This window comes from Spirosoma fluviale, from assembly GCF_900230225.1.
Lineage (GTDB): Bacteria > Bacteroidota > Bacteroidia > Cytophagales > Spirosomataceae > Spirosoma > Spirosoma fluviale.
In genome coordinates this window covers 403,701-519,043 of record NZ_OCNH01000001.1, presented here as the reverse complement: position 1 = coordinate 519,043, position 115,343 = coordinate 403,701, and the positions used below count along the sequence as shown (strand labels likewise).

The 115,343-nt window shown below is 49.5% G+C and carries 102 protein-coding genes, 2 tRNA genes and 1 pseudogene (1 of these 105 only partly in view); 42 read left to right on the top strand and 63 right to left on the bottom strand.

Going from position 1 to position 115,343, the window contains the following annotated elements; genetic code table 11:
- Positions 1-708 precede the first annotated feature (708 nt).
- Entirely contained in the window at positions 709-1,152 is a 444-nt protein-coding gene (locus CRO74_RS02190; RefSeq protein WP_179830103.1) for a PaaI family thioesterase, read from the bottom strand.
- Between the two features lie 129 nt (positions 1,153-1,281).
- Here CRO74_RS02190 and CRO74_RS02185 point away from each other — a divergent pair, with 129 nt between their 5' ends.
- The 4 genes from CRO74_RS02185 (at position 1,282) to CRO74_RS02170 (ending at position 3,918) form a co-directional block, all read left to right on the top strand.
- Positions 1,282-2,046 (top strand): phosphosulfolactate synthase, encoded by a 765-nt coding sequence (locus CRO74_RS02185; RefSeq protein WP_097124355.1) that lies wholly within the window; start codon positions 1,282-1,284, stop codon positions 2,044-2,046.
- 79 nt (positions 2,047-2,125) lie between these two features.
- On the top strand, positions 2,126-2,767 hold the full coding sequence (locus tag CRO74_RS02180) for a DedA family protein (RefSeq protein WP_097124354.1): 642 nt from the start codon (positions 2,126-2,128) through the stop codon (positions 2,765-2,767).
- Positions 2,768-2,841: 74 nt separating this feature from the next.
- Complete coding sequence (locus tag CRO74_RS02175; RefSeq protein ID WP_097124353.1) at positions 2,842-3,585, top strand: shikimate dehydrogenase family protein; 744 nt, start codon at positions 2,842-2,844, stop codon at positions 3,583-3,585.
- A 48-nt stretch (positions 3,586-3,633) separates the two neighbouring features.
- A complete protein-coding gene (locus CRO74_RS02170) occupies positions 3,634-3,918 on the top strand; it encodes a putative quinol monooxygenase (protein WP_097124352.1) in 285 nt (94 codons plus the stop codon).
- Between the two features lie 19 nt (positions 3,919-3,937).
- Here the strand turns inward: CRO74_RS02170 and CRO74_RS02165 are convergent, their stop codons facing one another.
- The 5 genes from CRO74_RS02165 to CRO74_RS02145 all read right to left on the bottom strand — a co-directional run bounded on the left by CRO74_RS02165 (position 3,938) and on the right by CRO74_RS02145 (position 8,281).
- On the bottom strand, positions 3,938-4,711 hold the full coding sequence (locus CRO74_RS02165) for a glycoside hydrolase family 25 protein (protein WP_179830102.1): 774 nt from the start codon (positions 4,709-4,711) through the stop codon (positions 3,938-3,940).
- 113 nt (positions 4,712-4,824) lie between these two features.
- Entirely contained in the window at positions 4,825-5,070 is a 246-nt protein-coding gene (locus CRO74_RS02160) for a hypothetical protein (protein ID WP_097125982.1), read from the bottom strand.
- A 188-nt stretch (positions 5,071-5,258) separates the two neighbouring features.
- Positions 5,259-5,894, bottom strand: a complete 636-nt coding sequence (locus CRO74_RS02155; protein ID WP_097124351.1) for a peroxiredoxin — start codon at positions 5,892-5,894, stop codon at positions 5,259-5,261.
- A gap of 145 nt (positions 5,895-6,039) precedes the next feature.
- Positions 6,040-6,696, bottom strand: a complete 657-nt coding sequence (locus tag CRO74_RS02150; RefSeq protein ID WP_097124350.1) for a response regulator transcription factor — start codon at positions 6,694-6,696, stop codon at positions 6,040-6,042.
- A 4-nt stretch (positions 6,697-6,700) separates the two neighbouring features.
- A complete protein-coding gene (locus CRO74_RS02145; protein WP_097125981.1) occupies positions 6,701-8,281 on the bottom strand; it encodes a sensor histidine kinase in 1,581 nt (526 codons plus the stop codon).
- A gap of 91 nt (positions 8,282-8,372) precedes the next feature.
- On the opposite strand from CRO74_RS02145, the gene CRO74_RS02140 reads away from it, so the two are divergent.
- A complete protein-coding gene (locus tag CRO74_RS02140; RefSeq protein WP_097124349.1) occupies positions 8,373-8,870 on the top strand; it encodes a DUF3299 domain-containing protein in 498 nt (165 codons plus the stop codon).
- A gap of 115 nt (positions 8,871-8,985) precedes the next feature.
- Here the strand turns inward: CRO74_RS02140 and CRO74_RS02135 are convergent.
- Positions 8,986-9,059: transfer RNA gene (locus tag CRO74_RS02135), tRNA-Ala, on the bottom strand.
- A gap of 170 nt (positions 9,060-9,229) precedes the next feature.
- Here CRO74_RS02135 and CRO74_RS02130 point away from each other — a divergent pair.
- A complete protein-coding gene (locus CRO74_RS02130) occupies positions 9,230-9,484 on the top strand; it encodes a GIY-YIG nuclease family protein (protein WP_097125980.1) in 255 nt (84 codons plus the stop codon).
- A 59-nt stretch (positions 9,485-9,543) separates the two neighbouring features.
- Here CRO74_RS02130 and CRO74_RS02125 read toward each other — a convergent pair whose 3' ends face one another.
- From CRO74_RS02125 to CRO74_RS02115, 3 genes are all read right to left on the bottom strand, one after another.
- On the bottom strand, positions 9,544-10,167 hold the full coding sequence (locus tag CRO74_RS02125; protein WP_097124348.1) for a C40 family peptidase: 624 nt from the start codon (positions 10,165-10,167) through the stop codon (positions 9,544-9,546).
- A gap of 67 nt (positions 10,168-10,234) precedes the next feature.
- The gene (locus CRO74_RS02120) at positions 10,235-12,373 is read right to left on the bottom strand and encodes a Tex family protein (RefSeq protein ID WP_097124347.1); all 2,139 of its coding nucleotides are present in this window, start codon (positions 12,371-12,373) and stop codon (positions 10,235-10,237) included.
- 194 nt (positions 12,374-12,567) lie between these two features.
- Positions 12,568-12,759 (bottom strand): cold-shock protein, encoded by a 192-nt coding sequence (locus CRO74_RS02115; protein ID WP_012925283.1) that lies wholly within the window; start codon positions 12,757-12,759, stop codon positions 12,568-12,570.
- A 478-nt stretch (positions 12,760-13,237) separates the two neighbouring features.
- Between CRO74_RS02115 and CRO74_RS02110 the strand changes: the two genes are divergently transcribed.
- A complete protein-coding gene (locus CRO74_RS02110; RefSeq protein WP_179830165.1) occupies positions 13,238-14,029 on the top strand; it encodes a M23 family metallopeptidase in 792 nt (263 codons plus the stop codon).
- 80 nt (positions 14,030-14,109) lie between these two features.
- On the opposite strand, the gene CRO74_RS02105 is transcribed toward CRO74_RS02110, so the two are convergent.
- The 3 genes from CRO74_RS02105 to CRO74_RS02095 form a co-directional block, all read right to left on the bottom strand.
- The gene (locus CRO74_RS02105; protein WP_012925281.1) at positions 14,110-14,319 is read right to left on the bottom strand and encodes a hypothetical protein; all 210 of its coding nucleotides are present in this window, start codon (positions 14,317-14,319) and stop codon (positions 14,110-14,112) included.
- 43 nt (positions 14,320-14,362) lie between these two features.
- Entirely contained in the window at positions 14,363-15,817 is a 1,455-nt protein-coding gene (locus CRO74_RS02100; RefSeq protein WP_097124345.1) for a CCA tRNA nucleotidyltransferase, read from the bottom strand.
- 78 nt (positions 15,818-15,895) lie between these two features.
- Positions 15,896-16,435, bottom strand: a complete 540-nt coding sequence (locus tag CRO74_RS02095) for an L-threonylcarbamoyladenylate synthase (RefSeq protein ID WP_097124344.1) — start codon at positions 16,433-16,435, stop codon at positions 15,896-15,898.
- A 176-nt stretch (positions 16,436-16,611) separates the two neighbouring features.
- On the opposite strand from CRO74_RS02095, the gene CRO74_RS02090 reads away from it, so the two are divergent.
- Positions 16,612-17,733 (top strand): AI-2E family transporter, encoded by a 1,122-nt coding sequence (locus tag CRO74_RS02090; protein WP_097124343.1) that lies wholly within the window; start codon positions 16,612-16,614, stop codon positions 17,731-17,733.
- Here the strand turns inward: CRO74_RS02090 and CRO74_RS02085 are convergent.
- Positions 17,730-18,737, bottom strand: a complete 1,008-nt coding sequence (locus CRO74_RS02085; protein WP_097124342.1) for a nitrilase-related carbon-nitrogen hydrolase — start codon at positions 18,735-18,737, stop codon at positions 17,730-17,732. The genes CRO74_RS02090 and CRO74_RS02085 overlap by 4 nt on opposite strands.
- Before the next feature lie 243 nt (positions 18,738-18,980).
- On the opposite strand from CRO74_RS02085, the gene bshB1 reads away from it, so the two are divergent.
- A complete protein-coding gene (gene bshB1 / locus CRO74_RS02080; RefSeq protein WP_097124341.1) occupies positions 18,981-19,700 on the top strand; it encodes a bacillithiol biosynthesis deacetylase BshB1 in 720 nt (239 codons plus the stop codon).
- A gap of 100 nt (positions 19,701-19,800) precedes the next feature.
- Here the strand turns inward: bshB1 and porG are convergent, their stop codons facing one another.
- From porG to CRO74_RS02050, 6 genes are all read right to left on the bottom strand, one after another.
- Complete coding sequence (gene porG, locus CRO74_RS02075; RefSeq protein WP_179830101.1) at positions 19,801-20,472, bottom strand: type IX secretion system protein PorG; 672 nt, start codon at positions 20,470-20,472, stop codon at positions 19,801-19,803.
- Between the two features lie 108 nt (positions 20,473-20,580).
- Positions 20,581-21,588, bottom strand: a complete 1,008-nt coding sequence (locus tag CRO74_RS02070; RefSeq protein ID WP_097125978.1) for a DUF6089 family protein — start codon at positions 21,586-21,588, stop codon at positions 20,581-20,583.
- A gap of 162 nt (positions 21,589-21,750) precedes the next feature.
- Complete coding sequence (locus tag CRO74_RS02065; protein ID WP_097124340.1) at positions 21,751-22,626, bottom strand: NAD kinase; 876 nt, start codon at positions 22,624-22,626, stop codon at positions 21,751-21,753.
- Positions 22,627-22,739: 113 nt separating this feature from the next.
- Positions 22,740-23,408 (bottom strand): CBS domain-containing protein, encoded by a 669-nt coding sequence (locus CRO74_RS02060; protein WP_097124339.1) that lies wholly within the window; start codon positions 23,406-23,408, stop codon positions 22,740-22,742.
- A gap of 118 nt (positions 23,409-23,526) precedes the next feature.
- Positions 23,527-24,303: an alpha/beta fold hydrolase gene (locus tag CRO74_RS02055; protein ID WP_097124338.1), complete on the bottom strand. Its 777-nt coding sequence runs from the start codon at positions 24,301-24,303 to the stop codon at positions 23,527-23,529.
- A complete protein-coding gene (locus tag CRO74_RS02050; RefSeq protein ID WP_097124337.1) occupies positions 24,300-24,917 on the bottom strand; it encodes an anthranilate synthase component II in 618 nt (205 codons plus the stop codon). The genes CRO74_RS02055 and CRO74_RS02050 overlap by 4 nt, the downstream gene beginning before the upstream one ends.
- A 218-nt stretch (positions 24,918-25,135) precedes the next feature.
- Here CRO74_RS02050 and CRO74_RS02045 point away from each other — a divergent pair, with 218 nt between their 5' ends.
- A complete protein-coding gene (locus tag CRO74_RS02045) occupies positions 25,136-26,443 on the top strand; it encodes a protoporphyrinogen/coproporphyrinogen oxidase (RefSeq protein WP_097124336.1) in 1,308 nt (435 codons plus the stop codon).
- Between the two features lie 88 nt (positions 26,444-26,531).
- Here CRO74_RS02045 and CRO74_RS02040 read toward each other — a convergent pair whose 3' ends face one another.
- On the bottom strand, positions 26,532-28,163 hold the full coding sequence (locus CRO74_RS02040) for a carboxylesterase/lipase family protein (protein ID WP_097124335.1): 1,632 nt from the start codon (positions 28,161-28,163) through the stop codon (positions 26,532-26,534).
- A gap of 161 nt (positions 28,164-28,324) precedes the next feature.
- Here CRO74_RS02040 and CRO74_RS02035 point away from each other — a divergent pair, with 161 nt between their 5' ends.
- Together CRO74_RS02035 and CRO74_RS02030 are read left to right on the top strand one after the other, a co-directional pair.
- Positions 28,325-29,080, top strand: a complete 756-nt coding sequence (locus CRO74_RS02035) for an NUDIX hydrolase (RefSeq protein ID WP_097124334.1) — start codon at positions 28,325-28,327, stop codon at positions 29,078-29,080.
- Positions 29,081-29,132: 52 nt separating this feature from the next.
- Positions 29,133-29,978, top strand: a complete 846-nt coding sequence (locus CRO74_RS02030) for a hypothetical protein (protein ID WP_097124333.1) — start codon at positions 29,133-29,135, stop codon at positions 29,976-29,978.
- 8 nt (positions 29,979-29,986) lie between these two features.
- Here CRO74_RS02030 and CRO74_RS02025 read toward each other — a convergent pair whose 3' ends face one another.
- Positions 29,987-30,928, bottom strand: coding sequence for a hydrogen peroxide-inducible genes activator (locus tag CRO74_RS02025; RefSeq protein WP_097124332.1), 942 nt, complete (start codon positions 30,926-30,928; stop codon positions 29,987-29,989).
- Between the two features lie 180 nt (positions 30,929-31,108).
- Between CRO74_RS02025 and hemH the strand changes: the two genes are divergently transcribed.
- Positions 31,109-32,170, top strand: coding sequence for a ferrochelatase (hemH, locus tag CRO74_RS02020; protein WP_097124331.1), 1,062 nt, complete (start codon positions 31,109-31,111; stop codon positions 32,168-32,170).
- Between the two features lie 281 nt (positions 32,171-32,451).
- Here hemH and CRO74_RS02015 read toward each other — a convergent pair whose 3' ends face one another.
- From CRO74_RS02015 to CRO74_RS02000, 4 genes are all read right to left on the bottom strand, one after another.
- Positions 32,452-33,450, bottom strand: coding sequence for a c-type cytochrome (locus CRO74_RS02015; protein WP_097124330.1), 999 nt, complete (start codon positions 33,448-33,450; stop codon positions 32,452-32,454).
- Between the two features lie 190 nt (positions 33,451-33,640).
- Positions 33,641-34,228 (bottom strand): carboxymuconolactone decarboxylase family protein, encoded by a 588-nt coding sequence (locus CRO74_RS02010; RefSeq protein ID WP_097124329.1) that lies wholly within the window; start codon positions 34,226-34,228, stop codon positions 33,641-33,643.
- Between the two features lie 88 nt (positions 34,229-34,316).
- A complete protein-coding gene (locus tag CRO74_RS02005) occupies positions 34,317-34,871 on the bottom strand; it encodes a peroxiredoxin (protein ID WP_097124328.1) in 555 nt (184 codons plus the stop codon).
- A 295-nt stretch (positions 34,872-35,166) separates the two neighbouring features.
- Positions 35,167-36,249, bottom strand: coding sequence for a hypothetical protein (locus CRO74_RS02000; RefSeq protein WP_179830100.1), 1,083 nt, complete (start codon positions 36,247-36,249; stop codon positions 35,167-35,169).
- 206 nt (positions 36,250-36,455) lie between these two features.
- Between CRO74_RS02000 and CRO74_RS01995 the strand changes: the two genes are divergently transcribed.
- Positions 36,456-37,376, top strand: a complete 921-nt coding sequence (locus tag CRO74_RS01995; protein ID WP_097124326.1) for an OmpA family protein — start codon at positions 36,456-36,458, stop codon at positions 37,374-37,376.
- 82 nt (positions 37,377-37,458) lie between these two features.
- On the opposite strand, the gene CRO74_RS01990 is transcribed toward CRO74_RS01995, so the two are convergent.
- The 6 genes from CRO74_RS01990 to nadE all read right to left on the bottom strand — a co-directional run bounded on the left by CRO74_RS01990 (position 37,459) and on the right by nadE (position 43,088).
- Entirely contained in the window at positions 37,459-38,331 is an 873-nt protein-coding gene (locus tag CRO74_RS01990; protein ID WP_097124325.1) for a DMT family transporter, read from the bottom strand.
- Positions 38,332-38,333: 2 nt separating this feature from the next.
- On the bottom strand, positions 38,334-38,687 hold the full coding sequence (locus CRO74_RS01985) for a DUF5615 family PIN-like protein (RefSeq protein ID WP_097124324.1): 354 nt from the start codon (positions 38,685-38,687) through the stop codon (positions 38,334-38,336).
- Positions 38,684-38,923 (bottom strand): DUF433 domain-containing protein, encoded by a 240-nt coding sequence (locus CRO74_RS01980; RefSeq protein WP_097124323.1) that lies wholly within the window; start codon positions 38,921-38,923, stop codon positions 38,684-38,686. The genes CRO74_RS01985 and CRO74_RS01980 overlap by 4 nt, the downstream gene beginning before the upstream one ends.
- A 133-nt stretch (positions 38,924-39,056) precedes the next feature.
- A complete protein-coding gene (locus CRO74_RS01975) occupies positions 39,057-39,680 on the bottom strand; it encodes a hypothetical protein (protein WP_097124322.1) in 624 nt (207 codons plus the stop codon).
- On the bottom strand, positions 39,677-40,954 hold the full coding sequence (locus CRO74_RS01970) for an AAA family ATPase (protein WP_097124321.1): 1,278 nt from the start codon (positions 40,952-40,954) through the stop codon (positions 39,677-39,679). Before CRO74_RS01970 ends, CRO74_RS01975 begins: the two co-directional genes overlap by 4 nt.
- A gap of 49 nt (positions 40,955-41,003) precedes the next feature.
- On the bottom strand, positions 41,004-43,088 hold the full coding sequence (nadE, locus tag CRO74_RS01965) for an NAD(+) synthase (protein WP_097124320.1): 2,085 nt from the start codon (positions 43,086-43,088) through the stop codon (positions 41,004-41,006).
- A 184-nt stretch (positions 43,089-43,272) separates the two neighbouring features.
- Here nadE and CRO74_RS01960 point away from each other — a divergent pair, with 184 nt between their 5' ends.
- A complete protein-coding gene (locus CRO74_RS01960) occupies positions 43,273-43,500 on the top strand; it encodes a DUF433 domain-containing protein (protein WP_097124319.1) in 228 nt (75 codons plus the stop codon).
- Positions 43,500-43,835, top strand: coding sequence for a DUF5615 family PIN-like protein (locus tag CRO74_RS01955; RefSeq protein WP_097124318.1), 336 nt, complete (start codon positions 43,500-43,502; stop codon positions 43,833-43,835). The genes CRO74_RS01960 and CRO74_RS01955 overlap by 1 nt, the downstream gene beginning before the upstream one ends.
- A gap of 11 nt (positions 43,836-43,846) precedes the next feature.
- Here CRO74_RS01955 and CRO74_RS01950 read toward each other — a convergent pair whose 3' ends face one another.
- From CRO74_RS01950 to CRO74_RS01900, 10 genes are all read right to left on the bottom strand, one after another.
- Positions 43,847-44,878 (bottom strand): hypothetical protein, encoded by a 1,032-nt coding sequence (locus tag CRO74_RS01950; RefSeq protein WP_097124317.1) that lies wholly within the window; start codon positions 44,876-44,878, stop codon positions 43,847-43,849.
- Positions 44,879-44,883: 5 nt separating this feature from the next.
- Positions 44,884-48,504, bottom strand: a complete 3,621-nt coding sequence (locus CRO74_RS01945; protein WP_179830099.1) for a RecQ family ATP-dependent DNA helicase — start codon at positions 48,502-48,504, stop codon at positions 44,884-44,886.
- Positions 48,505-48,987: 483 nt separating this feature from the next.
- Positions 48,988-50,163, bottom strand: coding sequence for an ATP-binding protein (locus CRO74_RS01940; protein WP_097124315.1), 1,176 nt, complete (start codon positions 50,161-50,163; stop codon positions 48,988-48,990).
- A gap of 135 nt (positions 50,164-50,298) precedes the next feature.
- Positions 50,299-50,982, bottom strand: coding sequence for a 3-keto-disaccharide hydrolase (locus CRO74_RS01935; protein ID WP_097124314.1), 684 nt, complete (start codon positions 50,980-50,982; stop codon positions 50,299-50,301).
- A gap of 122 nt (positions 50,983-51,104) precedes the next feature.
- Entirely contained in the window at positions 51,105-51,968 is an 864-nt protein-coding gene (locus tag CRO74_RS01930) for a glycerophosphodiester phosphodiesterase family protein (protein ID WP_097124313.1), read from the bottom strand.
- A 134-nt stretch (positions 51,969-52,102) separates the two neighbouring features.
- A complete protein-coding gene (locus tag CRO74_RS01925) occupies positions 52,103-55,303 on the bottom strand; it encodes a TonB-dependent receptor (protein WP_097124312.1) in 3,201 nt (1,066 codons plus the stop codon).
- A 320-nt stretch (positions 55,304-55,623) separates the two neighbouring features.
- A complete protein-coding gene (locus CRO74_RS01920; RefSeq protein WP_097124311.1) occupies positions 55,624-58,113 on the bottom strand; it encodes a S9 family peptidase in 2,490 nt (829 codons plus the stop codon).
- Between the two features lie 236 nt (positions 58,114-58,349).
- Positions 58,350-58,730, bottom strand: coding sequence for a T9SS type A sorting domain-containing protein (locus CRO74_RS01910; protein WP_097124309.1), 381 nt, complete (start codon positions 58,728-58,730; stop codon positions 58,350-58,352).
- A gap of 305 nt (positions 58,731-59,035) precedes the next feature.
- The gene (locus CRO74_RS01905; protein ID WP_245877734.1) at positions 59,036-60,043 is read right to left on the bottom strand and encodes a phosphatase domain-containing protein; all 1,008 of its coding nucleotides are present in this window, start codon (positions 60,041-60,043) and stop codon (positions 59,036-59,038) included.
- A gap of 43 nt (positions 60,044-60,086) precedes the next feature.
- Positions 60,087-61,610, bottom strand: coding sequence for a nicotinate phosphoribosyltransferase (locus CRO74_RS01900; RefSeq protein WP_097124307.1), 1,524 nt, complete (start codon positions 61,608-61,610; stop codon positions 60,087-60,089).
- Between the two features lie 152 nt (positions 61,611-61,762).
- Between CRO74_RS01900 and rpoN the strand changes: the two genes are divergently transcribed.
- The 4 genes from rpoN (at position 61,763) to CRO74_RS01880 (ending at position 64,984) form a co-directional block, all read left to right on the top strand.
- Positions 61,763-63,214, top strand: a complete 1,452-nt coding sequence (gene rpoN / locus CRO74_RS01895) for an RNA polymerase factor sigma-54 (RefSeq protein WP_097124306.1) — start codon at positions 61,763-61,765, stop codon at positions 63,212-63,214.
- A 91-nt stretch (positions 63,215-63,305) separates the two neighbouring features.
- Complete coding sequence (locus CRO74_RS01890) at positions 63,306-63,944, top strand: hypothetical protein (protein WP_317042372.1); 639 nt, start codon at positions 63,306-63,308, stop codon at positions 63,942-63,944.
- A 102-nt stretch (positions 63,945-64,046) separates the two neighbouring features.
- A complete protein-coding gene (locus tag CRO74_RS01885; protein WP_097124305.1) occupies positions 64,047-64,844 on the top strand; it encodes an enoyl-CoA hydratase/isomerase family protein in 798 nt (265 codons plus the stop codon).
- Between the two features lie 66 nt (positions 64,845-64,910).
- Positions 64,911-64,984 (top strand) — tRNA-Arg (locus CRO74_RS01880).
- Positions 64,985-65,183: 199 nt separating this feature from the next.
- Here CRO74_RS01880 and hsdR read toward each other — a convergent pair.
- Positions 65,184-67,514: an EcoAI/FtnUII family type I restriction enzme subunit R gene (hsdR, locus tag CRO74_RS01875; RefSeq protein WP_097124304.1), complete on the bottom strand. Its 2,331-nt coding sequence runs from the start codon at positions 67,512-67,514 to the stop codon at positions 65,184-65,186.
- Between the two features lie 230 nt (positions 67,515-67,744).
- Positions 67,745-68,197: an IS200/IS605 family transposase gene (tnpA, locus tag CRO74_RS01870; protein ID WP_097124303.1), complete on the bottom strand. Its 453-nt coding sequence runs from the start codon at positions 68,195-68,197 to the stop codon at positions 67,745-67,747.
- 37 nt (positions 68,198-68,234) lie between these two features.
- Between tnpA and CRO74_RS31220 the strand changes: the two genes are divergently transcribed.
- Positions 68,235-68,444: a hypothetical protein gene (locus CRO74_RS31220; RefSeq protein WP_144035867.1), complete on the top strand. Its 210-nt coding sequence runs from the start codon at positions 68,235-68,237 to the stop codon at positions 68,442-68,444.
- A gap of 78 nt (positions 68,445-68,522) precedes the next feature.
- Here CRO74_RS31220 and CRO74_RS01865 read toward each other — a convergent pair whose 3' ends face one another.
- On the bottom strand, positions 68,523-69,752 hold the full coding sequence (locus CRO74_RS01865; RefSeq protein ID WP_097124302.1) for a restriction endonuclease subunit S: 1,230 nt from the start codon (positions 69,750-69,752) through the stop codon (positions 68,523-68,525).
- On the bottom strand, positions 69,749-71,218 hold the full coding sequence (locus CRO74_RS01860) for a type I restriction-modification system subunit M (protein ID WP_097124301.1): 1,470 nt from the start codon (positions 71,216-71,218) through the stop codon (positions 69,749-69,751). Before CRO74_RS01860 ends, CRO74_RS01865 begins: the two co-directional genes overlap by 4 nt.
- 536 nt (positions 71,219-71,754) lie before the next feature.
- On the opposite strand from CRO74_RS01860, the gene CRO74_RS01855 reads away from it, so the two are divergent.
- The 5 genes from CRO74_RS01855 (at position 71,755) to CRO74_RS01840 (ending at position 87,230) form a co-directional block, all read left to right on the top strand.
- The gene (locus CRO74_RS01855; protein WP_097124300.1) at positions 71,755-73,320 is read left to right on the top strand and encodes a hypothetical protein; all 1,566 of its coding nucleotides are present in this window, start codon (positions 71,755-71,757) and stop codon (positions 73,318-73,320) included.
- The gene (locus tag CRO74_RS01850) at positions 73,317-75,566 is read left to right on the top strand and encodes a hypothetical protein (RefSeq protein WP_097124299.1); all 2,250 of its coding nucleotides are present in this window, start codon (positions 73,317-73,319) and stop codon (positions 75,564-75,566) included. The genes CRO74_RS01855 and CRO74_RS01850 overlap by 4 nt, the downstream gene beginning before the upstream one ends.
- A 185-nt stretch (positions 75,567-75,751) precedes the next feature.
- Positions 75,752-76,528, top strand: coding sequence for a glycoside hydrolase family 75 protein (locus tag CRO74_RS01845; RefSeq protein WP_097124298.1), 777 nt, complete (start codon positions 75,752-75,754; stop codon positions 76,526-76,528).
- A 322-nt stretch (positions 76,529-76,850) separates the two neighbouring features.
- Positions 76,851-76,979 carry a hypothetical protein gene (locus CRO74_RS32175; RefSeq protein ID WP_262508197.1) on the top strand — a complete coding sequence of 43 codons (129 nt, stop codon included), beginning with the start codon at positions 76,851-76,853 and terminating at the stop codon, positions 76,977-76,979.
- A 174-nt stretch (positions 76,980-77,153) separates the two neighbouring features.
- Positions 77,154-87,230: an SdrD B-like domain-containing protein gene (locus CRO74_RS01840; protein WP_144035866.1), complete on the top strand. Its 10,077-nt coding sequence runs from the start codon at positions 77,154-77,156 to the stop codon at positions 87,228-87,230.
- 208 nt (positions 87,231-87,438) lie between these two features.
- On the opposite strand, the gene CRO74_RS01835 is transcribed toward CRO74_RS01840, so the two are convergent.
- The 3 genes from CRO74_RS01835 to CRO74_RS01825 form a co-directional block, all read right to left on the bottom strand.
- Complete coding sequence (locus tag CRO74_RS01835; protein WP_097124296.1) at positions 87,439-88,182, bottom strand: M15 family metallopeptidase domain-containing protein; 744 nt, start codon at positions 88,180-88,182, stop codon at positions 87,439-87,441.
- 39 nt (positions 88,183-88,221) lie between these two features.
- Positions 88,222-90,297: a patatin-like phospholipase family protein gene (locus CRO74_RS01830; protein WP_097124295.1), complete on the bottom strand. Its 2,076-nt coding sequence runs from the start codon at positions 90,295-90,297 to the stop codon at positions 88,222-88,224.
- A 239-nt stretch (positions 90,298-90,536) separates the two neighbouring features.
- Positions 90,537-91,520, bottom strand: a complete 984-nt coding sequence (locus CRO74_RS01825) for a ThuA domain-containing protein (protein WP_097124294.1) — start codon at positions 91,518-91,520, stop codon at positions 90,537-90,539.
- A gap of 317 nt (positions 91,521-91,837) precedes the next feature.
- Here CRO74_RS01825 and CRO74_RS01820 point away from each other — a divergent pair, with 317 nt between their 5' ends.
- Positions 91,838-92,017 (top strand): hypothetical protein, encoded by a 180-nt coding sequence (locus CRO74_RS01820; RefSeq protein WP_097124293.1) that lies wholly within the window; start codon positions 91,838-91,840, stop codon positions 92,015-92,017.
- A 39-nt stretch (positions 92,018-92,056) separates the two neighbouring features.
- On the opposite strand, the gene CRO74_RS01815 is transcribed toward CRO74_RS01820, so the two are convergent.
- Both CRO74_RS01815 and CRO74_RS01810 read right to left on the bottom strand, forming a co-directional pair.
- The gene (locus CRO74_RS01815; RefSeq protein WP_179830098.1) at positions 92,057-92,278 is read right to left on the bottom strand and encodes a hypothetical protein; all 222 of its coding nucleotides are present in this window, start codon (positions 92,276-92,278) and stop codon (positions 92,057-92,059) included.
- A gap of 127 nt (positions 92,279-92,405) precedes the next feature.
- A complete protein-coding gene (locus tag CRO74_RS01810) occupies positions 92,406-92,597 on the bottom strand; it encodes a cold-shock protein (protein WP_097124292.1) in 192 nt (63 codons plus the stop codon).
- A gap of 154 nt (positions 92,598-92,751) precedes the next feature.
- On the opposite strand from CRO74_RS01810, the gene CRO74_RS32170 reads away from it, so the two are divergent.
- Together CRO74_RS32170 and CRO74_RS01805 are read left to right on the top strand one after the other, a co-directional pair.
- Positions 92,752-92,874, top strand: coding sequence for a hypothetical protein (locus tag CRO74_RS32170; RefSeq protein ID WP_262508195.1), 123 nt, complete (start codon positions 92,752-92,754; stop codon positions 92,872-92,874).
- A 123-nt stretch (positions 92,875-92,997) separates the two neighbouring features.
- On the top strand, positions 92,998-93,957 hold the full coding sequence (locus tag CRO74_RS01805; protein ID WP_097124291.1) for an NAD(P)-dependent oxidoreductase: 960 nt from the start codon (positions 92,998-93,000) through the stop codon (positions 93,955-93,957).
- Between the two features lie 119 nt (positions 93,958-94,076).
- Here the strand turns inward: CRO74_RS01805 and CRO74_RS01800 are convergent, their stop codons facing one another.
- The 3 genes from CRO74_RS01800 to CRO74_RS01790 form a co-directional block, all read right to left on the bottom strand.
- Positions 94,077-94,988, bottom strand: a complete 912-nt coding sequence (locus tag CRO74_RS01800) for a DUF808 domain-containing protein (protein ID WP_097125976.1) — start codon at positions 94,986-94,988, stop codon at positions 94,077-94,079.
- A gap of 444 nt (positions 94,989-95,432) precedes the next feature.
- Positions 95,433-95,723 (bottom strand): hypothetical protein, encoded by a 291-nt coding sequence (locus tag CRO74_RS01795; RefSeq protein WP_097124290.1) that lies wholly within the window; start codon positions 95,721-95,723, stop codon positions 95,433-95,435.
- A 230-nt stretch (positions 95,724-95,953) separates the two neighbouring features.
- Positions 95,954-96,160 carry a hypothetical protein gene (locus CRO74_RS01790; protein ID WP_097124289.1) on the bottom strand — a complete coding sequence of 69 codons (207 nt, stop codon included), beginning with the start codon at positions 96,158-96,160 and terminating at the stop codon, positions 95,954-95,956.
- 54 nt (positions 96,161-96,214) lie between these two features.
- Here CRO74_RS01790 and CRO74_RS01785 point away from each other — a divergent pair, with 54 nt between their 5' ends.
- Positions 96,215-96,694 carry a hypothetical protein gene (locus tag CRO74_RS01785; protein ID WP_097124288.1) on the top strand — a complete coding sequence of 160 codons (480 nt, stop codon included), beginning with the start codon at positions 96,215-96,217 and terminating at the stop codon, positions 96,692-96,694.
- Positions 96,695-96,988: 294 nt separating this feature from the next.
- Here CRO74_RS01785 and CRO74_RS01780 read toward each other — a convergent pair whose 3' ends face one another.
- The 3 genes from CRO74_RS01780 to CRO74_RS01770 all read right to left on the bottom strand — a co-directional run bounded on the left by CRO74_RS01780 (position 96,989) and on the right by CRO74_RS01770 (position 98,129).
- On the bottom strand, positions 96,989-97,387 hold the full coding sequence (locus CRO74_RS01780; protein WP_097124287.1) for a type II toxin-antitoxin system VapC family toxin: 399 nt from the start codon (positions 97,385-97,387) through the stop codon (positions 96,989-96,991).
- Entirely contained in the window at positions 97,387-97,602 is a 216-nt protein-coding gene (locus CRO74_RS01775) for a hypothetical protein (RefSeq protein ID WP_097124286.1), read from the bottom strand. The genes CRO74_RS01780 and CRO74_RS01775 overlap by 1 nt, the downstream gene beginning before the upstream one ends.
- A gap of 224 nt (positions 97,603-97,826) precedes the next feature.
- On the bottom strand, positions 97,827-98,129 hold the full coding sequence (locus tag CRO74_RS01770; RefSeq protein WP_245877733.1) for a helix-turn-helix domain-containing protein: 303 nt from the start codon (positions 98,127-98,129) through the stop codon (positions 97,827-97,829).
- 268 nt (positions 98,130-98,397) lie between these two features.
- Between CRO74_RS01770 and CRO74_RS01765 the strand changes: the two genes are divergently transcribed.
- The gene (locus tag CRO74_RS01765; RefSeq protein ID WP_097125975.1) at positions 98,398-99,792 is read left to right on the top strand and encodes a Gfo/Idh/MocA family protein; all 1,395 of its coding nucleotides are present in this window, start codon (positions 98,398-98,400) and stop codon (positions 99,790-99,792) included.
- On the opposite strand, the pseudogene CRO74_RS01760 reads toward CRO74_RS01765, so the two are convergent.
- Both CRO74_RS01760 and CRO74_RS31875 read right to left on the bottom strand, forming a co-directional pair.
- Positions 99,737-100,435, bottom strand: a pseudogene (locus CRO74_RS01760) (sulfatase-like hydrolase/transferase); the annotation flags it as partial. The gene CRO74_RS01765 and the pseudogene CRO74_RS01760 sit on opposite strands and share 56 nt — an antisense overlap.
- 24 nt (positions 100,436-100,459) lie before the next feature.
- Positions 100,460-100,618: a hypothetical protein gene (locus CRO74_RS31875; RefSeq protein ID WP_245877731.1), complete on the bottom strand. Its 159-nt coding sequence runs from the start codon at positions 100,616-100,618 to the stop codon at positions 100,460-100,462.
- 147 nt (positions 100,619-100,765) lie between these two features.
- Here CRO74_RS31875 and CRO74_RS01755 point away from each other — a divergent pair, with 147 nt between their 5' ends.
- Positions 100,766-102,391: a hypothetical protein gene (locus CRO74_RS01755; protein WP_097124285.1), complete on the top strand. Its 1,626-nt coding sequence runs from the start codon at positions 100,766-100,768 to the stop codon at positions 102,389-102,391.
- A 68-nt stretch (positions 102,392-102,459) separates the two neighbouring features.
- Complete coding sequence (locus tag CRO74_RS01750) at positions 102,460-103,065, top strand: exonuclease SbcCD subunit D C-terminal domain-containing protein (RefSeq protein ID WP_097124284.1); 606 nt, start codon at positions 102,460-102,462, stop codon at positions 103,063-103,065.
- Positions 103,066-103,079: 14 nt separating this feature from the next.
- Here CRO74_RS01750 and CRO74_RS01745 read toward each other — a convergent pair whose 3' ends face one another.
- The gene (locus tag CRO74_RS01745) at positions 103,080-103,622 is read right to left on the bottom strand and encodes a hypothetical protein (protein ID WP_097124283.1); all 543 of its coding nucleotides are present in this window, start codon (positions 103,620-103,622) and stop codon (positions 103,080-103,082) included.
- A gap of 1,016 nt (positions 103,623-104,638) precedes the next feature.
- Between CRO74_RS01745 and CRO74_RS01740 the strand changes: the two genes are divergently transcribed.
- Both CRO74_RS01740 and CRO74_RS01735 read left to right on the top strand, forming a co-directional pair.
- A complete protein-coding gene (locus tag CRO74_RS01740; protein WP_097124282.1) occupies positions 104,639-105,001 on the top strand; it encodes a hypothetical protein in 363 nt (120 codons plus the stop codon).
- A 104-nt stretch (positions 105,002-105,105) separates the two neighbouring features.
- Positions 105,106-105,720: a 2,3-bisphosphoglycerate-dependent phosphoglycerate mutase gene (locus CRO74_RS01735; protein WP_097124281.1), complete on the top strand. Its 615-nt coding sequence runs from the start codon at positions 105,106-105,108 to the stop codon at positions 105,718-105,720.
- 36 nt (positions 105,721-105,756) lie between these two features.
- On the opposite strand, the gene CRO74_RS01730 is transcribed toward CRO74_RS01735, so the two are convergent.
- Positions 105,757-107,025, bottom strand: a complete 1,269-nt coding sequence (locus CRO74_RS01730; RefSeq protein ID WP_097124280.1) for an asparagine synthetase B — start codon at positions 107,023-107,025, stop codon at positions 105,757-105,759.
- Positions 107,026-107,076: 51 nt separating this feature from the next.
- On the opposite strand from CRO74_RS01730, the gene CRO74_RS01725 reads away from it, so the two are divergent.
- A complete protein-coding gene (locus CRO74_RS01725) occupies positions 107,077-109,686 on the top strand; it encodes a M1 family metallopeptidase (RefSeq protein WP_097124279.1) in 2,610 nt (869 codons plus the stop codon).
- 72 nt (positions 109,687-109,758) lie between these two features.
- Positions 109,759-110,070 carry a DUF3817 domain-containing protein gene (locus tag CRO74_RS01720; protein WP_097124278.1) on the top strand — a complete coding sequence of 104 codons (312 nt, stop codon included), beginning with the start codon at positions 109,759-109,761 and terminating at the stop codon, positions 110,068-110,070.
- Positions 110,071-110,150: 80 nt separating this feature from the next.
- Here the strand turns inward: CRO74_RS01720 and CRO74_RS01715 are convergent, their stop codons facing one another.
- Entirely contained in the window at positions 110,151-110,453 is a 303-nt protein-coding gene (locus CRO74_RS01715; protein WP_097124277.1) for a hypothetical protein, read from the bottom strand.
- 329 nt (positions 110,454-110,782) lie between these two features.
- Between CRO74_RS01715 and CRO74_RS01710 the strand changes: the two genes are divergently transcribed.
- The 5 genes from CRO74_RS01710 (at position 110,783) to CRO74_RS01695 (ending at position 114,132) form a co-directional block, all read left to right on the top strand.
- Positions 110,783-111,826 (top strand): T9SS type A sorting domain-containing protein, encoded by a 1,044-nt coding sequence (locus tag CRO74_RS01710; protein WP_097124276.1) that lies wholly within the window; start codon positions 110,783-110,785, stop codon positions 111,824-111,826.
- A gap of 42 nt (positions 111,827-111,868) precedes the next feature.
- On the top strand, positions 111,869-112,009 hold the full coding sequence (locus tag CRO74_RS31445; RefSeq protein ID WP_179830097.1) for a hypothetical protein: 141 nt from the start codon (positions 111,869-111,871) through the stop codon (positions 112,007-112,009).
- A gap of 195 nt (positions 112,010-112,204) precedes the next feature.
- Positions 112,205-112,492, top strand: coding sequence for a PqqD family peptide modification chaperone (locus tag CRO74_RS01705; protein WP_097124275.1), 288 nt, complete (start codon positions 112,205-112,207; stop codon positions 112,490-112,492).
- The gene (locus CRO74_RS01700; RefSeq protein ID WP_245877730.1) at positions 112,464-112,901 is read left to right on the top strand and encodes a lasso peptide biosynthesis B2 protein; all 438 of its coding nucleotides are present in this window, start codon (positions 112,464-112,466) and stop codon (positions 112,899-112,901) included. Before CRO74_RS01705 ends, CRO74_RS01700 begins: the two co-directional genes overlap by 29 nt.
- A 58-nt stretch (positions 112,902-112,959) precedes the next feature.
- On the top strand, positions 112,960-114,132 hold the full coding sequence (locus CRO74_RS01695; RefSeq protein ID WP_245877729.1) for a nucleotidyltransferase domain-containing protein: 1,173 nt from the start codon (positions 112,960-112,962) through the stop codon (positions 114,130-114,132).
- Between the two features lie 6 nt (positions 114,133-114,138).
- Here CRO74_RS01695 and CRO74_RS01690 read toward each other — a convergent pair whose 3' ends face one another.
- Positions 114,139-115,343: the 3' portion of an asparagine synthetase B family protein gene (locus CRO74_RS01690; protein WP_097124274.1), read on the bottom strand. The gene runs 739 nt beyond the window's last position; only the last 1,205 of its 1,944 coding nucleotides appear in the window; the start codon falls outside the window, past its right edge — the gene reads right to left on this strand; it ends in the stop codon at positions 114,139-114,141.

Sequence of the window (115,343 nt, the reverse complement as noted above, 5' to 3'; positions counted from 1 at the left end):
AAGACATTGTGTTCAAACTGCCGATCTTTTTATTGTTTGTCAATAATAGGAAGAATCCTAGGATAAAAAAACAATTCTTTCATTTGGCATAGAACAAAGATCAAAACCATGGCATTTTATTATTTCTTCTCCGATTACTACCATTATTCTTGTCCTCTTGAGCAATATCCAGTCGTATAGATCGGAGTTTTGTGAATAAAAAAACATTAGTGTTTTTTACAATTTCAAGATACGATGGTTTGCATTCTGGTAAGTTTTGTAAAATAGCTAAACCCTTTTTGCTACTACGTAAGCTGTATAGCTCCGTAAACAAGCGCATTAGTATATATACTCACCCTAAATTACTTTCCAGGTTTTAACTTAGACGCGTTTATGTGAGCATAAGGATACAAATACGCTATTTAGTAGGTGAACCCCTTTGAAATATCTGCCTCAGTTTTAAGCAAAGCTTAAGTCAGTGACTTTGAAAAGTTTTTCGAACCATTTAATCAATTATTTGCCATAAGCAGAAAAGTTTTTAATCCAGAAATTTTCTTAAACTTTATTGTGAATGTAGGTAGTAGTAGCGATCTGGCAGGAAACCCCAGAAAACGCCAGAAAACATATCAGCGGGGGTTGCCATCTGTACACCAGTGCGCTATTAATGGCCAGAATTCACTGGACATCAGACTCATCTTGAAAAGCTCAAACGACTTTCATCTATCTGATTTATATTCTGATAGATGTTTGAATTAGATTAGTAGCACATTTAGCGATAGTCTTACCATTAATTGCTACGATTCGTCCTTCGCAATGGATTATATTTTTTCCTTCCCGAATCAACTCAGCCGTTGCGGTAACGATATCCCCCAGACGAGCAGCATGCAAAAAGTCAACAGTTAAATTGATTGACGTGTAGGCATACTCCCGGCCAAGAGAATAAACCATAGCACCAATTAAATCATCCAGAATAGCTGAAGCAGCCCCCCCATGCAGAACACCTGCCGGATTCGTCATTTCTTCCCGTACGGTAAAGTCGGCTACTAACCGGCCATAGTCTACCGATCTGATCATGCCATTTAACCACTTGCCAAAGGGTGATGGACTGTCGTTCATACTTTCCCCAATTTTGGAGCGAAAGAATTCCAAACGAGGGTTTGTTATTTCGTTCATAATAGGCAAAAATAGCATTTAACTAAGCTAAACGTTCGAAAGATGCTATAATATCTGTACTTTCTTGGGAGTTTTTCAAGAGTTGTACTACTTTTGGGCGTTTTTAATGCGCCTACGAAAATACTTCACATGAATTATACGCTTACGCAAATACCCGAACGCGCTCTGAAACCCCGTCAAAGTGGTTTGACAATGGTTATGGATAAAGGGTTAAGCCTTCGGGAAGTAGAGGATTTTTTATCTGTCTCTGCTGACCATACAGACATCGTTAAATTAGGTTGGGCAACTTCATTCGTTACACCCAGACTCAAAGAAAAGCTGGCTATTTATCGGGAAGCCGGTATCCCTGTCTATTTTGGTGGGACATTATTCGAAGCCTTTGTCGTGCGAAAGCAATTCGATGAATACCGAAAGCTATTGGATCGATACGAGATGGATTATGCCGAGGTATCGGACGGATCGATTGACATGAATCAGGATGACAAGTGCGAGTACATCCGCAAACTAGCCACCCAGGTAACTGTATTGTCGGAGGTAGGCTCCAAAGATGAAGCAAAGATTATACCTCCCTATAAATGGATTCAACTGATGAAAGCCGAACTTGAGGCAGGTGCCTGGAAGGTCATTGGCGAAGCCCGTGAAGGGGGCACAGTGGGTTTATTCCGGTCCAGCGGTGAAGTTCGTCAGGGTCTGGTTGAAGAAATTTTAACCCAAGTCCCCTTCGAAAGAATTTTATGGGAGGCTCCTCAGAAAGAGCAGCAGGTATGGTTCGTTAAACTCCTTGGTGCCAATGTCAACCTTGGCAACATTGCTCCTCATGAAGTGATCCCCCTCGAAACGATCCGGTTAGGGCTTCGTGGAGATACCTTTTCTCATTTTTTAGATAAGGAATAACAGCCTTGACTCAAGCCAGCGAACTGCACTTCTTTGCTCGCTACGGCGCGTCTGGACGTTAGCTCCCAACTCCTTTCACATGGACCTTATAAAATCGTTACTTGATTTTTTGCTTCATCTCGACCGTTATCTCGATTTGTGGGCAAACGAATATGGCGTGTTGTTATACGCCATCCTCTTTCTGATTATCTTCACGGAGACAGGCCTTATTTTTATGCCATTGCTCCCTGGCGATTCGCTCTTATTTGCCGCCGGTGCGCTGGCGGCTCGTCCCACCAATGAACTTAGTGTATGGGTTATCATTCCTCTACTTATAGTGGCAGCCCTACTGGGCGATAATGTTAACTACTTTGTCGGTAAATTTCTGGGAACAAGGATTAAGTCGCGCGAGCGAATTCTTTTCTTTAAGCGGGAATACATTGCTGAAACGGAAAAGTTTTATGCCAAATATGGCGGACGTACGGTCATTATAGCCCGATTTATCCCCATCGTTCGTACAATTGCCCCTTTTGTTGCCGGGGCCGGTAGCATGAGTTACAGCACGTATATCAAATTCTGCGTCATTGGAGCCATCCTGTGGGTAACCAGCATTTCGCTGTTGGGGTACTTCTTTGGCAACTTCCCCATTGTTCAGAAAAACTTCGAATTAGTGGTATTTGGCATTGTTGGCCTATCTATACTCCCGATCATTTTCGAGTTCGTTAAGAAAAAGATGCGGTAAGATTCCGCTTTACTGTCCTTTGTTTAGCTATGCCATTGCTTTTGCGGTGGCATAGTCTTTTTAAATCAATGCACATGAATCGTTACGGCCTGATCGGCTTTCCACTAACGCACTCCTTTTCGAAACGGTATTTCACTGAAAAGTTTATCCGTGAAAACATTACAGACAGCCAGTATGAGCTATTCGAGATGTCGGATATTTCGGCTTTGCCTGAGTTGCTTGCTACGCCCGGTCTGCGTGGCTTAAACGTTACCATTCCGCACAAACAGGCCGTTCTGCCTTATTTGAATCAGTTAGACCCTTCAGCCGAAAAAATTGGGGCGGTTAATGTGATAAAGCTTGAGTCCGACGGTTCGCGAACGGGCTACAATTCGGACTATTTTGGCTTCCGGCAATCGCTTACCGACTGGCTAGCAGCCCTTGAACGTACGACTGAAGGTTTACAGGCTTTGGTATTGGGTACGGGAGGAGCCTCCAAAGCTGTAACGGTGGCCTTAGCGGATCTTGGTATTTCTTTCCAGTATGTTTCGCGGACGAAAGCAGTAAATACCCTGACCTACGATGACCTCCCGGTTGTATTAGCCGATTATGAATTGATTATTAACGGCTCTCCAGTTGGTACGTATCCTAACATCGATGCCGCCCCCGCCCTTCCTTATACACAGTTGAGTGAACGTCATATGCTTTACGACCTGGTGTATAACCCTGCCGAAACAACCTTTATGCGGCTTGGCCGTCAGCACGGGGCAGCTGTTCATAATGGCCTGCGCATGCTCGAACTGCAAGCCGAAAAAGCCTGGGAAATCTGGCAGGATTAATATTTAAAACCACTTTCTTTTTATACATAGCTATAAACATCCAATCAAATGCCATTATTAGTATTTGCTACCATAACCGCCCGGCCTGGCGCTGCAAACGATCTTAAAAATGCCCTGCATGAACTCGTTCAGGCAGTACGAACAGAAGCGGCCTGCCAGCTTTATGAGTTATACCAGAGCACCGAGAACCCGGAGCGCTTTATCATGCACGAACGCTGGGACAACGAGGCTGGTCTGCTGGCACACAGCCAGATGCCACACATGAAGGTTTTCGGCGATAAAGCCAAGGACTGGTTGGCAGGCCCGCCCGAGTTGACAAAAGTAGCCATCTAACTGAATTGTCCCGGGCAACTTACAGACATATCTCACTCATCCGGTTCTCGTCCATCACAAAAACATTAAAGTCTACCTGCCCACGAATACCCTGAACCAGACCACTCTGATTATGCTGCCAAAGGTACAGCTTGTCCGGGTTGTAGCTACGCAGATGACTGGCAGAATAGTCGGCGATCCAGAGAGGGTAATCATCAAGATTTCCCTTAATGTATCGCCGATAAAGGTTACCATTGGTGTATATGATTGGCCGGGCCCGGTAATGTTCTTCAATTGTTTGGAGCCACAAGCGCAACCCATTTACAATTGTTTCGTCGCTTTGACCATTGACTACTTCAAAGTCGACAACGGGGGCAAAATCTCCTTCACTCAGATCGACAGTCCGAATAAAGTTATTGGCTTGTTTGAGGGGATCACGGGTAGGATGGTAAAAATGATAAGCACCCCGACGAAGAGCGGACTTCTTGGCTTCCCGCCAGTTCTTTTTAAAATGTTTGTCGGCCAAGGTAGCTCCCTCTGTCGCTTTTATAAACACAAACTGCAGCCGAACGCCATACGCTTCCATCTTTCTGACCTTTGCCCAGTCAATACGGTCATTGTGTCGGGATACATCGATCCCATGAATGCCGTATCGCATGGGTAACCGAATACCAAATGCCTGAATAAACTGCCAGTCCAAATTATCTGGCCGACGCCATTTAACCACCCAAATTGTGATAAGTACCAACAGAACTCCTGCAATCCAAAGGCCATACCGTCGAGCAATGAGATTGAAAAGAACCCTGTTTTTCATGCAGCTAATTAATTTACGCCCCAAAAATACAGTTTTAGCGCTGAACATCCCGAACATAAAGAAGCCCTCCGCACGAACAGAGGGCTTCTTTTACTGGAAACTAGATGAACTGATTAATCGTGGCCTTCCAGTTTAACCAGCTTGTTATACAAGCCGAGTAACAAAAATGGAGCTGCCCACTGGCCTACGAATAAGCTGCGCTCCCGCTTGTTTGTCGATTGCAAATAGAGCGAAACACCCATTGAGCCTAAAGCAGCCCATAGAAATAGATCGGATGGTAGTTTTGCGGTTTGCTCTTCAATAGCTGTTGCAACTGGTCCTTCTGTGTGTTCCGGATTATCGTTTTTTTGCTTTGCCATAACGCTAAGTGTTTGAATTATTAACATAGCTCTTAACTCAGCAATGAATAGTAAGGTTTTAGTACTGTCGAGTAAGTCGAATATTGTGAGTAAACAGTCCCCCTTAATTATTTGCATAAAACAAAAACCCGTTGTGTCTAATACCAGGCACAACGGGTTTTATTCAGACTTATACCGGCTTTAAGCTTTTATTTATTTGGCTGAGGTGTTGTACGAAGGTAAGGCTTCACAAACGTAACCCCCTTGGGGAATTTAGCTTCCAATTGGTCATTTGTCACGGCGGGCGTTACGATTACATCGTCACCCTCCTGCCAATCAGCTGGCGTAGCAACCTGATAGTCTGCGGTTAGCTGTAGAGAATCAATCACCCGGATTAACTCATTAAAATTACGTCCGGTCGAGGCAGGATAAGTCAGAGTGAGTTTAATCTTTTTGTCTGGTCCAATCACAAATACCGAGCGTACGGTTGCTTTCTCGCTGGCATTAGGGTGAATCATGTCATACAGCGTAGCAACAACACGGTCAGGGTCCGCAATGATTGGGAAGTTAACCTCCGAGCCCGTCACATCTTTAATATCGGGCGTCCAGCGATTGTGAGACTCCAGATCATCAACTGATACGGCAATAACTTTTACGTTACGCTTCCCAAACTCATCCTTCAGCAACGCAGTTCTGCCTAACTCGGTGGTACAAACGGGTGTAAAATCGGCCGGGTGCGAAAACAGCATTCCCCAGGAACTACCTAACCATTCATGAAAGTGGATGTGGCCCTGTGTTGTATCGGCCTCAAAATCAGGGGCAATATCTCCTAAGCGAAGTGACATAAGTAAATGGTTTTATTAGTTAATAAACCCTATCTAGTAGATATAGTATCTTTGAAAGGGAAAACCGGCTTTTAAACCGGTTTAAGGAGCAAACCTAAACAACATTTTTTGAGTTCGCAACAGTTTGTATGAGCTAATTCAGCCTTTAGATTAGCTTGTCTTCAACTGCCATTCTAACCAGTTCGGCTGCATTGCGCACTTGTAGTCGACGCATCATGTTGGCTCGGTGGTTATCTACTGTTCGAACGCTGAGTTGAAGTTTTTCGGCAATTTCGCGGCTGCTCATACCATCAACCAGAAACTGAAGAATTTCTTTCTCTTTATTCGATAGCTTGGACTGCCGTTCAGCCCGACCGTGACGGTCCCCTTTCTTGAGTTGTTGCATATAGCCGCTCAAAATAATAGAGGCTACCGGAGAACTATAGTATTTCTCGCCAGAAGCAATCGTACGAATGGCTTTTATCATCTCGTCGGATGATGAGTCTTTTAAAATGTAGCCATAGGCCCCAGCTTCGACCGATTTCAGAATATAATCCTCATTATTATGCATGGAGAGCATTAGCACCCTGACATTCTTATATAAACGGCTAATCACCTGAGTCGTTTGAATACCCGACATGCCTGGCAGCGAAATATCCATCAAAATCAAATCAGGCAAAAGACTAGGATCGGGCTGAAGCACCTTAAGTTTGTCGAGTACTTCTTCGCCATCATTAGCTTCGTCAATAATTTCTAATCCATCGGCTTGTTCGAGCAGTAGTCGAATGCCGTCACGAACGATTGAGTGATCGTCCACCAACATTAATCTAGTAGGTGTCATGGGGCGCAAAATGCGTTTTATAAGGGATACTTATCTGTATCTTGGTGCCTTTACCAAGTACAGACTGGAGTTTGAATTTGCCGTTAAGCAGTTTTGTTCGTTCCTGTATATTTTGTAAACCTTGGGAGGGGGGTCGTAGTTCTAAAACAAGAGAAGTATCCTCATTTATTTCTGATTTTTTTATTGATGATTGCCCATTTTCAGGGTTTTTACGGGGAATTTTAAACCCTTGTCCGTTATCTGCTATAACCAGTTGCAGGGTGGTACCGCGGTCGTTCAGCTCAATATGAATATGCGATGGATTACCATGTCGTATAGCGTTACTAACAGCCTCCTGCGTAACCCGATATAGCATAATTTCCACGTTTTTATTTAATCGGGACATTTCAGGCGTAAAGTTGGTTTCGAACGTAACGTCCAGTGATTCGCTTCTATCCTGCTCAGCTATCATTTTTATAGCTGGTATTACCCCAAAATCGCTCAGAACACTGGGCATAAGGTTATTGGAAATGGTCCTTGTTTCCTGAATCGTTTGGGTCACTAATGTCTTTAACGTCTTTAAATTTTTCGAATGGGGAGTCGTTCCTGCGGAGTCTGTGGAAGTAGTTCTGGCTAAACTAGCTTCAAGTCCTTCAATTTGGAGTTTGATAGCAGTGAGCATCTGCCCCAGTCCATCATGCAGTTCGCGTGACAAACGCTTTCGTTCCTCTTCCTGACCAGCAATGAGATAGGAGGTTCTTAGTTTCTGCTCATCGATTTCTTTTTGATACTGAAGCTTGGTAGCTTCAAACAATTTCTGACGGGTTTCCTTCAGAGATCGGTTGGCGTTCATCAATTTTTTATTGGCGGCTGTCGTTTGGCTTTCCGCTTCAATAAGCTGGGCGAACGTCTGACGAAGCTTTTTAGCCGCAGGTCTGAAAATCAGGAACCCTATACCAATCAGGACTACTACTGTAAATATGTAGAGGTATAGTTCTATGGACTGAAGCGTTGTTAGTTTAGCCCTCAACTCTCCATTGTACTCCCGCACGATATGGTCCATTTCCTCCAAAAATGGCTTTTCGTTCGCTAGTATCAATTTTATACTCGCCTGAATACCAGGTTGCTTTACTGCTTCGAAATCCTGCAAACGCATCAACTGATGCGTACTTTTACGAAAAGCTTCAAATTCCGGTCGAATACCCTCATACAGCCGCTGCACGGTATCGGAATTTTTTATCGACACCCTTGGATAATCCGCTTCACCCCTACGCACTTGTATGTGATACCGTTCAAAAACGGGAAATACCTGCCTTAAGGCGGTTACGTTTTCGGAAAATTTTTCTTTTTCGCCCGGATCCGCTATTTGCAGCACTTGCTTAACAATCTGCTGGCTTTGGTGGCGCTGTAAGGCGGCATACCGGATTACCCATAGTTCATCCTGCACGGCTCGAAGTCGCCATTGTGTGAGCCCCTGCCCTACCGTTAGTAAAACGGCGAGAATAATGAGCAGCGTTAAATACAAGCGGGTAAACCGAACGGGAATTACCGAGCCATCTTTTGCGTTATCGATGCGAGTATCAGACACGAGTAGCGTAGTCGATGCCAAAATGAGTTAGTAAAAGTAATCTTTTTTGTATTTTTACCATCGTTTCTCATCGCTTAAGTCTTCCCCTAACATGGCTCGTTTACTAATTGCCTTATTACTTGTATCGCTTGTGGCCCCGGCCTTCCGTCCGGCCCTGCCCTCTCCAGACCGGGTTAAGCCAGGTATTCCGACTTCGGTAGCTGCCGAACCGGTAAAACTTTCGTGGGAAGTTCTCCGCGATGTTACCTTCAAGAAAAAGTGGTATGCAGAAGAGTCTGTTTACATGCTTTATCCAACATTTGGACAAGGTATCCAGAAGTTAAATGGTAAGGTTGTTGATCTAACGGGATACGTACTACCCGTTGACCTGGAATCAAACATATACGTACTGTCTGCATTTCCGTACAGCGCCTGCTTCTTCTGTGGTGGCGCAGGACCGGAATCAGTCGTATCGCTGAAATTTAAGAAGTCAGGTAAGAAGTTTAAAACGGATGAGCGCCGTACATTCCGTGGCACACTTAAACTGAATGCCGATAATATTTACGAATTGAACTACATTCTGGCTGATGCCGAAATGCTTGAACAATAAGTAATCCATTAAATCAACAAAAAATCCCCGCTCATCTGATGAGCGGGGATTTTGTTTTTCGAGTGCCGTTAAATAGAAAAGCTGCTCCGTCAGAAGCAGCTTTTTTTAAATGTTGTGGAGAATATCGGAGTCGAACCGATGACCTCTTCCATGCCATGGAAGCGCTCTAGCCAGCTGAGCTAATCCCCCATCAAACCGCTCTAGTGCGTTTTGTGGATGCAAAGGTGAGAAAAAAAACTACTTTTCACAACTAGTAAACCTATTTTTTTTGAATCTTCCACGGAACGGCTTTGCCTATTCAGCCAAGATTTGTTTTGTATTACCAATTGCGTAGTTTTGGTAATACTTCCGACACCCACATGCACACAGTATATATTATATATAGTCCAACTACTGACCAATACTTTATTGGCCAGGCCAAAGACCTGAAGATAGCCTTGTGGCAACACAATGCTAAAACAAACCCAACTACCGCTGGCGGAAAGCCCTGGGAAGTTCGATTCTCCCAATCTTTTGACACGCGCAATGAGGCATTGAGTTTAGAGATGAAGCTCAAGAATAAAGATCGAACCCACTGGGAAGAACTGATCAATAGCACGCAGCCAACTGTTTAATTAAGATTTACCAACAAAAAAGCGCTCTTGAAGAGCGCTTTTTTGTTGGTAAACAGCTATCAAAATGGACGTAGTGCCTTTACAAAACGCCCTTTAAAATAATCGGTGTAAAGATTATCCTCCCGAACACCCCTCGATGAAGACGCATGAATGAAACGGATATGCTGAGCACCATTTACTTCGGTCACGATGCCCGTGTGTGAGACATAACCTGCCTGCCCCTTGTCAGGAACAAAGAAGATTAAATCGCCCGGTAAAATCTCGGCAACTTCCACCTCACGTCCTACTTCAGACTGCTGCCAGGAGATACGGGGCATTTTTAAGCCTACCGTATTAAAAACGGCATATACCAGCCCGGAACAGTCGATGCCATCGGTCGTGTTCCCTCCCGACCGATAGGGCGTCCCCGTATAGGTTCGGGCAATTTTAACCACTTCAGGCACATATCGGCTTTCGTAGGTACGACTATCAACCACCTTTCCGACCGATTTAGCCGGTACGGCAGGGGGCCGAGACGGTGTTTTACCCGTGGGCGTTCGGCTGGCAACGGGACGCGAAGAGGATGGACGACGGCTAACGGATGGGCCGGAGGAACGGAGTGCATTGCAAGCCGTAAGTAGCGACAATAAACAGGCACTCAGCAGTACGGGACGCGAAATGGCCCGAGACCAGCGTTGTTGCATACAGAATTGGTTAAGGTCAGTATAGGCGATGTTTTAACGACTCAATTTAGTAGACTATTGCAACCTATTAAATTTTCATAGATAATGCAATCCGCTTACGGGCCTTATCGACCTCCATCACTTTAACGCTTACTTTCTGGTACACTTTAACAACTGTATTTGGATCAGAGACGAAATGATTGGCCAACTGCGAAATATGAACCAAACCATCCTGCTTCACCCCAATATCGACAAAAGCACCAAAGGCGGTAATATTTGTCACAACACCGGGCAGTACCATACCCTCGTGTAAATCATCGACCGTTCTAACGCGGGCATCATAATCAAAGACCGAAAGCTGCTCCCGTGGGTCGCGGCCGGGCTTGGCAAGCTCGGCCAGAATATCGCGCAGCGTTGGCAAACCAACGTCATTTGTTACATATTTCTCAATTTTAATTTGCTGGCGTAAGTCTGGACGGGTAATCAGGTCTTCTACACGGCTACCAACCTCCGTAGACATCCGCTCCACAACCGTATACCGTTCGGGGTGAACTGCGCTGTTGTCTAAAGGATTCTTTGCACCTTCAATCCGTAAAAAGCCCGCGCACTGTTCAAATGCCTTAGGTCCTAGCCGGGGCACCTTCTTAAGCTGATCGCGGGAGGAAAACGGACCATTAGCCGCTCGGAAAGCCACGATGTTTCCAGCCAGTTGTGGCCCTAAGCCGGACACATACCGCAGCAAATAAGCGCTGGCTGTATTGAGCGAAACGCCAACCTGGTTTACGCAACTCTCAACAACGGTATCCAGGCTAGTCTTTAAGTCTGTTTGGTCGACATCATGCTGGTATTGACCTACACCAATGGATTTAGGGTCGATTTTCACCAATTCGGCCAGGGGGTCCATTAATCGCCGACCAATACTAACAGCACCACGAACGGTTACATCATGATCAGGGAACTCTTCGCGCGCTACTTCGGAAGCCGAATAAATAGAAGCCCCCTGCTCACTGACAATGAAAACGGGTTTATCAAGCTTAAGCGATTGGATAAACTCTTCCGTTTCACGTCCGGCAGTGCCATTGCCAATGGCAATAGCGTCAATCTTATGATTTGTTACCAGTTTTTGAACGGTTTGTATAGCTTGCTGCCGCTGGGCTTCTGAGTGCGATAAATACAAAACCGTGTCAGCCAGCAAGTTCCCCTGCGCATCCAGGCAAACGGTTTTGCAACCGGTACGAAAACCAGGATCAATGGCCAGAACACGTTTCTGGCCTAAAGGCGCACTAAGCAGCAATTGGCGCAGGTTGTCAGCAAAAATCCGAATAGCCTCCGTATCGGCTTTTCCTTTTGAAACATTGGCGAACTCGGTTTCGAGCGAAGGCTTCAGTAGGCGTTTATACCCGTCACGAATGGCCAGAGACAGCTGATCCTTACAGGCAGGTGTACCGGAACGTTCGGCAACGAACTGCCGTTCGAGCCGTTCAATAGCGGCCTCCTCTTCAGGTCCGATACTTACAGACAGGAAGCCTTCGGCCTCACCCCGGCGTAAGGCCAGTAAGCGGTGAGAAGGTACCCGACGAAGGGGTTCGGCAAAATCGAAGTAATCTCTATACTTCACGCCCTCCGTTTCTTTTCCTTTTTTGACGGTAGAACGAATAGTAGCCTCTCGTTCAAAGAGGTTACGAATTCGCTGTCGGGCATCTACGTTTTCGCTGATACGCTCAGCCAGAATATCACGAGCGCCCTGCAAAGCATCGGCGGCAGTAGTAACGGCATCGGAAAGAAAACGCTGAACAAGCCGGTCGAGAGACGCTTCCCGCTGAGCCAGGATTATATTGGCAAGTGGCTCCAGTCCACGCTCAATCGCAATGGTAGCACGCGTTTTACGTTTTTGGCGAAAAGGCAGATACAGGTCTTCCAGATCGGTGAGGGAGTCCGTCGTTTCTAGTTTACGGCGCAGGTCGGGGGTAAGTTTCCCCTGCTCATCAATGGATTTGATCACGGCTTCCCGCCGTTTGTCCAGATCGATAATTTTTTGGTAGGTATCCTTGATCTGGCCGATTTCAACTTCATCGAGCGGGTTTCCGTTGGATGCGGTCTGCTCCTTCCGGTAGCGGGCAATAAAGGGAACTGTAGCTCCGCCGTTAAGTAGTTCAATGGTGGCAGCTACCGACTTAGGATGTAGGTTAAGCCGGGCGGCAACGCGTTGTTCAATAGATTGGGTCATACTGCAAAGAAAGGTAGCCTTTTTCGTTAGCTCTGAGCCATGGGACAGCTCATAGAGTCAATCAGAATTAACTGCTGGCTAGCTCGTGACAGAACGAAAAGGTTTTGCAAAAATGGCCTTAGGAACCGACAGGGCAAAAAAAAACATGCCAATTGGCATGTTTTTTACAACGGTTGTCTTGGTATATCTTACGATTAAGCCATTTCGACGTTTACGGCGTTTAAGCCTTTCTTACCGCGTTCGACATTGAATTTAACTTTGTCGTTTTCACGGATTTGGTCGATGAGACCGGAAGCGTGTACAAAAATGTCTTCGCCACCGTCATCGGGTTTAATAAAACCAAACCCTTTGGTTTCATTAAAGAATTTTACAGTTCCTGTTTGCATTGCTATTTTAAATTTAAGCGAAGGACGGTACAATAAATTTGATTTCCAAATGTATTCGTAAGATTTTACGATATACTTTAAAAAAAATTTACCACTGGTATTCTACGCCTGTTTATATACACGATATCTGCTTAAGCGTACAATTATTCATATAGACGTAATATGCCTATTTTTCCGTCAAACGTGCAGGCTCAGCAGGTTGCCGCTACTCACGGATTCATCTGCTGAGCCTGAAAACAAAAAACCTAGCCTAATTTTAACTAATTTTCAATTCTGACCGAATCCTGACTGGAAATCTCCCGTCTAAAAATATCAAGTAGATTGGTCTTACTTACAGGCACTTAGCCGTTTAGGATGGTCAAAAAAACAAATCTAACCATTCACTGTATCGTATTTTCACAGTGCTGTCGCGCTTCTTTCCTTATTTTTACCGCTTTAATTGGATACAAACAGAGTGAACATTGATGTAACTTCATTCATGCGGGTAGTGGGTATTGTTGGGGCGTTACTAATCGGGGGGCTCAATGTAGCTTCGTCGCAGGAAGTTAGTAGCGACTCAGATAGTCCTACCCTTTACTCCTATTGCCAGCAATTTCAGACTCTGTACACACAAATCCGGGTGCAAAGCATTTCGCCTGATTCGGCCCGGAAGCAGTTTAGCTACATCATGCATGGTCTGCAAACCCGTTTCCACAGTATGGAAAGTTACCGGCAGGATTCTATTCAACGGGATAGCCTCCGCAAGACAGGCCAGTATTTCAGCTTTCCAATACGGGGGTACAGCGCCGGTTCAATAGGCGGCACACATGGCGAAGGCTATCGGAGCAATGGGTTTGATTTGTTCGACTATACGGTGCGAGGTAGCCACCCGGCACAGGATATTTTTATAAGTGACCGCAATCAGGATAACATCGATGATCGGACGGGCAAACCGGTGGATATTCTGTCCATGAGCCGAGGGCTCGTGCTGGCTATTGAAACGGCCTGGAAACCCGGCTCCGAATATCGGGGCGGTAACTGGATATGGGTTTATGACCCTAACCTGCACGGCTTATTTTATTATGCGCACAATAGCGAGGTGGAGGTGACACCGGGTCAATGGGTTAATGCCGGTGAGAAACTTGCGGAAATGGGCCGTAGTGGCTTTAACGCCTACAAAACCCGCTCCCCTACGCACCTCCACCTGATGTATCTGCAAATAAAACCCGATGGCTTGCCACAACCCATGAATACCTATGAATGGCTGTTGACGGCCAAACAATCAAAATGATGTAGGATGTAGGATGTATTTTCTATTAAGGGATGAATTTTGTAATACATCATACGTCCTATATCATACATCATACATCTCTACGATTCCCGAACGAGATTAACGCCCGTAACTAAAAAGATCATACCCACGATAAAGGGTGCGGCCGACTCAGCTTTGGAAACATGAAGGCCCAGGACAGGCTTACCTTCGGATAAAAAAGCCACAAGGGCAAAAAGTACGACAACTACACCCAGAATGGTGAGCGATGCGCCAAAGAAGCGCCGAAAGCTGGTATTGTTATTCTCCATGAGATTAAATTAAATGTTATATACAAGTATACTATTCACGCATCTATTTAACGGGTGTCAGGCCACGTTTACGTCCTTCTTCGAGTAAAAAAGGATAAGCAGCATCGAATGAATTGAGTACAACGCCATCCAGAATTGCTTCACGAAGCACCGTTTTGATTTCGCCAACTTCCTTCGACGGTGGCAGGCCAAACGTTTCCATAATCAACTCACCCGTTATTACGGGCTGAAAACTCCGCAGTTTATCCCGCTCTTCGAGGTCATGCAGTTTCCGTTCGACCCGATCAAAATTGCGAAGGTGTTTTTGCACACGCTCATAATTCTTCGAGGTAATATCAGCCCGGCAAAGTGCCATGAGCCCTTCCAGATTCTCACCGGCATCGACCAGGAGCCGACGCAGCGCCGAATCTGTTATTTGCTCCTTGGTCAGGGCAATAGGCCGTAAGTGCAAGCGTACAAGTTTCTGCACGAAACGCATGTGCTCATTCAAGGGCAGTTTCATGGTTCGAAAAATGCCAGGCACCCAACGGGCACCCAGATCCTCGTGCCCATGAAACGTCCAGCCAGCTTTCTGATCGAACCGCTTGGTGGCAGGCTTGGCAATATCGTGCAATAAAGCAGCCCATCGCAGCCAAAGTTCGTTCTCCGCTTCGCCAGGGTATTGATTCTGATCAGCCCGGTTGGCGATGTTATCGAGTACCTGAAGTGTATGGTAAAAATTATCCTTATGCCCTTTCCCTTCGATGGTTTCGACCCCTTTCAGCGCCACCAGTTCGGGGAAAATCCGATCCAGTAAGCCCGCGTGATACAGTAACTTGAAGCCATAGGAAGGGATAGGCGATAGAATAATTTTGTTCAATTCATCCGTTACACGTTCGCGCGAAACGATGTCAATGCGCTCGTTCATGCGAACAATGGCATCGAACGTATCCGGCTCAATATCGAACGTTAGCTGCGAGGCAAAGCGAATAGCCCGCATCATCCGCAGCGGATCGTCGGAGAAAGTAATATCCGGATTTAAGGGCGTACGGATTATCTTCTTTTTAATATCTTTGAGCCCATCAAACGGATCAAGAAGGTCGCCAAAACTGCTCTTGTTGAGGCTTATTCCCATGGCATTGATGGTAAAGTCCCGACGATTCTGGTCGTCTTCCAGAGTACCGTCTTCTACAATGGGCTTACGGGATTCACTCCGGTACGATTCTTTACGGGCACCCACAAACTCGACTTCCCATTCTTCGTCCCCCTGCATGGCCCGCAACATAGCCGTACCAAAGTTTGGGAATACCGCTACGTGAGCGTCCAGAGCCTTCCCAACGGCCTCGGCCAGCACAATGCCGCTGCCAATACAAACGACATCAATATCCTTCGATGGACGCCCTAAAATTAAATCCCGCACAAATCCACCAATGACGTAAGTCTGCAAACCAAGCCTGTCTGCTTGTTGAGAAACAACATCAAAAACCGGATTTTTATGTAAGGTATCGCTGAAATTCATGTACAGATTGATAGTCGGCAGGTATTAGTCATTCGTTTGCAGAAGCATCTTCCAGAACTACCGACTAATGACCACGACTTATTTTCGTATAAAACTAACTTCCCCATTAACGGCCAACCGCATAATGCGCGGCCGTTTGGGCATGCCGGGCAGGGTTCCGAAACGCTCCACAATGAGCGTTTCGGTAGCCGCTGGCAGTACCAGTGATTCCAGGGGAATGGACAACAGCCCTCGTCCGAAACTACCAATCAGCCGTTGAACATCTGTATTTAACGCCCGCCGAACGGCTACTTCCCCCATTGACTGACCATGTTGCCACATCGATGCGGCAATATTCTTACCCTGCTCGTAAACGACGGTTAATGGATTCTCGGCAAATTCGACCAAATCATACGCCACATCCGGAATTTTCGCTACGTATAACACGAGCTGGTCGGTATTCTGAATGATAACTGTTGGCTGTAAAGCAGCGGGCATAACCGGTTTTAAGGTTAACAACTCCTCAACAGCGGCTTCATTGATCGGGTCGGCCACAATTGACCAGCCCGTTTCGTCGGCAATGGCAATGAGTTTCCCCTGTCTTAGCTGGTATGCGATATCGCGAATGCTCGTAGTCATAAGTAAACAAACCGCAAAAATACAGCAAGTTTGGTGAAAGACGGTCAGTTATCGGGAAGATACCTGGCAGGCTTTCCTCCAACAAACAAAATAGACGATGGAATGTTGAGACCTTATGCAACACAATCCGGGGTTGCGTTTATTCATTCACATACTGGCTTACCATTCGTGCTTCCATGACATCTGAACCTCTACGCCCTCATTATCATCAATTTTCTCACTCCCTGCTTTCGTTAGCCATTTTAACGGTTACCATTTATCTGGGTCAGGATATTCTGGTCCCGCTGGCTATGTCGGGACTGGTGGCAGTGCTGCTTCGGCCGGTTGAGGACAGGCTGATTCGCCTGGGTATTCATAAAGTTATTGCTATTAGCCTGGCGTTGTTACTAGCCATTATCATTGTGGCTGGTGTAGCCGTAACCCTATCAATGCAACTCTCCGATTTTGCGGATGACTTACCTAAAATACGGCAGAACCTGACCGACTTTTTTAGCGATGCCAAGCGATGGGTTCGGCGCGAGTACAATGTGAGCTACCGGCAGCAGGAACAGTATCTTAAGAAAGCACAGGCACAAACACTGGACAGTTTACAAAGTCCGAACGCGCTCGGTTTCATTACAGGACCGCTGGGAACCCTTACGCTGATACCCATTTACGTCTTTTTGCTACTTTATTACCGAACCATGCTTCTGCACTTCGTCGTCGTACTTTTTGCCGAAAAACACACCGACAGAGTGCGTGAAGTATTAGGCGAAGTAAAGTCGGTTATTCAAAGCTACATGGTAGGCCTGCTGATCGAAACAGCTTGTGTAGCAGCCCTCAATTCTGTCGGCTTACTCATTCTGGGCGTACAGTACTCCATCCTGCTGGGCATCATGGCGGCTATACTGAACCTTGTTCCTTACATTGGTGGGCTGGTGGCTACAGTAATTACGGTGATCATCACCTTTAGTAACAATCCGGAAACTTCAGTCATACTGGGCGTCGTGGTTGTTTTCCTGGTAGTGCAGTTCATCGACAACAACGTGCTTGTACCGCTTATTGTAGCCTCAAAGGTAAAGGTCAATGCGCTTGTCTCCATCGTGGGTGTACTCATAGGCGGAGCCTTAGCGGGCGTTTCCGGCATGTTCCTCTCCATTCCTGCTATCGCGATCCTGAAAGTGATTTTCGACCGTGTCGAAAGTCTGCGCCCATGGGGTGTACTACTGGGTGATCAAACCCCCGAAGAAGCAGGCAGTAATCTGTTTCGACTGCCCCGACGACGACGAAGACCCAAAGCCGATGAAGTGAGCGCTTAACTGTATAGCTTTTTAATGACTTCCTGTTGTGTTCGCATAAAATGCTGGCGGTCGGCGGGCTGACTTAAGAGCGTATTTAGTGGGAATATGGAGTACTGTCTGTAGCTTTCGGCGTATAGTTCCGGGCGCTGGCGAGCGAGCAGGTTCCCAATGGCAGGACGTTGCCGGAACTCGCGTAAAGCTGCCAGATCAATATCCGCATTTGCCACGATACTCTCTCCATAAGCGGCTTCGGCCAGTACGATACCTCTCGGATCGATAATTCTGGAGCCTCCGTCGGTCGTATTGCCCGGTAACATACTACCGACGGCCCCGCCTGAGTTGGCAGATACGACATAGGCCATGTTCTCGATTGCCCTTGCCTGCTTAGCAATATTTTTCTGGGTGGGCAGCGGGCTGCTAATTTCGGCCGTTGAATGAATAAGAACCTCAGCTCCGCGCATTGCCAGGCAGCGGGCTACCTCCGGAAAAAGGATATCTTCGGAGGCCAGGCAAGCCAGGTTTCCAATGTTCGTTTTTACTACCGGAAACAGCGAGTCGTATCCATACGCATCTAAATACAACTCCCACACATCGTGCGGTGTGGGCGTAAACATAGCGTTCAGTCGCCGATACCGCAGGAGTACATCACCACTGGGGCCAATGATAAAATTGGTCTGAAAGTAAAGCTCGGGGAAAAATGGATCCTGTTCGTAGGTATTACCCGAGAAGTAAATCTGCTGACGCTGCACCATAGCCCCCAACGCTTCATAGATACGACCATCAATATCCAGGGCCGCTTTTTCGCGCCATTGGTCTACGGTTTCATCTATGGGAGGTCCCGTCAGAAAAAATTCGGGAACGACGATCAGTAACGTATCACGGCCAATTAGCCCAATCGATGCGGCAATCTGACGTTCTATCCGCTCAATGGTTTGAAGCATAACTGCTTCCGCTTCTTCACGGCTTTGACAGTAGTTTATTGTCTGGCAGGTTAGTTGAAGGGCAAGTGCTTTATAAGACATCGGTTAAGTGGGTAGGAAATGTGACGGTTAGGTTGTCAAAATAACGGGTTTCCGGTGAGAAAACCGCTAATCCTGCACTTTGCCGTCAATAAGGAACAAATCCCAGCTTTGGTTGATTACGTACTAAGTAATTATTGAACAACTCGGCTTGCTCTTAGCATGAGCTACCTAATCCAACGGCAAGTGATGCCGTTCAAGGGCTTTTTATCAGAATAACCGCATCTATTTCATTCATTTATTTACATGACCGTTGACGTACTGGCCATTGCGGCCCACCCCGATGACATTGAAATGAGTTGTGCCGGCACCATTCTTTCGCTTATTGAACAAGGAAAAACTGTAGCGGGCATCGACCTGACACGGGGCGAATTAGGCACCCGCGGAACCCCCGAAATCCGATTGCAGGAAGCCAACGAGGGAGCGCGTTTCATGAAGTTGTCGGCTCGCGAAAATATGGGTTTCCGAGACGCCTTTTTCCGAAATGACGAAGAACACCAGCTCGCCCTTATTCCGCTTATCCGTCATTTCCGACCCGAGATTGTTATAACTAATACCCCCGACGACCGCCACCCCGACCACGGTCGTGCTTCGGAACTCGTGATCGATGCCTGTTTTTATGCTGGCTTACGGCAAATCAAAACCATTGGCAAAGATGGGCAACCTCAGGAAGCCCACCGGCCTAAATTCATTTACAGCTTCATACAGGACCGCTCGTTGAAGCCAGACTTTATTGTCGATATAACACCGTATTGGCAGGGCAAGATAGCCGCTATCAAAGCTTACAAAAGTCAGTTCTTCAACCCTACCAGCACCGAGCCAGAAAGCTATATCTCGGGAGAGCCCTTCATGAAATTTCTGGAGTCCCGTTCACGGGAGCACGGCCATATGATTGGTGTGGAGTTCGGCGAAGGATTTATTAGCCGAAGAATGCTGGGTGTAACCGATTTATTTTCCCTGATTTAAACTCGTTGGGCAGGCATACGGGCTACTTTTTTGTAGCCTTTTTTTACTCATAGCCATTAGAAGCTGCCTGGCGGCTCGAATCGCTAACCCAAACAGTTGCTTAAGGGCAGACAATTTTATAAAACGTGTAACTAAGGGTAAAAGCAGTGTAGGTATAACTGTCTTTAAGTGCAGGATTTCCTTGTGCCACTTTGGTCAGGGCATTGCCGAAAGTAGCATCGCCCAGTCCATCCAGGTAGTCATTTCGCATAAAACGAGTACCGAATTCTACGCCTACGCTCCAGGGCCGCTTAATTTCATATTTTATGCCAACGCCAACGGGGTACGTAACGACTCCCCCAACCTTTATGACCGCATTCGTAAACCGACTAAGGCCAATTCCACCGAACACATACGGTGTCCAGTTCTTGGCTTTGGGCAGTGGTTTATAGTTCAGAAAATTATATTCAAAATCAATTTCTACGGCGCTGAGATTGGTCCGGAATGAGTAATTACGCGCCTGCAGAAACGGGTCTCGACTGGCATTGTCTTCTCCGCGTAAGCCACCCAGCGAACCGGTGCCCCGGATAGAAAATGAACGGGTAGCATTGTAGCGAAAGAACAAGCTTGCTGCGGGCCTGTAAAATCGAGGATTCAGGGCAGGAGACACGTCCCCTTTATAGAGCATACCACCCAGACCGCCCCCAATCTCAATCTTTTGGGCCTGTACACCCAGGCTGATAAAAAGCCCGGCTATGAGAAGCCGGGCTGTCTTAAGTCGGTATTGATTCATAAATAGGTCTAAGCAATCGACGGGCCATGTACGGTTCTTAACAGGAATAAGTGGAGAAACCAACTTGCACACAGAAAGCGACGTACCCGGCAATTGAACGACAACCCGTTACTTGGTTGGCGGACATTTAATTTTACCCGGTATGATGTAATGAATTGAAAAATTAGTCAACAGATACCCATCATTTAGCTTGCCGTCATCGCTGCGCGTAGGCCTGTTTAAGGCATCTGCAATAGCTACTCTCATTTCCTCCGGACCTGCGTCATACATATTCTGTAACACCTCGTACCGGTTCGTTGGATTTTTATAACGGGCAGGATTTTGTTCACCCCGACGATCTGACATGATCGTTGCAACCCCCTGCTGGGTAGCACGGTCAGCATAGCTCCCGGAGCCTACATCGTCAATATAGTCGGTGAAGGCATACCGGAATCCAATTTCGGCACCTATGTTAAAGTTATCGTTCAGTTTATAACGGACGCCAATCCCCACCGGAATCGCCAGAGTAACGAGCGAATAAGGCTTATCCCGACCGGGTTGGCCCTGTCCTTCGGTGTGCAACGGCTGAAGTTTCACCCATTTCCGGGCTTCATATTCGCCATTATCGGGTGCGGCAGGGGTACGGGCCTCCGGGCTATGCGCTACCAGGGCCAGGCCACCGAAGATATATGGGGTGATCCGGGCGCGGGAATTCGAGTTTCGGCCATCTTCAATGAAATTGTAGATACCGGTAACTGCAAACTCCTTCAGGTCATTGCGAAAATGCAGATTCCGGGCATACTGCACCAGATTCTTCTCAATATTATTCTTATTAAACGTGTAATCGTCCCCAGTAATGCGCGCCCAGGTAAACATAGCCCTGGCTGCAAAATGCGGTGTGAATTGACGTGTGTACCCAAGGCCAACATTCCATCGTGGCAACGTAGTTAACGTTCTAAACGGTTGCCGATACCCGGCCAGATCACCAAAATAAGTAGATGTTCCTACGCCAAACGTAACCGACGAATAAGGAGCAAATCGAGGATTTGGCCGTCTCTGTGCCAGGCTTTCTGTAACTGAGCCTGCCAGCAAACAGAACACCGCAGTGCCTGTAACTAGCTGTTTATAGTTATTCATACTCATTAAATGCGTGAATCAACCCAGTCGACCCAAAAGCCAACCAATTCCGAAACGGTAGGGCCATCACTTTTATTGGAGTTGGATCGTAAAAATTATGATAAAGGAAAAGCTACTAACGTTCAAAAGTATACTGCTACGAGAAATCAATGAAGGTGCTTATCAATTACGGATGTCCCACCCCCAGTTAAGTTTACTCCGGAGTGTATTCAGAAAATTATCATCGCTGAGTTTGACCAGCCGCGCTTTAAAGGTTTCTTTCTGAACGCTAATCCGCACCGATGTGTCGACAGTGAACGAGCGGGAATCCAGTGCTGCCAGAAAATTACCACTCCGGCTTTCTACTTCAAAAGCCAGTTGGCAACTGTCCATCACAATCATTGGCCGAACGTTGAGATTGTGTGGACTTATGGGGGTTATGATAAAACTTTCCGTTTGCGGCAGCAGAACCGGGCCGCCACAACTGAGTGAGTAGCCCGTTGACCCTGAAGGCGTTGAAATAATCAGCCCATCCGCCCAGTAGGAGTTCAAAAATTCACCGTCGAGGTACGAATGCACCGTAATCATCGATGATGTTTGCGTTCGCGTAATGGTAAAATCATTCAGTCCAAAGGGTAGATTGCCAAAAATATCCTGACTGGATCGTACACTCACCAGGCTCCGTTCATCAATGGTGTACTGATTGTTGAAAATAGCATCGATCATGAGCCGGACAGATGCCGGCGCGACGGTAGCTAAAAAGCCTAACCGGCCAATATTGATGCCAATAATGGGAATCTGGTGAGCGCCTACGTGGGTAACAGCATCGAGCAGGGTACCATCTCCTCCCAAACTAAAGATAAAGTCAGCATCACTGACCCCTTCTTCGACCGTATACGTTGCCTGGCTGTAATGAGCCACGCCCATAGTATCCAGATACTCGCGGTACCCCAGTGAAATCAGCACATCGGCCTGCCGCCTAGACAGTTCTTCGAACATCGATTGAATGTAAGGCCGCGCTGATTCGGGAAAGTTGCGCCCGTGAATGGCGATTTTCATAGAAAAGTAGGGAGAAAGTGATAAGCCTATAAGTGGTAAGTTATAAGTAGTTGACACAAAAACAATTTATGTACCAACCACCTATAACTTACCACTCACGAACATACCACTCTTTATGTATTAAGGTAACGAAGCAACAGGTCGAGTCGCTCCTGATCGATACTTTCGACGGGGGCGTTGGCAAAAGCGGCTTCAATCTGATAACCAAACCGTTCCAGAGTAGATATGACGGGGGTAATATCCCGCCGATTGAGCTTGAGTGTCAACCGCGAACGATCGGGCATCCCATAGGCCGCGCTGGAAAAATAACTACTGATTATTTTCACATTATTCGACTCGATAAGGCGACTGATTTCGGCCATGGAGTAATCCCGTTCATTCATGTTCAGGATCACAATAGCGCCCGCTTCCTGTACGCCCAAATCCTGTGCAAATTTTTTCAGTAATTCGCTCGTTTGAATGGTGCCTGTAAACTCCCGCCCCTCGCCCAGCACGGCTATTACCTCCATCTGATGCTGGACAGCTAGTCCCAGTACTTCAAAAAGATGCTGATTTTCCAGCACATACATTTGCTCAAACAGGCACATTACATTACTCAATGGCCGGTCGTCATCGGCAACATCCATCAGCAATTCCTCGCTTACGATGCCCCGGTAATCGCCCTGATCTGTCAGTACGAGTTGCCCGACACGGTGCTCTTCCATCCACACTAAAGCCTGCCCGACCAGGTCGGTTGGCTTCAGAGCCGGAAGCATGGGATCTATTAGTTCGGCAGCCAGCATAAATAATCGATGTCGTTTAACAACTGAAACTGTTCGCTGAAAACTACAGAAATTCCTGCATAGTTTTCAAGATTTAGTATAGTGAATAAAACGTACTGCCTCACTACATGTAGTAAACCTACGCTATTAACTCAATAACTGGATGTTTGGCCAGCCAGTTATCCAATAATTCGTTGAAGCGGTCCGGGCACTCCATCATGGGTGCATGGCAGCACTTGTCAATGAAGTATAATTCAGAACCCCCAATCAGCCGATTAAATTCATGCCCTACCTCGGCGGGTGTTATGGTGTCGTTTAACCCCCAGACGAGCAGCGTAGGTACCTGAATCTTGTACAGATCCTTCGCTACATTGTTGCGTTGTGCCGACTTGGCAATGGCCACAATGCTCATGCATTTAGGAATGCTGCTGGTTATCTCAAATACTTCGTCGATCAGCTCCTTCGACGCTACTTTTGGGTCATAGAATGTGTAAGCAACCCGCTCAGCAATGTAATCATAGCTGCCGCGTTTTGGAAATGAGCCGCCCATACCATTCTCAAACAGACCTGAGCTGCCTGTCAGTACCAGTCGCCGAATCTGTTCCGGGTTTTTAAATGTATACAAAATGGCCAGGTGACCACCCAATGAGTTTCCCAACAGGGTCATATCATAGAGAGACTTCTGGACGACAAACTTCTCGATATAAGCCACTAATCCCTCCAGACTAGCTTGCCGAATGGGCATTTCATAGATGGGCAGCAACGGAATGATAACCCGATAACGGTCTGAAAACGTGTTTATGACGCTATCCCAATTACTGAGAGCACCGAACAGGCCATGTAGCAGAAGTAATACTTCGCCCTGGCCTTCGTCTACATAACGGAATCCTGCTTCTTCCCGAATCTGATAGTTCATGCGTACTGCGCGGTTAAAGGTGTAGTCAAGTCGTTTCTTTTATGTATTAACCGGAGAGCATCAATCCAGTTTTGGATTAACGTCAATCCATATTGTGTCAATGCGGCTTCAGGATGAAACTGAACCCCCCAAAGTGGTAAGGTTCGATGCCGCATGGCCATTAACTCATTCTCTTCCGTTACGGCCGTAGATACCAGTTCGACAGGAAGGTCTGTCAGAACAAGCGAGTGATAACGTGTTACGTCAAATGTAGCGGGTACACCTTGCCACAAACAGTCCTTTTCAATCACTCGAACGGTAGATACTTTGCCATGCATCGGCTTACCGGCCCGGCTTAGCGTTGCGCCAAAAAACTCACCCAGCGCCTGATGCCCCAAACACACGCCCAGCATAGGTACTCGACGATGATAATAGTCAATAATGTCCATTAACCGGTTTGCTGCTTTCGGAACACCCGGCCCCGGCGACAGTACCACCGCATCGACTGAATCGCGGGTAAGACAACTCATGGATTCATCATTCCGGATAACCCGACAATCCGCCCCTGCCTGTCGGAGATAATCGACCAGCATGTACGTAAATGAATCGAAGTTATCTACCACCAACACCTCCATACCGTAATAACGCAATTCAGTTGAGCAAAATTAATATTTCTAAGAAAAACCAACAACTTTTATTTTCGCATCATTGATTATCAACACTTTAAACTAACAATAGCTTTAAATTATTCAATTTTTATTAAAATAATACTACCTAAATAGAACTCAATTCGTTGATTGGCAGGTGGAGCGACTAAATTTGATTTTTATTTATACACCAAAGCTTTCGTGGTATGTCCCCAGATTCATCCAGTTCCGGTAATGGAGCCACCGGTAAGCCTGTTCTGATTGTTGGTGCCGGTATGGCCGGTCTCACCTGTGCCGTTTATCTTAAGCAAGCAGGCATTGAGGCAATTGTGCTCGAAGCCGCCGATGGCGTTGGCGGTCGGGTTCGTACCGATACCGTAGACGGCTTTCGGCTCGACCGGGGTTTCCAGATTCTATTGACGGCCTATCCGGAAACAAAACGGCTGCTCAACTACAACGCATTGGATTTGCAGTACTTTCGGTCCGGTGCCTTAATTCATCACCAGACGCCCACTCCCGAATGGATGACCCTGCTGAATCCCTTTCAGGAACCACTGTCTATTTTCAAAACGCTGGCATCGCCGGTTGGTACTTTTGCCGACAAGCTCCGCATCATGGAGCTTCTCCGCCGAACGCAGGAACTGCCCATCGACGAGCTTTTCCGGCAGACACCCGTCACAACGCTGGATTTCCTGCTCAGCATGGGATTCTCCGGGCAAATGATCGAGCGATTTTTCCGGCCGTTTTTCGGAGGTGTTTTCCTGGAAGATGTGCTCACTACCTCCAGCAATTTCTTCGAGTTTTGCTTTCGGATGTTTTTTATTGGTGGGGCGGCTATTCCTGCCAACGGCATAGAAGCGATACCAAATCAACTGGCTAGTCGGCTGGCTCCCGGTCAGATTCGGTTGCAGACGCCCGTCAAGCGAATTGAGGGCAATACGGTTCACCTCAACTCGGGCGAAACCCTCACCGGCCAGGCGGTTGTGCTGGCCGTCGATGCGGCTCAGGCGGCACAGTTAACGGGGCGTCCGTTGCCGACAGAGCAGGCATTCAATCATACAACCTGCACGTATTTCGCTGTTGGGCCACAGCAGTTCACGAAACGCCCCCCAGAAGAAAAATTGTTATTACTAAATACGCACCGAAGTTCGGCAGTGCATAACGTGGCCATTCTGACCGATGTGGCTTCAACCTACGCGCCAGCCGGACAAACTCTGATTTCAGTGAGCACCCAGGGGCTGGTTTTACTGGATGAAGCCGCCTTGACGGCCAAAATCCGTACCGAACTCGTGAATTGGTTCGGCGAAGGGGTTCACCAATGGCGGCACCTGAAAACCTATCACCTACCCCACGCCTTACCCGCCTACACGCCTGAACAAGCAGGCAACGACGCTCATCGGCAACCACTGAAACTATCCGATAGTCTGTACCAGTGTGGCGATCAAACAGCTTACCCATCCCTCAATGCCGCCATGCAAACGGGTCGGCAAGTGGCGGAGATGTTTGTTAGTTAGTTATTGGTGAATAGTTATTCGTTATTAGTGGAGTGGCAGGAAAGCACACTGCCTTCTCCCACTCCACCAATAACTCAATAACCAATAACTATTTACCAAATGACTGATCCAGGAACAGGTAGCGCGCCCGATTTTTCTCCGTTTCCAGACGGGTATTTACGTCAATGTGCATGTATTGCACACTGTTGCCCATATTGGCGGCAGGCCATTTGGGTAAGCCCGATCCATTTGGATTCCCGGTTTTGATGAAGTTAGCGAAGAAGTTCTGCATCACCTCCGACACTTTGTAATCATCGGGGGTCCAGGCAAACACCTTGTTGGAAGCCAGGTTACCCATCGCATATTCGATTTCGGCCGAGTGAACTGCTCCACTGGCGGGTGCCACTTTCACGGCGCTCGCATCTGTCGATTTCACCACACCACCGGCAAGACCGGGAGCCGCATTGCCCATGGCAGGCGTCATGGCCGGACGGGGCCGCGAATAGTAATACCGGTAAACGGGTTTGCCACCGCCGGTTTTGGCTTGCATGTCGGCCCATTTCCAGGTGCTATAGGCCAGAAAGCGGTCGCTGGCCAGTGCCGTCGCCGATTCCAGGATTTCAGCCTCCGTAGAGCCCGGATATAATTTCACCACCTCGTCGGCCTGCTCCTTGTAGAGCTTCTTCAAGGCATTTGCGTAGTTTTCGGGCGTTGGTTTTTCCTGCCCCATTACCGCCCGGTAATTCATTTCTTCTGAATTCCAGCCCACCAGCAGGGGAACGTGCGCCTGTTCGCCAGCTGCAAAAATCTCCAGTGGCAGCTTCGGAAAGAAGTAGCCGTCGATGGTCGATGTAAACCAGGGAACACCGGGCTTGGCAGTTGCTTCGAGTAATTTCTCGGCTGGCATTGCCCGCAGTTCAGCCAGGGTGTTGGCACCAGCGGCCTCCGTTGCAAATTTGGCACCTACCTCTTCGCCTTTGGCCAGCGACGTTGGCGGAAGCCCGCCCAGCAATGAACCGCTTTCACCGATCGCACCGGCAAACAATCCTTTCGATAACGGCGAAACCATGAGCGCACTAACCGAAATCGACCCGGCCGATTCGCCGGCAATGGTTACCCGATTAGGATCACCACCAAAAGCCGCAATGTTCTCCTTTACCCACTTAAGCGCTGCGGCCTGGTCCAGATACCCGTAATTACCCGACGAATGATTCGGTGATTCTTTGGTCAGGTCGGGATGCGCAAAGAAGCCGAATACCCCGAGTCGGTAGTTGACCGTTAAGGCAACGATGCCTTTACGTGCCATGCTTTCGCCATCGTAGCGGGATTCAGAACCGTCACCAGCCACAAAGCCACCTCCGTAGAAATACACCAGGACGGGTAATTTCTCATTGGCCGATTTAGCAGGCGTCCACACGTTCAGATAGAGACAATCCTCGCTCATACCGTTGGAGCGAAACCCCATATCGCCAAAAATTGGCCGTTGCATGGCGCGGGGGCCAAACTTATCTGCTTTGTGCACACCCTGCCAGTTCTTGACAGGTTGTGGTTCCTTCCAGCGTAAATCACCCACGGGCGGTTGCGCAAAAGGAACACCTTTGAAGGAACGGATGCCACTCGGCTCAACGACTCCCTCGACGATGCCGTTGGCCGTTTTGGCTTGTGGAGCCTTCGCCGACTGGGCAGTAGCCAGATGAGCCAGCGAAACAGTGGATAAAATCAAAAAAAACAGGCTTTTCATGGTTTATGGTTTAATCTATTTAAAGGGACTAATGCCTGTATCACCCAATTTCAATAATCAAAAATCAGATGGTGCAGTTATTGTCTCATTCTGCGACAATAATAAAAAACTAAACTCAGACCACCCAATTTTTTGTTACTTGCGGTTTCAATTTAATCCTTATGTCTCATCAGTTGTCTCCAGAGGAGATAAGCTTTGCCGGAGTTGACTTCCTGCCAGGCCTCGCGCTGGATTTTGTTGTGTTTGGATTTCATCAGAGCCAACTGAAAATTCTGTTGCTGGAGTACCGGAATACGGGCCTGTTCGCTCTACCCGGTGGGTTTATCCGGCAGGACGAAAACCTGAATGATGCGGCCCGGCGGGTACTGGCCGAGCGCACCAGCCTGACCGATATTTTTCTGGAACAGTTTTATACGTTTGGTGATCTCGCCCGGTATGATGCTGCTCCCATGCGGGCCATTATGGAAGCCAAGGGCATAACGCCAACCGAAGACCACTGGCTTCTGCGCCGATTTGTGTCCGTGGGTTACTATGCCCTGATCGACTTCACCAAGGCAATCCCCATTCCCGACTCGCTGTCTGATACCTGCGACTGGTATGAACTTACGGCGCTACCTCCGCTTATTCAGGACCATAGGCTTATTGTTCAGAAAGCGCTGGAAACGTTACGAGCCGATCTCGACCGGAAGCTAATCGGGTTCAACCAATGGGCGGCCCCGCTCCTATCCGACATGTTCACGATGGCCGACCTACAACGCCTGTACGAAACAATTCTGGGTCAGCCTCTGCGCCGTTCCAGTTTTCAGCGAAAGATGCTTAGTTTGGGAATTTTGGAACGGCTCGACAAAAAGTACAGCGGTGGAGCTCACAAGGCCCCTTATCTGTACCGATTCAGGGCCGACACTACTTCTGGATGATGTCGACTAGCCATGAATCGACTGCTTTACTTAATGCTTTGCTACTCTTTCCATGCGTGGACGTGTATTTTTCCGATATAGTTTGCTAGCGCTGATTGCGGTGCCCATCAGCTTTCTGTGGCTTTTCCCGCAGGCGATCTGGAGCATGCGCGTTAGTCATTCGGCAGATTTTCGGTTGCTTGAGAAAACCAGCCATATATACACCAGCCGCACGGCCACCGCCAAGCAGCAGATACAGCTCCGTGAACACACGCAAACGGCCTACCAGCGGATTCAGCGATTTTGGGGAGACCGACAGGGGAAAGCCACTCTAATTTACTGCCCCAGTCAGGACGAGTACGAGACCTACTGCGCCGGGGGCGAAGGTGCCGGGTGTAGTGTTGGCACACCCTGGGGCGCGTCGTACCTCGTACTAGGACCCGAAGGAAATAATGCCGATGTGATAGCCCATGAACTTTGCCACGATGAACTTTTTGCGCGGTTAGGCTGGTGGCGGGTTAAACGCGAAATTCCGCAATGGTTCAACGAAGGCCTTGCTCTGATGGTCGATTATCGATTCAGTAACCCATCAATATGGGAACAACCAGACAGTCTGGTGCAGGCCAACCCCTTTGCCGACGAGATTCCTACTGAGTCATTTTCGCAATACCCAATGCTGAAACTCAGTGACCTTGAATCGACCCACGATTTTTTTGGCGGCAGTTATATACACACCATGCTGGCCTATGAAACCGCAGCCGCCGAAGTAGCCCGCTGGCTGGCAGTAGTAGGACGCGCGGGGGTACCAACGCTTACCAATGCCGTTAAAAACGGGAGCGGGTTTCGGCAGACCTACCAGCAAATGGAACGTACCAAACGAGAGCGAGTTTTGAAACCCGGTAAGCAGATGCGCAACTAAACAGGCACTTATCGCACACTGGCTACACGTCCGCCTTTTGTTACGCCGATTATTTCCGGAGGCAAGTGAGCCATGATCTCCTGTTTTAGGGCATTGATAAGCTGACGTTTCAGGAAGCTGCGGTGCGTCACAATACTAACTTCACGTACCGGAGCGGGCGCATCGAAAGGCCGAAGTCGTGCCTGACGGGTAGCATCCATATCGAGCGTGGCGAGGAAGGGAAGCAGCGTAAACCCGTCCTGTCTATCAATTAACTTAATGAGCGTTTCGAGGGAGCCGGTTTCATAACGCAGCGTCGTTTTTCCGTTCGAGTGGCGGTCGGCACCACAGAGGTTCATGACCTGTGTACGAAAACAGTGGCCTTCGGTTAGCAGCCACAGCCCATCGGAAAGCAGATCGGACGACGACACCGCCGTTTTATCGAGTAGGGGATTTGAATCTGCAGCATAAGCTACAAAAGGCTCCTGAAACAGCGGAATTTCCGTGATACCATTTTCCTCCAGTGGTGTTACTACCAGTCCAACATCGATCAGGCCATTCCGAAGCTTTTCAACTACATGCTCCGTTACCAACTCCTGAATATGTACCGAAACGGCCGGATACTTTCCAACAAATTCGCCAATGAAGTAAGGCAGCAAATAGGGAGCCAGCGTTGGAATAATACCAATCCGAAAATCTCCTCTGAAATCTTCTTTCGACTCACTCACAATTTCGGGAATACGCCTGGCTGCGCGCAGGACATCCCGTGCCTGGGCCAGCACCGTCTGTCCGGTTTCGGTGGGAACAACGGGCTGTTTCGAGCGGTCGAATACCAGGATACCCAATTCATCTTCCAGTTTTTGAATCTGCATACTCAGCGTTGGCTGCGTCACATGACAGGCTTCGGCAGCCGTTGCAAAATGCCGGTAAGTATCTACGGCGACAATATAATCCAGTTGAGTAAGGGTCATGAATGACTTGCCAACTTATAAAACATAAATAAAATTGATACAAATCTAAATCACATCGAACAAAATGAACCTATCCGTGTCGTATTTTTGCCGTTCACAAATGCGACTCAACCGTCTTGACAGCAGTTTTTAATCTGAAGTGACTGCAACTTACTCGTTATCATCCTTGTTTTTCCAACCATGGACGTTTCTGTTTTACAACAACCCGTTTCCGCCCCAAAAATATACGGTAAAACGGGCGTTTTAATCGTTAATCTGGGGACACCCGACAGTCCCAACGTACCCGATGTGCGTAAATACCTGCGCGAGTTTCTGCTGGACGGCCGGGTGATCGACATACCCCTCGTTCCCCGCTCTTTGCTCGTCAATGGCATTATTGCGCCGTTTCGGGCACCAAAATCGGCCAAAGTTTATAAGGAACTATGGACCGAAACGGGTTCACCGCTGAAATATTACGGGCATATTGTTGAACGGGAATTGCAACAGGCACTTGGCAACCGGTATGTGGTCAAATTAGCCATGCGTTATCAAAGTCCAAGTATCGATGCCGGTTTGAGTGAGTTTCAGCAACTGGGGCTCACGGACATCATCGTTATTCCGTTCTTTCCGCAATACGCTTCTGCCTCAACGGGCTCGGTGTACCAGAAAGTGATGGATATTGTCAGGAACTGGCAGGTTATCCCCGCCATCCGTTTCATCAATCGGTTCCTGGAGCACCCCAAATTCATTGAGGGATTTGCGCAGCTGGGTCGGAAATACATGGCTACGTACGATTACGATCATTTCCTGTTCAGCTACCACGGATTACCCGAGAGGCAAATCCGGAAGGGCGACGTAACTAAAACGGTTTGTAAACTTGGCGATTGCTGCGATTCTCTTCAGGCCATGAACCAGCATTGCTACCGGGCGCAGTGCTTTGAAACAACGCGTTTACTGGTCAAGGCGCTCAACATCCCCGAAGGTAAATACACCACCTGCTTTCAATCCCGACTGGGCAGCGACCCCTGGATCAAGCCTTATACCGACGATGTCATTAAAGCCTTACCGGGCAAAGGGGTGCACAGCGTTCTGGCGTTTTCGCCCGCTTTTGTTGCCGACTGCCTGGAAACAACGATTGAAGTAGGGGTTGAATACAAAGAACTATTCGAAGAAGCCGGTGGCAAACACTGGCAGCTGGTCGAGAGCCTGAACGATAGTCCGATCTGGATTGAAACACTGGTTGATCTGGTAAAAACGGCTTAAGACACGAAGCAGGTTTTGGTAAAAATCCCTTTCTGTGCTGTACCTGCTTACCAATATATTACACTTCATAACAAAAGCCCGCTTCTTGGTTAGAGAGAGCGGGCTTTACATTACGGCAGATACAGCACTAGAGTTGATAAGATGCCATTAATCGCAATAAATCCATATAATTTCGTATCTGTACTTTAGAGCAACACAACAGATTTGTGCCTCATCAATACCAAGCTGCATATGCATTTTATACCCTTAAACTATAGACTATAAATAATGTTCATTTTTTCTTAGCGGCTCGCTACTAATTTTGCTTTAGGTGTAAACCGTTCTACTTTATGCTGTACCGGTTTGAGTGACCGGAGATACTCGTAAACGGCACCCAGATCCTGCTCGCTCATATCGGCCACTACGGTCCAGGGCATAACGGAGTTAAATTCCCCTTCGTGTACTGTTGGCAGCGGTTTGCTCTTATCGGCGTAGGCTTTGAACCGTGCAATGAATACTTCTTTCGTCCAGTTACCGATCCCCGACTGATCTGCAGTGATATTCATGGAGCGCACCGTACCCGTTGGTAATGGAAATTCGCGTCCACCGGCAAAATCCATTCCCGGCAACGGTGCGCCCTGTGCATTGACCGGTGTGTGGCAATCCGCACAAGCGGCAAACGTGGTAATGTATCTGCCATAGGCTATATGGTCTGCGGTATCGGGTCGGGTTCCGGGCTCACGCTGAGCAGGCATAGTATTGATAATGAAATTCATCGGAAAGTCAGACTCAGATGCCGGAACAGCGTTTTTGATCGGCTTCAGCGTTCGTAAATAGGCAATGATATCGTTGATATCCGAGGGGGCCATCTGAGCGTAACTCATATACGGCATTACCGGGAACAGGGCGTGTCCATCTCGGCTCACGCCGGTTGTGATGGCGCGATAGACTTCCCCGTCCGTCCATTCGCCAAGATGGTCAGGTGTCAGATTACTGGCATAGTAGTTACCCGGAAAGCCCATTTCACGCAGGAAGGGCTCCCCTCCCTTCCCTTCTGTACCCGCTATATTCGGCCCGGTTAGTTTAGAGAAGTCACGGGAGGAGTGGCAGTGCATACAGGAAGCCACATGATTGGCCAGATAACGGCCGTGCTCAACCTGGGCCGACGTTGCGTTGATGGTCATTTGGGGCGCTGGATCAACAGTGGGCAGTCCAAATTTAACGTAGGCCAGCGCGCTACCGGCAACAAGTACAAAAGCTCCCAATACCCCGAGAACAATCTTTACAATTCGCTTTTTCATTTACTGATTGTGGATTTTCAACAATTTTATAGAAATTTTTGAAAAATACGTCACAATTCTTGCAAACGGTAGGCAGACCCGAAAAACATAAAAATTAGCCTGTTATTCTCTCTAAGGTGAGAGATAACAGGCTAATTTCATTAAACAAAACTTTGTTATGCACGTACCAGATTAACCGGATAAATCGTGCTTACAGCAACGTGATAAGACCTTTTATGACCGATGCTAACCGGACCGCATCGAAAATACGAGGTTCGCTGGAACCATGTTTCAGCACGCTTTCTTCATGCGACTTCACACAGAGTTCGCAACCGTTGACCGCCGACACGACCAGGCTCATCAGTTCAAAAAACTCTTTACCAAGTACCGGATTCATCATGATGCTCATGCGAATGCCCGGTTGTGTTTGCTGATAATACTCCTTGCTGGTGAAGTGCCGGAACCGGTAAAAAATGTTGTTCGTACTGAGCAGGGAGGTACAGGCAATCGTTTCGGCCAGTTCGGCGTCGGTTGCCCCTTCCTGGCGGGCAGCCTCCGTCAGTGAGTCCATCAGTGGCTGATATTTCTCGTTAACGGCCACGGATAGCGCCAGCAAAAGCGTTTCTTTCTTCGTCAACGTTTGGCTACTGTTCAGTACGTTACCCACGTTGATTTTCAGATCGCGCAGGTACCGGTGGTCGGCTTGCGCCAGTGCGTCTAATGCAGGATGGGTATCTTCGGCGTTGAGTCCTACCAGATTCAGCAGCGATACAACGGTTTCATTTTGCGTAGTTGTCATAGTTAATGTTGAATAAGTGAATGAGCGAAAGAGTGAAAGAATGGCTTTGATGCCCACACGTTCACTCTTTCGCTCTTTCGCTCTTTGATTAGGCCGTTAGTGTTTCTTCACCTTTCACCCAGTTGCATGGGCAAAGCTCGTCGGTTTGCAGGGCGTCCAATACGCGGATCACTTCGTTCACGTTCCGGCCAACGGACAGATCGTTAACGGCTACCCAACGGATGATACCCTGGGGATCAACGATATAGGTTACCCGGTAAGCAACTTTTTCGTTGGCTTCCAGGATACCCAGCTCTTCGGCCAGCGACTTGGAGGTATCGGCAAGCATTGGGAATTTAAGACCACGCAGATCGTCGTGGTTTTTGCGCCAGGCCAGGTGAACGAACTCACTGTCGGTCGAGGCTCCGATAACCATCGTGTCACGATCCTGGAAATCTTCGAACTTCTTGTTGAATTCGGCAATTTCAGTTGGGCAAACGAAGGTAAAATCTTTAGGCCACCAGAACATCACCAGCCACTGACCAGCATTCTTGTGATCTTCAGACGAAATTTCGTAAAACTCTTTGTCCTTGTCGAGAGAAACAACAGCCAGTTTTTTGAATTCCGGAAAAGTTGAACCAACGGACACAATATGATTTTTCATGGAATTTATTGAGGTTGTATAATTATATGATCTTTCTTGAATGCAAAGTAAAGCCTCAATAAATTAGTAACTCATGACTTTTATCAATCTGACTATAGATAAAAACTATCAAAAATCAATAGTTATGGTGATTTTCAACAAACTACGCTAAAAGTAGATAGAGACTAGCCTATTAACTTCTTCAAAGAATAATCTTATACATTGAAATGATGCTAATTATAATTTTCCCGGTAAACGCAAAAGAGCCCAACCAGCAAAACAGCAGATCGGGCTCTTACACTTAAGCTTCTATTTACTAGGCCGCCAGTCGAAGACCTGACTCTTCGCCAGCCTGCGGCTCTACCAGCATGGGCGCAATAACAGAATTCATGCGCTCACGCACAAAGCTTTCCTGTAGATACGAAGGCAACTTGGCTACCAACTGCCGATAGGCCGTCATGCCAAGCGCTTTGGCAATGTACGCTTCATGCACCGAATTGACATGCGATACAATGTTCACTAAACTCTGGTGAAACAGCTTCACATCAATCTCCGAATCGACAAACCGCTCGATCTCTCGGTTGGTCGATGAAATCCGTAACCGACTCAGCATGTCGAAGTAGGTGGTGTACCCTATTTGCTTCGCCAACTGCTTGTACTGTTCTACGCTGAACTTCTGCAGAATCTCTCCCGTCTTCGGACTACGCAGGGCCGTTTTCGGATTGTTTTGAATGGCATTACGTAAGGCCTTCACGCGCTGATCCCGGGTGGTTTTCAGGAACTGGGCCAACTCCGCCTGTGCCGAAGCCGCCCTTGACGGTAACAGCAGATCGGTTTTAGCGGCCACACTGAATCGCTTCGCCATCGGTAACCGCTGAATACGGTAACTATTGATCGGGCCAAGGGCATAATAGCCGATAGAGGCCGGGTAATAGCCCCGCACAACAGCATTGCCGATGCGCTTACGGATTAGTTCTTCATTGCTCACGTTGATGCCCTGCACGGCCAGAAAAGCCCTGGCACTGAACAAGGCACTATAATACGCCTGTGGGAATGTCCAGTGCAGCGAGCTTTGCAGGTACTGCTCGTCGTTGACAACAGGCGTAATGCGCAGTGCGTACTCGGCGCTCCAGCTATTCAATAATAATTTCTCCAAAGCCTTGCGGCTCTCATCGGTCACGCGGCCGTAAAACTGTTGAAATACGGGAAATTTAGCGAGATCGAAGAGGTCGTTCTGGTGATGGACGTGGTAATCCATCGCAAAAAAATGGTTCAGAAACACCTGCGCCGGAATGGACTTCCGCCAACTGTCGTCGAGCGGCAAATTGCCCGTCGAAGTCGGTGCAAGGGGTGCCTGAGCGTCCGTAGAATGCATCGTCACGTTGGTTCTCTGTGTCATAATTAATAAACGAAAAAGTGGGTTTCTCCGTTCATTTTCAGGCATCTTTTTCTACCTACTAACTATACTGAAAATCAACTAATTATATACTATTTTCGACCCACTAAAAGCACTCTTCCAAACCCTACTATTGATGCTCTCTCTATTCGTTGGTTTTGCGTATTTAAACGTACTTTTGGGCTACGTTTCAACGTTAGCAGTAAAGTATGAAGTGGATAAAATATAGTATACTAGCCGGGGGGCTGTACCTGGTAACCCTAAGTTCGTTAACCGTTTTTGCTCAGCCCCAGCACCAGGTAGCCCCAACGGAGGGAACAGCCTTTGTAGAAGGAAGTATTAAGGACGCCCAGACTAAAAAACCAATTGCCGGCGCAACTATTATGGCAAAAAATCAGGACGGTATCGTTCGGGCTCAACAAACAACAAATGCCAATGGCGAGTATGAACTCAAACTCGACTCCAGGCAATCATACATCTTTACAACAAAGGCACAGGGATACATTACCCTTGATGAACAACTGTCATTCACATCAGCCAAAGCGGACCGCATGATGAGAATGCCAACGCTACTGTTTCGTGTTACTCCTCAATCCCCCAGTACAGCCACTACGGTTGCATCGGCCGCAAAACCGGCACCAGTTTCGCCCTCACCCGTCGTCACCAAACCCGTGAGTCAGCCCCCGGTGGTAAACACGGCCGCAGCTAGTACCGAACGGGTAACCCCGCCGAAGACCCTCGACGCCAAAGTCGTTTATACCCCACCGCTCGTTGTAGCACCCGTCGGCAAAACGACGCAATTACAGGCCTTGCAGTTTATACAGAGTAAAACGGAGCTTTTGCCCGACGCTCAACCGGCGCTGGAACAGATACTGCAATTCATGCAGAGCAAGCCTACCGCCGAAATCGAGCTGTCCGGCCATACGGATAACCAGGGGGATTTCGACCAAAATCTGCTTTTGTCCAAACAACGGGTGGAGGTGATTAAAGCCTATCTGGTGAAAAGTGGAATAGCTGCCAACCGCATTACAACGCGGGGCTACGGCCCTACCCGCCCTATTGCCAGCAACAACTCCGAAACCACCCGACAGCAGAACCGGCGCGTTGAAATGATTGTGCTGAAGCAGTAATACAGCCGGAAGGCCAGGTTTTCTTTAGTCAGGAAGGGTCATGATAAAACGCGGCTTTGAGTCGGGACACCGACTGGCCGCGTTACTTTTTTCGTCCCAGCCAAAGCCCCCCAATAACCAATGCGGTGCCAATGATGGTGTAGACTGTAATGGGCTCACCCATGAGCAGATATGAATTGACGAAGCCAAAAATAGGGCACAGAAACAGCCAGAGCGACGCTCGAATGGCGTCTTGCCGGACGAGGTAAAACCACAACTGCAAAGCCGCCACCGAGACGGGCAGAATAAGCCAGAATACCGAGGTCCAGAAACGCAGATCGAACGTAGAAGCGCGGAAGGGTGCCGGGTCGATATAGGCCATCAGCAGGGTGAACGGGATAAGCAAAAAGCCCCCCAGCAACACCTGCCAGCCATTGATGACCAGACTGGGAAGCCTCCATTCGATACTGGCGTAATAGACCGTTGCCGCCGACACCGCTACCATGCCACCCAATAAAATAAGCAGCCCTTCTACGGTAGCGTAACTATCCTGCAACAGCGGGTAGGTAGCAATGCCTACGCCCAGAAGTCCCAGCAGTAAGCCCCCCGTTTCGTTCCAGCGCGGCATCCGGCGCAACCAGATCGCCGATAGCAACGCGATGAATAACGGGTTGGTTGCGGTAGACAGACTGCCGATTCCGGCGGAGACCTGTTTTAACGCCAGCACAAAAGCTCCCAGATAGATGGTGGTGTTGAGCAGCGCAAAAATCGTTAGCTGCCGCCATTCTTTTCCTTTCGGCCAGGCGTTTCCCGTGCGCTGAATGCCATAAACGAACAGGAGCATGCCACTCCCGGCAATGAAAAACCGTACGTTAGCCAGAATAAGTGGATGAACCGACTGCACACCAAATTTGGTAGCAACCGAAGCCGATGCCCAAAGGGCAGCAAAAAGAAGGCCGGGAATGAGTTGACGCACAATTATAATTTTCGGATACGCACTTTTTTCAACGTGACAACGGTAAACGAATCAATCAGCTTATCACCGTACTCACGTACTGTCTTGAGGATAATATTGCCTTTTTCTTCAGTAGTGGTTCGCGGCAATCTATAGAACAAAATACCCGAATGAATATGCCCTTTCTGAAAATGTAATTTCCCGAAATCACTATCACCCGTCAACAAAACAGTGGCTGATGAAACTGCTGTTTCCAGCACTGTTTCATCAGCCACACCACTTTGTGTCTCCTGAATTGACGTAACGGTATATCCTTCTGAACGTAGTAGACGAACAACCCTCGCTTCTACATTTTCATCAGCCAGTAGATTGATCATGCTACTAATTTGCGGCTGCGCCTACTATGGACAGTATGTGCAGCGAAACGCAAACAGGCATAAATCTGCTCATGCGTTAAATGAGGGTAATCATTGAGGATTTCCTCTACAGTTTCACCATATCCCAATTTCTCAACGATCAATTCAACCGTAATGCGGGTACCTTTAATGATAGGTTTTCCGACCATAATAGCCGGATCAGCAGTAATATAATCCTGCCATTTTACATCAATCATGGGTCTATCCGTTTTCTACAAATATACACTAAAACCCAATTTTACCCTTTCGCCCGTTGGGTTTCTGCTCGTTGGCCTGACGTGGCCCGGCCCAGTCGCGCATCTCGGCCAGCTCTTTTTCAAAACCACCCGATCAGTCAAAGAAATCATTAGGTAATGACTGAACAGCCCAGATCGCTCGCATCAACATCGTAAAATGGCTATCTCTTGACAATAACTTCCTGAGTAAGAGTTCTTTCTCAAACTCCGTCTGTATATCACCTTGCGTTTTTGCAGTATGCCACTCAGCTACAGCGAGAACAACTTCATGATGCTTATTATTGATAGCTGGCTTCAGGTCTTTGTGGGCATGATTCAGCAAGGCAGCGGTGTTAACCGCTTTCTGATTCGTAGAATCTCTGGCCTTGAATAGTGAGTTACCTCCGTATTCAACGATGTAGGTTATTTCCTGCTCAACATCATCGCCTGCGTTACATGGATCAAGATAACCACCTATTGGCGTTCGCTTGGGCCTTTGTTTGTTTGCTTTCTGATCTATTGCATACAGATTCTGCCAGTCAAACACCAGATCAGGACGTTCAGTCTGTGTAATGAAATGATCAACTTCCATTTCATTGGGACTATCGAACACTTTTTCGGTTAAGTAACATTTACCTTTAAAGACCTGGTGTAACGCTTCAATTACGTCTGGACTTCGATATGACTTCTGACTGGCTAATGAAGGCGGAGCGGGTTGATCCCGAACGACATTAATCATTGGTGGGCGGTGTGTTGGGCTTCCTGTTGGGCAATTAGTAGCTCTAATTCTACTTTTAACGTTGGCGACAGGTAATCGCTATTTTCATTATAAATCTTTTGCAGAGCCGTCTTCATCTCGCCAGGCTTATCACCAAGCGTGTTCAAGACGCTATTGACCTGATTAATAATTGTGTCTGCTGTTTTAGAATACTCATTATTCAGTCCAAAATGCGAGATCATCAAATCCGAATAACTGCGCCCCGCCGTCTCCTCACTAATGCGGCTCTCTTTGGTCGTTAAATCAAAAATTGTAGCGTTTTTAATACTGGCAATCACAGCCGGTGAGTGTGTAGCCGCAATGAATTGAATATTTGGAAACAAGCTTATTAATAAGGGCAACACCTGCTCCTGTAATTGTAAATGAAGATGCGTTTCCGGCTCGTCAATTAATACAATGCCACATGGATTGTAGCTATAATCATTGACTTGCTTACGTATTAAGTCTACCCGCATGAACAAGTCCATGAGGATACTTAATAGGGCTGAAAAACCCTCAGAAAGCGTGTCAAAAGTAAGTCTACGTCCATCTGAGAGTTTGAGATAGAATTCGTAATTGCTTCTCACAAACTCTATTTGCATTAGCTTATCGTCAAACATCTCACGAAAAGCCTCTTCCAATTTCTTGAAAAATCTTTCAATTTGCTCAATTTGTGCAATCTGGTGCTCAATTTGACTAAATGCTTGTTCGACTTTTTGATTGACTAGATATTGTTTGAATTTACGGATGAAAAAATCAGTTGAGTCCCATGAATTCAACCTTTCAGTAAACTCAGTCTCTTTTGAGGGAGATTCAACCTTGGCAACCTCACTAGTACGTTTTGCCGAGAAATAAGAATATAATTTTTGATTGTACAAATCAAAAATCTCTCGAGGGCTCATTAATCTGGCTTCCTGCCCGTGGTTGGCAATGTTGTGTTGTTTAATAAATGAAATAACAACCTGTCGTATTGGGGTGGCTGGAAATCTTGTCTGCTTTACATTAATACTTTCACCTGTAGGTTCTACGGTCAGAAGTGAAGCAGAAAATTCTAATTTGTTCCCTTTATTTACCTCGGGAAAAAACTGCCGATGTATCGCCCGCAAAATCGTACTCTTCCCCGAACCATTCTTGCCCGTCAAAATCAAATGGCTAAACGGTTTGTAGTCGTGTAGCTCAATGTTGAAATCCTTGTACGCGTAACAGTCGTTCACGTACAAGGATTTGATATATGGAAATTCTTCGGGCGTTATCATAAGCAGCGGCCTTTCACAAACTGGCTTTCACAAAGTTACACGGGCTTGGCTAAAACCCAATTTTACCCTTTCGCCCGTTGGGTTTCTGTTCGTTGGCCCAGTCGCGCATCTCGGCCAGCTCTTTTTCAAAACCACCCGACAGGATCGGGAAGCGGCACCACGAGCGGGGATCGAGGTTGTGGTCGTCCAAATGAAACGAGGGCGCATAGCGTTCGCGCTTCCACTGGTTGCGGCTCCAGAGCTTGAAGAACCGCTCGACCCAGAGCAAGAGCTTTTCGCGATCATGCGTACCCGCATACCGGACTTCCATCATTTTCAGTACCTCAACCGGCGGCTGCTTATCGCGGATGGCCGATTCTTCGATGGAGTTCAGCACATCGTAGGGCATGAGGTCGTCTTCGTCGGTCTGCTTTTTGTCCTGCGGCCGGAGCTCGGCGGTGGGTTGCAGATTGTTCACGGCGTTTAGTCCTTTTACCTTGATGAGTTCATCAGGGTCAGTTGGTTCCATAGCCAGACTAGTGCGGTCGGTGGGTTCGGGGGCGTTTTTGACGTTCAGCCCCACGGTTTCGAGCCAGCGCAACCAGCTACGCAGAAAATGCTTGTCGATGCCGGTTATGGGCGAAATACTACCGGCCGTGTCGCCGTCCATGGTGGCATAGCCAACGGCCGCTTCGGAGCGGTTCGAGGTGGTGAGCAGCAGGGCGTTATTAATGTTAGCCAGCATCCAGATACTCGGAGCCCGCACCCGCGCCTGAATATTTTGCAGGGCTAAATCATCCGTATCCCACGAAAGTTTACGACCCAGTTGTTCTTCGATCAGGCCGGTGTAGGTTTCAACCAGTCCGTTGATATTGATATTCAGAAATTTCGCACCAATATCATCGGCCAGTTCTTTCGCCGAGTTGAAGGTATCGTCGGAGGAGTTTTCGGTACCCTGGTACATTACCGTCAGTAGTTTACCAATTACCTCTTCGGGCGTTTTACAGTCCTGGATAGCCTTGATGTAGCTGAGTTTTTTCTTGACGCCGGCCATGCCGATGTTCTCCACCGCCATCCGGATCATCAGGAAAACAAGAGCCGCAATAGCCGACGAGTCCGCCCCGCCACTCAGCGACAGCACGTACCCCTGCGAGCGGCTCTTCCGCAGGTAATCGAACAGGCCGAGGGCAACGGCCCGCGCAAATTCTTCTTCTTTCAGGTAACCACCCCGCTCCCAGCCTTCCAGTTGTGCTTTCTGAATAACGGGCGCAATATCGGGCCAGTCGAACCGATCAGTCACGCGTAAATTTGGATACGCCAGGGCAATATTTGCCCGGTTTTGGGTCTGGTTCAGGCGGGTGGCTTCCACGTCGATGACGGCCGGGACGATCACGTAATCTTCGTAACTCAACCGTGGCCCCGACACCAGCAGTTCGCCGTTGGAAGCTACCATAGCGTCGCCGTCGTAGATGATCCGGCCCGCTTCGTTACCAAGCATGTTGGAATAGACGTAACTCACCCCAAACGACCGCGACGCATCGACCACGAACCGCTCCCGCACCTGCGATTTCAGGAAGGCAAAGTGGCTGGCCGTGGGATTCAGGATAATGTCGATACCCCGCTCGTAGAGAATGCGTCCGGGACGGCTCGCCACCCAGGCATCTTCGCAAATTTCGAACCCGATCCGAACGCCCGACAGGTCATAGACCACATCACCAAAGGGGTACATGAACTCCCCGATTTTGATTTCGTCGCGGACGTACGGAGGCCAGGGCTGAAACCAGCGTGTTTCGTAATGGACGCCGTTATTGGCCATGTACTGTTTGGCCGTAAAACCCAGAATTCGCTTATTGGCAATCAGACAGGCGGTGTCGAACGTGCGATTATTATGGCGCAGGGGCAGGCCAACGGCCACGGCAATGTCGTTCGTATGCTCAACAATTTCCAGTAATGAGGCAATGGACTGATCGATGGTGTTCTGGGCAAAAAAAGCGTCTTCGCAGCCATAACCCGAGATACAGAATTCGGGCAGGCACAGCAGGCTGACATTCTGCCGCTGGGCTTCTTCGATGGCATTGATGATGTTTTGCTTGTTGTGTTCCCAGGCAAGCGGGATTTGGTTCAGGACACCAGCGGCTACTTTAAGGAGTTTCATGTTTATTCGTGAAAGAGCGAAAGACGAACGAGTGACTCACTCAGTCGATAACGCTGTGGTATGTATTCTGCTGCAAGGATAACAAAGATGGAGCTAAAATAGATTTAGTTCGATACAAACTAGCCTGACGAACCGGGAGGTTGTCCTACGCCTGTAGAGGTAATAAGTTTTGCTATCTTTGTGTATGGGTAATTATCAGGAGTATATCAGTTTGAATCCCGGCATCCGTTTCGGTAAGCCCTGTATCAAAGGCACTCGTATTGCCGTGCAGGATATTCTAAATTGGCTCGCTTCGGGCATGACAAATGACGAGATTCTGGACGATTTTCCTGAACTCACGCTCGAACACATCCGGGCAGCGCTAGCCTTTGCCGCTGACAGTGAGCGTCGTACCCGTTTGATTCCTGCCTGATGAAAATCCTTCTTGACGCTAATTTGTCGTATCGTTTAGTCAGGAAATTAACGGCTATCATCCCCGATTGTTTACACGTCACCCGAACAGGTCTGCCGATTCCTGCCGAAGACATTGCCATCTGGCAGTGGGCACGTGTTAACAACCGAATCATTGTAACGAACGATGATGATTATTACAATCTAGCCAACACGTATGGCTTTCCGCCTAAGGTTGTTCTATTGAGGATGGGTAATCAATCATCGGCTGGTGTCTTTGACACGTTAGAAAAGCACCTTGATGATCTCCAAAAACTGAACGATTCAGACGAGTATGGTATGTTGGAGCTGTTTTAGTAGCTATTTTCTTACCATAGTTTTATCAATACGGCACTGACCAAAGCACCCAATAGACCTCCTGTTATCCAAAGAGTTACTTCTATTTTCTGTTGATGCTTAGTATTTAAATTAAACTGTTGATCAAAGTAGGATTGAAGTTCTTGTTTGGCTAAGTCAGCCTGTTGATAAATAACATTCCGAATTTGATCATTTCCATACTCGACCTGCTGTTTTACTTCTGCCTTATTTTCGTCTAATTTGATACGCAATCTTAGTTCAAATTCCGTTTGGTTCTCCCGAACTTCATTAACAATATTCTTTATTTCTTCTTTGTTATCGTTTAGCGTGATAAGCAAAAGCCGTTCCAAATCAGCATAAAACTGGCGATTATTATCTTGAATTTGCTGTACTATGGTACTCAATGCCTCCAACTTATTGTTCAGTATCCTCAACCCTAATGATAACTCTTCTTTTATATTCAGGATATTTTTTTCAATAACCGAATTTATAGAATTCAGGGAATCGTTATTTTTTTGTCCTAAATCGTCTAACCTAGCTTGTAAATTTCCTAAAAGAATACTTTCCATCGACCTAGTGTCGGCACTATATTGTTTACGACCATCAGCTAATTCATTTTTAATGCCGCCAATATTTATAGCAATAGAATCTTGAATTTTTTGAAGAACGTTATCTACTTTTTGATTAAAATCGTTTAAAGCACGAACCTCTTCATCTATTAAATGAGCAATTTTATCTGTTATGAGAGCAAAACCATCCCGCAGGTCTTGGTCAATTTTAGAAAAATTTCGGTTAGCAATCTCTTCTACCCTAATACCTGCTTCTACAAGATTTTCTGCTGCTACATCCTTTATTTTTCGAATTGAATGAACTTCAACTTGAATATCGCTAAAAAGTTGATTGTATCCTATCTGCATTTGCTGTGCTAATGTCGATGATGAGATAGCCGCATCTTTGGCTTGACCAATCAAGTCAGATGCTGTTTTTAATTCACTTAGCTTATTCTGAAAATCAACTAGAACTTCATTTAATTCTTTTCTCATGATAATTAAGCATACGTTTTGGTGTCAATAAATGATTCATTAAACTTAGTTAGCCAGTTTAAGTGATAGCCCAAGGATAATTCTAGTGTCAAATCTTCCAGAATATCAGATAGTTGGTTGTTAATAGACAACAGGCTATCGTTAAAATAGGCCAGATTATCTGACCATTCTTTAAATGTAGAAGCATTATTCAAGAAGTAGCCAAAACTTGAAAGATAGTCCCCCCGGGCCTGACTCATTTCAATGCTATTTAAATTTATTTTTTGGTTATACGTTTCGATAGCAAATACAGCAAAAGTGCGAATCAACCGTACAGTACGACTATCTGGACTTTCAGTTAATATACGATCACATCCACCAATAATGTGCTTCAAATTATCAATTTCACCACCAACCCCTAATTCACTAACATCTCCAGGCCTCTTAACATAGTTGATATACTGTCTCACTACCTGAAAGTCTTCCAGTTTACCATTCTGTGTATGTTTCGGCAAATACTCTTGGCTAGCATATTTAGAAATGAAATAGTTAACCATATCCTCACGAAACTTAGCTTGTCCTCTAATTTGACCATCATCACCAATTTCAAAATAGAGGTCGCACAGCTTTTTCATATAATCAATAGCTGATCGACGTTTAACTTCTATGGTTTCATAAGCAAATCGCGTCAGTGTATAAAGATACCTGCGTAAAATAGTTTCACCTTGTTGTTCATCCACTTGGTTAAGCCAATAACGAACCCTTTCCTCACCTTCATACCGCTTCAAATAGTCTTCAAAACTAGCGCGGTAGTCTGTTTCTGGCTTTTGCTTAAAATAAATAATAATAGCTCTCCCGGCATAGTCGATTGTATAATCTTCAATTATGCCTAAAACACTAAGTCGGTAAACCGCACGCTGTGTATCAGAAAACGATCTGATTTTCCAAAAAGATTCTTTCAAAGAACTCTCCAAGTCTTCGATTATCAACTTTTCCTTAAATTTCGTTGCACGTTGGTATTCATATTTTAAATCATCAATAAACTTATCTTCTGAATCGCAAAAATTATATGCAGATCTTACAATACGCTCATTTATTTCTGCATTACCAGCCTCCTTTAGCTTATTTGAAATTTCTTTCACCAAATCATTAGTGAATGGCAGTATTAATACACCACTACCACCTTTAGCTAATGAACTTTCCAAGCCTTCACTCTTAATTTGATTCAGCCAATCTCCGTAATTCCCGCCGGGGCAAAATTTTCTAAGAAATCGCTTTACTGTGTACATTACTTTACGGCACTCTTCTTCTGTAGCATTCTTAATATCAGAGTAATTCTCAGTAAGAGTATCTAAATTCAAAAAACCAAAATTCACCTGCTCTGGACTATCAACAAATAGTTTTTTCTCTTTATTCCAATTACCTTTAGTTTTAACATATAGTCGTCTATTTTGACCTTTATTCCAAATTGATAGAGAGAATAAGTACCCAAACTCTTCTTTCAGAATAGAATTTAAATACTGAATAAAAAACTTACTCTCATACCGTATTTCCGTTATAAATTCATCAAATATAGTACGTTCTCGTTTTACTCCCTTGAAAGAATTTTTCAAAAAATCGATATTTGAGTCAACATCACTTGGACAGTACAGAATTGTACAGACTGCCTTTTCTCCATCACGCCCTGCCCGCCCTGCTTCCTGGTAAAAACTTTCAACTGACGATGGTAGGCTATAATGAATCGTAAAACGCACATTACTCTTATCAATACCCATACCGAATGCCTTCGTAGAAATCATCAAATTCGCTTGATTTTCAATAAACTTGGTTTGGTTTCCAAACGAACTCTTTGCTTCTGTCTCCACATGAGTATTACTAGCCAGATTTTCATCACTTTCGCTAAAGAACGTAACTGTTTCCAGAAATGATAAGCTTACAGTACCGCTCACAAGACCATTTTGTCCATGAAACCCATCTCGTACAGACAGGACACCATTCCCACGTGTGTCTGATTTTGTAGGACAGAAAATGATTCCAGCATTAGGAAACGAACCATTAACATCCCGTCGATAAAAATCAGACTTTCCTATTGATTTCATCAATGGAACCTCTCTCAACAGTTGAAGAAGTTTAGGATGTTTCTCGGCGCTAATTATCTTATCTCGTACCCAAGCTTCTGCTACGCCTATCGGTTCAATCTTTATTAGATTAAATTCTAACTCTTTACGATCAATAGCTCCAGATGGCAATTGCTGAATTGCATCTGTATTTATATTTAATTCACGTTGAATATCGGCCAGTACATCGAATGAAGCAGTAGCCGTCAAGGCAATAAACGTGGCATCTGCTCCTGTCTTAGTTCTGCAAAAATTCCTAAGATTACCAGCTAAGCGCAAATACGTTTGACGGAAATCATGTCCCCATTCTGATACGCAGTGTGCTTCATCAATAACTGCGTAACCGAAGAAGACGCTATTTTGCCTACAGCGAGTAAGGAGATTTCGAAATTTTTTTATTTGGAACCGTTCGGGAGATACAAATACTATCAGCAAATTACCAACACTTAGTTGCTCCTCAATATTCACACGTTCCTCCGTCGAATTATAGGTATTGATGTACGCGCACGCATCTATGTGGTTACTCAACAACTTCTCATACTGGTCACGCATGAGTGAATTAATCGGATCAACTACAATGGTTACGGCTGGCTGTAATAGAGCGGACAGCTGGTAGGTAAGTGACTTGCCACCACCGGTAGGCAGAAGGCCAACTACATCCTGCCCCTGCAAAGCCCGATTCAGAATTGATAACTGACCAGGTTTAAAATCCTGCTTACGAAAAACGGACTGTAGTATATATTGTAACGCCTGCTCCCGAACGGGAGCAGGTATAAATCCACCCTCTTTCTTCTCACCTAAACTAGCGTACTGAATTCTTGAAGCGGATATAAAGCGCATTGAGGGTGAGCCCTCCTGCAACTTAGTACCAAGATTTATCTTAATCGAAGAATAACTATTATCTTGTTCATCAAGCGATATAGCAATATCATACGTCTTCCCCTCTTGCGGCAATGTATCAATTGAGATTTTCGGAAACGCGTCATTTCGCTCTTGTAACAGAATGAGGCACTGATACCACTGTTCAATATCCTCTATAGCTAGCTGGAGATAAGGTTTTAGCAACTCATCAGCCAATATGGATAATCCATCGCTTTCTACGTCAGTGATTCGATTGGCAAATAATAACAATAATACTTTCTGTATTTGAGCTACTCGAACTAACCAAAGCCAGATAGATCCGGTTGGTAGTGAATCCTTACCTGTAAAAATTTCAGGAAGATTTTCCTCAGTTATTTTATAACGAACATCACCTTTTTCTATATGGCGCTCGAATGAAATATTAAACTCACTTAACATATGTCCGGTCAAAAACTGACTAGCCCGAGTTGGATTACCTCTTGATATTAAGTTATGTAGAATAGAAAAGGTGGGATTCGGTTCAAGAGAACTTAACCCTTTTTCAGGAATACCTTCAACTGAAAAAACGCTCCTCTCCCGAATCAGACGCTTAAACCCTTCGTGATTGGCATCCGGTTTCAGCAGTTCATCAATTAGATAACTTGCTTGTAAAACCATATTAAATTTCAAAATTAGGTGGATATAAATTTTGGCCTCTTTACACGTAATGATGAATTTTTCTTTTATGTCAAATAATAAACCGAGTCAACAAGGTCACAATGTTATTAAAAATAGTGGTAAGGCAAGGTTTTAATTTGTGTACTTCCTTGGATCAGTCATTTTAACTTAAAATACGTCTAATAAACTTTAGACCTCCGCCAATTGGAAACCCCAACTCTAAAAAACCTCTACTGTCTCATTTAACATCCGAATGTCTCTTAAGTAAGTGATCATAAATTATGCGGCATTTTACCCCAACCCCTCCCCTGTTTTCAAGGGGAGGGGTTGGGGTAAAATGCCGCATCATGCTTTGCCTACTAGTACTTAAAGCACTAGTAGGCAAAGCATGATGCTGTTAGGATAGCAAGGATTTGTCGACTTGACAATGTCTATCGGTTTATACCAAAATAGGATTTGTTTATTATAAAAGACCTTCGGTCTCGAATCCGTTTATCACTGGCTTAACACCCCATAAGCACCTAAATAGTGCCAAACGGTTGCCAGACTGCATACTTGTACCTGCTTATCCAGCTTGAAGTCTTCTGCCGACGGCGTAACGACCAGTAGCGGGATACTGCCTAAGTCTCGACTGGCAATGTAATTGCCCCGGCTCAGCGTTGGTGCATTGGTATATTTGATTTCAATACCAATAATAGGCTTCTCACCCCGCACCAATACCAGATCCAATTCAGAACCATCGGCGGTTCGGTAGTAATAAGCCTGAGTGTTGTAGGCTAAATGAGCCATTACCTGCTGAATAATGTAACCCTCCCAGGATGCGCCTACATACAGGCTACCTGTCAACGCTTCCTCCGTGTCAATAGCCGCCAGCGCATGAAACATACCACTATCGCGTAGGTAAAGCTTGGGTGCTTTAACCAGTCGCTTACCAATATTTATAAAGTATGGGGCCAGTCGGCGAATAAGAAACGCATTTTCCAAAAAGTCGAGATAACTCTGAACAGTAGGTACACTCAGCCCCAGGGATCGACTTAATTCAGAAGCATTCAGCGAATTAGCGTGAACACTAATCAACATGGATAACAAGGTTCGTATACGAGTTGGTGAAGCCCCTAGCCCTAAAGTGGGAAGTTCACGCTCCACGTACGTTTGAATAAAATCATTCATCCGCCGATTAGCCTGTCGATCAGTTGTTGCCAGCAGCATATCAGGGTAGCCACCCCGCAACCAATGTTTCTGATAGGAAACCTGCGCCTGCACCTCCGGCCAGGTTAGAGGCTGCAACTCCAGGTAAGCGATACGCCCGGCCAGTGATTCGGAGCTTTGTTGTAAAAGTTGGGGGGAAGCAGAGCCCAGAAGGACAAACCGGCCAGCTACCCGGTGACGATCAATAAGTGAGCGAAGCAAAGGAAAAAGTTGTGGCATGCGCTGGATTTCATCCAGAATGATAAGTTTATCCTGCCGTTCAGAAAGGTATAGCTCGGCATCCTGCAATCGATTGAGATCCTGGGTTGACTCCAGATCAAGATAAATCGACTGGGCTGAGAATTGACCGGTCAAGGAGCGCACAAGGGTCGTTTTCCCAACTTGACGCGGTCCTACCAGCGCAACAACTGGCCGGTCGGCTATAAGCTCTACAAATTCCGTTGCAATAAATCGCTCGAACATGATACCGTAAATTTAAAGTCATATTTTAAATTTACGGTATCATGTTCGAGCGATTTTACGAAAACTGATGACTCATCGATGTAGATGAAAGCGCCGGTAGCGAACAGAACGCTATGAGTCCTGCCTTTTTATCCTTTATTTCTCAGCAAGCGGCTTCACCGATACCTCTTTAAAATAGACGATATCATGCTCGCCGTGGTTTTGCAGACCGATGTACCCGGCATCCGGTCGGCGTCCGCGGAAGGGCTCGAAGTCGAATTTGCGCGGTGGCACCGGAGCGCCTTCCTTGTAATCCGTCACCTTGAGGCCGTTTACGTAAATGAGGGTACGGGGGCCATCGAGCGTGATTTCCATGGTGTTCCACTGAGGGCCGGGCTTGCCGGGTTTCGCCAGCGGTTTGGTGAGGGAGTACAAGGTGCCCGTTACGTGGTACTCGTCTTCGTCGGAGGTTTCGGGGTGGTTGTCGATCTGAACTTCGTACCCGTAATGAACCGGCATCCACTCTTCGCGCGGCTCAAGGGGTATGCGTATGTACACGCCCGAGTTGCTGTTCGCCTTCTGCATCTTATACACTACCCGAATGGTACAGTTGCCGAATTTCTCTTCCGTCCAGTAGAGCAACCCCATGCCGCCATGCCCGCGAATCATCCCGTTTTCGACGGACATTCGCCCATTACCCACATGTTTCCAGCCCGTCAGATCAGTGCCGTTGAACAGCTTTCGCCAGCCCGACGACGATTGGGCGGTTGCGCTCTGGCCGGTTAGCAGTAAAATAAAACAAAAAGCCGATAGTGTGTTTCTGACGCTTGTGTATGTCATAGTAGGAAGTAAAGTTGAATGACGTTACTTCCTACCGAGCGTGTAGTACCGACCGTCCCGGTCGGCCGGGAATAAATCAACCGGCTCACTAAACGGCCGGGCGGGACGCCCGGTACTACAGGTTAAAACAGGTTCGGGTAGTCGGAAATGATGCCGTCGACACCCAGTTGTTTCAGGCTTTCGATTTCGGCTTTGGTGTTTACCGTCCAGGGGATAATGGCCATACCCTGCTCATGGCAGGCTTTCACGGTTTCGGCGGTTACCGTTTTGTAATAAGGGCTGTAGGTGTTGGGTTTAAAGCCCAGCAAGGCCAGATTTTCGTCCAGCGGTTTCGGATTCATGGTCAGGTACGACAGCGAAATAGCGGGCTGCTGTTTGTGAATCAACTGCAACGGCCGGACATCGAACGATTGAATGATCAGGCGCTTACCCAGGTTCTTTTTTTGCAGAACCGCCATCACCAGATTGACAAATTCCGTTGGTTCGGGATGGTACACACCGTCCGTAGTTGCCGATGATTTGATCTCGATGTTGTACATCGGCATGGGCAGTCCCTTGGCTTTGGCGTAGGTTTCGACCGAGTCGATCAGTTCGGACAGCAATGGTTTATACGCCCGGAATTTCTGCTGCTGGGCAAACTGCGGATGCGGCTTACTGCCCACATCAAACTTCTTTATCTCGGCGTAGGTCAACTGGTACAGGTTGATCTTCTTCTGTTCGTCGGCCGTTACGGGGCTTCCGTCCGGCTTCAGGGCAATATCCGCCGACATGTAATTGTCGTGCGAAACCACCACCTGTTTGTCTTTGGAGATAACCACATCCATTTCCAGCGTCTGAACGCCCAGGTCCATCGCCTTTTTCATGGCCGGGATGGTGTTCTCCGGCATAAGGCCGCGGGCACCCCGGTGGCCTTCCGTATTGAATTTCGATTGGGCAACAACAACATGGGTACCCAACAAGAGGGCTACTAAAGCGAGAGTCTTCATTGTATAATCGGTAAAAGAAAATTTAACCGCAAAGACGCAAAGGGCAGGCGCAAAGATCGCTAGGAGGTTCTTTCGTTAGCGTTCTTCGCGGGTTTTTCTTTGCGTCTTTGCGGTTAAAACTGATTAAAGCTAGTTTACTGAAAGCTATACCGTAGGCCGATCTGAACCTGGAACGGATCGCCCGATGGGGTTACAACGCCGGAGTTGTTGACCCGATAGTTGAACCGCTGACTGGCCTGAGTGAAACCAGGAAGGGCCGACGTGGTGCCGCTGGCCGGAACGCCCAACGCATACAGTGCCTGCGTACCTAATGACTTGTTAACACCCCAGTCCCGCTTCAGGAAGTTAGCGAAGTTGAAGATATCGCCCGAGAGTTCGACCGCATGGTTTTTATTGAACCGGAACCGCTTCAGGAGCCGGATATCGAACACGCCGTAGAAGCCATTGATACCGCCATTCCGTTCCGCAACCCGGCCCGAATAGGCATTTACGTAATCTTTCAGACTTTGGCTGGCCGTGGGACTATTCAGCAACGTTTGCAGCCCCGTCCGTACATTGGCCGGTACAGCGTCGCTGTTGCGGTCGAAAACAAACGCCAGATCGTTGGTCGCGACGAAGTCGGCGTTGGTGTTGGCTCCTGACAGCAGCGAGTACCGCGTGCCTCCAATTCCGGAGTAACGAACGCCCAGGGTAATGCCGAATACCGATGGCAGTGTACCGTAAATCACAACCTTGTTCCGGAAATGGTTGTCCGAATATGTCATTTTGCTGAGGTTACGCGGGTCGTCCTTTACCGGTACAGACAACGTAGCGGTGTTGGCTACGTTACCATTGTAGGACGTGTTGTCGCGGGTGTCGTTCCAGGTGAAACTGGCGGTAATCTCCCCATCGCGGAGATACTGCCAGGTAGCATCCGCCACCACGGCAAACTGGTTCACGCGACCCAGGCTGTTCAGTTCCAGCACGCGGCCCAGCTTCTGACTGATCCGGCCCAGCTGCCAGTCGCCCACACCGCTGGCGGGCATGGAGGCCAGCGGGACGAACACACCCCGGTTATCCTCGCTGGCCAGCCGGAAGAACGGATCGGCTACCATGTTCCGGTCGACATACATGTAATTGTTACGACCCAGCGACATATAGCCCGCAAGACCAACTTTCAGTTTCTCGGTCAGGAAGTGTGTGTATGACAGGTTGGCTTTATAAAGAACAGGAACTTTGGCATCCGGCCCGGTCATGTTGATCGTTGGCACCTGAAAAGCGGCCAGCGTTGGAATACTGGCGGGATTCTGCCGGTAAGCCGCAAAGTCAGGCGTGGGGACGTTGGCTCCCCGTACATCGACGGTGGCAAAGTGCTTCCCGTCGAAGGTCAGGTTATTGATAATCATATAATTGTTAATGTCCGACGCAAACACACCGCCCCCGAAGCGGACAAAATCCGTATGCTGCTCGTTCACGTCCCAGTTGAGTTGCAGACGGGGTTGCACGATGAACGACTTGATTACGTTGTCTGTCCGTAGTTTCAGTTCATCCAGTACCAGTTGATTCAGCGAAGCTTTCGGGTAGTGCGCGTAATCGAAACGCAGGCCGGCGGTCATGTCGAGCCCCGGTGCCAGTTGCGTACTCAGCTGACCATAAATACCCGCGTTGAGGGTTTTCCCAACAACGGTAGGGTCGGCCACCAGCGGTACCTCGCGGTAGTAGCGGTAGGGTTGCAGGGCGTTGAACTTATCCAGCGACGACGTTGTGCCGTCTATGTTATAATGAAAACGGCCATTCACCTCACTGCCGTAGAGCGACCGGGCGTGCGTGTACATCAGGTCAAGGCCAAACGTGTACTGAATCCGATCGGTGTTGTAATACAGGTTGTCGACCAGTTGCACCACATTATTCGTAAACCCTTCCTGCGCAAAGCGGTGACCGCCCATCTGGATATTGGTCGACAGCGTTCCCCCATTTACCGTCGACACTACGTTTTCTACGATGTTCCGCGGAATGTTTGCACCGGGCAGTTGGTCGCCGGGGGCGCTTTTCTGGTAGGTGTAGAGGTGCTGAAGCTTCAGTTCATTGGTGATCTTCGGCGTAATCGTAGTACGTAATGTAGCCAGCAGACTATTATCGATGTTGAAGTCATTGCCGTACGACTCGTAGATATTGACGGCCGTGTTGTCCTGCAAACCTAGCTTGTTACGGTCGTTGGTGTAGTTATCCCGAATGGTAAGCAGGTTGTTCTGGTTGATCTGCCAGTCGATGCGGGCAAAGACAGCATCGGAGCCCCGGCCCTTGTCGAATGTACCGTACTGGGGCGTGTTGGCTACGCCATACTTACTGCGGGCAATATCGACAAATCGGTCGAGGGTGGCGCGGGTTACGTTGAAGCGGCTCTCATCGAGGGGTGTTTGTACGTCGGCGATGATCAGCGGGCGCGAATCCTGCTGGTGATCCCAAACCACGAAGTAATGCAGCTTGTCTTTGATGATCGGGCCACCCAGCGAAAACCCAAACTGGTTGGTCGAGAACTTATTGTTTCGCAGATTACCGCGAATGTCGTATTTGCTCGACAGCCAGTTGGCGCGGGTGTAGTTAAAGACGCTGCCCGCCAGTTTGTTCGTCCCCGATTTGGTTACGGCACTCACGATACCACCCCCGGCACGTCCGTACACCACATCATACTGGTTGGTGATCACCTTAAATTCCCGAACGGCTTCGATAGAGATTGAATAGGGTGCCCCGCTACGGCTGGTCGTTGCACCGGCCGAGGTTGGGTTTTTAGCCGTCATCCCGTCGATGGTGAAGTTGGTAGACGAGCCGATCTGCCCCGACAGGTTACCATTGGCACCACTCAGGGGCGACAGGTTGACCAGCGAGGTGAAGTTTCGTCCATTGACCGGCATGGTTATGAGCGTTTTGGCCGTGATGGCGGTTGCCGCCCCCAGGTTCTCGGTCTTATTTTTCAAACCCGATGCGACAACCTGCACCACTTCCAGATCCTGACCGGCTTCCTGCATAGTCAGGCTGATCCGGATTGCGTCGCCCTGGTTTACCATGTAGCCGGTTCGGCGTTGCTCACCCAGACCCACCGCCGTAGCCCAGATGGTATAAGGACCGCCCAGGGGTAATTCTTTAAACTGGTATTCGCCCTGGGTATTGGTAACCGTACCAGTCGTAAAGCCGGTCGATTCGTTACGCACCCGAACCGTAGCGCCGGGAAGTCCCTGTTTTTGCGTATCGGAAATAACCCCCGAAATGGAGGCCTGAGTCGTTTGCGCCCTTGCTTCCCTGCTGTTAAACCCAGCAAAAAGGAGCAATAAAAAAAGAGAGAGAAGATGTTTTTTCATACAGTTGATGACAGCGTTTTTTCTAACCGCAAAGAGACTACGGCTATATTTCCTGAATGTTAGTTTAATATTACCAAATTATCATGTTTATTGTAAAATTGGACCAAAACATCAAAAATTATTATTTAACTAATTAAAACGGATTTATAAGCACAGAAAAAGCCGGGTTGTTAGCCCGGCTTGATTGATCAACGTACCCACGGGCCGGGCCGCGTTCGGCTTCAGCCCGTGTTTCCTTATAAAATTTTAGTTTTTAAACCCATTATTACGAAAACACGGGCTGAAGCCGAACGCGGCCCGGCCCGTGGGTACGTGGGTTTTTACTTCTCGTTATTGCCTCCGCCCATTTTCCCGGCTTTGTTGGCCTGGGCTGCGGGAGCGGGATTCTTGACGTATTTATCCATCCAGCCGTTCATTTCCCACAACATGTGCAGCAATGACTCTTTGGCCGTGTAGCCATGACTTTCGTACGGCAGGAACACGAGCCGGGTGGTAGCCCCGAAGCCCTTGAGCGCGTTGTAGTACCGCTCCGACTGAATCGGGAACGTACCGGTATTGTTATCGGCTTCGCCGTGAACCAGCAGCAGGGGCGTCTTCATCTTGTCGGCATTCATGAACGGCGACATTTTGTTGTACACGTCCGGTGCCTGCCAGTAGCTGCGTTGCTCGTTCTGGAAGCCAAAGGGCGTTAAGGTACGGTTGTACGCACCACTACGGGCAATACCGGCTTTGAAAAGCTTACTGTTCGATAACAGGTTGGCCGTCATGAAAGCTCCGTACGAGTGCCCACCCACGCCAACCCGGCTCGAATCGACCACACCCAGCCGAACCCCTTCGTCGATGGCCGCTTTGGCGCTCGACACCAGTTGCTCCACGTAGGTATCATTCGGCTCTTTGTCACCCTCGCCCACAATGGGGATGCTGGCATTATCCAGAATGGCGTAACCCATTGTCACGAAAGCGGCACCACCCCAGTAGCTGATCCGGTTGAACTGGTAAGGCGAACCGGCTATCTGACTGGCCGCTTCTTTACTCTTGAACTCGGCCGGATACGCCCACAGGAATGTAGGCAGCGGTCCCTGCTCCTTTTTGTACCCAACGGGCAGGTAAAGGGTGGCCGTCAGCTCAACGCCATCGGCCCGCTTGTAGCGAAGCTGCTGCTTCTGAATCCCTTTCAATTGTGGGTATGGATGCGGAAAATACGTTGCCTGAATAGGGGCAATTTTAGCTTTCAGATTCCGGACGTAATAGTTCGGGTTCTCGTCGGGTGTTTCACGGGTGGTCAGGATCACCTGTTTGGCCGCGTCCAGCACGGCAATGGGCCGCTCGAAGTAGGGAGCCGCCGACCGCCAGAGTTCGCGGGTTTGCTTCGTCTTCAGATTCAGCAGACTTACATACGGCCGGTCGCCCTGGGGCGATGACCCAACGGCGTTCAGCATCAGGATTTCACCACTGGGGAGTAGATTCAGCACATCGCGGCCGTACTGGTTGTGCTTCGTATCGGGCTGACCCGGATTGGTGTACCGGTCTTCGTACGAACGGTCGAAAAGAACGGACGTTTGCCAGTTGGCCGGATTAACGATTTTGGTGATGGTTTTCCGATTCTGCCACCAGCGTTCGGTAGCCAGCGCCGTCGACTCGTTGCCCCAATCGAAGTTTTCGAAACGGAACTGGGCCGCGTAAATTTCTTTGGGCTGAGCCGAGAACGGCGCATCGACCATATAAACCTTATCCCGAACCTCAGCTTTTACTTTGGGGTCGCCATTGTCCTGCGCCACGGTATAATAGACCGAAGCGGGGGCATCGGCCCGCCAGTTGAAATCGCGCGGGCCCGTGGGTGCTCCATCGCGGCTGTAGGGAACGGCTTCCTGCAACGGGCCATCGTTCAACGTTTTCACAAGAGACCCGGCCATGGCGTAAATTTCGGTTTTCAATGGAAACCGGCCCACGGGCACCAGGTACGAAAACGGCGTGTGTACCGTTTCGATCATCACATACTGACCATCCGGCGATGGCTCTGCGGTACGGATAATACCCGCCTGACCGATATTGGTGGCGGTTCCATCCAGACCCATTCGAACTACCTGCGACGTGGTGTAAAAGGCAAACTGCTTTTCGTCGGATGGACTTTTGAGCAAGTCCTGGTAGGTTGGAGCCTGCCCGCGCGATCCTTTCACGTTTTCCTGGGTGGTTGGACCAGACGGAACCCGACTTACCTCCATCGCTGGGCCACGCCCGGCGGGAACGGTTTTTACGATCAGGCTTTTGCTGTCCGACACCCAGTAATAGGGTGAGCCCAACGTTGCATTGAGCGCCAGCGAGCCAACTTTTTGGGCCGACAGACTGGCAACATCGGCAATGTACAGATCAATCCGGGTGTCGGTCGAGTTGGCAAACGCCACCTTTGTTCCATCCGGCGACCACTGTACGAAGCTGATCAGGGGTTCGGCGGGTAAACCGGCGATTGTTTTTTCGTCTTTATCGGTCAGTTTTTTCAGTTTCAGACCCGTTGTATACCGGGCTCGGCTGGGACCGTTGTTGGCTGGGTTGAGTCGCAGACCGGCCAGTTTAAGCTCGGGTTGCGCCAGTTCGTCGATGCCGGGAGCGGCTGCCTGTTCGAGAATGAGCATCATATCGCCTTTCGCCGACATGCTCACATTGGGTGTCAGCGGAGCTGTGACCAGATCGGCCAGCGCTTTGGGGGGTGTTTGATAGCCTGGTGCATCCTGAGCGTGTCCGGCGAGCGAAACGGCAAGCCAGGGAATAACCAGAAACAATCGACTTTTGCGGGTAGTCAGGTTGTGAAGCATAAAGGGAGAAGTTGTTTCAACTGTAACGAAAGATGAAGATACGACGAAATTAAAATGCATAAGGCAAAAATTAATAAGGTTCTCCTTATCCATATTTTATGGGCTATGTCTTTGGTACAACCTCATTATTTTACTGTATTCTTTTGCGAAATAATACTAATACCAATTATCCTTTATAAAAAGAACTCCTGCTCGATGATCGAACAGGAGTTCTTGACACACGTGGGTGCGATGGGTTAACTTAACGTAATGATCCGGTACGTATCGGCCCATTGCGTGTTGAGGACAATGGCATTTGTCTGCCGGTTCGCGCCTTCTGTCACAATCAGTTCGTAAACGCCATCAGGCAGTTCACTCAAATCAAAGCGGATACGCGTATTTGAATCCTGCTTGTAAACGACTCGGTGGGACAACGTACGTCCCTGCTTGTCCACTACGTCAATTGACAGGTGGCCATCTGTTTTCCCAAGAACCACATCAACTTTCCCGTTTTGGGTGGGTTGGATTGTCAGTGGGGTTTTCTGGGCTGTCGTAGCCGAATGGCTATCCTGAGCGAAACCGGTTGCAGAGAAAGTAAGTATTGCAGCAATCAACAGGGAAGTGGCTAACGTTTTCATAATATGTAGTATTTATAGGTGACTTCGTTTTGCGTCTGGGTGCGGTATTGCTCCTGACTTCTGAGACAAAGCAACGCCCGTCCGGAAGAATAAAAAAACGAAATCGACAGATAGCCGGAGAACGTCGGCAGAACGACATATTTACACTAATATGCTAATCATCAATTATTTACAATATCATTTAGGCATTCATCGATGAAACAGGGCGGTTCGTAGAGACAGACCGGAGATTCATCGGTTTCGTGACCCCATTCCGCGCCGGGTGCCTACTGGTTCACGGGAATGGCCTGCACAATTTCACTCGATCAGAAATCCCCATAGTCCACCTGTATGCAGGTCAACCCAAGGGTTCGTCGCCACATATCGACCACCTGCTGTCGGTCATCGACCACGAGGTCTACGTAATACCGGCCTGCTATATGTTGGTCAAATAGCTCCTGTTTTACGATCGAATCTTTCCGATTGTCGCGCTCCCGGCGCATGAACAACAAATAATCCGTTTCCTGCCAGTCGAAATGCTGATTCAGCCAGGCGATTGTTTCCGGGCGACAAACCGCATCGCGACCCGAGAAAAAAACGACCGTATAACCCGACGTTCGCATAGCCTGAACCAGCCGGATAACAGGCCATTTGGGGGTGTCCAGACCCACGCGATGCCAGGCAAAGGGTGAGCGATCCCCTCTGTCGGCCACGGTGCCGTCAATATCCACGAGAATACAACGCGGCAAGGTCTCGTCCTGCTTACGCTGAAAGGCGGTTGGCCGGGTCAGGATTTCGGTCTGAAACTTAAAGTGCCGTTTCAGCGAGGTAAGCTGTTCGGCCTGCTTCCGGATCACCTCCTCCCCCACCGAATCGGGCCGGTCCCGGTCCCGACGGATGCACTCGTCAATAGGCACCCGAAGCAGTTCATACCGGATTTCCACTTTGTCGAAATGGCGCGTCAGCAGTTGCCGAAATTCGTTGATATAACTCAATTTGAGGCTCGTATTGTCGATGAGCACATGCCAGCCCCGCGTCAGTCCTTCCAGAATAGCGGCTTTCTGTAATTCATTGACGACCGTTTCGACGCGGTCCTTTTCCCGCTCCGGCCAGGTTTCATAATACTCTCGAAGCGATACAGACAGCAGACTCCGCCGAAAATCATCCCGATTGATCCGCAGCCAGTTCGGATTTTCGGTACAGAACTGCCGGGCAAAGGTTGTTTTGCCGCTACCACTCAGGCCGGTTAGAATCAGGACTTTCTTCATAAAATACATGGATAGAGTAAACGTACCCACGACGTACCCATGGGCTTCAGCCCGTGTCAGTGACATATAGCAAACACGGGCTGAAGCCCGTGGGTACGTCGTGGGTACGTTACTTGCCTTCGCGAAGCTTCAGGATCAATTTCGTTTTTAGTTCGTGTAACCCTTTTTCCAAACCTACTGGATAAGTATGCGGATTGACAAACCGTTTAACGCCCGGATGCAGGTTGGCCAACTGGGTTTGCACCCGCTCGCGCACCGCATGAATATCAGGACTGTCATATACCCGTTTGCCCGACTTCACGACCGGCACCAGCAGATCTTCGTAGGGCTGTTCGGCCTCAAAACGTCGGCGTTTGGTAAAATCGAGGGGGTCGATCATCGTGGTTGACTCACTGGCCGAACCGTCCATACTTTCGGTATCGTAAATCATATCGGCTACAAAGCCCCGCTCATCCCGAAACCGGCGCACCTGCTGAATGCCCGGCGTCGAAATTTTTATAGCCTGTTCAGAAAGCTTCATCTTGTACACCCAGCTGTTGGTCCGGGGCACATCGACCTCTTCTGTCACATTGACATTCGATTGACCGTCGGGCTCCTGACGCAGGGCGGCTAACTTGTACACTCCCCCCAATGCGGGCTGATCGTAAGCCGTAACGAGCTTGGTCCCAACACCCCAGATGTTAATTTTTGCGCCCTGTTGCCGTAGACTGGCGATGATCGTTTCGTCGAGGTCGTTACTGGCTACGATGCCCGTATCCTCAAAACCGGCGGCATCCAGCAGTTTACGAGCTTCGATACTCAGGTAGGCTAAATCGCCCGAGTCCAGCCGGATGGCGGCCAGTTTATACCCGCGTTCCACCAGTTTCCGCCCCGTTTCTATGGCGTACCGCACCCCCTGCAACGTGTCGTAGGTATCGACAAGCAGCGTTACGTTATTGGGCAGCACGTCGGCATAGGCATCAAACGCCTGTTGTTCATCGGCAAACGACATCACCCAACTGTGCGCGTGCGTACCGCCAACGGGAATATCGTAGAGTTTACCGGCCAGCACATTGGAGGTTGCATCGCACCCACCGATGTACGCGGCCCGGCTGGCTGTCATGCCGCCGTCAATCCCCTGTGCCCGGCGCAGGCCAAATTCCAGCAGCGTGTCCTGCTCCACAACCAGCCGAAGCCGGGCCGCTTTGGTTGCAATCAGCGACTCGAAATTAACGAGATTCAGCAGGGGTGTTTCCAACAACTGGCACTGTAATATTGGTCCACGAACGCGGATGAGCGGTTCATTCGGAAAAACGACCGTTCCTTCGGGTATGGCCTCAACATCGCAGGTGAGTTTCAGATCGGCCAGATAATCCATGAATTCGGGCTCAAACATGGGTTTTCCATCGTTGCCCTTTAGGGTACGGAGGTAGCGCAGGTCTTTTTTGGAGAATCCAAAGTTTTCGATGTAGCCCAGCACATTTGCCAGCCCACAGGCAATGGTGAAGCCCCCGTTAAATGGATTTTTTCGAAAATAAAGGTTAAACACTGCCTCCTTTTCCGATGTTTTAGTCTTCCAGTAACCATAAGCCATTGTGACCTGGTAAAGGTCTGTTAGCAGGCTTAGCGACGTGTCATAAAGCTTGTTTGTCATCACAGGCGAAGGTAGCAAGTTGATACTTTACAGAAAATTCATCTGATGAAAAACATTTTTTAGTTAAATTGGCCTGATAATTGTGAGGGGCACTTTTACCAATACCTTGCTACTCAACGTAACCCACTAATCTACAGACGCCCGTACGACCTATGCAGAAGTTAAGTCTTTCCCAATCGCTTCAGCAAAAGCTATCTCCGCAGCAGATTCAGTTTATCAAACTGTTACAGATACCCACCGCTGAATTAGATACACGCATTGAAGAAGAACTGGAAATCAATCCGGCTCTGGAAGAGGGTATGGATGAGGAGTACGAGCAGAAAGATGAGGACGATTCATACGACGAGACCGACGATTTCAAGGATCGGGATGATGACCTAGACATTGATGGCTATATCCAGGACGAAGATTATGCGGGGTACAAAATGCAGGGCGACGGCAACTACGGGGAAGAAGACCGGGACATGCCCCTGGCTACCAGCTCCAGTCTTATGGACTCGCTGCTGCAGCAATTCGGCTACCTGAACCTATCGGAAGAGCAGCGCACCATTGGTTATCAACTAATTGGCAGCATTGAAGCCGATGGCTACATCCGCCGGTCGATTCAGGCCATTGTCAACGACCTGGCGTTCTCGCAGAATGTATTTACTGATGCCGAAGAAGTGGAGGCTGTGCTTCATAAGATCCAGTCGTTCGATCCGGCCGGCATTGGTGCCCGTTCGCTACCCGAATGTCTGCTGCTGCAACTCCGGCGCAAAGACCAGTCGGACCCCTATAATATCCTGGCGATCCGGATCATCGACGAGTTCTTCGACGAATTTTCGAAAAAACATTACGATAAAATTCAGCGACGACTCAACATCAGCGACGAATCGTTGAAGAAAGTGATCGACATTATTATCCGGCTGAACCCCAAACCGGGTTCTATGGAGGGCGAAGGTGGAAATATCCAGTACCTCATTCCGGATTTTCTGCTGAGCAACACCAACGGCAAACTGGAACTGTCGCTGAACTCCAAAAATGCGCCCGAACTGCGCATCAGCCGCTCCTTTGCCGATATGCTCGACACCTATGACAAGAGCAACAAAAAGCAGAACAAGAACCTGAAAGAAACGGTCACCTTCGTTAAGCAGAAACTGGATGCGGCCAAGTGGTTCATCGATGCCATCAAGCAACGGCAGCAAACCCTGCTCCGTACTATGAACGCCATTGTGCGTTACCAGTATGATTTCTTCCTGACCGGCGATGAATCACGGCTGCGGCCCATGATCCTGAAAGACATCGCTACGCTGATCGACATGGACGTATCGACGGTATCGCGGGTGGCCAACAGCAAGGCCGTTCAAACGGAATTTGGCATCTACCCGCTCAAATATTTCTTCTCGGAAGGGATCTCGACCGATACGGGCGAAGATGTCAGCAGCCGGGAAGTGAAAAACATTTTAAGAGATTTGATTGACGCCGAACCCAAGTTGCACCCGCTGTCGGATGATAAGCTGGAGAAGATCCTGAACGACCGGGGCTACAACATTGCCCGGCGAACGGTAGCCAAATACCGCGAACAGCTAAACATTCCGGTAGCCCGGCTGAGAAAACAATTATAAAAAATGAATAATGGATAATGTACAATGTGAAATACAATAGGCTTGGCGCGTATTTTTACACAATTATTCATTCTACATTATTCATTATCCATTGAGTACCCGTTTTGCCCACTTCCTGTCGGCTGTTTTTCATCCTTTGCTGATGCCGACGTTACTGTTTGCATTGCTGCTGTTTCGGGTACCTGCCGTGCTGGGGCTGGATGCATTTTCGGTCTCCCTCCGGCTTAGCTTACTAATCCTGATTTTTGTGGGTACGTTCATGACGCCCTCGCTGCTGATCTATTACCTGTTCCGCGCGGGGTACGTTAAAAATTTAAAAATGACCACCCTGTCCGATCGGCGGTTACCTTACTTCCTGACGGCTCTGGTTTATACGATAACAGCCTATTTGTTTACCTACCAGATGCAGGGGCTATCGAGTCTGGCCCCCGAAATTGGTACCCTCATTGCCAGTATAGCCGTTTCCATACTGCTGGTTGGCCTCATTAGCCTCTCCTGGCAAATCAGCGCTCATTGCGTCGGTATTGCGGGCGTTGTGGGCGTTGTGGCCAGCTTTATGCTTAAATTCAGTATCACAGACCTGTTTTTCCCGTTGCTGCTACTGGTCATGCTAACGGGTTTTGTGGCCAGCGCCCGGCTCCGGCTCAACGCCCATACCCCCGCTCAGATTCTGGCGGGTGTAGTACTTGGGTTAACCGTCAGTCTGCTCACTGTATTTTGGCTCATCTAGCTTTTTTGTAACTTACCGCAGCGCAAAGAGCCCAAAGAAGAACCAGCACCACCATGCGTTCATCTCTGTGCGCTCAGTGCCTCTGTGTTCATCCCTTGCCTTATGTACGAAAATCTGCTTTATGATGTTAGCGGTGCTGTTTGTCGGATAACCCTCAACCGCCCGCAGGTATACAATGCCCTCAGCCCCGGCCTGATCCGCGATATTACAGCCGCCATCGAAGCCGCTGGTGCCGACGAGCAAATTCGCGTGGTTGTCCTGACGGGCGCGGGCGACAAGGCCTTTTCGTCCGGTGCCGATCTTAAAGAAGGCGTTATGCAGGCGGCTACCTCGGGTGGTCAGCTCGCGCTCGGCGACTCGCTCCGCACCACTTACCACCCCATGATTCAGGCCATCCGCAACCTGCCAAAGCCGGTCATCGGGCGCATCAACGGCGTTGCCGCCGGAGCGGGCTGTTCGCTGGCGCTGGCCTGCGATGTGGTTATCTGCGCCGACGACGCCTATTTCAGCCAGATTTTCGTCAACATCGGCCTCATGCCCGATGCGGGCTCTACCTTCTTCCTGCCCCGGCTCATCGGTCCCCAGCGGGCTTTCGACCTGTGCAGCACCGGCCGACGCGTTTACGGCCCCGAAGCAGCCCAGATTGGCCTCGTCAGTCGCTCGGTACCTACGGCAGATTTAGACACGGCGGTCGATGCCGTTGTGGGCTATTATGCCGCTGCCCCCACCCGCGCCATTGGGGCCATGAAAAAAGTTTTGAATGAATCGCTCTATTCCGACCTGACCCATCAGCTCGAACAAGAAGCTGACAATCAGGACGAATTAGGGCGTTCGGCAGATGCGGCTGAGGGTATAGGGGCCTTCCTGATGAAGCGAAAAGCAAATTTTTCGGGTAAATAGATTGACAAGCGTGTTTTTTCTACCTACTTTTGCACTCCCAATCAACGGGAAATGCTTTATAGCAATGCATTTGTAGCTCAATTGGATAGAGCACCTCACTACGGATGAGGAGGTTTGGGGTTCGAATCCCTACAAGTGCACTGATTACCTTCTCAATTAGACTAAAAACCCGCTTCATAAGCGGGTTTTTGTGTTTCTAGCCCCAACTACTTCGCTTTTAAGCACCAGTAAAAGGTACATTCTGGGATACACCTTTTGTTTCCTGGGGTACACTTTCTCCGCTGCTGTGTTCTGACCGAAAAGAATGGTTTCACTATAATGATTCAGCCAGCCTTTTGCCTATGCCGCTTTCTCCTGGTACAAATGCTTCTGAAAGTCAATGAAGGTAGCGCGGATGTCGGCGACGGAACCCAGACGAACTTTGGCATCATCCAGCGAATTATATTTGAGTTGAAGCAAACTCGGTAGCTTCTCCTGATCCAGTTCGTCAACTCCGCCTTCAACGTATTTGTCCAACACGAATTCGAGGAATTCCTTTTGCTGCGGGCTCAGTAACGCAAAGATCGTGGTTTCGGCCTCGGCCACGCGGTCGGCACGGCTGATGGGCTTGCGGGCAAACGAAATATATTCCAGCACGTCGAACAGATCGCTGTTTTCGGCCTGAATCAACCGCTGTAACGCGCCAAGTTCGTCTTTGCCGTATCCGGCATCGGCCAGGTTAGCCAACAAGGTTTTCCGGGTCATGGGGTTCGACCAGATGGCCCGCAGCTCGGCCTCGTCTTTGAAGAAGTCGGGTAGTGTACCGAATAGGGCTTCTAAAAACTCCTCCGACGATATAATCCGGCCGTCGGCGCTCCAGAACGAGGTCGACATCATGTGCTGAATCTCGCGTTCCTTCCCGTCGCGCAGTTTTATTTTCAGCTTTGGTTTGTACCCTGCTCCTCCGCCCGGTGGGTCTTTTGGGCCACCCGAAGGTGGCGGGGTTGGATACGGCTTTGGGTTTGGCTCCGGTTTGGGTTCCGGCTCTTCGGGTGGACCGTCCCATTCAGGGTCGGCAAAATGCTCGTAAGCACCCACGTAATCGTAGATGGTGAAAAACTCCTTACCATCGAACAACCGCGTTCCCCGGCCGATGATCTGTTTGAATTCGACCATGGAATTGACGGGCCGCAGTAATACGATGTTGCGGATATTGCGGGCATCTACGCCGGTCGACAGCTTTTGCGAGGTGGTCAGGATGGTTGGAATGGTTTTCTCGTTGTCCTGAAACTCGCGTAAATACTGCTCACCCAAGGGCCCATCGTCGGCCGTGACGCGTACGCAATACTTTGTGTCGCGGCTGGTCTTGTGCTGGTTGATGAGGTCGCGAATGATGATTGCATGGTCCTGGCTGGCGCAGAATACAATGGCTTTCTCCCGCTGATCGGCTTCGGTCAGGTAGAGTTTAACGCGTTTTACCTCCCGTTCTTTTATCTCAATAATGCGGTTAAAGTCGGCCTCTTTGTACTTCCTGCCGCTTTCAACCTCCCCTTCAATCACCTTGTCGTCAGACACATAGATGTATTCATCCAGCGTGGTCTGAATACGCTTGACTTTAAAGGGGGTCAGGAAGCCATCATTAATGCCGTCTTTGAGCGAATAGCTGGAAACCGGCTCACCAAAATACTGGTAGGTGTCGGCATTCACGTCGCGCTTGGGGGTGGCGGTCAGACCCAACTGAACGGCGGGTTCGAAATATTCCAGAATGTCGCGCCAGGTGCTTTCGTCGTTGGCCCCGCCCCGGTGACACTCGTCGATGATGATGAAATCAAAGTAATCGGGTTGATAAGCGCCGAAGTAGGGCGCGGCATTGCCATCGGCATCGGTTCCGCTCATGAACGTCTGGAAGATGGTAAAGAAGATACTGCCGTTGGTGGGCACACTTCCTCTGCGCCGGATTTCCTGCGGACTGATCCGCACCAGCGCATCTTCGGGAAAGGCGGAAAAGGCGTTGAACGCCTGATCGGCCAGAATGTTGCGGTCGGCGAGGAACAGAATGCGGGGTTGACGCCGACCGTCGCGGGTGAGGTTCCAGCGGGTTTTGAACAGTTTCCAGGCAATCTGAAACCCAATGAACGTTTTGCCGGTACCGGTGGCCAGCGTGAGTAAAATACGCGGCTGGTTGTCGGCAATGGCGGCCATGACCTTGTTAACGGCCCGCTCCTGATAATAACGGGCACCTTTGGTACCGCCTACGTACTCGAACGGTACGGCATTGAACAGGTCGCGCCAGTGATTGGGACTATCGAAGGTTTTGTTCCAAAGCTCATCGGGTGTGGGGAACCGGTCGACAAGGCCCTCCATGCCGGTTTTCATGTCGATGCCGTAAATCTCTATCCCGTTGGCGGCATAGGTCGTGTCGAGACCAAGCCGCTCGGCGTAGTTTTTGGCCTGGGCCACGCCCTCCCCTACGGCCAGCTCGTTGCTCTTGGCTTCGATAACGGCCAGTTTGACTCCTTTATAGACTAACACATAGTCCGCGATGAGCTGCTTAGTCCGACCGCCCCCGGTCTGGATTTTACCGGCCGTGATGATGTGTTCGCGGAGGACTTTGGTATCGGGCACCACGCCCCAGCCGCTGGCGGTTAGTTTGGGGTCGATCAGCTCGGCCCTGGTTTCGGGTTCGTTCATGGATAGAGGGCAACGCGATCTATAGGGCGACGCCCTATGATATTGATAAAGCCCTTTCAGGGCGAAAAATACATTGTGGCAAAAATCCTCACCATAGGGCGAGGCCCTATGCAACAGACAAAGCCTCAGCCATAGCCCTGAAAGGGCGTTATCATGAGCATGGGGCATCGCCCTATGAATTCGTGTGGTATCATATCCTATGAATTCATATCACCCACCACAATCCACCATCAATCCCACACATAGCGTTCGTCATAATCCATGCCATATTTTTTATAAATACCCCGGCACTCGTCCTGGAATGAGGTTTGCCGATGGTGCTCGTACTGATTTTCAATGTAGCGCACCACAACATCCACCTGCGATGGATTCACCGAAAATGCGCCATAGCCATCCTGCCAATAGAAATTTTGGTACCCCTGACCTTTGGTCTTTATCCACTTCGACGAGTTCTTTTTCACCTCTTCCATCAATTTCATGAGGGCGATCTTTTTCGAGAGCGTACACAGAATATGAATATGGTCGTAATAGCCACCAACCCGCACCGGGTAACATTCGAGGGCCTTACAAACACCGCCCAAATAAGCGTATAATTCGTCTTTTATATCGTCGCCGATGATGGGTTCCCGGTATTTGGTGCTGAATACGAGATGGACGTAGACTTTTGTTAATGATTGGGGCATATTAATTCATGGATTCATAGGGCGATGCCCCGTGTTAATGATGAATTCGTTAATGGCGATTACCGAATTCATAGGGCAATGGTACGAATTCATAGGGCGATGCCCCATGCTAATGATCATGCCCCGTCGGGGCGAAGTGCCGAGGTCAAATATAGCCCTGAAGGGGCGTTATCATCAGCATGGGGCATCGCCCTATGAATTCGTACCATTGCCACCGCCCTATGCTATCGTTGTTCATGGCACCTAGCCCTGAAAGGGCGGTATCATTTGCATGGGGCATCGCCCTATGATATGGTGCCCTATGATATGGATGCATCACGAGGTATCAATCGCACAGGGCGACTCCCTGTGTTTTCGCTAGTGTTGTCGATAACTCGCCCTGAAACGCTTTTTGCAAAATGGCCTTTTTTAATTCATCGAGGTCGGTCAATTTCTGCTGATAGATGGCTTCGAGCTTTTTGGTCTCGGTAGAAAGCGAATCGAGTTTGGCGACGATGGTTTGTTGCTCTTCAAGTGGGACTTTAGGGACAGCAAAATTTCGTAAAACGCTCAATGAAACAGTTCTTTGCGCAGTACCAGTAGCACCGTCATTCCCTTGTTTGAACACTTGTGGAGACAGGATTAGATAATATAACCATTTAGAGTCTGTCTGGCTTTTTGGCCGTATTAGACCAATGTGTCGTTGAAAACAAAACTCAACATCAGATTCAACAATAACTGGAATTCCGAAAGAGCCCGTTACGGTATATAGAACATCCCCTTTCTTGGGCTTTCTATTCGGTTTCAGATTCTTATAGTATTCGGGTGAAACCATAAACGTATCTGAAAAATCAATTTTATTAGACTCCTTATTGATGTTTGATATAGTTATGAATGGGACTCCGGTTTCTGATTTCGGCGGTGGCATATGATCACCATCTGTAATATCAGTGGCTAAGTCTGACAATTTAACTCTCTCCCACCCCTCACCCGGATTGGCAAAAACCGACTGCAAATACGATTCAAACAACTCGCGGGCGTTTTGCAGGTTCTTCTGCGCGTTTTCTTTAGCCTTGTCAATGGCCGCAAAAGCCTCATCCAAAATGGCTACGATGCGCTGTTGTTCAGAGAGCGGGGGAAGGGGAACTTCAACTTCATCCAACATATATTTTGTAACCTGATTAATCATTGGATTTTCACCTCCATTGATTTGGTTACGAAATTCATCTGAGATAAAAAACCAAGAAAGAAAAGGGTTATGAGGGCTTCTGATTACAGTCATAAAAGTACCAAAAGTCATTTCTTCTTGAAGGTTTGGAATCGTTGCAGTTTTCCCAACTAGTCTTTTACTACCATTTCGACTACACATCAAAATGTCACCTTCCCTAACTTTCAGCTTGTCTTTAATTGGCTTATTAACTCGAACAAGGTCGGACAGATCTAATTCCCCTTCCTGAATATTTGATGACCTCAAAACTATAATACCTTCATCGCTAACGTCTTTTGGCGAATAAGTAAGCCCGATTGAATATTCGGCAATGTCCTTTAATTTTTTTTGCTCCCAATCCGTCTTCATACCAGTTCCCAGATGCCGTTTAAAATGTCTGCGCTTTCTTCGTCCAGGGCCCGCATTTCGGCCAGTATTTCCTGGGGTTCGCGCAGGGCTACCTCTTCTTTTTTGTGGGGATTCTTGGCCGAGAGGTCGCAGGTGGCGGGGTTGATGTCGGCAAGGTTCACCGTCCAGGAGTTTTCGGAGTCGGCTTTGGTTTTCTGGAGGGCGACAAAGTCGGTCAGGTCGCGTTCGTTGAGGGCGTTGGTTTTGCCGAGATTCCGGTCGAGGTTGAGCTGGTAAAACCAGACTTTCTGCGTGGGTGCCCCTTTTTCAAAAAACAGTACTACCGTTTTCACCCCTGCACCGGTAAACGTGCCGCCCGGCAAATCGAGTACCGTGTGCAGGTTGCAGCTTTCGAGCAGGAGCTTGCGCAGGCTTACCGAGGCATTGTCGGTATTGGACAGAAAGGTGTTTTTGATGACCACCCCCGCCCGGCCACCGGCTTTCATGATCTTGATAAAATGCTGCATGAACAGCGAGGCCGTTTCGCCCGTTTTGATCGGGAAATTCTGCTGCACCTCCGCCCGTTCTTTACCGCCAAAGGGCGGGTTGGCCAGCACAATGTCGTACCGGTCTTTCTCCTGGATGTCGGACAGGTTTTCGGCCAGCGTGTTCGTATGGATAATGTTGGGAGCCTCCACGCCATGCAGAATCATGTTCATGGTGCCAATAATGTAGGCCAGTGATTTCTTCTCCTTGCCGTAGAACGTGCTTTTCTGGAGCGTATCGAGGTCTTTGGTCGACAAGCTGGAGGCAGCCCCATTCTTACCGGCTTTCAGGTATTCGAACGCTTCTACCAGAAAGCCCGCCGAGCCGGAGGCCCCGTCGTAGATCTTCTGGCCAATTTCGGGCGCAACCACCTTCACAATGGTTTTAATGAGCGGTCGGGGTGTATAGTACTCGCCCCCGTTTCGGCCCGCATTGCCCATGTTCTTGATCTTATCCTCGTAGAGGTGGCTCATTTCATGCTTTTCGGCATGGGTCCGGAACCGGAGCAGGTCAATGCGGTTAATGACTTCGCGGAGGTTGTAGCCACTTTGCAGGCGGTTTTTCAGTTCGCTGAAAATCTCGCCAATCTTGTATTCGATGGTGTCGGCATGTTCGGCATCGACCTTAAACTTTTTGAGGTACGGAAAGAGCTCATCATCCACAAAGTCTTTCAGATCGTCGCCGGTAAGGGCTTTCTGGTGGTCGATCAGCCCCAGGGGAGTTTTGGGAGCCGCCCACACCGACCATTTATATTCGGGCGCAATGATGGGTTTGTAGTCGAGCCCCCTCAGTTCGGCCGCCGTTTCTTTATCTTTTTCTAAGTCATCGAGGTATTTCAGGAACAGCACCCAGGAGGTTTGCTCCACATAATCCAACTCACTGCCGCAACCGGCATCCTTGTGCAGGATGTCGTCAATATTCTTAAAAGTCTGTTCAAACATGGTGTTCGGTTTAACGCGTTACTCGTGGGGTTTTGGTGTGTATGAGAAAGGAGAAGCCTGTTTAGTCCGGCTTCTCCTCCCCTGATTTTTCATCAGTAGCCCATCTACAAACATACGCAATCCAATAGGTTTTGAGAATGGACGAAGACAACTATTACCAGAAAATCATTGAGGGTGGGCTTATTTTATTTCCACATCCGGATCAAGAGGAAGCTTTAGGCAACATACCTTTTTTAAAAGAAAGCCCTGATAGGTGAATACTATCGGCCATTTACAAGTGTAGATCAAGCGTTAATCAAAAGGACTCTAAACTGGCATAAGCCTTTTTCTATAAGGGATGAATTTTGTTACGATCTAGTTCACGTAGCCATATTGTTTTTCCTATTCTATGAAAGGGTATTTTTCCCATTGTAAAGAGGAAGACCGTTAAGGTACTTTGTTACAAAGTCAGGTTTAGAGTAACAGAAAACTTTCAATATAGAATTTATCTGTAATACACAGCGCCCACGCTCTACTTAGACTATTTCTACTTACGAATGTATCTACAAGTTACTCCTACCGATCCAGTTAATAATGTCTGGGTTATTATTGTCGTAACGCTGTTTGTGCTCAGCATGATTAGCGAAAGGTTTACTAATATATTAAAGTTATACCTTCAGATATGGTTTCCCGATCAGCGACGTGATCCTATTGCCTACTCAAATGTGTCACAATGGCGTAGATATATAGGCGATGTTCTTAAACTGAAAAATTTAAGTATTCCTGAAATTGATATAGAAGATGATCGGCAAAGACGCATTAATGAAAAGAACAGAGAAAGTGGGTTAATCACGTTAACAGTTATTTGCAGTATCATAATAGCTATTGCTTCAGGGGCTGATCTATTTTTAATCATACGAAGTGCTCCTAAAACTGGACTCATCTCCTATGATGACATCTGGAAGCGGGTTCAAGATCTTCCAATTGAAGAGCAACTAGTACGTGGCTCGCTTTTTCTCTTTCGTCATAGTATTGGTTTTATATGCACTGGATTATTTATTAGTCTTGGTTCAAAATTCTGGCATGACATCCTGGATTTGCTTTTGTATAGTTCTAATGTTAAACGAAAACTTGCCGACCCACAAACCTTCCAGGGCGAAACCGCCGACGCCATAGCTCAACGTTTGCAATTTACCGAACGACAGTTAGCCGGTATGGCTCTTGATCAGAATACGGCACTTCTTGGTAAAGCTAACGTTCTTTATACAATGCCTGGGCGAATTGTTAATCCTGACAAGTCCATACAACCCTGCCTATGGGTACACTTAAAAGACAATAATTCCGCAGGATTTCCAGCAACGATTCCGGTGGAGTTACCTGGCAGTGGGCAAAAATTAACCGTTCAACTGCGATTTATCCTCAATGCTCAAATTCCTCAATTACATATTGGCAGTGGCGATGCCGTAACAGGTGAAGAACATAAGCTCGGCACTGTTTGCTGCATATTGCGTAAAAAGAGAACTACTGAGCGATACTTGCTGACATGTCAACACGTGCAAACAGGCGGTGCTTACCGGAATGATGGAGGTGCCTTCAATGGCGGACCTGTTCATGTCCGGGCTGGATTGTCTGACCAGAATAATAAGTGGCAGTTTGTCGGTAGGTGGAGCTTTGGGTTGCTAACGGAAAATCTGGATGTTGCCTTAGTAAAATTACAAGTTGCCTTACCTACCCAGTCGACTCCTTTCTCAAGCCTACCTCGGGCGGTGACGGCTGCCGATGAGTTCCGCACTCCGGTAACAATGATAGGACAAGTCTCGGGCTTACAAAGCGGATTTATCGTCAATGACCAAAGTGACTCAGTACCTTTTCAATTTAAAGATGGAGTCCAGCCACTAAGAAAGCTCCTTGTTGCCGCGCGTTTTACGGACGGGATGAAACTTGAAAAATTTTCAGACCACGGCGATTCAGGTGCGATTCTATATGATGCAACCACGCGAGTCCCCTTAGGAATGGTTATGGGAGGTAGTCCCGAGTACACGTTTGCGATTCCTTTCGATACCCTTCTTCGCGGAGTTTTGTCCGACTACGAAATTGATCAACCTAATTTACCTATTGCATGAAACACTTATTACTGGTTATCGGATTGGGGTTTCTTTGGGAGCCAATGGCTATCGCTCAAGGGACGATGCCCCATTGGGTTGTTGACTGGTCGGCTCGCACCATCGATATAGATTCACCACCGACTGGGCCAACAATCCGCATTCTTTTTAAGAATCTTTCAGAAGGCGCTAAGTTCAGGGGCGAGTTGAGTGGCAAGGACGGCAATAAAGCCTCATTTGTAGAAACAGATTTGAACGCCAGTGGGCTAATCGAAAGTGCCAATGAAAAATTGAATGGACAAAACCTTCCGCAGCTTCCTTGGAAACTAACCATTACCCCCGACAATGCTGAAGTTTTTTCTTCATCGTCATTTCCACCTCAAGGGCCAGCAGGCGATCCTAATGCCGGAAAAGCAGCTACTACAGAATCAGACTTTCCTTCTTTACTGCAATATGCCAGCAAATTAAATCAACTACGAGGTAAGCCAAACGAAATAGAGGAGCAGGCTGGTTTAATTAAAAAAATAATAGAAACCTATAAAAGTCTTAGTATAGAAAACTTATCTGCAAACCCCTATTTATCAGATTTAAAATGGAAAGAAATTACAGAAAAGATCAATAAAAGTACAGCAAAGGCTAGCGTTGGCGAATTAAACGGGCTGGGATTTTTTGGCAGTTTAACTGATCCAACAGTTGCACTTGATGCGCTTGCAACTTTTATGGCTCGTCGATTCAAAGAGGAACTCAACGTAGCCTACGTATCGAAAATGAAGGACTTCCTGAGCAATACCACTCACTATGATCCATTCCATTTATTGCTTCCCGAAACCCGGCAGCTGATTGTTCATCTTAACCCTGAACAGTATGCTCTTTTTCTCGATTTACTCCGTGAACAATTTCGTCGTGACTTAAGCAATGCTTCAGAAAACACGGTATTGTTTTTAAAAACAGATTATGTACGTGCAGATGTGAGAGCACCTTTATTAGCCGGAGCTGAAATATGGGATCAATTGCACCACAATCGAAAAGCATACGAAGTTATTGAAGCCCTGCCAGATCTTGCTGCCATAAAGGTTTTTCCAGATACGAGTGTCCAACGACAATCTCGGTCATATCTGACAATGGCGGCACTCTTTTCACGCAGCATCCGCGATAGCAACGGTGGTTATCCTAAACCAGAGAAGCCAGATTTAAGGACCGTCAAACTATTTTTAGGTTTATTCACTGAGGTTCACAAAAAAACACTCCAGGCCAATACGATAAAACTAGCAGGTAAAAATCCTGATCTATATGTGGCTTTGATTAGCCAATCAGGAAATTTACTCCAACTAAGCGATCCTATTAGTAGCTTCCTTAACAAAGCCTCTCAATGGCAGGAGGCTGTCAAAAAATTACCACTAAGTGGCAACGCGTCAACACCTGATGAGTATAGCCAGTACGAGAAGGCTGTAAAGAGTTCATTTAGTCTGGCCATTTCCAGCCTTGATCTAGTCGAAACCGTTTTACCAAACACAGCCCCCGACCTGGCACCCTGGCGCACGCAATGGATTCCATTAGCTGAAAACCTCTTACCTATTGGTCGTTTTATTGTTGAAAAACGATACGAAATGGCTGCTTTTACAGCCGTTGATCTAGTTGCTAAGTACATCGATGCTAAACGTAAGCCTGGAGAAGATCAGAAAGACCGCGTCGTTGAATACATTACTCTATTCGCCCGTCTCTTGACGGCCGAAAATCGGGATCAACTTGTTGCAATACTGGAAACAACTGCTCAACCGCTCACCAGCTATCGAACCAAGCGTACACATAGTTTTAATGCAGCTATCAATGGGTATGGAGGAGGGTTTATTGCGGCCGAAACGCTGCGTAGTACAGATAGTAATTTAGATAAGCAAACAAAGATGGCTTATGGTTTTACGGCTCCGGTTGGCATCTCTGTTTCAACTCACGTAAGACAGAGCTCGTTCAGCGTATTTATGCCAGTTCTTGATATTGGGGGCATTTTTGCATTTAGATTACAAGATGAGGGCGCAAAATTGCCAGAAGTGACGTGGGCTAATTTTGTAGCACCCGGTGCCTATTTTATTTGGGGCTTGCCTAAATCACCTTTAGCCTTAAGCATTGGAGCGCAGTATGGTCCGGAAATTCGCAAGATTACACTGAAAGATAATGCTGGCCAAGTCGAAGAGAAAACAGCCCGAGCCTGGCGTTTCGGAATTTCACTAACAGTTGATATCCCATTATATAATTTGGCGACCAAGCGTTAAAACCGGTTTCGATTCATCAACCCTTGGGAGTGTGCTTAAAAGCAGGTCCATTAGAGCAATTTTATTCTAATGGACCTGCTTTTATTGGCTTATCAGACACTTTACGTCAGTTTAGCTCCAAACCATCTTACTAACCAGCCTTTTACAACCTATTTTAGTACAGGCAAGCCTAAACCAAACGAGGCATGAAACAGCTATCTCTGCTTATCGTCTTATTATCCCCCGTGCTAGTGAGCCACTACAAGGCACCGGTGAGTCAGGGGCAGTTCGTGCCGCCCGCTGCGTCGGCTCAACTGCTCAAGCGGGTGGCCTGGAATACCGCCAGCGCGGCAGGGCAAAAGTTTCGGGATCGGTTTCGGGAGTGCGACACGAAGGATTTCTGCGATGGCGTGAAACTGAAATTTGGCTGTAAAAGCGATCAGAACCGAAATACCGCCCTGCTGAAATTTCCAAATGGTGTCGTTTTCTTCGATGCCAAAATGGGCCTCGATGCCGATGGCTCTCCCCTCTCCAAAAAAACACCGGGACTCACGGACCAGCCCGAAACGTCTTTCCGCTTCAACGTTAGCGGCCACCCCAGTGTCGACTCCGATAAAGTACCGTTCATCGTTATTCCGCTGGGCGGATTCGATACGGCATTTGGCGTTAAAACGGGCGATCTTGCCGCCGTGGTTTTTAACGATAAGCTGGTCTTTGCCCTTATTGCCGACAAAGGTCCGAAGTGCAAACTGGGCGAAGGGTCTATTGAACTGCATGAAAAAATTGGCCACCCGGTTTGCCTTTCCCGCAATGCCCAGGGCGAGTGTACCAAACTCCGCAACGTTGGCATCGGGGGCAATGTCCTGTATTTTCTCTTTCCCGGCTCAGCTATTCCCGATCTGACACCCGCTAATGCCAACCAAAAGATAGCTGAAAAGGGAAAGCAGCTCTTCGATAAATTCCTTGCTACGGGCAACTCCTGAAAGCCTGTATAGTTCTCCATCGCCTACACGCCGAATAGTATCATCCTCCCGGATATAATTAAGTTACAGGAAGGCTTTTCCAACCCCATGAGCGACTGTCCTGATACAAAATTGGCACGATTATCAATCTGTGTCAATTCTCAATCTACGCGAAACATTTATACATTCTTTCGGATAAAGTAACCCCAAAAAGGCCGAATTATCACCTATTCGAGAAGAGGCCAAGGTTTATAGCACATATTTTGCCTGTGAAAACAAGATGAAATTGCTTTCATAGGTGAACCATGCATACTTGTTTTATTTATCTCACCCTGATTATTTTTTGGTTGACGCAACTGGCTTCGCCTGGTGGTCGATCAACTATAGTCAGGCTTCGTCATTTAGTACCCGGCCGCTATCCGAAGGGGGGCTGGCAGAGCTATTCCTTACTCGTTTTACCGGCGACAATTAGCCATCTATACCGGCAACGCTGGTCATATTTTAGACTTCTCAGCTCTGACTTCAGCACGTAACCGCGAGCGAGACCCGGCCAGTAATCAGTAGCCGAAGGGTACAGGTACTCCATCCCTGCCAATTTCTAACTCCCCCAAAGCAGTCTTTTTCCATTCACAATACGAAAAAAAATATGTCATACCTCTCCACTTCCTCAACGAACACCAGGGTGTTTCCACGTAAGGGCTCGCTTGCCCGGTGGTTGATGCTCAATCCCGGTTGGCTGCTTACCAGACCCAGCACGCGCCCAGGTGGGAGAACGGGGGCATTCCTTGTGCTGCTGTTGAGTATGCTGGCTACGATGGTACAAGCTTTGGCCACCACAACCACTTCTACCACCGCAGGAACCACCCTGGGTACATATTATTTAAATAGTGCCAATACGGTCGCCACCTCGCAACCTGACCTGACCGACAACCCCTGCCCTACCCTCAACAACCCGAGTGGTTCTCAAACGCTTTGTGCAGGTACGACAGGAGCAAACATTACAGTCAATACGGATAATAGTGCTACCAACGGCATCCGTTTTGTAAAATTCACTGCCGATCAGATGGCAGGCAGTAACCCAACGGCAACCGAAGCATCCGCTATTTATGCGGGCAATGGCATTGCCACCGTCACCCCAATGGGCAGCAGCCCCTACACGGCTACGTACACCTTCAACGCGGCTGATTTCCCGAATACGACATCAGCCCCAATTACCTACTATGTATATGCCATCCTGAACCCCGATTTAGGTGCAACCTGTCGCCCTGTACAGGAAATTGCTATAACGGTTAATTCGAAGCCTTCGTTTACCCTTACCCAAACCGCACCAACTTGCCTGGGTGGTACTACTCAAAATAACGGGAAGATTACACTGACAGCGGCAAGCAATACGAATAAATACGGTGTTTCTGAGGGATCAATTTATACAGGTGCGGCTTACGCATCGGCAACGACCATTGGTAGTCTTCCGCAAGATGTACAAACGGCCATACCTAACTCAGGTGGTACCTATACCATCCGGCTGTTTAATGGATCTGACAATTGTTTTAAAGACTCGGTCGTGACGGTATCCAGCGTCATTTGCTGCAAGACTACCAGCTATAGTCTGTGCCCTGGTGATACCTACACACTTTTAGCTCAATCTGGACTAACAAGTGTACAATGGCAGGTAGACAACGGAACGGGCTTTACCAATATCAATGGTGCAACCAACAGCACGTATATTGTTAGTGGAGCAGGTGCGTATCGTTACACGGCGACAGATGCAACAGATTGTCCTCTTGTATTATGTTGCCCAACTACCTTTGTAATGAACACTGCGCCTGTTGCAACCCTGACACCCGCCACCATTTGTCTCGGCCAAGCGGCTACCCTGACGGCCACGGGTGGCACCAGCTACACCTTCACCAACGGTATGGTCAACACCACAGGCACTCTGCTGGTGAGTCCCACCACGACCACCACCTACGCCGTGACCGTAGCCAGTGGGGCGGGTTGCTCAGCCACGGCGACGGGCACCGTCACGGTCAACCCCCTGCCCGTGGCCACCCTGACATCAGCCACCATCTGCCCCAGCCAAGGGGCTACCCTGACAGCCACGGGTGGCAGCAGCTACACCTTCTCTAACGGCACGGTCAACTCCACAGGCATTCTGCTGGTGAGCCCTGCCACAACCACCACCTACTCGGTGACCGTAGCCAACGCCAGCGGTTGTGTCAGTACCACCTCAGCAACGGTAACCCTTGTCAATAACCTGACGGCCACCCTGACATCAGCTACCATTTGCGCCGGTCAAGGGGCTACCCTAACAGCCACGGGTGGCACCAGCTACACCTTCTCCAACGGTATGGTCAACACCACAGGCACACTCGTGGTGAGTCCCACCACGACCACCACCTACGCCGTGACGGTGGCCAGTGGGGCGGGTTGTTCAGCCACGGCAACGGGCACCGTCACGGTCAATCCCTTACCGGTGGCCACTCTGACACCCGCCACCATCTGCCCCGGCCAAGGGGCTACCCTGACGGCCACGGGTGGCACCAGCTACACCTTCACCGGTGGGCTAACCAACACCACAGGCACTCTCGTGGTGAGTCCCACCACGACTACCACCTACGCCGTGACGGTGGCCAGTGGGGCGGGTTGCTCAGCCACGGCAACGGGCACCGTCACGGTCAATCCCTTACCTGTGGCCACTCTGACACCCGCCACCATTTGTCCCGGTCAAGGGGCTACCCTGACGGCCACGGGGGGCACCAGCTACACCTTCTCCAACGGCACGGTCAACACCACAGGCACACTCGTGGTGAGTCCCACCACGACCACCACCTACTCGGTGACGGTGGCCAGCGGGGCGGGTTGTTCAGCCACGGCAACGGGCACCGTCACGGTCAATCCCTTACCGGTGGCCACTCTGACACCCGCCACCATTTGCGCCGGTCAAGGGGCTACCCTGACAGCTACAGGTGGCAGCAGCTACACCTTCTCCAACGGCACGGTCAACACCTCGGGCATTCTGCTGGTGAGCCCTGCCACAACGACGACCTACTCGGTGACGGTGGCCAACGCCAGCGGCTGTGTCAGTACCACCTCAGCGACGGTAACCCTTGTCAATAACCTGACGGCCACCCTGACATCAGCTACCATTTGCCCCGGTCAAGCGGCTACCCTGACAGCCACGGGTGGCAGCAGCTACACCTTCACCGGTGGGCTAACCAACACCACAGGCACTCTCGTGGTGAGTCCCACCACGACCACCACCTACTCGGTGACGGTGGCCAGCGGGGCGGGTTGTTCAGCCACGGCAACGGGCACCGTCACGGTCAACCCCCTGCCCGTGGCCACCCTGACATCGGCTACTATCTGCCCCGGCCAAGGGGCTACCCTGACGGCCACGGGGGGCACCAGCTACACCTTCACCGGTGGGCTAACCAACACCACAGGCACTCTGCTGGTGAGCCCTGCCACGACCACCACCTACGCCGTGACGGTGGCCAGTGGGGCCGGTTGCTCAGCCACGGCGACGGGCACGGTGACGGTTAACCCCCTACCGCTGGCCACTCTGACGCCCGCCACCATCTGCCCCCGTCAAGGGGCTACCCTAACGGCTACAGGTGGCAGCAGCTACACCTTCTCCAACGGTACGGTCAACTCCTCGGGCATTCTGCTGGTGAGCCCTGCCACAACGACGACCTACGCCGTGACGGTGGCCAACGCCAGCGGTTGTGTCAGTACTACCTCAGCGACGGTAACCCTTGTCAATAACCTGACGGCCACCCTGACACCCGCCACCATTTGCCCCGGTCAAGGGGCTACCCTAACGGCCACGGGTGGCAGCAGCTACACCTTCTCTAACGGCACGGTCAACTCCACAGGCATTCTGCTGGTGAGCCCTGCCACGACCACCACCTACTCGGTGACGGTGACCAGTGGGGCGGGTTGTTCAGCCACGGCAACGGGCACCGTCACGGTCAATCCCTTACCGGTGGCCACCCTGACGCCCGCCACCATCTGCCCCGGCCAAGGGGCTACCCTAACGGCCACGGGGGGCACCTCATATACCTTCTCCAACGGCACGGTCAACACCTCGGGCATTCTGCTGGTGAGCCCTGCCACAACCACCACCTACTCGGTGACCGTGGCTAACACCAGCGGTTGTGTCAGTACCACCTCAGCGACGGTAACCCTTGTCAATAACCTGACGGCCACTCTAACATCAGCTACCATTTGCGCCGGTCAAGGGGCTACCCTGACAGCCACGGGTGGCACCAGCTACACCTTCACCGGTGGGCTAACCAACACCACAGGCACTCTCGTGGTGAGTCCCATCACGACCACCACCTACTCGGTGACGGTGGCCAGTGGGGCGGGTTGTTCAGCCACGGCGACGGGCACCGTCACGGTCAACCCCCTGCCCGTGGCCACCCTGACGCCCGCCACCATTTGTCCCGGTCAAGGGGCTACCCTGACGGCCACGGGGGGCACCAGCTACACCTTCACCGGTGGGCTAACCAACACCACAGGCACTCTGCTGGTGAGTCCCACCACGACTACCACCTATGCCGTGACGGTGGCCAGTGGGGCGGGTTGCTCAGCCACGGCGACGGGCACCGTCACGGTCAATCCCTTACCGGTGGCCACCCTGACGCCCGCCACCATCTGCCCCGGCCAAGGGGCTACCCTAACGGCCACGGGGGGCACCAGCTACACCTTCTCCAACGGCACGGTCAACACCTCGGGCATTCTGCTGGTGAGCCCTGCCACAACGACGACCTACTCGGTGACGGTGGCCAGTGGGGCGGGTTGCTCAGCCACGGCGACGGGCACCGTCACGGTCAATCCCTTACCGGTGGCCACTCTGACACCCGCCACCATTTGCCCCGGTCAAGGGGCTACCCTGACGGCCACGGGTGGCACCAGCTACACCTTCACCGGTGGGCTAACCAACACCACAGGCACTCTCGTGGTGAGCCCTGCCACGACCACCACCTACGCCGTGACGGTGGCCAGCGGGGCGGGTTGTTCAGCCACGGCGACGGGCACCGTCATGGTCAATCCCTTACCGGTGGCAACCCTGACGTCCGCTACCATTTGCCCCGGCCAAGGGGCTACCCTGACAGCTACGGGTGGCACCAGCTACACCTTCTCCAACGGCACGGTCAACTCCACAGGCATTCTGCTGGTGAGCCCTGCCACAACGACGACCTACTCGGTGACCGTAGCTAACGCCAGCGGCTGTGTCAGCACCACCTCCGCAACGGTAACCCTTGTCAATAACCTGACGGCCACCCTAACATCAGCTACCATTTGCCCCGGTCAAGCAGCTACCCTGACGGCCACGGGTGGCACCAGCTACACCTTCACCGGTGGGCTAACCAACACCACAGGCACTCTCGTGGTGAGTCCCACCACGACCACCACCTACTCGGTGACGGTGGCCAGCGGGGCCGGTTGTTCAGCCACGGCAACGGGCACGGTGACGGTTAACCCCCTACCGCTGGCCACCCTGACGCCCGCCACCATTTGCCCCGGTCAAGGGGCTACCCTGACGGCCACGGGGGGCACCAGCTACACCTTCTCCAACGGTACGGTCAACACCTCGGGCATTCTGCTGGTGAGCCCTGCCACAACGACGACCTACTCCGTGACGGTGGCCAACGTCAGCGGTTGTGTCAGTACTACCTCAGCGACGGTAACCCTTGTCAATAACCTGACCGCCACCCTGACATCGGCCACTATCTGCCCCGGCCAAGGGGCTACCCTGACAGCTACGGGTGGCACCAGCTACACCTTCTCCAACGGTATGGTCAACACCACAGGCACTCTCGTGGTGAGTCCCACCACGACCACCACCTACTCGGTGACGGTGGCCAGCGGGGCGGGTTGCTCAGCCACGGCGACGGGCACCGTCACGGTCAATCCCTTACCGGTGGCCACCCTGACATCGGCCACCATTTGCTCCGGTCAAGGGGCTACCCTGACAGCTACGGGTGGCAGCAGCTACACCTTCTCCAACGGCACGGTCAACACCTCGGGCATTCTGCTGGTGAGCCCTGCCACCACCACCACCTACTCGGTGACCGTGACCAACGCCAGCGGCTGTGTCAGTACCACCTCAGCGACGGTCACAGTTAACCCCCTACCATCGGTATCGGCTACATCAGCCACTGTCTGCACGGGGCAAACCAGCACCCTAACGGCCAGTGGGGCCAGCACCTATCGGTGGAGCAATGGCACTACTACGGCCAGTATCTCGGTCAATACGGCGGGAGTTTACTCGGTAACGGGCACCTCCGCCGTCGGCTGCTCAGCAACCACAACCGCGACCGTAACGCTTAACCTCCTGCCGCTGGCCAGCATCACCCCCCTCAGCGCCACCATCTGTCAGGGACAGATGGTGACCCTCACGGCCACAGGAGGAACAACCTACCTCTGGAGTACGGGAACCAATACGGACCACATGTCGGCCAGCCCCACCACCACCACCACCTATTCCGTAACCGTGGCTAACGCCAGCGGTTGTGTCAGTGCCACCTCAGCGACCGTAACGGTCACGGGTCAACCCCAGATCGACCAGATCCTGCAGGGCACCTGCGTGGGCAATACCATCCGCCTGACGGTCGAGGCCACCAACGGCGGTCAGGGTACGCTGGAATACAGCCTCAACGGCGGGGCCTTCACCACCACCAGCAGCTTCACGCTCAGCGCAGCCACCTCGACCACGGCGACGGTTGTGGTCCGTACGCAGGGCAGCAGTTGCTCGGCGGTTCAGTCCATCGGGGTGAACTGTAGCTGTCAGACACCAGCCAGTCTGACACTGCTACCGGCTAATCCACAGATTTGTGCGGGTAGTGCGGCCAGCCTGACGGTAGCCGTAAGCGGGGCTACATCGGCCAGTCTGACCAGCAGTGGCAGTGGCGTGTTTAGCCAGAGCCTCATCAATGGCGCTCAGACGGTGAGCTACCAACCATCGGTAGCCGATTCCCAGACGGGCAGCGTGACCCTGACGATCACCAGTGCCGATCCCGATGGATTGGGGAGTTGCCAGTCGGCCACCCTAAGTCGGGTGCTGGTGATCCATCCAGTGCCTACCCTGCAAATAACCCCGGCTTGGGCAACGATCTGCCAGGGCCAGACCGGTAGGTTGACGGCCAGTGGATCGGACACCTATGGATGGAGCAATGGAGCGACAACCGCTTCGATCTCAGTAAGTGTGGCGGGTCCCTACTCGGTAACGGGCACGTCATCGGCGGGTTGCTCAGCCACGGCGACGGGCACCGTCACGGTCAATCCCTTACCGGTGGCCACTCTGACGCCCGCCACCATCTGCCCCGGTCAAGGGGCTACCCTGACAGCCACGGGGGGTACCTCATATACCTTCTCCAACGGCACGGTCAACACCTCGGGCATTCTGCTGGTGAGCCCTGCCACAACGACGACCTACTCGGTGACGGTGGCCAACGCCAGCGGTTGTGTCAGTACCACCTCAGCGACGGTAACCCTTGTCAATAACCTGACGGCCACCCTGACATCAGCTACCATCTGCCCCGGTCAAGCAGCTACCCTGACAGCCACGGGTGGCAGCAGCTACACCTTCGCCAACGGCACGGTCAATACCACAGGCATTCTGCTGGTGAGTCCCACCACGACCACCACCTACTCGGTGACGGTGGCCAGTGGGACCGGTTGTTCAGCCACGGCGACGGGCACCGTCACGGTCAACCCCTTACCGGTGGCCACCCTGACGCCCGCCACCATCTGCCCCGGTCAAGGGGCTACCCTGACAGCCACGGGTGGCACCAGCTACACCTTCTCCAACGGCACGGTCAACTCCACAGGCATTCTGCTGGTGAGCCCTGCCACAACGACGACCTACTCGGTGACCGTGGCTAACGCCAGCGGCTGTGTCAGTACTACCTCAGCGACGGTAACCCTTGTCAATAACCTGACGGCCACCCTGACATCGGCTACTATCTGCCCCGGTCAAGGGGCTACCCTGACGGCCACGGGTGGTACCTCGTATACCTTCTCCAATGGTACGGTCAACACCTCGGGCACTCTCGTGGTGAGTCCCACCACCACCACCACCTATGCCGTGACGGTGGCCAGCGGGGCCGGTTGTTCAGCCACGGCAACGGGCACGGTGACGGTTAACCCCCTACCGCTGGCCACCCTGACGCCCGCCACCATCTGCCCCGGCCAAGGGGCTACCCTGACGGCCACGGGTGGCACCAGCTACACCTTCTCCAACGGCACGGTCAACTCCACAGGCATTCTGCTGGTGAGCCCTGCCACGACCACCACTTACTCGGTGACCGTAGCCAACGCCAGCGGTTGTGTCAGTACCACCTCGGCGACCGTGACGATTAATCCGTTGCCTACAATCGCCGTTACCAGCGTGAGCTGTGTGGGCTTAACCACTTATACGGTGAACTTTAGTGCCACGGCGGGTGCCACGGTAAGTGTGAATGTAGGTACGGTTGTAGGCTATTCAGTGGTTGACGTTCCCTCCGCGCAAACGCTGTTCATCACAGCCAGCCTCAACAGTTGTACGGCCAGTTCTGGACCCATTACTCAGAACTGTCAAAACAATGCAGCCGGGCTGGGTGACTACGTCTTCTTTGATGCCAACAAGGACGGTATCCAGAATATGGGAGACACCCCGATTGCAGGCGTGACCGTGACCCTATTCACCCACGGGGTAGTATCGGCCACCACCCTTACCAACGCTTCGGGGCTCTACTCCTTCACCGGCTTAACCCCTGGTACCGACAACGCCTACTCGGTGGGCTTCACCGCTCCGGCAGGTATGACCGCCACGCTGGCCAATGCCGGTAGCAATGACGCTCTCGACAGTGATGCCGACCCCATCACGGGCAGGACCCAGTCGGTGACTCTGGCAGCGGGTGAGTTCAACCTCACTCTGGATGTGGGCTTCTACACGCCTGTTAATTTGCAGGTCGTTGTAAGCACACCCGTCTGCAACTCGGCGACTAACACCTATACGGCTACAGGTATTGTTAGCCTGACGAATGCGATAGCCGGTTCGCTGACCATCACCGACAACGGGTCGACCATTGGAGTGGTGAGTGTAACGGCGGGTCAAACCACCGCCAGCTTCTCGCTCACAGGGGTGTCGGACAGCAGTTCAGCCGTGCGTATGGTGGTCGCTGGTCTGGCCTCCGCCACTGCCAGCACCACCTATGCCACACCGGCCAGCTGCACCACTTGCTCAGTTACGCTCACGACTGCTAGCTTACCCATAGGATTCGTCGGTCAGCCTTATAGCGCAACGCTGACGGCCAGTGGAGGATCGGCTCCTTACAGCTTCTATCTAGCTAGTGGAAGCCTGCCGACCGGACTGAGTCTCAACGCTACGACTGGCGTCATCTCAGGAATACCCACCGCCGTAGCCAGTGTCAGTCCGGGTCTACAAATCTCTGATAGCAAAGATTGCTCAGTTGTCGTCACCTTACCAATTCTCAAGATTGACCAGAGCCCAATTTGTTCACTGACCGCCACGCCGACCCCTACTGCTTGCCAGAGTGCTGCCAACTCGTACATTCTAACGGGTACCATCAGCCTGACTAATGTTGGTTCCGGCGGTATACTGACGCTAACAGATGGGTTCATTAGCACGACCGTGGCAGTGGCTAACTCGGTTAATTCAGTGCCCTTCTCTATGACAGGCCTCAGCTCGGACGGACTAATTCACGATCTGCTGGTGAGTTTACCCGGTTGTGGAACAGCCAGAGTGAGTTATTCGGCACCTGTTGCCTGCTCGGCCACCAGCCCAGTGCTGAATCTGGATAGATTCGTTGATAAGACAGTGGCGAAGGTAGGCGATGTACTCACCTATACCATCGTGCTCACTAACACGAGCACCGAGTCCGCTACCAATGTGACCGTGCATGATTCGAGTACTGCTGGCCTGCGCTACGTAACCGGATCGGCCAGTGCGCCAACTGGTACCACCTTTACTCAAGGCAGCCCTTCTAGTAGCTGGACAATTGGCAGTATCGGCGCGGGACAGAGTCTGTCGCTCACGTTCCAGGCCATTGCGGATAGCTCAGGCATCCTTTACAACAAAGCATCTATCCCCGGTGATACGGCTACCGTTTGCACCTCCGTACCCTATCGCTTCTGTGTCGGTGATTCATACACCCTCCGCCTAACTGCGCCAGACGGATACAGTAGTTACAAGTGGTTAAAGGATAATGTGGAGATCCCGGGCCACACCAGTAATGTACTGGATGTAACGGGACCGGGAGCCTACAGGCTGGTGGTTGACAAGGCCACCGGTCAATGTCCTGATTTTAGCTGCTGCCCCCTTATTGTGCAGGAAGATAGCCTACCTACCTACAAGGTAATGGCTGTGCCGGTCACCTGCGTGGGCAACACTTTACAAGCCACCGGTAAGCTAGTGCTGAGTGGCTTCGATTTGGCCAACACCTATCAGTACTCGCTGGGTAGCAGTTTCAACGAAGCCGCTTCGCTGTCGGGGCTAGCCAAAGCGATTCCAGTGGATGGTGTGATTGCCAGCAACCTCTTAAGTCCACAGACGGCCCAGGCCTACACGATCCGCGTTTACAATGCATCAGGCTGCCACACGGATGTGACGGTGTTGTTACTACCCACGGTATGTAGTTGTCCAGCCGATGTGTGTGTGCCGTTTGTGCTTCGGCAGAGCAAGCGTGCGGTGCGGATCGGTGACCGTAGGTAGTCGATCTTGCTCAGACCACATAAATAATCCGGCCCGTCTACGAAAAGACGGGCCGGATTATTTGCATACGGTTAGTATGTATCCCGAAAGTAGTTATTCATGCCTTTGCTACTTCGGGAGTGATAAGACTAGTACTGGTTACCTCACGAGGTTCTCAGCTATTTTTTGATGCGGGCAACTCCTGAAAGTCTGTACAGTGGCCCATCGCTTACAGGAGCGGCATTCTGAATTCGGTCGGGAATTTCTGTTGAACCAGATCCTCCACCTGCAGGAGCATTTCCGGTATGTTGCCCATATCGACCGGGATGCCTAGCTCATCCAGCGCCTGACGCGATCGTTTGCCGATGTGCCCGTCAATATTCCCAATTACTTTACCCAGTCGAATCAGGCACGACTGAATAGCCGCCTGCTGCTGATCATCGAAATCATCGACCTGTATGCCGATGGATAGAATGCCACTGGCAGACGCAGCTTTATAGGGCTTGAAATTATCACCCTTCCCGCTTTCGTAATACTCATAAACGAGCTGGTGGCTACCCCGGCAGTCGAAGTGCCAGGCTTCCGAAAGGCTGGCTTTGGGCTGCTTAATAATGGGCACTACGCCATGCCCGGCCGCAATTTTCCAGAAGTCGGCTAATGATATTTTAAGCGACCCCAGATCCAGATCGAAGCCCCGCCCGGCTTCGTGGAAACTACCGCCCGGCGGGGGGCTAAACGCCTTTTTCTTTCCGGAAACGAAATCATTGTGCGACTGCGACTGCATGTCGTAGCTGCGAAACAGGTCGCTTAAAATAAGCTTGCCGCCTTTTTGGGCCAATTCCGTAGCAATGTTAAAAATAGCCGTGTGGGTATCGGGCGTGCATTTGGCCATCCGCACAGGCAGCGGAAGGCGATCGCCTAATTTATTCGTGTAAATCGAAATAATGTCAATGGGTAGTAAGGGCGATTTCATGACCTTGTTTCGGTGAAAAATGAGAGGTCTGCTGACAAGTTAAACGGCTGGTGGCGCAGGCTGATCCATACCCCGCTTTACTCTGATTTTTCCGATAAGTTTCTCGACATCTTCCAGATCGTCGGCAACGCGTATATCGGCGGCCAAAACGCCAAGATTCAAGGCTTCCTGCTTGGCCTTGAACAGCTCCCAGTTAAAGCCCAGCAGAAAAGCGGCAGCGGCCTGAGCACCGCGCTTAAACAAGTCGATCTGCTGGTCGGCGGGCAGGTTAAAATTTAGCCAGTTCACATCCCTGACATCAATACAGGCCAGACAATCTTCAAACTGCGGGTGGGTGATCAGGAAATCCTTATCATAATTTGCCCGCATGGTATTGATAATCGACGAAACGATGCCTCCCAGCGACTGGGTAGATCGGGAGTCCTCCGAATCGCTGTCCTGAAGCCGCGCGCCAAAGGTGGGCAGCCGGGGCGTTGTTGCCCTTGTTGGATTGAATACGTTGATTGGGAAGTTCGAGAGCGACCCGCCATCGACAAATACGGCCTCTTTAATTTCGTTTCCCTCGTAACTAAGGTACTGTAGCCATTCTTTCGCCCTCAACGATCGTTTGGGAATATTTTTCTCCCGATAGGCTTCAAAGAAAAAGGGAATCGACATGGAAGCCCGAACGAATTTGGCGGTTAGGGTATAGTCTTTATCATAGTAGAAGAGTCGCCACATCTTCGGAAAGATGATCTTGTTCTCGGTCACAATTTCGGTAGTGATCAGGGCAAGGGGCGGCTCGTCTTCATCAGGTTTGTACGTATTAAGGCCCGTCAGGACATGCTCTATAGGGTCTGAAAGTTTATAGTTTGTTGTGTAGCCCTCGCCTTCCGGTTTATACTCCAGCTTAGGGATAATCATTAATTTCTCCTCTAAATCCCGCAGTGTACTTATCCCATTTTTGTTGTTAACAATAGCCATCTTTCCACCGGGGTAAAGATCGACCTGCGTATTAACGTCGCCATTCTGCATCAGATCGGCAATCCAGTCCTCAAACGCATTACCAGGGTTGATACCGAATTTACTATCCTTAAACCGAGTGTATAAGAACAGCGTAATAGTCCCCAGGAGCAATAAAAAAAAGACAAACAGCGAGATGCCGGCTACGGACAGGTACTGATAAGGATTTATACCTCCCTTGTAAGAGTTCTTAAACGGAAATTGCCAGAGAGCGATCTGAATCTGGAACAACTGGTTGAGAATACCATTGAGCAGGACAACCCCCAGAATTGCACAGACTACATATTGAATAAACTGGAGATATCTGCCTCTGGTAGCCAGAAAAAGAGAATAAGCCAATAGTAACGCAATGGGTAACAGGGCCAGAATGATCTGATACTTACAAGCTGAATCGTCTGGAATGGTTGTTAACCCCCAAAAGGCAACCAGGATTAAAAGAACAGCCACAAAGACGATTAAAAAAAAACGGCTTTTCAGGTACTCTGCTACAATACCGTTGCTGATGAGTCCTCTTTTAAAAATTACCAGCGCTATCAGATAAGCAGAAATCAGACCGCCCAATAAGCCAAGTATACTCCGGTCTTCCCACAAAAGTATACTGCTGAACACAATCAAACTCAGGGCACTGATGAGCGTAAACAGGGCCGACCTAACCAGGCGCTCAAAGTAATTTTTATAGTTGATGGTATTTTTCAGCAGCCACTTGGCAATGGGGTGCCCGTCTACAAAATCGAACAGGTTCTTCTGAGTCAGGTAATACAGGATAATGGGCGACTTTTTTACGCTGGTATCGTCAGGACGAACAACAGCCATTAAGGCCGCATTGATAGCTCCCGCACTGGTACCGGCCAGTTTGAGAAAACGGATACCCATGCATTCCAGTACGTAGGTGTACCCCAGCAAAGCGATACCCAGCACACCGCCACCTTCCTGCACCAGATTAACATATTGATGCCCTTCCGTATCGAAAACATCCGAAACACGTACGGTACGTTGATTTGCATTACCAGGTTTGTTAGCCAAATCCTTACGCAGGCCTTCAACAATACGTTCGCCTGTTTCCAGCATAGATTTCAGCAGATTCTCCTTGGCCTGTTTTTCCTCTTTATCCATCTAAACCTGTTGAATCAACGTTGTCAATGACGTTTGGTGTTACCAGGACAAATTAACCAGTCGTCCAGTCGGGATGAAACGGGGAAATCACCCTTTTTGCCGTTTCAAGACCATTATTTAGATGAAAGAGCAGAGACGGCTAAACAACAAACAGGGAGTAAACTGCACCGAATCATCGGCCAGCTTACTCCCTGTTTCTTTAGCCTTTACTCAGAACCGGTAAGACTTCAGCTCATGGGTTACTCAACAAAATTACGTTTGCTGATGGCACTCTCGGTCGGGAAATCGGCCGGAATTGGAATGTCGACTTTACCCGTAGCAGCCCACTGAGCACCCCGTTGTAGGCAGGTGATAAAGCCCACACATTCGACCGAGTAGTCGACATGGCCCAGGGGCGTGTGAAAAATGCGCCCTTTCCCGTAGTTGATGGTCATTAACATGGGTTCGTTGCGGTCTGTACCCCGATTTTCCTTCGACGAGAAGGCGGTTGCCAGTACAGTCATGTTTTCGGCTGGTCCACGCAGGCGGTCGTACATTTCATCTTTGGTATGCATCCAGGTGAGCGGCATACCCTTCGTGATGGGGTGTTTGGTATCCCGAACCGTGATCAGAAATTCGTTCTGTGCCCCGTGCGAACCCGCCCGGCCCGGCTGTGGGTCCCGGATGAGCTTCCCGTCTTTATCATAATACACAAAGGGACCATCTTTTTCGGTACGGTCGCCCCAGCCGCCCAAACCGATCATTTTGTTGTAAGCGGGCCACATCGGAAACGAGTTGTCGGCGGCATGGACAACGACGAGTCCGCCCCCGTTTTTCATAAACTTCTCAAAATCGGCCTGCGTTTCGTCAGACCAGGGAGCTGCATTCCATCCGAAATTACAGATCACCAGATCGTACTTGGAGAAATCGGGGTGAAAGCTGGAGTCCGCCTTCGATTTTGGCAGGTCAACGGTGTTTCTAACGCCCGGAATCTTGTATTGGTCGACTAGCTTCCCCCCGTTCCAGGTATAGTACGACCGCTGTACATCGACCGAAAACTTACCCGTTTCTTCCAGGTACCGCTTCATCATGAAGGTAATCTTGGGCCACTGCTCGTGGTTGTTCTGCCCATCCACGATCAGGGTCCGGATGACTTTCGAATTTCCTTTTTTAGTTGATTGAGCAAATGCGTTTTCACCGGCGAAAGCCCAAAACAGCAGTACCAGAACGTATATTGGTTTCATGGAAAATTTTGTTTGACGACAATAGGTCACGATTAGTTGCAGGAATTACGAGCGTATGCGTATAAACAGACAACAAAGTTTAAACCAATTAACCCGTCGAATCTACTTGACTGCTATCGTCTCCGTAGCAGATTATCCTCATCGGCTTTTGTAGACGGCGAGTCGTTCCAGGCATGAATGGAAGGTCGACGTTTGCCCGTGTGATAACTTACCCGTACTATGGGCGAATTGCGTCACGTTTTAGTTACTGCCTGATGTTGACTCCGGTTAAGTTTGTGGTGTGTCTGCTCAGGTTTTCTGAAACTCACTACATACGAATGAAGCAGCTACTAATTCTTCTGGGATTCATGGCCGTTGTGACCACCGCCTGCACCCGCCAGCCCAGTGTATACAATACAGCGCCCCGCCATGACAACGGTCTCCATAAAGGCTGGTACAAAAACGGAAAAGGGATGCCACCGGGTCAGGCAAAAAAGATGGGAAGGTACAAATACTAGATCAACCGGGGCGCTGGCACCGCTTTTTACTGACATTAGTTACGGTTTAGACTGTGTCAGCGCATCTTCCGGCCAAAGTACGGGTCGACCGGTCTTTTTAAACGTGGGCATCTGTGCGTCCCACTGCTTTAACCGACTGGTTAGTAAAGCGGCCAGGCTCTTTAGCAGCTTCGGGTATTGCCCGGCCAGATTTTGCTGCTCGCCAATATCATTCCGTAGATTATACAATTCAAGAGCGCTGGTTCGATGCCCCTTAACCAACTTAGATACGGTAATCTGTTTCAGCTTTACGACCTGTACAGTTCAGTTAACTGAATTATCCCTACAAAAAAAGAACAGGCCGCCAAGCCTGTTCTCTCTCTACTACCTACTGATTGGCCCAATGACCTTAGGTGCGTTTGACGTTGACCGCATTCAAGCCCTTCTTGCCTTGCTCGACATTGTAGGTTACTTTGTCGTTTTCCCGAAGTTCTTCGCTGGTCGCTGAAATGTGTACAAACACATCCTCACCCCCGTCGTCGGGTTTGATAAAGCCGAAGCCTTTACTCTCATTGAAAAATTTGACACTCCCTGTTGGCATTGTAATACGGTTAAAGTTTGGCTCAAGGACGCCAGAAGTTGCCAACTTACCAAACGGGGTTATTAAATGGTAGGCTTCGTTTGCTAAGTAGCCCGGTTATTTAGTGGACGTTTAGGTCTGACTAATTTTGAGTAAAAAGTCGTTAATGTAGACTATGGAAGACAAAGAGGAGGCTCTGGCTCAGGTGAAGCATAAAGTGGCGGGATCTTGCCACTCCTACACCTTCATGCTTAGTCTACGGGTTTCTAAACGGGTCTGGTCTGTAGGCGATGGATAGCATTGGACAATTAGTAAAATTAAGTGTCCACCAAAAGGCTTCGAAATTTCTAACGTAGCCATTCGGTAAACATTTATCCTTCCCAGGCAGTACTTATTACGAATCCCTACCTAAGCTACCCTCATGAAAGCCATTGCTTTTAGCGTGGGCTCCTTTGAGGAGCCCCTCCTGCGAGATACCAACCACGAACTGACTCTGGTAGCCGACCAACTTAGCATGGATACCGTCGATCAAGCCACGGGCTATGAGGCCGTCTTGATCTTTGGTACCGATGATGCCTCCAGGCCGGTGCTCACCCGGCTCCATCAACTCGGCATTCGCTATCTACTGACTCGCTCAGCCGGTACCGATCACATTGATCAGGCAACGGCCGATGAACTCGGCATTGACGTCAAAAGCATTCCAGCCTATTCACCCGGTGCCATCGCCGAGTACGCCGTCGCGTTGATGTTGGCGCTGGGCCGTCACTTAAGAGAGGCCACCGATAATGCCCGCCAGTTCGACTTCAAGCTCACCCGGCAGTTGGTTGGCTTCGAACTACGGGGCAAAACCGTGGGCATTGCTGGCTACGGCAACATTGGTCAGGCCCTGGCTCGTATTTTGACGGGCTTCGGCTGTCAGCTACTCGCTTATGATGCTAAACCCGAGGCCGCCCAGGCGGAATCCGAGGTCCCCATCGAGTTGGTTTCCCTGGAAGACTTACTGACGCGTTCGGATATCATCTCGCTTCACTTACCCCTGACCGAGCAGACCCAGGGGCTGTTCAAGCGGGAAACTTTCGATCGCATGAAACGGGGGGCCATGTTAATTAATACGGGGCGGGGGGCTACTCTCAACACCACCGATGCGCTGGAGGCCTTGCGCAGTGGTCAATTGGGCTATCTGGGCATCGACGTCTATGAACACGAACACGGCTTGTTCTTTGAGGACCGGTCGAATTCGGAGACCCCCGACCCGTTAATCGAAGAGCTGTTAAGCTTGCCGAATGTGCTGGTAACGGGTCACCAGGCCTTTCTCACCCAAGAGGCCTTGGACGCCATCGTTAGCCAATCGATGGCAATCTTGGATGATTGGGCGCACTAGATCCTATAATGCGTTACAGATGATTTAGGTATCTTCGGAAAATCGTTTACGAAAATCTTCCAATAAGTGAATGCTGGCTTTCAATTACTGTCAAATTCAGTCAGACGCATCCGTCTGAGTTATAAAAAGGTTCTCTTGACCAACACCACAAGCTTCTCAATGATAAACCCTACAAGAAGCCCGGCAACTCCGCAGGCCAGGGCTTTGGCAAACCAGGCGACTACTGGCATTGAGGACAAGCTCTGTTCTAAATCATGCAGTAAATGAGCCGTAAACGGCAGGCCATGCGCTATGATTTCGGCACCTACCCACAGCATGGCCGCTGTACCGACATACCCCAGCCAACTCAAGAAATGAGGCATAAATTTTACCAGGCTACGGCCTACTTTCTGAATAGCAGGAGGGTATTTATCACTAGCCAGGTGTAGTCCCATGTCATCGGCTTTAACGATCAAGCCAACAAATCCATAAACGGCCACCGTGATAAAAACGGCCACCGCCACCATCACCATAATCTGGTTCAAAATCGCCTGGCCGGTTACCTGGCTATACGCAATGGCCATAATTTCGGCCGACAAAATGATATCCGTGCGAACCGCGCTTCCCACTCGTTGCTTCTCCAGTTCTTCGGGGGTAATCTCTTTTAGCTGCTCACGGTCAGTGATACCCTCGGGGTGGCTAAACAGGGAATGAACCTTTTCGTAACCCTCAAAACATAAATAAGCACCACCCACCATTAAAATAGGGGTAATAGCCCAAGGGGCAAAATAGCCAAGCAACAAGGCGGCTGGACTTAATAGCAGAAGTTTATTGATCAGCGATTTTTTAGCAATCTGATAAATAATAGCCAGTTCCCGCGAGGGGTCGAGCCCCACCACATATTTTGGTGTAACGGCCGTGTCATCAATGACAATGCCCGACACTTTTCCGGTCGTTTTCGCTACTTGAGTCGGTACATCATCTAAACTGGCGGCACTGGCTTTTACCAACGCCGAGATATCATCTAACAAAGCAAAGAGTCCTGAAGGCATCGTTAAAAAGTTGGCTACTGCTAGAATCACCGGAGAGGGTACATTGACAAAACCCGGCATTTTTTGGATAGCGCCCCTCAGATGGTGCCGGTGGAAACAAGACCCGATGACCGTCAGGTCGCTGCGCTTATTTACCCAAAAATTGCTGTACCTATTCCTTTCTAGCAGCCTTTACAATAGTTTAACCGGTTTACCGGGCGAAAGTTAGCAACAAGTTGTTAATTCATACGGGTTACCCAATCCCTCTTTAACATTCTGTAAATTTGTTTGCCCACCTTCCTTACACTACGAATTGTTGTTAACCGGTATTGAATTTTGTTATCCCCTCCGGACAATAACCGTTCAGAAAACCGGCCAATTCCAATCTGGAAAATTTAAAATCCTTCGCCAATTCATTCCGTAGCGGACGAAAAGAACATAATCTCTGGCCTTGAAATTTACCATTTAGCCAGGCAACAATTGCTCTGCCTGACGCACCTTTCTTCGCAGTCTGGGCAGCGCAGATTCATCACCGAGTAAGTAGGAAGCCAATTCGGATTGACAGACATATTCAATTAGCCGTCCGGCTGGTTGTAAAGGAATGACAGCATCATCGTCTACCGAGTCAAGTAGATTATGCATCTCCGACCGCACTTCCTGGAAAGCGCGTGTCAGGCTAAGGGCCGAGCTGTTGTTGGGCAATTGACAAAAATAATCCACGGCATATCGGAATTGAACGTAAGGATCGTCGACCATCGCATCGCAGTAAAAGGATAATAAAATCTGTAGGCTACGGATAGCATTGGATAGTTATTGAAATTGATCGTCCAATGAAACGCTAAGCGAATGAACAGTTATTATAACTTAGGTACCAGTCAGATAGTTGTTTCAAGCCAGCCAGCACTTGTAAAGCGGTTCTTTTAAAGGAGACATATACCGTAGCGAATGCCTTTTACTGGCTGTCCCATCCTGGCCTACCTGTCTTATCAGTCAATTTTCCTGATCTCGGTCGCACTCAGGGTGATCGTAAATTCGCGCCGTTGGCTGTTCCAGCAATGCACCCGCTGACCATATTGACTGATCACCGGCACTGGCCAGTCAATGTCAGGATTAGCCGCTGCCAACTCTTGAGCCGCCTGCGGGTTACTCAGGATAACTAAGTCGTTCTGCTTAAACTCATGGTCTATCTTCATTCGATACAAAATTGCCTACCTTTGTTTCTTGGTAAACGTCTTAAAACCAATTGCATGAAAGCCACTTCGATTCATTTTTTTTCGCCTACTGATAATCAACCGCCTAAGGCTAAGGCCGAAAAAACAGCTAAGTTGGTGTTAACCGGTTATATTTCTGCCGCCGGAAAACTCGTTTTGCCCGCTAAAACGGTGGCTCATTTAGGGGTCGATCTGGGTAATACGTCCTTTAAAGTAGGCATGGACCAGGGAAAGCGCAAAGCTAAATCGCTGTACCTGGTACCCAACCATACCGATGCCGAAACCTTCACCTTCGAGAAAGCGGCCAAGAGCTATACCCTGGCCCTCCCCCTTATCCTGACCAAAAGTGGCGTTGATTTCGCCAAAACAAAATACGACTTTATCATTCGTCTTTTCGAATATGAGGGCACGACGGCCTTTGAACTAAAGATCGCTCCTCAAAAAGCGGCTGCCAACGCTGCCTATAGCGGTAAACCAAGAGGACGAAAGCCCAAATCGAATTCCGTGACTGAGTAACACCAAAAAACCCTGATCACTCAGTTTTTTTTGGTGTTTTGTCTTTTGATGCAGTCAGGCCGTTTTCAACCGGTTCTTTCGTTGAGAAGCCTGCTTCGTATAGGTTGCTTCCCCAATTTTTCTTTCTCTGCCATCCTGTCAGCTTTCAGGGGGTAAATTCGATCCCCTTTTCCACTACATCTGTTTTGTCACAATACCAGAACGCCCGTTGTAACTTCGTGACACGAATTATCGTGCAGTCATGTATAAGGGTAATTTTAGTTTAAAGCGGGAAAACAAAAGTCAAGTCGAAGGCTATCGAATCAAGGTTACCAAAGGCACATACCGATCAAATTTGCTATCGTCGGATATTAACGTGGGATTGTCGGCAAAAGCCGTGGCAATTAATAAACGGTCGAAGGGATCGCGATGATCCTCATAAAGCGGGATCGCCTGATAAGCGTCTAAATGATGGGGCAGGATAGGCAGGAGCTGAAGGGCCAATATACTGGTCATTTCCTGAAAGATCTCAGTAGATGACCGGGTGGTGTCCAGTTTGCCAATCTTTTTCTTGATGGAAATTTCGAGCAGCGAAGCGGCACTCACAAACACTTCGTTGGTGGTGTTACGGATAAAGTCTGCTGCCCGGGCTGATAACTGGGGATCAGCTTCCAGCACCCACAGCAATATATGTGTATCAATCCATAAGCGCATTACATGTAGTCTTTCAGCTCGTCCAACGGCTCATTGAAGTCGGGAATTAGCTTAAAACTCCCCTTCATGGTGCCAAACGGACGTTCACTCAATTTTGACTGGTTAAGAGCCACAGGCGGCTTTGTAGCTTTGTTAGTAGCGGCCATTTGTCGAATGAAAGCCAACACAGCTCTTCCCGTTTCGTCGCGATCATCGATTTCCAGTTGATAAATCATAGCTACTGTCGGCCTAGGCCATTTCAAAAGATACGTAGGTCAATTTAACACTTTCCTGCAAATACAGCCAGCGTCAGCCTGCCTTGAAAAGAGCAGTTAGAAAGGTAAAGTAAGTGTTAAATGGGTTTCTGAATGGTCATCTGATAAATGTCAACCTGCTTTATAGCAAAGCATTTAACAAATGTTCGTTTAATAAATGTTAGATAACCTATAGCTACAATTTTCTAAGTTGTGGCAATCGGGATTTCAACTGAAGCACCAATTTCGACCCTGCGTAGACGGAGATACTTATACAGGGTGGTTTTAGAGATATGTAACTCGCGGGCGATTTGTTCAACCGGGTACTTAGCTTCTTTGTAGAGACGTTCACCAAGGCGGGCTTTCTGCTCACCGGCTTTTGATAACCCTTTCCGACGGCCTAAGAGTTGACCTCGTCGACGGGCGGAGGCCAAACCTGCCAAAGTTCGTTCCCGTATTACTTCCCGCCGGTTCGCCGACGGTCGGCCGCAGCCGTGCGGCAGAGACACGGGCGTAGCCTAACTTCATGATATAGTAGTATCTATCTCACGTATTTGACGTGGGTAAACTTTGCCTTCTCAAACCCTTACTCACTTTCGCTACTAGATGATTTGAGCCAATTTGATCGTGAAGCTTGACCCCCACGTAGGTTACCCAACCAAACCAGACTATCTTAAGTGGAATAGGATTAAAATTTTATTAAAAATTCTATTAACAACCATTTTATCCGCCGGGTTATACTGCCAGGTAAACCAAGTGAATAACCTGCTCAACGAAATGAATGCATCGCAAGAGAATCATCTGTCGACCAAGGAGTTTATTAGTCGCAAACAGTTTTTGAAGGCGGCTAGCCTTCTCACAGTAGGGGCGGTTAGTGGCGTAACAGCTGCTTGTCAATCAACCGGACAATCCCCTTCTTACCCAGTGCCTACAAGAAGCAGCTTCGACACCCCAACGGGTCAGAAAATTTCGACCTCACCCCCCTATTCTCCTCCCGCAGAAGTCCCCACCGATGTCAGCCAGCCCATCGAACTGGAAGTCTGGAAATCAGATGTTGATCGCAAGTCAGCCCCCACGCCCACCCCCTTGCCCCTCAATCAGCGCATCGGCTATGCTGTGGTTGGTCTGGGCCATCTCTCGCTGGACGAAATCCTGCCCGCCCTAAGCAGTTGTAAACGCTCCCGAGTGGCTGCACTCGTCAGCGGCAATGTCGATAAGATGCGCAAGGTCGCTCAGCAATACGGGGTCAAGGAAAGCAGTTGTTATACCTATCAAACCTACGATCAGCTAAAGGACAATCCGGAGGTGCAGATTATTTACATCGTACTGCCCAACTCCATGCACGCCGAGTATACCATCCGGGGAGCGCAGGCGGGCAAACACATTCTCTGCGAAAAGCCGATGGCCAACTCCAGCGCCGAATGTCAGGCCATGATTGATGCCTGCCAAAAGGCGAATCGGAAATTGATGATTGCCTACCGCATCCACTATGAACCCTTCAACCAGTACATTCGGAAGAAAATACAGGCCAACGAGTACGGAAAACCTAAATTTGTTGACGCCTTCAACTGCCAATCGTCGGCCAACCCCAGGCACTGGCGGCACATCAAAGCACTGGCCGGTGGAGGAGCACTGCCCGACATTGGTTTGTATTGCCTGAACACGACCCGCTTTCTGTTGGGTGAGGAACCCATCGAAGTGTCAGCCTACGTCTACAGCGATCCCGAGAACCCCTTATTCAGTGAAGTAGAAGAAGTCTGCTCCTGGCAAATGAAGTTTCCCAGTGGGGTAATGGTTAACTGTGCTACCCACTACAACGTTCATGACTCCCGCAAGTATCGGGTCATGACCGAGCGAGGCTGGTACGAGTTGGACAATGCCTATGCCTATACGGGTCAGAAATTGACCACCTCAAGGGCAGATGGGGAAATTGTTCGGCAGGAAACGGTCAGCATCGTTCCCAAAAACCAATTTGCGGCCGAGATGGACTATTTTTCTCAGTGTGTTCAGGACAATCGGGCGCCCTATTCAAGTGGTGAGGAAGGCTTGCAGGATCAGCGGATCATGGAAGCGATTTATCAATCAGCCCGGCAGAATCGGCCCGTCAAACTACCGCTCATTGAAAAAAAAGACGCTTTTCGTGGGCCAATCCCGCCTGAGCTGCAAGCCTGATACAAGTAGTTGCTAGGCGTACCGTATGCGATGGATTATATTGGAGGGTTATTAAAATTGATCGTCCAGTTAAACGCTGCTTTTTCTGCTCGGGCAGGTCAAGTGCTTTCAGGGCTTCGCGGGTAAGGGCTTCGGTCAAAAAAACTTCGCTGCCGTGGTAGCCTTCCAGACCAGGTACCGCATTTCGGTTCGGTTTCCCCTTCACAGGATGATCGTAATTTTCCTGCCCTAAATAACTGGCAGGATGCCCAATTTCACTCCCGGCAATGTTTACCATAAACCCGAGGTTTTTAGGGTCAGCACCAGGGGTTCCGGCCGGGCCGAAATGTGCTCTCCCAGCATGAATCGTGTAATACTGCTGCTGACGGAGCAACGCAGGCAGGGGCGTTGCCCGCATGGTTCGTTCCACCCCCGCCACCGGACTAAGCCCGTTGATATTCGACGCTACCAGGTTCAACAGCGTATCAGGATAATCGGTGCTGGTGTTCAGGTTGGGCGAAGTCCAGTTGGTTACGCGGTGATGGGCAGCATTGAGTCCTGTCATCAAGCTAATCCGCGTGGGCGTACATAAGGGCGTGGCGTACGCATCGGTGAATTTCATCCCTTCTTTGGCCAGCTGTTCCATATTGGGTGTGTGATAACGCCGGTTTAGATCCGTAAACTGGTTTCAGAAGGGTACGGACGTATCCTGCCAGCCCATATCATCGACCAGAAAAATGATAATGTTAGGGGGCGGCTTGGGCGCACCAATGACAGGAAAACCAACAAGAACCAATCCAACAGCGAGCCAGTGCGGTACCCGGACCAGGTTACGTAGATTTATCATTTGGGGTAGCCTTTTTGCTTATTCTACAGGGTAATACCGAAAAAAGCAGACGCTACTCGATCGCTACTTTGCGCACCGCCCCAACTTTCCGGACAAATGAGTAGGCAACCGGTAGCTACCTGGTTTTAGGTAAGAAATGAACCCATCATGATGTACCGCCGTACCGCCCGCCCCTATTTGGTTTTGTTCCTGACGCTCCTGCTGGCGAGTCCCGTAGTTGCCCAATCGCCAAATTCATTTTTTGAGCAGGCATCCGTCAATGGGCGTCTGGCCAACACCGGCTTCCGGCGGTGTGCGCATTACCTCAACGGCTGGCTGGCCGAAGCCGATTCCGGCACGGGTCTTATCCCGCGAAACCTGACCGATAGCCGTCATTTCTGGAATGCCTACGATGCAGCCGCAGACAATTACCCGTTTATGGTCATGACCGCGTCGTTACTGCGCCACGACCTGTTCAGCGGAAAAATGCAAACCATGTTGCAGACCGAGCAACGCCTGACTTCGCGCATTGGCCGATTGCCCGATACGTATTCATTCACAAAAAAAGGGTTTCTGAAAGAACCGGTCGACAGCAGTCAGGTTATTTTCGGGAGTGCCGAATACATGAAAGATGGCCTTGTTCCGCTCACCGAATGGCTCGGCCCCAACACCCCCTGGTTCCGGCGCATGGAAGGCATACTCGACGATCTGCTGCCCGTTGTTTCTATCCCCATCCATTTGACGGGCAATTTCTACGGCAACAGCGCCGATGTGGAAGTGAACGGCGATATGCTTCAGGTACTTAACCGAATGTACTGGATTACTCGGAAGCAGAAGTACCTCGACGTAGCCGTTGCGCTGGGCGATTACTACCTGAACGACAAACGGCTCCTGACCCGGTCCTCCACCCGCCTGCGGATGCGCGACCACGGCTGCGAGATTATTGCCGGTCTGTCAGAAGTGTACGCCACCATGCACGTACTGAATCCGGCCAAAAAGAAACAATGGCAACCGTACATGACCGAACTGCTCGACCTTATTCTCGACAAAGGCCGTAATGCCGACGGGCTGTTTTACAATGAAATCAATCCATCGACGGGTCAACTACTGGACCCGGCCCTGGCCGACACCTGGGGTTACCTGCTCAATGCCTGTTACACGGTTTACCTCACCGATGGGCATGTTGCCTACCGGGATGCGGTGCTCAAGGCCCTGCAATCGCTGAATAAACACTATAAAAACTATGCCTGGGAAGGGCAAAGCAGCGATGGCTATGCCGATTCCATTGAAGGAGCATTGAATTTAATCCTCCGCGAAAAAAGCCCCGCAGCGGCTGAATGGATTGACAGTGAGATGCAGGTAATGTGGGCCAAGCAGAAACCGTCGGGCATTATTGAAGGCTGGCACGGCGACGGTAATTTTGCCCGCACAACGCTGATGTACTGTCTCTGGAAAACGTCCGGAACCTGGCTCTCCAACTGGCAGGAATCCGTTACCATTGGAGCTGCAAAAAACGAAAACTTCCTGTATATCAGCGTACAAGCCAACGAAGCCTGGTCTGGTAAACTTCGTTTTTCGCCAGCCTTTCACCGGGAGTTCATGCGCTTGCCGATCAATTACCCGCGAATCAATCAGTTTCAGGAATGGTATCCAATTGACGAAAACAAGGCCTACAAACTCACCAATACGAAAACACAGAAAACCGTCACGGTAAGGGGTCGGGCTCTACTGGCTGGCTACCCTATTCGCCTGGCTAAAGGTGAGATCACACACTTACTCATTCAGGCGAAATAAACAACCAAAAATACCTGCTCTAAACATGATTTAGACAACATTTATACCGCCTAAATGCTTTTAGGGGTATGGATACCGAAACTAAACCAACCACTGACCTATCTCTAACCGACTCGAACGGGCGCGAACTGCTTCAATCTTCGTTATCGGACTACGTCGCCTTTCTTCGTCGGCAACCGGCGGTTTGCGGCACACCCGAGCAACAGGAAGCCCTTATTAAGCACGTTGCGCAGGGCCATGAGTTAATTAAACTCGTTGCGGCCGAACGGCTCAAGATCACCCGCCAGCTCGACAAACAAAAGCACGATTGGATGGAGATAGAGAAGGAGATGACCGCGCCGATTCTGGCCGCCATGCAACCGCTCAAAGATGCCGTTGAGCACTACAATCGGGAAGTATTACGAGTACGTGAACACCAGCAGGCCCAGGCGGCCAGCCAAACACCCATCACCCATTCCGGCGAAACAACCTGGCTGATGCCCGACGTGGCCCTGGTAGCGAAGCCAAAAGGCGTACAGATGAAATGGACATACGCCATTGTCGACCCAAACCAGGTCCCCAACGGCTATTGGATTATCGACGAGGGAGCCATAAAAGCTGATATTGCCAATGGTGTCCGGGATATCCCCGGAGTACGCATTTACGAAGAAGCCATTACAACGTTTCGGAAGTAATTCACTCCGGGCTCTTACCTGACCTTAATGATTTCGCCAAAGTAGTTCATCGTAACGGTGTAATCGGCCTTTTTTTTGCTGACCGGCTCAAGCAGTTGCATGGACAATGTAATGTATCGCTGGGCGTTGAAAGTGGGTTTGTAGACAACCTGCTGCAAAACGGACCGCTCTACGATGTCATCACTTTTTATGAAATAGAGCAGGTCATCCTTAAGCAGTGTCCGTTTAAAGACCTGGCTGCCCGATTTTTTTGCGGCCAGTACCGTAATCGTATTGTTGAAATAACAGCCATCGGCGGTTTGTGTAGCACTGGTGTCCTGGGCCAGTGTGAGCGTTACGGTTATCGGTTTAGCCGACTCCTGAAACACATCGGATTTACCCAGTTTGTCAGCCTCCACCACCGACCGGCAATCTTTAGATTTGGGCGCTGTTGTCAGCGCGGAATCAGCCGCCGATTGGGTCGTTGACGATTGGGTGGCGGTGTCGTCTTTCTTGTCGGAGCGTCCACAGGCAACAAGCAGGCTGGCGATCAGCAGTAGGCTAAATGCGTTTTTCATCCGGCAAATTTCGCATTTATCCCGTAGCTGCGCACAGACCTACGCATTTCCTTTTTTAATGAGCTACATGCGCAGAATACGGTAAGACTCAATTGTAAAAAATAAGAGGGCAGACTATAGCTCTGTTTTCTGTTGCCTGCCCTCCTGGTTCATCTCTATTTTGGATTATTGGCCACCTGTTTTGCTAAGAAGGTACCTAATTTTATCCTTATATTGATCAATCCAGAGTTAAATCCCTTAAAGCCAAATAAGTACAAATACTCAAAGTCGAAATATCCTTAAGTTCAGCTGATTCTAATAAAGGAATGATGACAGCTATAACAGTAGAAAGCACGCGTTGGGATGAAGGGTAGTATGTATTTAAATACAAAGGAACGTGGTACACGCTCCAGCGCGTATGATTTACCACACGAAGGGCACCCGCGCTCAAAGGTAAACCACCTGGCTTTGTTGCCAGCTTTGCCCGACTGGCGGGCGTCGTCGGCCAATAATTCTGATTCTGTTAAAGATGACTTCATATTAAGATCTTACGGTGTAAAAACACTACAAAAATACTTAACCCAAATTCATCATATGAACTAAATTTACTATTTGGCGGATTTATAAACAAAAGCTAATTCGATATAAGATTAGTAGAATAACTATAGTTTTAAAACAACGCTTACTATCGTCAATTCCTAAGTGCCGTTTTAAGCAGACTGACCGTCTGTATCAGGATACTTTCGTAACTTGCGCTTCGTTTATATAAATAAGCGGTGAAGCCTATCCGCTTTTTGTACATAAATCTCCTTTACTGCCAGTTTGGTAGCTCTATTACTGGCAGACTTACCTTTTGCCAATAGACTGCCTGCCTGCATTTTAGCGTTTTTTTTATTGGAGTTAGTTCTGAAATAGTCATTAAGTCAACTATTTCTGTTTGTCGACTTCTTATTACTTCACTTAAATAATAATACTGTTGGCCAGTTGATTAACTCAACGACCCACAGCCATCTTTTGATAATTAAATTACCTTATTCATGAGCAAACAAGCGCATATCCTGAAAGTAGTTGAGTGGGTACAAAAACACGGCTACAATGACATTAGAGCCAATGCCGAAGGGTATCAAACCCCAATCACGTATGGCCGTCAGCAGGACAGCGAACAGTTTATTCCCGATGTGACGGGAAAACAATTCGATCAGGAATCTTACTTCGAGGTTATTCTAAAATCGGATGCTGCCGAAGCAAGACATCTTTTGTCCAAATTAAAATTACTGAGTCAACTAGCTGCCGTAAAAGGAGGCAAGCTTTTCCTGATGTCGCCCAGGGGGCATCGGTCGTACGCGAAAGAAGTACTCGTTGAAACGAATGTTGTCGCGGAAGTTATCAACCTACCCTAGGTTGTTCGGTCTGCGCCCAGTATAAACCCGGCGCAGTACCCACTTCCTCCTGAACATTTTCGGTGATTTACGGGTAATAAGGCTACTGCTCGCATAGCCCGTTTATGTCCCTCTTCGTTATTGTCAGGCATGGCCAGTCACAATGGAATGCCGAAAACCGTTTTACCGGTGCAACCAACACGCCATTAACCGACCTTGGCCGACACGAAGCCCTGGAGGCCGGTGCGCTGCTAAGGGCAAAACAGCCGCCCAACTTTGCCATTGGTTTTACGTCGGTTCTGCAACGGGCTATCGATACAATGGCCATCATTCTGGATCAGATAGGTCAGCCAGATTTACCCGTTGAACGGAATGAAGCCCTCAATGAGCGCATGTACGGCGATTTGCAGGGCATGAATAAGCACGAAGCCGAAGAGCGCTTTGGGGCTGATCAGGTTTTCCGGTGGCGTCGCGGTTATGCCGATAGACCGCCCCACGGCGAGAGTTTAGCCGACACCCGAGCCAGGGTAATTCCCTATTTCAACCAATCCATTCTGCCTCACTTACAGACCGGCCAGCCGGTGCTGGTAGTTGCGCATGGAAATAGCCTTCGGGCTTTATTAATGGATCTGGAACACATCAACCCCGAAGACATTGAGAAAGTCGAACTGGCAACCGGTATTCCGCGCCAGTACGACTACGACCCGGCAACGGGCAACTTTCATCTCTTACCCGGATAAGCCGTAACTGCCTCCAACGATAGGCCTGACCCATAACTACGTTTTCCGCTTCTTCTTGCGGGCAGATGGAAACAGAACGTTGTTCAGGATGAGCCGGTAGCCTGGCGAATGCGGGTGTAAATTCAGATCGGTGGGGTTTCTGAACCCACCCCCACCGCGCAGGCCTTCGGGGTCGTGCCCCCCGTAGAACGTCCACTGCCCTTTCCCGGACTCACCATAGATGTAACGGTCGGATGTTTTGCCCTCCCCCATCACCAGCGAACTGGGTTTAACGGCACCTTTCCGGAAGGCAGTCGTTTGTCCGAAAAATTCTTTAATGATCGATTCATGGTTCTGAGTGAGCATGGCCGGAATGACATCCCACTTAGCCGAGAAATTGAATAGTTCGAAGAAGCCTCCCGCCTGATCGAAGCCGCGCCCCCCGGCCGAGTTAATGTCCGAGAATGTGGAGAACCCACGGTAACCGTTATCTCCTTCGAGGGTAAAGTTGCCAAACGCGAATGTTTTGCTGAAATCGAGTTTCGACTGGGCATTGGGGTCTACATCGTCGCCGTCGTAGCTGCTGCCCACAATATCGACACCATCGGCAGCCAGGGCAATATCGAGCGTTTCGGCGGCCGAGCACATGGCAAACAGATAGCCACCACCCGCACAAAACGCTTTAATTCCTTTGGCCACCGCAAGTTTCATCTGCGACACTTTCGAGAATCCGTATTTACGGGCAATATCCTCCTGCACCTTAATATCGGTCATGGATTGCCGGTGCATGTTACGGCCATACTGCCCCGTAAAATCCTCGTGGTGCAGGTGCAGCCAGTCATATTTGGGTAAGTCCCCCTTCAGCACTTCCTCATCGTAAACGACTTCGTAGGGAATTTCGGCGTAGGTGAGCACCAACAGAACCGCATCGGTATTTTCGAACTCGGCGGGGCTCACCTTGATGGGTGAATACACGATGATCTTGGCCGCTTTCTGGAGCGTCACCACATTCATGTTCACATCGGGGTCGGAAAGTTGCTGCCGGATGGAAGCGGCTCTGGCATCGGAGATAACTTCTACCGAAACGCCCCGGATACGGCATTCCGCTTCAATGGACGGAACTTGCTTGAGCATAAAGCTGCCGCCCCGGTAATTGAGCAGCCAATCCACGTCCAGGTCGTCTTTCAACGCTTTGTAAGCAATGCCATACGCTTTTAAGTGATTGGCCTGCTGATTGTCCATCGGAATGAGGATTGAATTGGCCCAGCCCGGTGCAGCCCAGCTACTAATTGCCAGTAATAACAGAAAACATAGGCGCTGTTTCATAGAGAGCATTATTTTTGACCCACTGTTGCAAACCCATTCCCAAACCGACCCATGGTCTGGAACTTCCCAAAAATTACTCGTTACGGCACCACGCTGGTTACTTCGTTCGCACTTGTCCTGTCTTTGAACAGCCAGGCTTTACCCACTCATGCTGCTATGCTGGAACCGGGCGTATCGCAAACCCTGGCCAGGGCCAGAAAGCAGGCAATCAGTCAACTGGCATATGCACTAAAGTTCGATATTCCGGGGCAGAAAAACCAGCCAATTTTATCTACTGAAACAATTACATTCGACTGGGCTGCTTCCCGCTGGCCCAAAGACGCGTCGGCTCGCCAGCTTCCGCTCGACTTTAAGGAAGAACGGGCTCATTTGCAGACGGTTTCGGTTAATGGCACCCGTGTTCCGGTTGTCTTTGAGAGCGAACATCTGTTGATTTCTACTGCTCTGCTAAAGCCCAAAAACAATGTAATTTCCATTGAATTTACTGCCGGTAATCTATCCCTTAACCGGAATGATGATTACCTGTACACCCTGCTCGTTCCCGACCGCACCCGAACGGTTTTCCCCTGCTTCGATCAGCCCGATTTAAAGGCCACCTTTCAGGTGTCGCTGACCGTTCCCGCCGGTTGGGAGACCATGACCAATTCGCCCGTGGAGGGTTCAACCCCGGCAGGTGATCGCAAGACCGTTCGTTTCCGCACGTCGAACCTCATCCCTACCTATTTGTTCTCGTTTGTGGCCGGAAAATTCACGCCCGTTACGCGCACGCTGAAGGGCCGTTCCATGACGCTGCTCCACCGCGAAACGGACTCGACCAAGCTGCGGCTTAGTACCGACCTGCTGTTTTCACTTCATGCCGATGCGTTAACGTTTCTGGAAGACTTTACCCAGATCAAGTACCCGTTTCAAAAGTTTGACTTCGTGGCCGTGCCCGACTTCCAGTACGGCGGTATGGAGCACGTGGGAGCCATCGACTATCGCTCATCGGCCCTGTTTCTGGACAATGGCGCCACCCGCGACCAGCGTCTGTCCCGCGCTCATGTAATTGCCCACGAGACAGCGCACATGTGGTTTGGCGACCTCGTGACCATGCGCTGGTTCGACGATGTGTGGCTGAAAGAAGTCTTCGCCAATTTTATTGCCGATAAGATTATGGAAGTCTCCACGCCCGACGCCAACTACGACCTTCAGTTTGTGGTCGACCATTACCCGGCGGCTTATGGGGTCGATCGTACCGAAGGAGCCAACCCCATCGGCCAGCCACTGGCTAATTTGCAGGAAGCCGGATCACTTTACGGGGGCATTATCTACCACAAAGCGCCAATCATGATGCGGCAGCTGGAGCAGCTGATGGGAAAAGACGCCCTGCGCAATGGACTTCGGGAATACCTGAAAAAATATACCTCCGCCAATGCCAGCTGGCGCGAGCTGATCGCTATTCTGGACACGCACACCCCGGCCGATCTGCAAGCCTGGAACCGCGTTTGGGTGACCGAAACGGGACGTCCGAAATTCACGTACCAGCTCGATCAGCAAAACGGCACCATCCGTCGCCTGACTCTTTCGCAAAAGGGCGAAGACGGTACAAATCGCCTGTGGCCGCAGCGGTTTACCATCGCGCTGGTCTACGCCGACCACGTTGATGAGCTCCCCGTCGACATGACTAAAGCCGAAGTTACGCTACCGGCAGCCGCTGGCAAAGCGGCACCCCTGTTCATGGTGTTCAACTCATCGGGGCAGGGATACGGGCTGTTTCCGGTCGATGAAGCCATGATCTCGCAGTTGGCAATGCTCAAAAACCCGGTTACGCGGGCCGCAGCCTACATTAACCTGTACGAAAACATGCTGGCTGGGCAGACCGTGAGTCCGGCACAGCTGGCCGCTACGTACCAGACGTTACTCAGCAACGAGCCCGAAGAGCTGAATCTTCGGCTACTAACCACTCAATTGTCGGATGTTGTCTGGACATTGACACGTTCCGATAAGCGGCCAGTCCTGGCGGCTTCGGTAGAGCAGGATGCCTGGCGGGCAATGGAGGCTGAGAAGGCTCCCGGCAAAAAGAAACTGCTGTTCCGACTTTACCAGGGTGTTGCCTTCAGCACCGAAGCGCGCCAGCGGCTTTATGCCATCTGGAACGAGCAGAAAGCACCGGCGGGCGTTACCCTTACCGAAGATGATTACACCTCACTGGCACTCGCGCTGGCTGTTCGGGATTATCCGGCCGATGGTATTCTGACCCGGCAACTGGCTCGAATCAAAAACCCGGACCGCCGGAATCGTCTGGAATTTATGATACCGGCCCTATCGTCGAACGTAGCCGAGCGCGACGCTTTTTTTACCTCGCTGGCGTCTGCAACCAACCGCGAGCATGAAGCCTGGGTAACCTCGTCGCTGGGGTATCTACACCATCCGCTACGGGCCGAAACTTCGGCAAAATACCTTCCCCAAAGCCTAGATTTACTGGAAGAAATCCAGCGCACCGGCGATATTTTCTTTCCGGAATCGTGGCTTCGGTCAACATTATCCAACTACCAGACGCCCGAAACGGCTCAACTAGTCCGCAAGTTTCTGGTCGACCGACCGAGGTATAATACCCGGTTGCGGGCCAAGCTACTCCAGGCGGCCGATGGCCCGTTTCGGGCCAGCAAGCTGGTATTTTAAAGCTTCGACATTGTTCCAACCGGGATGGTCGGTGTTACATCCGTTTTTTCACCTGAATTAAACTTATCTCACATGACTTTTTTCAGTTCTCTCAAAACCCGACTGCGCGTTATTGGCCTTGCCGAAGGGGTTTCCTATTTACTCCTGTTATTCATTGCGGTTCCGTTAAAACGGCTGGGTGGTTATCCGGAAGCGGTGGAGGTACTCGGCCCAATTCATGGACTCCTATTTATTCTGTATGTACTGATCGTCATTCAGGCCAAAATCGAGTACGGCTGGTCGCTGGGTAAACTGGCCATGGCTTTAGTGGCTTCCATCCTCCCCGGTGGCACGTTCTACGCCGATCATACCTTCTTCCGACACTTACCGGCAAATCCTGACTAATGCCAGATACACGCACATAGAAAAAGCCGGATGATTGCTCGTCCGGCTTTTTCTATGTGCGTGGAAAATCATCTGACGTACTATTTCAATGCCTCAAGGGCTGCGGCCGCTTCAGCGGCTGCGATGGCAGCACTGTTCTTCTCACCATATTCGTCACGTTGCGTTTCAAAATGCGCGAAAATTTCGGTGATGGAATCCACGTTTTCGGCGATTTTTTCATGCATGGTTCCTAAGTTCTGCTCCAGATAGGAATCGTTTAGACCATTCATGTTGTCGACTTCAATCTTGCCAATCTTAGCGATCAGGGCCGTTTGGCTATTCTGTAAATCTTCGAGTTCACGAACAATTTTATTCATCAGCTCAAACTTCTGCAACTTATCCATGCGCTCTATTTATGTTGAGTATTACAAGACTAAACGCCCGACCAGCCAAATGGTTTAGAAATTACGATTGAACCAGAATCCCGCTGGCTGATTTTCAGAAATCGTACGCCCTTAATTCACTACCACTTACTAAATATCGCCCTATTTTATACCATTCAGTAATAAAGAACACCTCTTACTTATTCACAAATCCAACATATACATACCTTGTTTACACTTACAAACAACATGACCCAATAGTTAATAATTTAGGACCCATATTTACTATTTAGGTTATTAAACTCTTAATTATTTTACCAATTCCTTTTATATACTAACCCGTTGAACACATGAAGAAATATTTACATGGCTTGATTGCCTGCCTGGCACTTTTCTCATACCAAAGTAGCTTTGCGCAGTGCCCTACAAAATATTACACCTCTGCCAGCACGTCCGTCAATAGTAATGGCACTGGTACCAATCAAGTGAATAATGCAGCCAATATTGTTGACGGGGATATTAACACACCGGCGATTCTAACATCCACCCTCACGCCTGGGCAGTCTGTTACGATGTCCATTACCACAGAGTTGAACGAGACAGTTCCGGCAAATACGTTGCTGTATCTGAAGGCCAACGATCTAGCCGGTGTAACAATTGACGTGTATAATGGCGCAACGTTGATCGTATCGCCTAACGTCACCGTAACGACCAAGACAGCCAGTGGTTTTAGTTTCTTTGAACTTACGTCTACGCAGCCAATAACGAGTGTTAAAGTAACGTACATCAATATAAATACGCAGACTACCCAGACACGACTGTTGTATGAGTTTTTTGCGGGTACTCAATGCGCTCCATTACCAGTAAGTTTGACAGCCTTTACGGCAAAGGCTGTTAGTGGCAAAGCGGTACAGCTCAACTGGGTTACCTCTATGGAGCGTGATAACGACTACTTTGTCGTTGAACGCAGCAAAGACCTGGTTCAATTCGAGACCGTTGGGCGTGTAAAAGCCAAAGAAGGTACTCAGGGAAATACGTATGATTTTGTCGATGAACACCCTTATTTTGGCACCAGCTATTACCGTCTGAAGCAAACCGATCTAAACGGCACAAGTGCTCTTCTTCGGACAGCCTCGGTGATACTCCGCAGCGATTCGTACGGCATATTCCCAAACCCAGTTATCGACAATAAGTTTGTGTTACGTCTGGATGAGCCTCAAACAGCCGAAGTAGCCTTGTATAGTTCGGATGGCCGGTTGATTCCAATACAAAAGACAGGTACCGATGAGGGTCTTCTTATGCTCAAGTCAACCCGTAAACTCACAACCGGTATCTACCTCATTACCGTTAAAGAACGCGCCCAAACGCGTACGCATCGTGTAGTTGTCGAATAACCCCTTTCTTTTAATTATTCAACTCGTTAATTACCCCGACCAATGAAATCGACTAAAAAAGATATATCGACTCCCCTGCGTAAAAAAGCGTACCGTACTCCAACACTGAAGGCGCTGGGTAACGTCAAAAAAATAACCTTAAAAACAGGCTCCAGCGTCGACGGTTTTGGTACGTTCGGTTAATACCGAGCCTCCCGACAGTCGCAATTAAAAAGTCAGTAGCCTGCTTTGCTCTTGGTGAGCAAAGCAGGCTACTGTGTTAAATCAGGGTTGGTTCTGTTGTTACAGCGGGGGTAGGAGCAACTACCCGGCTAGCGCATGTTAAGTTGGTGAATCAAGCTCTTTTTAGTACCTTCCAGTCTATTTCCACCTTTGTTCATGGCTATTACGCTTAACACCCGCATCGAATTAGTCTCCAATCAATCGTCATCGGTTATTGGCAACGAAACTATCCTCCTCGACTATAAAGCGGGTAATTATTACGAGTTGAATGAGGTTGGCGGGTTTATCTGGGCACTGTTGCAGGAAAAAAGAACGATGCTGGTTCAGGATATTCAGGACGAACTTTTGGCAGAATTTGATGTAGAACCATCTGTGTGTCAGGAAGAGTTGATGTTGTTTCTAGATACCCTATCCCGTGAAAAGCTTATCGAAACAAAGGTATAGTCTGGCAAAACTCAGCGTGTTAAGCTGGTCGGAGAAGGTACTTTTAGTACGTGTCTTTGCGGTATTGTTCGCCTATAAATGCTTGCTGCTGGTTGTTCCGTTTCGCACATTTCTAAGCTCCCGGAGTCGGATTGAGGCTGGCGAAGCGCTTTCGGAAGAAAAACTTCGTCGGGTAATCTGGGCCATTCAGGTACTTAGCGCCCGGTTACCGCTGGGGTTCACCTGCCTGGTTCAGGCCCTTAGTGCTAAATGGCTGCTGAAAAACCATCCGACCATCCGTATTTATATCGGTGTTCAGAAAACGGAGAGCCAGCAATTTGCGGCTCATGCCTGGATCGTCTATAAGGACAAAACGATTCTGGGCGAACAGCTAAACCAAGTGTTCAAACCTATTTTGAACTGGAATTAAGCTTCAATGGCGCATCCGTTTTCACATCTCTCCGCGAGTCGTTCGCATCCGTTTCTCCATGGTGGTTAGTTTTTCGCCCGAAGTTAAGTTACTGTTGATGGCCTGTTCTGTTTCGCTGTCACCTGAGAAACAGAACAGGTTGACTGATTTTCTGGGTCAGCATGCCGTCAACTGGGATCGCGTGTATACCCTGGCCGTTCGGCATCGGCTCACCCCGTTTTTATACCGTTCGCTTTACCAGATTCCGGCTGTTCCGGCGTCATTTATCCGTACGCTTCAGGAAGAATGCCGAACAGCGGCCACGGATAACCTGCTGAAACTGCACCACTACCACCAGCTGGCGGCTCTGCTAACCGAAAATAACATCGACCATCTGCCCCTTAAAGGTGTGTACCTGGCCGAACATTTCTATCCGGACAGTAGCCTACGCATTAGTGGCGATATTGACATACTGGTTCGACGGGACGATGGGTTCAGGGCTATTCGCCTGTTACAAGCCAATGATTATGAATTAAATAATCAGCAACGACTTCACTGGCAACAGGGCGAAGAGGTAATTCTGGACGATTTACATGAAGTCAGTTTATTCAAGCCGTTCTTTAACAACAGCCATTTTGATATTGACCTGCACTGGCAAATCCTGTGCTTTAACCGGCATTACGCCCGCTTCGACCTGAATTACGTTCGTGCGCAACCAAACGTTTCTGCCGAACGGGAGATTGTTCTTCTGATCGTTCATCATGGCGTCAACAATGTCTGGCAGCAGCTTTACTACATAAACGATTTGTACTTCTCACTCCATAATCGGGATATCAACTGGAACTGGCTGCTTGAGGAACTGCGCCGATACGGGATTGAGGAGGTCTTTCTGGCAGGCCTGTACTGGTGCGTACACATTTGGGAGTTACCCCTTCCGAAGGCCGTTGAGTCGCTGGTAAATTCGTCCCGGCTTCGCTCGTTAGCCGATCGGTACGCTGAAAACTGGGAAGCCGACGAACCCAGCAAATACAGTAAATTGATCGTTAAACAGGCAACCCTGCTGCTGAATGCTCAGACGCGAATAGGCAAACAGCTAACCGTTTGCGGTACGTTTCTGAGTAGTCGAATTTTCAGGTACAGCATTTTCAAAGTTGGAAACCGGTTTGTTTACGTACCCAAAGAACTGGGACTTATCACCCTGTTCGTTCGTGCGGGCCAGTCCCTGACGCGCTTTTTACCAACGCGTCGCTAGCCGATTTCAGGGCGTTTGGGGCAAGGTGTCCAGCCACAGTGCCAGGTAAATAACCCGGCACAACATCCAGTTGAAGCGGGACTTTCGAATCACGGGCACTTGCTCATCGAAGACTGTTTTCACAAGCTGAGCAAACTTTTCCGGATCAACCACCGTCCAGATGGCATGGGTAGGCGACGAAAAAAGCGCACGGGTGGCCTGATGAAGTTGCTGAGCGGAGAGTGTGCTGTATTCCACAAAATTGGCTTTGGTGAGTCGGTTGGCAACGGCAGGTGGCAACACAGTTGCTAAGCCATTCCGAATGAGTCCCCTCCCCCGCCCCTGGTCGAAGTGGACCGAAAGGGGGGTTGCCAGGCACAACTCAATAACATTTTTGTCGAAGAAAGGAAACGAATAGCTATGCCCGTAGTATTCGCCAATGTGGTTCATTTGCTCGTTACAAATGATGTTGGTCGTGTTTACCACCTGGTTGAGTGGCATCTGCTGGCCCCCCACCCGACTAGCCGCCAGCCCCTCCGTGGTTTGCTGCGCCCGAAGCGGCACCCTAAGATTGAATGCATCACTTAGTGGGCTGGCAAGCGGTGCCGTTGCCTTCAGTCGGATCAGCAATCGCTTCGACAGGTGTGTGATAAAGGCCGACGACGACAGCCCAAGTGCGGCCTTTTGCGCCCGAAACACGGTTAGAAAGCTAGGAATCGACTCCTCCCGAAACCGTTTTTTCAGGTTGCTTCCAATGACGGCCAGCGCGTATCGCTCAAATTTTACCTGCTCGGATAAGTTCGCCCAATTTGCATCAATGTGCGTCAGAGTGCGGCCTGGCAAGCCAATCACCTGCCGACAAGCCGTTTTTAGATTCACCCAGTCGGCGGCATCTACGAGCTGCTCCAGAAAGTCAAAACCCGTTGTTACAACACTATCGCCGTCGTGACCGGTTAGCAGGCTATCGCAGCCGATCTGCTGCGTAGCCAGCGACACACTCAGGTGAAAGCTGGATGGGATAATAAAATGCTCCGGTCGGTCGAATAACTGACTGATTTTCTGCACCGATTCCAGCACATCAGGTACGGGATGAACCGTGTGGTGGTGAGGATGCCATTGGTCAATTACGGCCTGCACAAAAACCTGCTCATCGGCAGCGGGTTGTTCGGTGTCGATGTTGAAGGTATGCAGGGCCGGGCGTTGCTGTTGTTGTAGCAAAGCCTGCGCCACGC

Excerpts from the sequence above, each read along its gene's own strand:
- CRO74_RS02140 (WP_097124349.1), top strand. The coding sequence starts at position 8,373 with ATGGCTCGTTTACTAATTGCCTTATTACTTGTATCGCTTGTGGCCCCG.
- CRO74_RS01850 (WP_097124299.1), top strand. The coding sequence starts at position 73,317 with ATGAAACACTTATTACTGGTTATCGGATTGGGGTTTCTTTGGGAGCCA.
- CRO74_RS01935 (WP_097124314.1), bottom strand. The coding sequence starts at position 50,982 with ATGACATACACAAGCGTCAGAAACACACTATCGGCTTTTTGTTTTATT.
- CRO74_RS31220 (WP_144035867.1), top strand. The coding sequence starts at position 68,235 with ATGATGAATTCGTTAATGGCGATTACCGAATTCATAGGGCAATGGTAC.
- CRO74_RS02030 (WP_097124333.1), top strand. The coding sequence starts at position 29,133 with ATGCGTGGACGTGTATTTTTCCGATATAGTTTGCTAGCGCTGATTGCG.
- CRO74_RS01805 (WP_097124291.1), top strand. The coding sequence starts at position 92,998 with ATGAAAGCCATTGCTTTTAGCGTGGGCTCCTTTGAGGAGCCCCTCCTG.
- CRO74_RS31875 (WP_245877731.1), bottom strand. The coding sequence starts at position 100,618 with ATGATAAATCTACGTAACCTGGTCCGGGTACCGCACTGGCTCGCTGTT.
- CRO74_RS02035 (WP_097124334.1), top strand. The coding sequence starts at position 28,325 with ATGTCTCATCAGTTGTCTCCAGAGGAGATAAGCTTTGCCGGAGTTGAC.
- CRO74_RS01830 (WP_097124295.1), bottom strand. The coding sequence starts at position 90,297 with ATGGATAAAGAGGAAAAACAGGCCAAGGAGAATCTGCTGAAATCTATG.
- CRO74_RS02185 (WP_097124355.1), top strand. The coding sequence starts at position 1,282 with ATGAATTATACGCTTACGCAAATACCCGAACGCGCTCTGAAACCCCGT.
- CRO74_RS01765 (WP_097125975.1), top strand. The coding sequence starts at position 98,398 with ATGAATGCATCGCAAGAGAATCATCTGTCGACCAAGGAGTTTATTAGT.
- CRO74_RS01950 (WP_097124317.1), bottom strand. The coding sequence starts at position 44,878 with ATGAGAAAAGAATTAAATGAAGTTCTAGTTGATTTTCAGAATAAGCTA.
- CRO74_RS02050 (WP_097124337.1), bottom strand. The coding sequence starts at position 24,917 with ATGGAGGTGTTGGTGGTAGATAACTTCGATTCATTTACGTACATGCTG.
- CRO74_RS01900 (WP_097124307.1), bottom strand. The coding sequence starts at position 61,610 with ATGACAAACAAGCTTTATGACACGTCGCTAAGCCTGCTAACAGACCTT.
- CRO74_RS01790 (WP_097124289.1), bottom strand. The coding sequence starts at position 96,160 with ATGAAGATAGACCATGAGTTTAAGCAGAACGACTTAGTTATCCTGAGT.
- CRO74_RS01750 (WP_097124284.1), top strand. The coding sequence starts at position 102,460 with ATGGATACCGAAACTAAACCAACCACTGACCTATCTCTAACCGACTCG.
- bshB1 (WP_097124341.1), top strand. The coding sequence starts at position 18,981 with ATGACCGTTGACGTACTGGCCATTGCGGCCCACCCCGATGACATTGAA.
- CRO74_RS01720 (WP_097124278.1), top strand. The coding sequence starts at position 109,759 with ATGACTTTTTTCAGTTCTCTCAAAACCCGACTGCGCGTTATTGGCCTT.
- CRO74_RS02110 (WP_179830165.1), top strand. The coding sequence starts at position 13,238 with ATGCGGGTAGTGGGTATTGTTGGGGCGTTACTAATCGGGGGGCTCAAT.
- CRO74_RS02085 (WP_097124342.1), bottom strand. The coding sequence starts at position 18,737 with ATGTCTTATAAAGCACTTGCCCTTCAACTAACCTGCCAGACAATAAAC.
- CRO74_RS02000 (WP_179830100.1), bottom strand. The coding sequence starts at position 36,249 with ATGACACAGAGAACCAACGTGACGATGCATTCTACGGACGCTCAGGCA.
- CRO74_RS02115 (WP_012925283.1), bottom strand. The coding sequence starts at position 12,759 with ATGCAAACAGGAACTGTAAAATTCTTTAATGAAACCAAAGGGTTTGGT.
- CRO74_RS02165 (WP_179830102.1), bottom strand. The coding sequence starts at position 4,711 with ATGAAAAACAGGGTTCTTTTCAATCTCATTGCTCGACGGTATGGCCTT.
- CRO74_RS01800 (WP_097125976.1), bottom strand. The coding sequence starts at position 94,988 with ATGCCTTCAGGACTCTTTGCTTTGTTAGATGATATCTCGGCGTTGGTA.
- CRO74_RS02055 (WP_097124338.1), bottom strand. The coding sequence starts at position 24,303 with ATGAACTATCAGATTCGGGAAGAAGCAGGATTCCGTTATGTAGACGAA.
- rpoN (WP_097124306.1), top strand. The coding sequence starts at position 61,763 with ATGCAGAAGTTAAGTCTTTCCCAATCGCTTCAGCAAAAGCTATCTCCG.
- CRO74_RS02150 (WP_097124350.1), bottom strand. The coding sequence starts at position 6,696 with ATGTTGGTGGACGATCACTCAATCGTTCGTGACGGCATTCGACTACTG.
- CRO74_RS01955 (WP_097124318.1), top strand. The coding sequence starts at position 43,500 with ATGAAAATCCTTCTTGACGCTAATTTGTCGTATCGTTTAGTCAGGAAA.
- CRO74_RS02005 (WP_097124328.1), bottom strand. The coding sequence starts at position 34,871 with ATGAAAAATCATATTGTGTCCGTTGGTTCAACTTTTCCGGAATTCAAA.
- CRO74_RS02105 (WP_012925281.1), bottom strand. The coding sequence starts at position 14,319 with ATGGAGAATAACAATACCAGCTTTCGGCGCTTCTTTGGCGCATCGCTC.
- CRO74_RS01970 (WP_097124321.1), bottom strand. The coding sequence starts at position 40,954 with ATGATAACGCCCGAAGAATTTCCATATATCAAATCCTTGTACGTGAAC.
- CRO74_RS02170 (WP_097124352.1), top strand. The coding sequence starts at position 3,634 with ATGCCATTATTAGTATTTGCTACCATAACCGCCCGGCCTGGCGCTGCA.
- CRO74_RS01980 (WP_097124323.1), bottom strand. The coding sequence starts at position 38,923 with ATGATTGATGTAAAATGGCAGGATTATATTACTGCTGATCCGGCTATT.
- CRO74_RS02015 (WP_097124330.1), bottom strand. The coding sequence starts at position 33,450 with ATGAAAAAGCGAATTGTAAAGATTGTTCTCGGGGTATTGGGAGCTTTT.
- CRO74_RS01785 (WP_097124288.1), top strand. The coding sequence starts at position 96,215 with ATGAAAGCCACTTCGATTCATTTTTTTTCGCCTACTGATAATCAACCG.
- CRO74_RS02090 (WP_097124343.1), top strand. The coding sequence starts at position 16,612 with ATGACATCTGAACCTCTACGCCCTCATTATCATCAATTTTCTCACTCC.
- CRO74_RS01825 (WP_097124294.1), bottom strand. The coding sequence starts at position 91,520 with ATGAAACCAATATACGTTCTGGTACTGCTGTTTTGGGCTTTCGCCGGT.
- CRO74_RS01995 (WP_097124326.1), top strand. The coding sequence starts at position 36,456 with ATGAAGTGGATAAAATATAGTATACTAGCCGGGGGGCTGTACCTGGTA.
- CRO74_RS32170 (WP_262508195.1), top strand. The coding sequence starts at position 92,752 with ATGGAAGACAAAGAGGAGGCTCTGGCTCAGGTGAAGCATAAAGTGGCG.
- CRO74_RS01745 (WP_097124283.1), bottom strand. The coding sequence starts at position 103,622 with ATGAAAAACGCATTTAGCCTACTGCTGATCGCCAGCCTGCTTGTTGCC.
- porG (WP_179830101.1), bottom strand. The coding sequence starts at position 20,472 with ATGAATCAATACCGACTTAAGACAGCCCGGCTTCTCATAGCCGGGCTT.
- CRO74_RS01810 (WP_097124292.1), bottom strand. The coding sequence starts at position 92,597 with ATGCCAACAGGGAGTGTCAAATTTTTCAATGAGAGTAAAGGCTTCGGC.
- CRO74_RS31445 (WP_179830097.1), top strand. The coding sequence starts at position 111,869 with ATGAAATCGACTAAAAAAGATATATCGACTCCCCTGCGTAAAAAAGCG.
- CRO74_RS02095 (WP_097124344.1), bottom strand. The coding sequence starts at position 16,435 with ATGACTACGAGCATTCGCGATATCGCATACCAGCTAAGACAGGGGAAA.
- CRO74_RS01925 (WP_097124312.1), bottom strand. The coding sequence starts at position 55,303 with ATGAAAAAACATCTTCTCTCTCTTTTTTTATTGCTCCTTTTTGCTGGG.
- CRO74_RS02130 (WP_097125980.1), top strand. The coding sequence starts at position 9,230 with ATGCACACAGTATATATTATATATAGTCCAACTACTGACCAATACTTT.
- CRO74_RS02025 (WP_097124332.1), bottom strand. The coding sequence starts at position 30,928 with ATGACCCTTACTCAACTGGATTATATTGTCGCCGTAGATACTTACCGG.
- CRO74_RS01845 (WP_097124298.1), top strand. The coding sequence starts at position 75,752 with ATGAAACAGCTATCTCTGCTTATCGTCTTATTATCCCCCGTGCTAGTG.
- CRO74_RS01820 (WP_097124293.1), top strand. The coding sequence starts at position 91,838 with ATGAAGCAGCTACTAATTCTTCTGGGATTCATGGCCGTTGTGACCACC.
- CRO74_RS01920 (WP_097124311.1), bottom strand. The coding sequence starts at position 58,113 with ATGCTTCACAACCTGACTACCCGCAAAAGTCGATTGTTTCTGGTTATT.
- CRO74_RS02175 (WP_097124353.1), top strand. The coding sequence starts at position 2,842 with ATGAATCGTTACGGCCTGATCGGCTTTCCACTAACGCACTCCTTTTCG.
- CRO74_RS02010 (WP_097124329.1), bottom strand. The coding sequence starts at position 34,228 with ATGACAACTACGCAAAATGAAACCGTTGTATCGCTGCTGAATCTGGTA.
- CRO74_RS01710 (WP_097124276.1), top strand. The coding sequence starts at position 110,783 with ATGAAGAAATATTTACATGGCTTGATTGCCTGCCTGGCACTTTTCTCA.
- CRO74_RS01795 (WP_097124290.1), bottom strand. The coding sequence starts at position 95,723 with ATGGTCGACGATCCTTACGTTCAATTCCGATATGCCGTGGATTATTTT.
- nadE (WP_097124320.1), bottom strand. The coding sequence starts at position 43,088 with ATGAAACTCCTTAAAGTAGCCGCTGGTGTCCTGAACCAAATCCCGCTT.
- CRO74_RS01695 (WP_245877729.1), top strand. The coding sequence starts at position 112,960 with ATGGTGGTTAGTTTTTCGCCCGAAGTTAAGTTACTGTTGATGGCCTGT.
- CRO74_RS02040 (WP_097124335.1), bottom strand. The coding sequence starts at position 28,163 with ATGAAAAGCCTGTTTTTTTTGATTTTATCCACTGTTTCGCTGGCTCAT.
- CRO74_RS01940 (WP_097124315.1), bottom strand. The coding sequence starts at position 50,163 with ATGTTCGAGCGATTTATTGCAACGGAATTTGTAGAGCTTATAGCCGAC.
- CRO74_RS01755 (WP_097124285.1), top strand. The coding sequence starts at position 100,766 with ATGATGTACCGCCGTACCGCCCGCCCCTATTTGGTTTTGTTCCTGACG.
- CRO74_RS02120 (WP_097124347.1), bottom strand. The coding sequence starts at position 12,373 with ATGACCCAATCTATTGAACAACGCGTTGCCGCCCGGCTTAACCTACAT.
- CRO74_RS01715 (WP_097124277.1), bottom strand. The coding sequence starts at position 110,453 with ATGGATAAGTTGCAGAAGTTTGAGCTGATGAATAAAATTGTTCGTGAA.
- CRO74_RS01735 (WP_097124281.1), top strand. The coding sequence starts at position 105,106 with ATGTCCCTCTTCGTTATTGTCAGGCATGGCCAGTCACAATGGAATGCC.
- hsdR (WP_097124304.1), bottom strand. The coding sequence starts at position 67,514 with ATGAACGAACCCGAAACCAGGGCCGAGCTGATCGACCCCAAACTAACC.
- CRO74_RS01960 (WP_097124319.1), top strand. The coding sequence starts at position 43,273 with ATGGGTAATTATCAGGAGTATATCAGTTTGAATCCCGGCATCCGTTTC.
- CRO74_RS01910 (WP_097124309.1), bottom strand. The coding sequence starts at position 58,730 with ATGAAAACGTTAGCCACTTCCCTGTTGATTGCTGCAATACTTACTTTC.
- CRO74_RS01855 (WP_097124300.1), top strand. The coding sequence starts at position 71,755 with ATGTATCTACAAGTTACTCCTACCGATCCAGTTAATAATGTCTGGGTT.
- CRO74_RS02100 (WP_097124345.1), bottom strand. The coding sequence starts at position 15,817 with ATGAATTTCAGCGATACCTTACATAAAAATCCGGTTTTTGATGTTGTT.
- CRO74_RS01730 (WP_097124280.1), bottom strand. The coding sequence starts at position 107,025 with ATGAAACAGCGCCTATGTTTTCTGTTATTACTGGCAATTAGTAGCTGG.
- CRO74_RS02155 (WP_097124351.1), bottom strand. The coding sequence starts at position 5,894 with ATGTCACTTCGCTTAGGAGATATTGCCCCTGATTTTGAGGCCGATACA.
- CRO74_RS01705 (WP_097124275.1), top strand. The coding sequence starts at position 112,205 with ATGGCTATTACGCTTAACACCCGCATCGAATTAGTCTCCAATCAATCG.
- CRO74_RS01930 (WP_097124313.1), bottom strand. The coding sequence starts at position 51,968 with ATGAAGACTCTCGCTTTAGTAGCCCTCTTGTTGGGTACCCATGTTGTT.
- CRO74_RS01860 (WP_097124301.1), bottom strand. The coding sequence starts at position 71,218 with ATGTTTGAACAGACTTTTAAGAATATTGACGACATCCTGCACAAGGAT.
- CRO74_RS02160 (WP_097125982.1), bottom strand. The coding sequence starts at position 5,070 with ATGGCAAAGCAAAAAAACGATAATCCGGAACACACAGAAGGACCAGTT.
- CRO74_RS01835 (WP_097124296.1), bottom strand. The coding sequence starts at position 88,182 with ATGAAATCGCCCTTACTACCCATTGACATTATTTCGATTTACACGAAT.
- CRO74_RS01740 (WP_097124282.1), top strand. The coding sequence starts at position 104,639 with ATGAGCAAACAAGCGCATATCCTGAAAGTAGTTGAGTGGGTACAAAAA.
- hemH (WP_097124331.1), top strand. The coding sequence starts at position 31,109 with ATGGACGTTTCTGTTTTACAACAACCCGTTTCCGCCCCAAAAATATAC.
- CRO74_RS02190 (WP_179830103.1), bottom strand. The coding sequence starts at position 1,152 with ATGAACGAAATAACAAACCCTCGTTTGGAATTCTTTCGCTCCAAAATT.
- CRO74_RS02125 (WP_097124348.1), bottom strand. The coding sequence starts at position 10,167 with ATGCAACAACGCTGGTCTCGGGCCATTTCGCGTCCCGTACTGCTGAGT.
- tnpA (WP_097124303.1), bottom strand. The coding sequence starts at position 68,197 with ATGCCCCAATCATTAACAAAAGTCTACGTCCATCTCGTATTCAGCACC.
- CRO74_RS01780 (WP_097124287.1), bottom strand. The coding sequence starts at position 97,387 with ATGCGCTTATGGATTGATACACATATATTGCTGTGGGTGCTGGAAGCT.
- CRO74_RS01985 (WP_097124324.1), bottom strand. The coding sequence starts at position 38,687 with ATGATCAATCTACTGGCTGATGAAAATGTAGAAGCGAGGGTTGTTCGT.
- CRO74_RS01975 (WP_097124322.1), bottom strand. The coding sequence starts at position 39,680 with ATGATTAATGTCGTTCGGGATCAACCCGCTCCGCCTTCATTAGCCAGT.
- CRO74_RS02045 (WP_097124336.1), top strand. The coding sequence starts at position 25,136 with ATGTCCCCAGATTCATCCAGTTCCGGTAATGGAGCCACCGGTAAGCCT.
- CRO74_RS01865 (WP_097124302.1), bottom strand. The coding sequence starts at position 69,752 with ATGAAGACGGATTGGGAGCAAAAAAAATTAAAGGACATTGCCGAATAT.
- CRO74_RS01725 (WP_097124279.1), top strand. The coding sequence starts at position 107,077 with ATGGTCTGGAACTTCCCAAAAATTACTCGTTACGGCACCACGCTGGTT.
- CRO74_RS02180 (WP_097124354.1), top strand. The coding sequence starts at position 2,126 with ATGGACCTTATAAAATCGTTACTTGATTTTTTGCTTCATCTCGACCGT.
- CRO74_RS01775 (WP_097124286.1), bottom strand. The coding sequence starts at position 97,602 with ATGATTTATCAACTGGAAATCGATGATCGCGACGAAACGGGAAGAGCT.
- CRO74_RS02060 (WP_097124339.1), bottom strand. The coding sequence starts at position 23,408 with ATGCTGGCTGCCGAACTAATAGATCCCATGCTTCCGGCTCTGAAGCCA.
- CRO74_RS01840 (WP_144035866.1), top strand. The coding sequence starts at position 77,154 with ATGTCATACCTCTCCACTTCCTCAACGAACACCAGGGTGTTTCCACGT.
- CRO74_RS02065 (WP_097124340.1), bottom strand. The coding sequence starts at position 22,626 with ATGAAAATCGCCATTCACGGGCGCAACTTTCCCGAATCAGCGCGGCCT.
- CRO74_RS01885 (WP_097124305.1), top strand. The coding sequence starts at position 64,047 with ATGTACGAAAATCTGCTTTATGATGTTAGCGGTGCTGTTTGTCGGATA.
- CRO74_RS01905 (WP_245877734.1), bottom strand. The coding sequence starts at position 60,043 with ATGTCACTGACACGGGCTGAAGCCCATGGGTACGTCGTGGGTACGTTT.
- CRO74_RS02070 (WP_097125978.1), bottom strand. The coding sequence starts at position 21,588 with ATGAATAACTATAAACAGCTAGTTACAGGCACTGCGGTGTTCTGTTTG.